The 99,358-nt window shown below is 39.5% G+C and carries 89 protein-coding genes and 4 tRNA genes (1 of these 93 cut by a window edge); 53 read left to right on the top strand and 40 right to left on the bottom strand.

Annotation, left to right across the window (positions count from 1 at the left end):
- Window positions 1–2: 2 nt before the first annotated feature.
- The 6 genes from G9371_RS08900 to G9371_RS08875 form a co-directional block, all read right to left on the bottom strand.
- Window positions 3–78: transfer RNA gene (locus G9371_RS08900), tRNA-Val, on the bottom strand.
- Between the two features lie 21 nt (window positions 79–99).
- Window positions 100–176: transfer RNA gene (locus G9371_RS08895), tRNA-Asp, on the bottom strand.
- Between the two features lie 47 nt (window positions 177–223).
- Window positions 224–300 (bottom strand) — tRNA-Asp (locus G9371_RS08890).
- A 24-nt stretch (window positions 301–324) separates the two neighbouring features.
- Window positions 325–400, bottom strand: a tRNA-Val gene (locus G9371_RS08885).
- Window positions 401–606: 206 nt separating this feature from the next.
- Window positions 607–1,110 (bottom strand): cell wall-recycling L,D-carboxypeptidase ElsL, encoded by a 504-nt coding sequence (gene elsL, locus G9371_RS08880; RefSeq protein ID WP_000077301.1) that lies wholly within the window; start codon window positions 1,108–1,110, stop codon window positions 607–609.
- A 150-nt stretch (window positions 1,111–1,260) separates the two neighbouring features.
- On the bottom strand, window positions 1,261–1,629 hold the full coding sequence (locus G9371_RS08875) for a YbaN family protein (RefSeq protein ID WP_001259501.1): 369 nt from the start codon (window positions 1,627–1,629) through the stop codon (window positions 1,261–1,263).
- 104 nt (window positions 1,630–1,733) lie between these two features.
- Between G9371_RS08875 and G9371_RS08870 the strand changes: the two genes are divergently transcribed.
- The 3 genes from G9371_RS08870 to dapE all read left to right on the top strand — a co-directional run bounded on the left by G9371_RS08870 (window position 1,734) and on the right by dapE (window position 4,143).
- On the top strand, window positions 1,734–2,642 hold the full coding sequence (locus G9371_RS08870; protein ID WP_029424624.1) for a DUF1853 family protein: 909 nt from the start codon (window positions 1,734–1,736) through the stop codon (window positions 2,640–2,642).
- 98 nt (window positions 2,643–2,740) lie between these two features.
- Window positions 2,741–2,884 (top strand): entericidin A/B family lipoprotein, encoded by a 144-nt coding sequence (locus G9371_RS08865; RefSeq protein WP_001984826.1) that lies wholly within the window; start codon window positions 2,741–2,743, stop codon window positions 2,882–2,884.
- Window positions 2,885–3,009: 125 nt separating this feature from the next.
- Window positions 3,010–4,143 (top strand): succinyl-diaminopimelate desuccinylase, encoded by a 1,134-nt coding sequence (gene dapE / locus G9371_RS08860; protein ID WP_001016577.1) that lies wholly within the window; start codon window positions 3,010–3,012, stop codon window positions 4,141–4,143.
- Between the two features lie 137 nt (window positions 4,144–4,280).
- Here the strand turns inward: dapE and G9371_RS08855 are convergent, their stop codons facing one another.
- The 8 genes from G9371_RS08855 to pilG form a co-directional block, all read right to left on the bottom strand.
- Window positions 4,281–5,162 (bottom strand): alpha/beta fold hydrolase, encoded by an 882-nt coding sequence (locus G9371_RS08855; RefSeq protein ID WP_000022127.1) that lies wholly within the window; start codon window positions 5,160–5,162, stop codon window positions 4,281–4,283.
- Window positions 5,163–5,169: 7 nt separating this feature from the next.
- Window positions 5,170–6,561, bottom strand: coding sequence for a coproporphyrinogen-III oxidase family protein (locus G9371_RS08850; protein ID WP_032049812.1), 1,392 nt, complete (start codon window positions 6,559–6,561; stop codon window positions 5,170–5,172).
- Window positions 6,562–6,816: 255 nt separating this feature from the next.
- Window positions 6,817–7,281 (bottom strand): hypothetical protein, encoded by a 465-nt coding sequence (locus tag G9371_RS08845; RefSeq protein ID WP_000678924.1) that lies wholly within the window; start codon window positions 7,279–7,281, stop codon window positions 6,817–6,819.
- Complete coding sequence (locus G9371_RS08840; RefSeq protein ID WP_029424626.1) at window positions 7,278–11,798, bottom strand: Hpt domain-containing protein; 4,521 nt, start codon at window positions 11,796–11,798, stop codon at window positions 7,278–7,280. Before G9371_RS08840 ends, G9371_RS08845 begins: the two co-directional genes overlap by 4 nt.
- A gap of 146 nt (window positions 11,799–11,944) precedes the next feature.
- A complete protein-coding gene (locus tag G9371_RS08835) occupies window positions 11,945–14,023 on the bottom strand; it encodes a methyl-accepting chemotaxis protein (protein ID WP_000505929.1) in 2,079 nt (692 codons plus the stop codon).
- Window positions 14,024–14,069: 46 nt separating this feature from the next.
- Complete coding sequence (locus tag G9371_RS08830; RefSeq protein ID WP_000729762.1) at window positions 14,070–14,606, bottom strand: chemotaxis protein CheW; 537 nt, start codon at window positions 14,604–14,606, stop codon at window positions 14,070–14,072.
- Between the two features lie 60 nt (window positions 14,607–14,666).
- The gene (locus G9371_RS08825) at window positions 14,667–15,029 is read right to left on the bottom strand and encodes a response regulator (RefSeq protein WP_000101096.1); all 363 of its coding nucleotides are present in this window, start codon (window positions 15,027–15,029) and stop codon (window positions 14,667–14,669) included.
- Window positions 15,030–15,052: 23 nt separating this feature from the next.
- On the bottom strand, window positions 15,053–15,436 hold the full coding sequence (gene pilG / locus G9371_RS08820; RefSeq protein ID WP_000389061.1) for a twitching motility response regulator PilG: 384 nt from the start codon (window positions 15,434–15,436) through the stop codon (window positions 15,053–15,055).
- A 282-nt stretch (window positions 15,437–15,718) separates the two neighbouring features.
- On the opposite strand from pilG, the gene G9371_RS08815 reads away from it, so the two are divergent.
- From G9371_RS08815 to G9371_RS08800, 4 genes are read left to right on the top strand one after another with little or no spacing between them, the layout of a single operon-like run.
- A complete protein-coding gene (locus G9371_RS08815; RefSeq protein ID WP_032009406.1) occupies window positions 15,719–16,357 on the top strand; it encodes a hypothetical protein in 639 nt (212 codons plus the stop codon).
- 59 nt (window positions 16,358–16,416) lie between these two features.
- Window positions 16,417–17,535: an efflux RND transporter periplasmic adaptor subunit gene (locus tag G9371_RS08810; RefSeq protein ID WP_001260821.1), complete on the top strand. Its 1,119-nt coding sequence runs from the start codon at window positions 16,417–16,419 to the stop codon at window positions 17,533–17,535.
- 15 nt (window positions 17,536–17,550) lie between these two features.
- Entirely contained in the window at window positions 17,551–20,649 is a 3,099-nt protein-coding gene (locus G9371_RS08805; RefSeq protein WP_029424628.1) for an efflux RND transporter permease subunit, read from the top strand.
- Window positions 20,650–20,707: 58 nt separating this feature from the next.
- Window positions 20,708–22,423 (top strand): proline--tRNA ligase, encoded by a 1,716-nt coding sequence (locus G9371_RS08800; protein ID WP_001202767.1) that lies wholly within the window; start codon window positions 20,708–20,710, stop codon window positions 22,421–22,423.
- 53 nt (window positions 22,424–22,476) lie between these two features.
- Here G9371_RS08800 and G9371_RS08795 read toward each other — a convergent pair whose 3' ends face one another.
- The 4 genes from G9371_RS08795 to G9371_RS08780 form a co-directional block, all read right to left on the bottom strand.
- The gene (locus G9371_RS08795; protein WP_000929502.1) at window positions 22,477–22,818 is read right to left on the bottom strand and encodes a YegP family protein; all 342 of its coding nucleotides are present in this window, start codon (window positions 22,816–22,818) and stop codon (window positions 22,477–22,479) included.
- A 229-nt stretch (window positions 22,819–23,047) separates the two neighbouring features.
- The gene (locus tag G9371_RS08790) at window positions 23,048–23,392 is read right to left on the bottom strand and encodes a zinc ribbon domain-containing protein YjdM (RefSeq protein ID WP_029424629.1); all 345 of its coding nucleotides are present in this window, start codon (window positions 23,390–23,392) and stop codon (window positions 23,048–23,050) included.
- Window positions 23,393–23,482: 90 nt separating this feature from the next.
- Window positions 23,483–23,839: a DUF488 domain-containing protein gene (locus tag G9371_RS08785; RefSeq protein WP_001025493.1), complete on the bottom strand. Its 357-nt coding sequence runs from the start codon at window positions 23,837–23,839 to the stop codon at window positions 23,483–23,485.
- Between the two features lie 142 nt (window positions 23,840–23,981).
- Complete coding sequence (locus G9371_RS08780; RefSeq protein WP_000190594.1) at window positions 23,982–24,431, bottom strand: SRPBCC family protein; 450 nt, start codon at window positions 24,429–24,431, stop codon at window positions 23,982–23,984.
- A 216-nt stretch (window positions 24,432–24,647) separates the two neighbouring features.
- Between G9371_RS08780 and G9371_RS08775 the strand changes: the two genes are divergently transcribed.
- The 3 genes from G9371_RS08775 (at window position 24,648) to G9371_RS08765 (ending at window position 27,233) form a co-directional block, all read left to right on the top strand.
- The gene (locus G9371_RS08775) at window positions 24,648–25,370 is read left to right on the top strand and encodes a YgfZ/GcvT domain-containing protein (RefSeq protein ID WP_029424630.1); all 723 of its coding nucleotides are present in this window, start codon (window positions 24,648–24,650) and stop codon (window positions 25,368–25,370) included.
- A 145-nt stretch (window positions 25,371–25,515) separates the two neighbouring features.
- Window positions 25,516–26,226 (top strand): DsbC family protein, encoded by a 711-nt coding sequence (locus tag G9371_RS08770; protein ID WP_000850476.1) that lies wholly within the window; start codon window positions 25,516–25,518, stop codon window positions 26,224–26,226.
- 182 nt (window positions 26,227–26,408) lie between these two features.
- Window positions 26,409–27,233 (top strand): tetratricopeptide repeat protein, encoded by an 825-nt coding sequence (locus G9371_RS08765; protein ID WP_000734697.1) that lies wholly within the window; start codon window positions 26,409–26,411, stop codon window positions 27,231–27,233.
- Between the two features lie 34 nt (window positions 27,234–27,267).
- On the opposite strand, the gene G9371_RS08760 is transcribed toward G9371_RS08765, so the two are convergent.
- The 4 genes from G9371_RS08760 to G9371_RS08745 all read right to left on the bottom strand — a co-directional run bounded on the left by G9371_RS08760 (window position 27,268) and on the right by G9371_RS08745 (window position 32,204).
- A complete protein-coding gene (locus G9371_RS08760) occupies window positions 27,268–28,191 on the bottom strand; it encodes an AEC family transporter (protein ID WP_000231860.1) in 924 nt (307 codons plus the stop codon).
- Window positions 28,192–28,256: 65 nt separating this feature from the next.
- Complete coding sequence (locus G9371_RS08755) at window positions 28,257–29,366, bottom strand: NADH:flavin oxidoreductase/NADH oxidase (RefSeq protein WP_029424631.1); 1,110 nt, start codon at window positions 29,364–29,366, stop codon at window positions 28,257–28,259.
- 9 nt (window positions 29,367–29,375) lie between these two features.
- Complete coding sequence (locus G9371_RS08750; RefSeq protein ID WP_029424632.1) at window positions 29,376–31,505, bottom strand: TonB-dependent receptor family protein; 2,130 nt, start codon at window positions 31,503–31,505, stop codon at window positions 29,376–29,378.
- A 132-nt stretch (window positions 31,506–31,637) separates the two neighbouring features.
- Window positions 31,638–32,204, bottom strand: a complete 567-nt coding sequence (locus G9371_RS08745) for a DNA-3-methyladenine glycosylase (protein ID WP_001280163.1) — start codon at window positions 32,202–32,204, stop codon at window positions 31,638–31,640.
- Window positions 32,205–32,279: 75 nt separating this feature from the next.
- Between G9371_RS08745 and mutM the strand changes: the two genes are divergently transcribed.
- The gene (mutM, locus tag G9371_RS08740; RefSeq protein WP_001114564.1) at window positions 32,280–33,104 is read left to right on the top strand and encodes a bifunctional DNA-formamidopyrimidine glycosylase/DNA-(apurinic or apyrimidinic site) lyase; all 825 of its coding nucleotides are present in this window, start codon (window positions 32,280–32,282) and stop codon (window positions 33,102–33,104) included.
- Between the two features lie 19 nt (window positions 33,105–33,123).
- The gene (locus G9371_RS08735; protein ID WP_001192454.1) at window positions 33,124–33,414 is read left to right on the top strand and encodes a peptidylprolyl isomerase; all 291 of its coding nucleotides are present in this window, start codon (window positions 33,124–33,126) and stop codon (window positions 33,412–33,414) included.
- A gap of 10 nt (window positions 33,415–33,424) precedes the next feature.
- Here G9371_RS08735 and G9371_RS08730 read toward each other — a convergent pair whose 3' ends face one another.
- From G9371_RS08730 to typA, 3 genes are all read right to left on the bottom strand, one after another.
- Window positions 33,425–33,778 (bottom strand): gamma-glutamylcyclotransferase family protein, encoded by a 354-nt coding sequence (locus G9371_RS08730; protein WP_001072494.1) that lies wholly within the window; start codon window positions 33,776–33,778, stop codon window positions 33,425–33,427.
- Between the two features lie 142 nt (window positions 33,779–33,920).
- The gene (mscL, locus tag G9371_RS08725; RefSeq protein WP_000022555.1) at window positions 33,921–34,352 is read right to left on the bottom strand and encodes a large conductance mechanosensitive channel protein MscL; all 432 of its coding nucleotides are present in this window, start codon (window positions 34,350–34,352) and stop codon (window positions 33,921–33,923) included.
- 254 nt (window positions 34,353–34,606) lie between these two features.
- Window positions 34,607–36,442 (bottom strand): translational GTPase TypA, encoded by a 1,836-nt coding sequence (typA, locus tag G9371_RS08720; protein WP_001280092.1) that lies wholly within the window; start codon window positions 36,440–36,442, stop codon window positions 34,607–34,609.
- Between the two features lie 178 nt (window positions 36,443–36,620).
- On the opposite strand from typA, the gene G9371_RS08715 reads away from it, so the two are divergent.
- From G9371_RS08715 to G9371_RS08695, 5 genes are all read left to right on the top strand, one after another.
- On the top strand, window positions 36,621–37,979 hold the full coding sequence (locus tag G9371_RS08715; RefSeq protein WP_000070856.1) for a uracil-xanthine permease family protein: 1,359 nt from the start codon (window positions 36,621–36,623) through the stop codon (window positions 37,977–37,979).
- A gap of 62 nt (window positions 37,980–38,041) precedes the next feature.
- Window positions 38,042–39,055, top strand: coding sequence for a methyltransferase (locus tag G9371_RS08710; protein WP_029424633.1), 1,014 nt, complete (start codon window positions 38,042–38,044; stop codon window positions 39,053–39,055).
- Window positions 39,056–39,076: 21 nt separating this feature from the next.
- Window positions 39,077–40,537: an amino acid permease gene (locus G9371_RS08705; RefSeq protein ID WP_000004971.1), complete on the top strand. Its 1,461-nt coding sequence runs from the start codon at window positions 39,077–39,079 to the stop codon at window positions 40,535–40,537.
- A 276-nt stretch (window positions 40,538–40,813) separates the two neighbouring features.
- Complete coding sequence (locus G9371_RS08700; protein WP_000512696.1) at window positions 40,814–42,019, top strand: RtcB family protein; 1,206 nt, start codon at window positions 40,814–40,816, stop codon at window positions 42,017–42,019.
- A 3-nt stretch (window positions 42,020–42,022) separates the two neighbouring features.
- Window positions 42,023–42,181 (top strand): hypothetical protein, encoded by a 159-nt coding sequence (locus tag G9371_RS08695; RefSeq protein ID WP_000692859.1) that lies wholly within the window; start codon window positions 42,023–42,025, stop codon window positions 42,179–42,181.
- A gap of 124 nt (window positions 42,182–42,305) precedes the next feature.
- On the opposite strand, the gene omp38 is transcribed toward G9371_RS08695, so the two are convergent.
- Window positions 42,306–43,376 (bottom strand): outer membrane protein Omp38, encoded by a 1,071-nt coding sequence (gene omp38 / locus G9371_RS08690; RefSeq protein ID WP_000777880.1) that lies wholly within the window; start codon window positions 43,374–43,376, stop codon window positions 42,306–42,308.
- Window positions 43,377–43,757: 381 nt separating this feature from the next.
- Between omp38 and G9371_RS08685 the strand changes: the two genes are divergently transcribed.
- The 8 genes from G9371_RS08685 (at window position 43,758) to pgaD (ending at window position 51,809) form a co-directional block, all read left to right on the top strand.
- Entirely contained in the window at window positions 43,758–44,273 is a 516-nt protein-coding gene (locus tag G9371_RS08685; protein WP_000477151.1) for a GspH/FimT family pseudopilin, read from the top strand.
- Between the two features lie 108 nt (window positions 44,274–44,381).
- The gene (locus G9371_RS08680) at window positions 44,382–45,557 is read left to right on the top strand and encodes a thiolase family protein (RefSeq protein WP_029424634.1); all 1,176 of its coding nucleotides are present in this window, start codon (window positions 44,382–44,384) and stop codon (window positions 45,555–45,557) included.
- 122 nt (window positions 45,558–45,679) lie between these two features.
- Window positions 45,680–46,770, top strand: a protein-coding gene (locus tag G9371_RS08675; protein ID WP_125625403.1) for an IS4-like element ISAba33 family transposase whose coding sequence is annotated in 2 segments (ribosomal slippage) — window positions 45,680–46,220 and window positions 46,220–46,770 — 1,092 coding nt in all. Because the reading frame shifts where the segments join, the coding sequence is not laid out codon by codon here.
- A gap of 74 nt (window positions 46,771–46,844) precedes the next feature.
- On the top strand, window positions 46,845–47,375 hold the full coding sequence (locus tag G9371_RS08670) for a YaeQ family protein (RefSeq protein ID WP_001185269.1): 531 nt from the start codon (window positions 46,845–46,847) through the stop codon (window positions 47,373–47,375).
- 86 nt (window positions 47,376–47,461) lie between these two features.
- Window positions 47,462–47,803 carry an FKBP-type peptidyl-prolyl cis-trans isomerase gene (locus G9371_RS08665; RefSeq protein WP_000627259.1) on the top strand — a complete coding sequence of 114 codons (342 nt, stop codon included), beginning with the start codon at window positions 47,462–47,464 and terminating at the stop codon, window positions 47,801–47,803.
- Between the two features lie 236 nt (window positions 47,804–48,039).
- Window positions 48,040–50,034, top strand: coding sequence for a poly-beta-1,6-N-acetyl-D-glucosamine N-deacetylase PgaB (gene pgaB, locus G9371_RS08660; RefSeq protein ID WP_000632823.1), 1,995 nt, complete (start codon window positions 48,040–48,042; stop codon window positions 50,032–50,034).
- 13 nt (window positions 50,035–50,047) lie between these two features.
- Entirely contained in the window at window positions 50,048–51,307 is a 1,260-nt protein-coding gene (gene pgaC, locus G9371_RS08655) for a poly-beta-1,6-N-acetyl-D-glucosamine synthase (RefSeq protein ID WP_000151613.1), read from the top strand.
- A gap of 82 nt (window positions 51,308–51,389) precedes the next feature.
- On the top strand, window positions 51,390–51,809 hold the full coding sequence (pgaD, locus tag G9371_RS08650) for a poly-beta-1,6-N-acetyl-D-glucosamine biosynthesis protein PgaD (protein ID WP_000856365.1): 420 nt from the start codon (window positions 51,390–51,392) through the stop codon (window positions 51,807–51,809).
- Between the two features lie 103 nt (window positions 51,810–51,912).
- Here pgaD and G9371_RS08645 read toward each other — a convergent pair whose 3' ends face one another.
- Window positions 51,913–52,701 (bottom strand): crotonase/enoyl-CoA hydratase family protein, encoded by a 789-nt coding sequence (locus G9371_RS08645; RefSeq protein ID WP_002060135.1) that lies wholly within the window; start codon window positions 52,699–52,701, stop codon window positions 51,913–51,915.
- A gap of 247 nt (window positions 52,702–52,948) precedes the next feature.
- Between G9371_RS08645 and pnuC the strand changes: the two genes are divergently transcribed.
- A complete protein-coding gene (gene pnuC / locus G9371_RS08640; RefSeq protein ID WP_000074694.1) occupies window positions 52,949–53,530 on the top strand; it encodes a nicotinamide riboside transporter PnuC in 582 nt (193 codons plus the stop codon).
- A gap of 14 nt (window positions 53,531–53,544) precedes the next feature.
- Window positions 53,545–53,844 carry a hypothetical protein gene (locus tag G9371_RS08635; protein WP_000927114.1) on the top strand — a complete coding sequence of 100 codons (300 nt, stop codon included), beginning with the start codon at window positions 53,545–53,547 and terminating at the stop codon, window positions 53,842–53,844.
- A gap of 46 nt (window positions 53,845–53,890) precedes the next feature.
- On the opposite strand, the gene G9371_RS08630 is transcribed toward G9371_RS08635, so the two are convergent.
- Window positions 53,891–54,703, bottom strand: coding sequence for an IclR family transcriptional regulator (locus G9371_RS08630; protein WP_002060120.1), 813 nt, complete (start codon window positions 54,701–54,703; stop codon window positions 53,891–53,893).
- Window positions 54,704–54,976: 273 nt separating this feature from the next.
- Between G9371_RS08630 and G9371_RS08625 the strand changes: the two genes are divergently transcribed.
- The 14 genes from G9371_RS08625 (at window position 54,977) to G9371_RS08560 (ending at window position 68,432) form a co-directional block, all read left to right on the top strand.
- The gene (locus G9371_RS08625; protein WP_000118514.1) at window positions 54,977–55,282 is read left to right on the top strand and encodes a non-heme iron oxygenase ferredoxin subunit; all 306 of its coding nucleotides are present in this window, start codon (window positions 54,977–54,979) and stop codon (window positions 55,280–55,282) included.
- A 27-nt stretch (window positions 55,283–55,309) separates the two neighbouring features.
- Window positions 55,310–55,609, top strand: a complete 300-nt coding sequence (locus G9371_RS08620) for a recombinase-like helix-turn-helix domain-containing protein (RefSeq protein WP_000847097.1) — start codon at window positions 55,310–55,312, stop codon at window positions 55,607–55,609.
- Between the two features lie 16 nt (window positions 55,610–55,625).
- A complete protein-coding gene (locus G9371_RS08615; protein ID WP_000991783.1) occupies window positions 55,626–56,693 on the top strand; it encodes an aromatic ring-hydroxylating oxygenase subunit alpha in 1,068 nt (355 codons plus the stop codon).
- Window positions 56,686–57,450 carry an SDR family oxidoreductase gene (locus G9371_RS08610; protein ID WP_029423946.1) on the top strand — a complete coding sequence of 255 codons (765 nt, stop codon included), beginning with the start codon at window positions 56,686–56,688 and terminating at the stop codon, window positions 57,448–57,450. Before G9371_RS08615 ends, G9371_RS08610 begins: the two co-directional genes overlap by 8 nt.
- Window positions 57,451–57,461: 11 nt before the next feature.
- Window positions 57,462–58,391: a VOC family protein gene (locus G9371_RS08605; protein WP_029423945.1), complete on the top strand. Its 930-nt coding sequence runs from the start codon at window positions 57,462–57,464 to the stop codon at window positions 58,389–58,391.
- 29 nt (window positions 58,392–58,420) lie between these two features.
- The gene (locus G9371_RS08600) at window positions 58,421–59,632 is read left to right on the top strand and encodes an NAD(P)/FAD-dependent oxidoreductase (protein ID WP_029423944.1); all 1,212 of its coding nucleotides are present in this window, start codon (window positions 58,421–58,423) and stop codon (window positions 59,630–59,632) included.
- Window positions 59,633–59,674: 42 nt separating this feature from the next.
- Window positions 59,675–60,898, top strand: a complete 1,224-nt coding sequence (locus G9371_RS08595) for an MFS transporter (protein ID WP_000064049.1) — start codon at window positions 59,675–59,677, stop codon at window positions 60,896–60,898.
- 23 nt (window positions 60,899–60,921) lie between these two features.
- Window positions 60,922–61,443 (top strand): cupin domain-containing protein, encoded by a 522-nt coding sequence (locus tag G9371_RS08590; protein ID WP_000211626.1) that lies wholly within the window; start codon window positions 60,922–60,924, stop codon window positions 61,441–61,443.
- 36 nt (window positions 61,444–61,479) lie between these two features.
- The gene (locus tag G9371_RS08585; protein ID WP_000988612.1) at window positions 61,480–62,304 is read left to right on the top strand and encodes an alpha/beta fold hydrolase; all 825 of its coding nucleotides are present in this window, start codon (window positions 61,480–61,482) and stop codon (window positions 62,302–62,304) included.
- A gap of 15 nt (window positions 62,305–62,319) precedes the next feature.
- Window positions 62,320–63,114, top strand: coding sequence for an SDR family oxidoreductase (locus G9371_RS08580; RefSeq protein ID WP_000009973.1), 795 nt, complete (start codon window positions 62,320–62,322; stop codon window positions 63,112–63,114).
- Window positions 63,115–63,129: 15 nt separating this feature from the next.
- On the top strand, window positions 63,130–63,921 hold the full coding sequence (locus G9371_RS08575; RefSeq protein WP_000735778.1) for an aspartate dehydrogenase: 792 nt from the start codon (window positions 63,130–63,132) through the stop codon (window positions 63,919–63,921).
- A gap of 13 nt (window positions 63,922–63,934) precedes the next feature.
- Complete coding sequence (locus tag G9371_RS08570) at window positions 63,935–65,401, top strand: aldehyde dehydrogenase (protein ID WP_001040556.1); 1,467 nt, start codon at window positions 63,935–63,937, stop codon at window positions 65,399–65,401.
- A 38-nt stretch (window positions 65,402–65,439) separates the two neighbouring features.
- On the top strand, window positions 65,440–67,080 hold the full coding sequence (locus G9371_RS08565; protein WP_000140224.1) for a thiamine pyrophosphate-binding protein: 1,641 nt from the start codon (window positions 65,440–65,442) through the stop codon (window positions 67,078–67,080).
- 155 nt (window positions 67,081–67,235) lie between these two features.
- Entirely contained in the window at window positions 67,236–68,432 is a 1,197-nt protein-coding gene (locus G9371_RS08560; RefSeq protein WP_000753770.1) for a hypothetical protein, read from the top strand.
- A gap of 61 nt (window positions 68,433–68,493) precedes the next feature.
- Here G9371_RS08560 and G9371_RS08555 read toward each other — a convergent pair whose 3' ends face one another.
- Complete coding sequence (locus G9371_RS08555; RefSeq protein ID WP_000371873.1) at window positions 68,494–69,792, bottom strand: MFS transporter; 1,299 nt, start codon at window positions 69,790–69,792, stop codon at window positions 68,494–68,496.
- A 234-nt stretch (window positions 69,793–70,026) separates the two neighbouring features.
- Here G9371_RS08555 and def point away from each other — a divergent pair, with 234 nt between their 5' ends.
- Both def and G9371_RS08545 read left to right on the top strand, forming a co-directional pair.
- A complete protein-coding gene (gene def / locus G9371_RS08550; protein WP_165471265.1) occupies window positions 70,027–70,509 on the top strand; it encodes a peptide deformylase in 483 nt (160 codons plus the stop codon).
- A gap of 178 nt (window positions 70,510–70,687) precedes the next feature.
- On the top strand, window positions 70,688–72,010 hold the full coding sequence (locus G9371_RS08545; protein ID WP_000856712.1) for a glutaminase: 1,323 nt from the start codon (window positions 70,688–70,690) through the stop codon (window positions 72,008–72,010).
- On the opposite strand, the gene G9371_RS08540 is transcribed toward G9371_RS08545, so the two are convergent.
- The gene (locus tag G9371_RS08540) at window positions 71,977–72,765 is read right to left on the bottom strand and encodes an AraC family transcriptional regulator (protein WP_017816065.1); all 789 of its coding nucleotides are present in this window, start codon (window positions 72,763–72,765) and stop codon (window positions 71,977–71,979) included. The two genes, G9371_RS08545 and G9371_RS08540, sit on opposite strands and share 34 nt — an antisense overlap.
- A gap of 106 nt (window positions 72,766–72,871) precedes the next feature.
- Between G9371_RS08540 and G9371_RS08535 the strand changes: the two genes are divergently transcribed.
- Entirely contained in the window at window positions 72,872–74,092 is a 1,221-nt protein-coding gene (locus tag G9371_RS08535; protein WP_000204249.1) for an MFS transporter, read from the top strand.
- A 67-nt stretch (window positions 74,093–74,159) separates the two neighbouring features.
- On the opposite strand, the gene G9371_RS08530 is transcribed toward G9371_RS08535, so the two are convergent.
- Window positions 74,160–75,305: an aldose epimerase family protein gene (locus G9371_RS08530; protein WP_029423943.1), complete on the bottom strand. Its 1,146-nt coding sequence runs from the start codon at window positions 75,303–75,305 to the stop codon at window positions 74,160–74,162.
- 191 nt (window positions 75,306–75,496) lie between these two features.
- On the opposite strand from G9371_RS08530, the gene G9371_RS08525 reads away from it, so the two are divergent.
- Window positions 75,497–75,943, top strand: a complete 447-nt coding sequence (locus tag G9371_RS08525; protein WP_029423942.1) for a hypothetical protein — start codon at window positions 75,497–75,499, stop codon at window positions 75,941–75,943.
- A gap of 11 nt (window positions 75,944–75,954) precedes the next feature.
- On the opposite strand, the gene G9371_RS08520 is transcribed toward G9371_RS08525, so the two are convergent.
- Window positions 75,955–76,830, bottom strand: a complete 876-nt coding sequence (locus G9371_RS08520) for a LysR substrate-binding domain-containing protein (protein ID WP_081311117.1) — start codon at window positions 76,828–76,830, stop codon at window positions 75,955–75,957.
- A gap of 184 nt (window positions 76,831–77,014) precedes the next feature.
- On the opposite strand from G9371_RS08520, the gene G9371_RS08515 reads away from it, so the two are divergent.
- From G9371_RS08515 to G9371_RS08500, 4 genes are all read left to right on the top strand, one after another.
- Window positions 77,015–77,764 (top strand): SDR family NAD(P)-dependent oxidoreductase, encoded by a 750-nt coding sequence (locus tag G9371_RS08515; RefSeq protein ID WP_029423941.1) that lies wholly within the window; start codon window positions 77,015–77,017, stop codon window positions 77,762–77,764.
- Window positions 77,765–77,839: 75 nt separating this feature from the next.
- Window positions 77,840–79,141: an MFS transporter gene (locus G9371_RS08510; RefSeq protein WP_029423940.1), complete on the top strand. Its 1,302-nt coding sequence runs from the start codon at window positions 77,840–77,842 to the stop codon at window positions 79,139–79,141.
- A gap of 19 nt (window positions 79,142–79,160) precedes the next feature.
- The gene (locus G9371_RS08505) at window positions 79,161–80,006 is read left to right on the top strand and encodes a transketolase (protein WP_029423939.1); all 846 of its coding nucleotides are present in this window, start codon (window positions 79,161–79,163) and stop codon (window positions 80,004–80,006) included.
- Between the two features lie 10 nt (window positions 80,007–80,016).
- Window positions 80,017–81,021: a transketolase family protein gene (locus G9371_RS08500; protein WP_029423938.1), complete on the top strand. Its 1,005-nt coding sequence runs from the start codon at window positions 80,017–80,019 to the stop codon at window positions 81,019–81,021.
- A gap of 78 nt (window positions 81,022–81,099) precedes the next feature.
- On the opposite strand, the gene metH is transcribed toward G9371_RS08500, so the two are convergent.
- Window positions 81,100–84,786 carry a methionine synthase gene (metH, locus tag G9371_RS08495; protein WP_029423937.1) on the bottom strand — a complete coding sequence of 1,229 codons (3,687 nt, stop codon included), beginning with the start codon at window positions 84,784–84,786 and terminating at the stop codon, window positions 81,100–81,102.
- A gap of 463 nt (window positions 84,787–85,249) precedes the next feature.
- On the opposite strand from metH, the gene G9371_RS08490 reads away from it, so the two are divergent.
- Window positions 85,250–86,881 carry an inorganic phosphate transporter gene (locus tag G9371_RS08490; RefSeq protein ID WP_001087641.1) on the top strand — a complete coding sequence of 544 codons (1,632 nt, stop codon included), beginning with the start codon at window positions 85,250–85,252 and terminating at the stop codon, window positions 86,879–86,881.
- A 163-nt stretch (window positions 86,882–87,044) separates the two neighbouring features.
- Entirely contained in the window at window positions 87,045–88,379 is a 1,335-nt protein-coding gene (locus G9371_RS08485) for a D-serine ammonia-lyase (RefSeq protein ID WP_029423936.1), read from the top strand.
- 43 nt (window positions 88,380–88,422) lie between these two features.
- On the opposite strand, the gene G9371_RS08480 is transcribed toward G9371_RS08485, so the two are convergent.
- The 5 genes from G9371_RS08480 to G9371_RS08460 form a co-directional block, all read right to left on the bottom strand.
- Window positions 88,423–89,970, bottom strand: a complete 1,548-nt coding sequence (locus tag G9371_RS08480) for a hypothetical protein (RefSeq protein ID WP_029423935.1) — start codon at window positions 89,968–89,970, stop codon at window positions 88,423–88,425.
- A 536-nt stretch (window positions 89,971–90,506) separates the two neighbouring features.
- Window positions 90,507–90,671 (bottom strand): hypothetical protein, encoded by a 165-nt coding sequence (locus G9371_RS08475; protein ID WP_000854552.1) that lies wholly within the window; start codon window positions 90,669–90,671, stop codon window positions 90,507–90,509.
- Between the two features lie 109 nt (window positions 90,672–90,780).
- Window positions 90,781–91,788, bottom strand: a complete 1,008-nt coding sequence (locus G9371_RS08470) for a formylglycine-generating enzyme family protein (RefSeq protein WP_029423934.1) — start codon at window positions 91,786–91,788, stop codon at window positions 90,781–90,783.
- Window positions 91,785–93,461, bottom strand: a complete 1,677-nt coding sequence (locus G9371_RS08465) for an arylsulfatase (protein WP_029423933.1) — start codon at window positions 93,459–93,461, stop codon at window positions 91,785–91,787. Before G9371_RS08465 ends, G9371_RS08470 begins: the two co-directional genes overlap by 4 nt.
- 170 nt (window positions 93,462–93,631) lie before the next feature.
- A complete protein-coding gene (locus G9371_RS08460; protein ID WP_000902942.1) occupies window positions 93,632–94,249 on the bottom strand; it encodes a rhomboid family intramembrane serine protease in 618 nt (205 codons plus the stop codon).
- 157 nt (window positions 94,250–94,406) lie between these two features.
- On the opposite strand from G9371_RS08460, the gene nfuA reads away from it, so the two are divergent.
- Together nfuA and G9371_RS08450 are read left to right on the top strand one after the other, a co-directional pair.
- The gene (gene nfuA / locus G9371_RS08455) at window positions 94,407–95,045 is read left to right on the top strand and encodes a Fe-S biogenesis protein NfuA (protein WP_000102721.1); all 639 of its coding nucleotides are present in this window, start codon (window positions 94,407–94,409) and stop codon (window positions 95,043–95,045) included.
- A gap of 169 nt (window positions 95,046–95,214) precedes the next feature.
- Complete coding sequence (locus G9371_RS08450) at window positions 95,215–97,479, top strand: TonB-dependent siderophore receptor (protein WP_029423932.1); 2,265 nt, start codon at window positions 95,215–95,217, stop codon at window positions 97,477–97,479.
- Window positions 97,480–97,501: 22 nt separating this feature from the next.
- Here the strand turns inward: G9371_RS08450 and G9371_RS08445 are convergent, their stop codons facing one another.
- Entirely contained in the window at window positions 97,502–98,509 is a 1,008-nt protein-coding gene (locus tag G9371_RS08445) for a hypothetical protein (RefSeq protein ID WP_029423931.1), read from the bottom strand.
- Between the two features lie 26 nt (window positions 98,510–98,535).
- On the bottom strand, window positions 98,536–99,358 hold the 3' portion of the coding sequence (locus G9371_RS08440; protein ID WP_005124520.1) for an alpha/beta fold hydrolase. Its footprint extends 203 nt past the window's final position; only the last 823 of its 1,026 coding nucleotides appear in the window; its start codon lies beyond the right edge, outside the window; it ends in the stop codon at window positions 98,536–98,538.

The following is a 99,358-nucleotide window of genomic DNA, read 5'->3' as shown; positions in this document are numbered from 1 at the left end:
TATGGTGGGCGCTGACGGGATCGAACCGCCGACATTCTGCTTGTAAGGCAGACGCTCTACCAACTGAGCTAAGCGCCCTGCAAAAGCGTTTTATAAAAGTGGCGCAGCGGACGGGGCTCGAACCCGCGACCCCCGGCGTGACAGGCCGGTATTCTAACCAACTGAACTACCGCTGCACTTTCACAATATCGCAATTGTGGGGTAAACGATGTTAAGTCTTAAGTGGCGCAGCGGACGGGGCTCGAACCCGCGACCCCCGGCGTGACAGGCCGGTATTCTAACCAACTGAACTACCGCTGCACTTGAGATCTTAACGTAAAGGCTTGGTGGGCGCTGACGGGATCGAACCGCCGACATTCTGCTTGTAAGGCAGACGCTCTACCAACTGAGCTAAGCGCCCTTAACGTCTTCATCGTTTGTGAGGTGCATTATAGAGAATCTTTAACAGGTGTCAAACGCTTTTCGACAACTTTTCAAAAAAATGCGAATGAATGATTAAAAATAAGTCATTATTAAGTAAAAAACAATTTTTTGTATTTTATTTAAGCACTTATTTTAATATTTTGATCATTCGGCTAATTAAACAATAATCTTTAAAATCCTATTTTAGGTTAAAGATTGTTCAGACAAATAAACTAATGCGTCTTCAGAGACTAAATCAAACAATTCAATGATTTCTTCATTACGCATTCGAATACACCCATGTGACATTGGAACCCCCATCGGTTCTTTATCAGGTGTACCATGAATATAGATATAACGTTGCATCGTGTCGTGGCCTTCGCCTTTGTTAAAGCCCTCTTCTAAACCATCTAACCAAAGAATGCGTGACAATATCCAATCTCGCTCAGGAAATTGTGCGGCTAATTCACTGCTATAAACTTCACCTGTGGGCTGCCGTGCAATAAAAACTGCATTTTTGGGAGATTGCATACCAAATTTCTTAGCAACCCGGTGCCATCCGCGTGGGGTTTTACCCGTATTTTCTTGCTCCCCAATTCCATTTTTGCCAGTAGAGACCACGTAAAACTTATTATGTTTAGGTAAGCTTAAAGTTTGATTTGCTAAATCGATAAGAATATCTGCATCTTCAAGTTTAAATTGGGACATCGAATTTCTTCTCTTATATCAACTCAACTATTTTGAGCTTTAATGAAAAATTATGGGAAAGCTTGTCTTGCGTCAAAATTAAAATATTATCAATCTTCTTTACTCTACGCGCAGTTTCACTACTTGTCTTGCGCCAAAATTAAAAGATTATCAATCTTTTAATTTTGGCTCAGGACGTAGCCATAACCAAATTGCAACAACAAGCATGGTAGTATCGGTAAAAACCTTGACCCAAAACGGCGCCGAAGTAAACAGCATCAGAATACCACTTGCGGTCATCATAATGGTTGCAATCCACTTTGCCTTACGCGGTACTGTCCCATTTGCTCGCCAGTCCCGCAGGGTTGGTCCATACTTGGGGTGGTTTAACAACCACGCATCCATCTGAGGCCATCCCTTTGAGGCCGCCCAAGCAGCCAGAATAAGAAACACTGTTGTCGGCATGCCTGGTAAAATTGCTCCAATAATACCAAGCGTGATAAAAATCACGACCAGAGTTCGCCAAAACAATGTTCGCATATATAAACCTTAAGCTATTGTTACTCGTAGTATAAAGTGTTTTTCTGGTATTGTTTTGTTGATTGACCATGAAATTTGGATGAATTATTTCGAGTACTCAACGTATGAATATTGCCTCAATTAAAACATCCTATTTTGAGCCATGGTTACAGTTCAGTCACCCAATGGTAAGACAATTGGCCTTTACAATTGCCAGCCCGAACCTACTTGGCCAACTTCCCTGCAGCCTTACTATTCGACATAATTTTCAATTACATACGGATCAAAGTTGGGAACAACATTTTCAAAATTACTTACCCCGCCTAAAGCAGCTTGATGCAGCACCAGAACCCTTACTTCAATTTATGTCTCGGCTTAAGAGTACACGCTTAGGTTTACGTTTTGAAAATTTACTTTGGTTTTGGCTACAAGAAGATCAATATCATCCTTATCAGTTATTAGGCCATAGCATTCAAAAAATTGATGGAGCAAAAACTTTAGGTGAACTCGATTTTTTAGTTTTAAATCAAAATACTCAAGAAATTGAACATTGGGAAGTTGCTCTAAAATATTACCTAGGTGAAGGTCAATTAAATTTAGAACAATGGATTGGTTTAAATAGACAAGATACTTTAAGTAAAAAGCTTTACCACTTTACTGACAAACAATTTCAATTTTCAGAAGCTTTGGGTTTTAAAGTTCAACAACGTTTCGCTGTCTTAAAAGGACAACTTTATCTTCCTTTAAATTTACCTCAAGAACAGCCTATTCCTGAATGGGTAAATTTAAAACGTCGCTTAGGTACTTGGGGTACAGAAATCCCTAAATCTGACTTTTACCGCTTAGAAAGACATGAATGGCTTTGTCCTCATCAAAAAGCGAGTTCAAACACTGCTTATTTGTGGACTGATGGTCTATATTGTCAAAATATTAATGAAACCCGATTTTATATGTTCAGGCACCCTGCTTTACTAAGCTTAAAACCTTCTCTCATCAAAAATAACGGTGTTTTACAAGAGACCACGTCCTTATAGAAACAATTTATAACGTTTTTACTATTAAACAATCATGTTTCTTTTTCCGTTTGTTTTTTAATCTAAATTTACTTCATTATTAAATTTATACGGAGAAAATGATGAAAAAAGTTTTAGTCGCATCTGTAATGGTGGCATTTGTTTTAACAGGTTGTAATACGTTCAAGGGTTTTGGTCAAGATGTCTCTAAAGCTGGTGATGCTGTAACTAACACCGCACAAAAAACTGAAAATAAAATGTAAGTTATGCTTAACATTTAAAAACCTTATCGTCTCGATAAGGTTTTTTTATTTTTAAATACCCATCCCTTAGAGATTCGCCTATTATATCGGACTATATTTCACCTCATCAGTACGCAATTTCCGGTATGAACCACTCAGACACTCTCTCGCTTAGCTTAGAACTTTTACAACAGCCTTCTGTTACTCCTATTGATCATACTTGCCAAACTATTATGGCTGACCGCTTAGCTAAAGTTGGCTTCCATATTGAACCTATGCGCTTTGGAGATGTCGATAATTTATGGGCTCGACGTGGAACCCAAGGCCCTGTATTTTGTTTTGCAGGTCATACCGACGTAGTACCAACAGGACGTTTAGACGCTTGGAATTCAGATCCATTTGCACCAGAAATTCGCGACGGCAAATTATATGGTCGCGGTTCAGCAGATATGAAAACTGCATTAGCTGCAATGGTAGTTGCATCTGAACGTTTTGTAGCAAAACACCCAAACCATAAAGGTTCAATTGCTTTTTTAATTACTTCAGATGAAGAAGGTCCTGCTGTTAACGGTACAGTTAAAGTCATCGAAACACTGGAAAAGCGTAATGAAAAAATTACTTGGTGTTTGGTTGGTGAACCATCAAGTACTCATAAATTAGGTGATATTGTTAAGAATGGCCGTCGTGGTTCTCTTAATGCTGTATTGAAGGTTCAAGGCAAACAAGGTCATGTAGCTTACCCACACTTGGCACGTAATCCAATTCATGAAGCATCGCCAGCGTTAGCTGAGTTGTGCCAAACAGTTTGGGACAATGGCAATGAGTATTTCCCTGCAACTTCATTCCAGATTTCAAATATCCATGCAGGTACTGGCGCAACCAATGTGATCCCTGGTGCTTTAGAAGTTACTTTTAATTTCCGTTATTCAACCGAGGTTACAGCAGAACAGCTTAAACAACGTGTTCATGAAATTTTAGACAAGCATGGCTTGCAGTATGAAATTGTCTGGAATTTGTCTGGCTTACCGTTCTTAACTCCAGTAGGTGAATTAGTTAACGCAGCTCAAACTGCTATTTTAAATGTGACTGGTACTGAGACTGAGCTTTCAACAAGTGGTGGTACATCTGATGGGCGTTTCATTGCGCCAACAGGTGCACAAGTTTTAGAACTCGGTGTTCTAAACGCAACTATCCATCAAATTAATGAACATGTTGATGTACATGATCTTGATCCATTAACTGATATTTATGAGCAAATTTTAGAGAACCTACTTGCTTAAAATATTAAAGATCAGGAATTAGATAAAAAGCATCCTCTTTAGGGTGCTTTTTATTATTTTTAACTGTGAGAATATTTGTTAAAAATCTTAAAATAAGATTCTTATTTATTAATCCAGATAATTTATTTTCATAATCTTTATAGAACTTCTTTTGAGTTCTTATCTATCCATTGCAATATAGTGGGCCAGACTTCCTTAGCAGCATTTTGGCTCAAAACAATTCGGCTATGGGAATAATTTTCCAAGTTATTATTAGAGCAACCAAATTCACGAAATACGTTATCTTGATTTTCAAAAGCTTTTAAATATTTATAACATCCTTTAACTGGTGCAATAAATTTATCGCCAGTTCCGCTAATAGAATATATTGGGACTCTAATAGAGCTCATATGTTTTTTATAATCAATATTTTTATATTCACTAATAAAATTTTGCTTTAAATTCCAGTTAAACCATGGCCGCATGGTGTAGTAGCTTTCATTTACTCGTCCTAATTTAAATTTATTAGCTGGTATCTGGCCTAGACCTTTAACAATGAGTTTTGCAGAAAAGAGTTTAATAAAGTCAAAAGAGTTATTTACTGCTCCAAATGCTTGGCAAGCTATAAAAGTAATACTTTGGATATTCTTTAAATATTCTGGATAATTAATCAAGAACATTGTTAAGCATAAACCTCCGCCACTATGGGTTACACAGTGTAAAGAGGCAATATTAAAATGATGATAAATATAGTGAAATGCAGTTTTATATTCATATAACGCAACAGTTTCAAAATTAAATGGAATATCTGTTTTTGGGCTTGTGCCGTGCCCTCGCCATTCTAAAATAAAACAGATATATCCATGATTTGCCAAGTAATCTGCAATACCCATACAAACAGTCTTGTCTGAAAAAGCACCATGAGATAAGAAAATTGCTTCTTTTTTTATCAGGGTATTCTCGCTTTTAGCAACTTCCCATAAAGCAAACTCGCTATGGTCATCTGTTTTTAAAATATGCAGCTCTTTATGAATTGACATTTATTTTCTACTGTTGCAAGGATTTTATTCTAGGTTGACTTAATAATGCCTGAATAAGTGGAGTATAAAACTCACCTTCATTAATAAGTTTAATATATTCATCATTATGCTCTACCCAACCTTCTTCGGCTAATGCATCCCAAATAGGCTTATAATCGAGTTTAATATCACTATTAAAAATTTTCTCGTACTTTTTGGTGTTAATTTTCATCTCTTGTAATGCTTGAAATATCCAAATTAACTTTACATCTTCAGTATCATGAACAAACATACGTTCAACAGGAAGTTTATTTAAAGATATTGCATTGTAGTATTCAGTTAGGTTTCGATGATTCATTGCTGAAACAGATTTAATGCTTGATGAGTTAGGTTGCAGTCTCATATTAACGGCTGCATAACCCAGTCCACTCATTGTGGTCATTTTACTTTGCCCATTGGCATCTAAGCAGTCTCTAAGGTTATCTTCATATAAATATTTCTCTGAAATTAATTGGTTATTATCTTCTTTTTCCCAATCATATACTGTTTTTTGTTTATAGCCTTTGCTTATTAAGAACTGTTTAGCAATGTTATACATTTCAATTTTCTTCTCAATAGAGGGCGTATTTTGCTTTTGTTTTGTCGCAAAGTCAGAACGACCAGCAATATTAAGCTCATAGTGAGTAATATGTTTTATTCCTGATTGAACAATACTTTCCAAGTCTCTTAGCATTGCCTCAACCGTTTGATTTGGCCAGCCATAGATCAAATCGACGTTACAAGATAAAGAATACTTATGGAACCATTCAATTGCATCAAAAACCTGCTTTCTCGTTTGTTTTCGACCGCTTGTAGCGATTAACTCATCATTAACCTGTTGCACTCCCATACTGACACGGTTAAAACCTGCATCTTTAATTGCTCTTATTTTATCTTCATTAAAAAGTTGAGGGATACCTTCTAATGTCATTTCTATAGGGCTAGATATACCAGCATCGGGAAAAAGAGAAGATACAACCTTAGTCAGTTTCATATAATCATTAGGCTGAAGTAAATTAGGTGTACCTCCTCCTACATACAAACTTTCAAGCTTAGCTCCTTGATAAAATTCTTTATATAAGTGGGCTTCCCTACTTAAAAAATCCAGATAAAAGTCCATTTCCCGCTTACCTTTATAGTCTTGTGTTGGGAAAAGACAAAATCCACAATGAGGTGGATCAGTAGGAATACAATATGGAATGCCTAAATATAAATTTATAGACTTATATTGAGCATCTGTATTTAATAAAAAGTAATTATTTTCTTCTTCCTTTAAATCCGTTTTCCACATTTTAGGTGAGGGATGGGTATGTAGAACTTTATTTGATAAATGTCTTACTTTATTTTTTTGGATGAAATTTTTAATTGAAACAATATCCATAGTCACTATATTTGTCATTATATATCAATAAATATATTGTATTAAAATATAATAAATTACGCAATTAATTTAATTCTCCCAAACATTAGAATTTTATTTTTATAAATTTAATCTAGATCAAAAATTTTGAATTTATATAATAAAAATATGCGCATAAATTTACATATTTTGAAAAATAAAAATTCACCTTTTAGTATTGCTAATATATTATTTAGTCATCATAAAAAAAGGAACTCAAAAGAGTTCCTTTTTCCTTTATAAGCCAAGTGATTTTTCAATATATTCTAAGTTAGGTATATAGTAGCGTTGATCTTGCATACGCACATATTTAAATACTGCTGGGTGTTGTTCAGCCTCATGCTCATCCATTTCATCGACAATTTCAGAAATACGCAGACGAGTAGAAACTGGCATAGTTTTACATATTAATGCAAAACGTTGGCTAATATCTTCCCCTTCAATCACTAATGCGACTGCATGTTGATCAATTGCGTTATGTACTGAGTAGACCGGTAGCTTCACATCATGCCATTCAATATGTTTTACACCATTTTTTACATCCATGGCAGACAACACAATGTTTTGTGGCAATAGCATAGGTACCTGATCGTTACATTCAATGATATAAGCGTCAATAAAACCAGTTGAAACCGTAATAAGATGCTGTAGCTCTTGTTGGTCCATATTAGCGATCAATGATGTATTTACACTACCTTTCATGATTTGACCTCACTGTCAGACGCTACAAGTAAAGCATCGATATTCTCTAGTAACTCTTCTTCCTGGAAAGGTTTACCCATATATTGACTTACACCTAACGAGAATGCTCGTTCACGATGTTTTTCGCCTGTTCTGGATGTAATCATAATAATTGGCATGTATTGATGCATATCATGATGTCGTACAAGATTGAGAACCTCAAAACCATCCATACGTGGCATTTCAATATCAAGTAGCATCAAATCTGGCTTAATATTTTCTAGCTGCTCTATGGCGTCAACACCATCTTTAGCCGTAACCACATCATAGCCTTGGCGTTCAAGTAATCGGGAAGTGACCTTACGCACAGTTACTGAGTCATCTACAATCATGATGAGACGGCGTTCATCAGACTCTCGTTGTCTATATATTGCTTCACTAAGTTGTTTATGACGCTGAGTTGACTGAATTTGTCGCGCAATATTTTGTCCGTCTAAAATTAAGCAGACCTGTCCATCACCTAAAATTGTGGCGCCTGCAATTGCTCCAATGCTAGAGAACTGTTGACCAATTGGTTTCACTACAATTTGTGCTCGAGAGCCAATTAACTGGTCAACAAGTAGTGCCACAGTTTGGCCATTATTGGCTTTAATCATTAACACAGGTAATGAATACATCACGCCATTTAGACGTGGTATGGGTTGGTTGCCAACAAATTCTGAAAGATAACGTAATGGATAACGTTTATTTTCATACTCAAATAGTTCTTGAGGACTTTCAAAATACTGCTCTAAAGAGGCTGGTGATACTCGAATAATTCGATCGATTTGAGCAAGTGGAATCGCAAATTGTTGATCTGCCACTTTAACCATTAAGGCATCACTTACCGCTACTGTAGTCGGTACGCGAATCGTAAATGTTGTTCCCTGCCCATAGACGGATTCAACGCTGACATGTCCCCCCAAAGACTTAATATCACTCTGCACGACATCAAGACCTACACCACGCCCGGAAATCTGAGTGACTTGCTCTGCTGTACTTAAACCCGGATGGAAAATGAGTTGCAGTATGTCTTGCTGTTCTAAGTCTTGTTCTGGCTTGATCAATCCGGCAAGGAGGGCTTTCTGACGTACTTTTTCAACATCAATACCTTGACCATCATCACTAAAGACAACCACAACATCCGTACCTTGACGCTGAATATTAAGCTCAATACGCCCTGTTTCTGGTTTATTTGCTTGTTGCCGCTGCGCTCGGTCTTCTAAACCATGGTCAATTGCGTTTCTGAGCATATGCTCAAGCGGAATCACTAACCGTTCTAAAATGTTGCGGTCCAACTCACCTTCCGTATTATTTACGAAAAGCTCAGCAGGTCTATTCAATGCTGTAGACGTCTGACGAACAATTCGTTGTAAACGCGGCAATAAACGCGAAAATGGAACCAACCGTGTCCGCATTAAACCTTCTTGAATTTCCGCTTGAATTCGTGATTGTTGTAAAAGCAAACTTTCGGTATCTCTGATCTTGTCAGATAACGTATTTTTAAAGTCGACCAAGTCCGATGCAGATTCAGCAAGCGATTTCGACAATTGATTTAAAGATGAATATTGGTCCATCTCTAATGGGTCAAAGTCAGTATAACGAGAATGTTCAATTCCATGTTTAGCAATAATCTGTGTTTCTAACTCACCTTCCATTCGTCGTAACTGATCGGCAAGTCGTTGAATCGCCAACTCCATTTCAACTAGTGTATGGCTAAACTGGCTTAGGTCCATTTCAATTCGTGAACGGTTAATGGAGTTTTCACCAGACAAATCAATCATTTTCTCGATTAAGTCGGCTGAAACACGGATCATTTCATTATTCTGATCCAGACGCTCTGTTTGCTCCCATGCTCCCATCATTGGTGGAGGCTCTGTACCATCACCTTGTATAAAGGTCATCACTGGTTCTGAGCTAAACAAGTCCGCTCTAGTTAACTTAGTCGGAATCTGGATTGTAGTTTCAAAGAATTGAATATTTTCTAAACTTTGCTGTAATCCATCGAAATGCTGATAGTTGTGGTTAAAAATTGCATCTTTTAACCATGCAATTGCACTTTCTAATAAATGATCATAAATATTTGAATTGAAGTGATGCAACGCAAATTGTTCAAAAGCATTTTCTAGTTGGTAGGCAATTGCTTGTACGGCTTCTAAACCCACCATTCGTGCACCACCTTTCAAACTGTGCACGGCTCTTTGTAGCTGAAGCAAAATACTACGGTTTGTACGCTGTTCAAACCATTGTTTTAATAGCGACTCAGCCATTTCTAACAATTCAATAGCTTCTTCTAGGAAGGTCTGTTCAACAACAGCATCAATGTCCTGCTCATCAGCTGCAACTTCATTCTCTTGCGATGTAACCGAGGTAATTACTTCAACTGGAGTAGCTAACTCGGTAACCACTGTATCGAATACCTGATCGTGATGAGTTTCTAGCTTTGCAAGAGCAGGTTCAAGTTCTACTGGTATCTCATCTATTATTATTTCAGATATCACCTCTTGCTCAGAGAATACCTCACTTTCAGCATCAAATGCCTCAACCACTGATACAGGTTGGAAGTTAGAGTTTTGACCCGCTCGTTTTAATGCGTTAATTGTGTAAGGAGCTGCATAATCTAGTTGTTGTTCACGCATGATTTGTAAACGATCAGCCAAGTCATCTTGAACCAAACGAATAAAATCAATTAAATCTGAAGTTGCTACTAATTGCTTTTGAATTAAACGCTCATAAATGCTTTCTAATTCATGGGCAATCAAACCAAGATACGTTGCCTGAACCATATTTGCTCCCCCTTTCAAGGTATGCAAATAACGCATTAGGTTGTTCAGAGCTGCAAAGTTTTCTTGCTCACCTACCCAAATATTAAGATCGGTATCAATTCCCTCAAGTAATTCTTCAGCTTCCTCAAGAAAGATATCTAAAAGATCAGCATCAAAATTTCGATTCACTTGTGTAGATGAAATATATTGTCGATCTTGCTGCACACTTTGACCTAATACCGCCCAGTCTGCAGAGTCTGAGAAATTCTCTACAGTAGCTACTACTTCTGGCTCTGGTTCAATATTGGATATTGGTTCAAAAGATGTCGAATCCTGCTGAGACAGGTCATTTGATAGGTCTGGAATGTATTGCGTATAAAGTTTTAATTCTTCTAAAATACTTTGATGTTGCTTAACAACACCGACTCGCTGACCAGCAGCTAAAGCATCAAATAATTGAATGAGCTGTTGATGCGCTTTTTGATAAATTTCAAATATATAGTCTGATTGTAATAACGCAGGTTTATCAAGCAGCACTTCATAACTTTCTTTCAGTTGGCTGGTATATTCATGTAAACCCAGCATTGCTTGAGAATGTGTATGTTGCAGTAATAAATCAGCCTGTTCACTTAGGCGTTCAAGATAATCAGGAAACTCATTACGAATACCCTTCTCAAAATCTAATTCTGCATCCAATAATTCAGAAACATCTAATTGTAATAATTGCGATACCAAACCATGAGAAGGCATTAACGGATCTGTTCGGTCACCATGTTGCTCAACATATGCATCCCAAGATTGATTAAATTGCTGCAATCTCGCTTCGAGCTGTTCACTTGAACTATATCTAGATAGTAGTTCCAAGCTATCTCGAACAAACTCACGATATTCTTGTAATAATAAAATTTCTTCAGAGTGAGAAGATAACTCTTCTTGCAGCAGTATTTTAAATAAATGCTCAACTTTGGTACTGGCCTCGAAAATTGTTTCGACCTGCGCCATTGCAGAACTACCACGCAAAGTATGTAAAGCGCGGATTAAAGCGTTATAACTGTCGTACTGATGTAACTCTTGATCCAAAAATTGATGAATCGTGGCTAAATGTTCTTCTGCCTCTTCCATAAATAAGGTCAAAGTTTCATCTAGATTTATTTCAATTTCAGTATGAGTAGCTTGAATGATTGGCTCGGCTAACGAATCTTGTTCAATATAATCTAGCTCAAGACCAGTCACTGTTTCGGCCGTAAGCGTATTTGAAAGTTGTAAAAGCTCTTCTAAAGCTGGTTCTAAACTTTGCTGTTGTTGTAGTTGTTGACCTAATAAAATAAGAGGTCTGAAATCTAAGGTATGTGCTCTTTTTTGCTTAAAATTATCTACTAATTTAAGGAAATAGAACTTAAATACTAACTGCACATAGCTCTGGATAGTTGGCGTTAATTGTAAGCTTTGGTTGATTACCCGGTTGAGTGTATCTTCGACTGTCCACGCAAGCTCAGCTGAAGATTTAGCGCCAATCATTCTTCCGGAACCTTTTAAGGTATGGAAATGACGACGAATTTCAGTGAGCTTAGCAATATTCTCAGACTGCATCCATTTATTTATCAAAGGTTGCAAATCAACAAAAATCTCTTCAATTTCTTCAATGAAGATCTCAAGAAACTCAGCATCTTGTTCAGAATAGCTATCTTCAGGTAGCGTCATTGCTTCAGTTAAAGTTTTTAATATTTCTTTCATAGCAAAGGCTTCTTTTGCTTACCCCCTGAGTGGGGAAAACTACAGAGTCAACACCAGAAAAATAACTATTTCCCCAATATTTGTCTGGCGCTGCTCATACTTTTAAAAGAATAGCGATATGAGAATAGCTATTCTTATCCCCCAATTTAGTCAGGTAATTTAAAGTCCGTTACTGACTCACGTAATGACTCTGCCATATTCGCCAACTCTGATACGGAGCGAGCAGTATCAAACGTTGCCGTTGTTGTTTGCGAAGTAATTTCTTGTACAACCGTCATGGTGGTTGCAATGTGACTCGCAGATGCTGACTGAAGTTTTGCTGCATCGGAAATGCTCGCAATCAATTTTGCCAAGTCACCCGATACTTTTTGGATTTCATCCAGTGCAATACCCGCATCTTTTGCCAAATTCGCACCACGTACAACTTCCGTTGTTGTTTGTTCCATTGAAATAACGGCTTCGTTGGTATCGGTCTGAATTGTTTTAACCAGTGTTTCGATCTGTTTGGTTGCAGATGCTGAGCGCTCAGCAAGACGTTGTACTTCGTCGGCAACCACGGCGAAACCACGACCAGCCTCACCTGCCATAGATGCTTGAATTGCTGCATTTAATGCAAGGATGTTCGTTTGGTCTGCAATATCGTTAATGAGCGATACGATGTTACCAATTTCTTGAGAAGACTCACCTAAGCGCTTAATACGTTTAGAAGTTTCCTGAATCTGCTCACGAATAGTATCCATACCTTCAATTGAACGATTTACCACTTGTGCACCATTTGATGCAATTTGTACTGAACGCTGTGCTACTTCCGCAGATTCAGAAGCGTTGGCAGATACCTGGTCAATTGACTGTGCCATTTCATTCATGGCAGTAGAAGCACCTGCAATTTCTTGCGCCTGATGTTCTGATGCCTCTGCTAACTGGTTAGTAATACTTTGCGTATCTTGTGTATAGCGTGCAACTTCCTGAGAGGTTTCATGAATTCGTGAAACCAAATCTCGTAGTTGGTCAATTGCGAAGTTAATCGAGTCGGCAATGGCACCCGTAAAGTCTTCAGATACAGTTGCATATGAACGTAAGTCACCATCCGCCAAATCGGCAATTTCATCAAGTAAACGTAAAATCGCATTCTGGTTACGGTCATATTCTTCCTGTAATCGAGCAACACGCTGCTTATCCATTACACTACGTAGTGTAATTAACTTGAATACAGAGAAAATTAGTCCGCCTAATGAAAGAATAAGAACAGCACCTAAAAATAAGGTGAGCCAGTTCTTTCTTGCAACATCAGATAAATGTCCTAGACTTTCCAACATTACATCCGATTTAGCGAAAATCTGAGAAGAAGCCTGACGAACATTGACAATCTGGCTACCATTTTTTAATACCGTTGCAGCAGCAGATTTTAAGACTTTGTCATATTCAGACTTAATACTTTCTAAAGATTCACGTAAAGCCGGATCAGCAATACGATCAACACCTAACTCGGCATTACCATTCAGTTCAGCATTTAAATAGGTACCAAAAGTCTCAATATCGACACTAAAGTCACTAGTTGATACATTTCCGTCCGTACCACTTAACACCGAGTTAATCGAACGTAAAATACGCTCTGCAATAAATACCTGGTTTTTAGCAATAATTACCTGACTACTTGGCAAACCTTGGCGAGCCATTTGGTCGACCATCAAGTTATATTCTGCCTGAATCTCTGGAACCGTTTCACTAATCGAGATGTTGGTATCATATAACTGGTTAAGAACTCGTTGATGTGATGAAATCAAATCAATATTTTTTGAAACCTCACCCCATATTTTCTCAACTTTTTGATATTCATCGGTCGACTTACCGTGAATATTTTCAATTTCAAGTAAGTTCTCATCAAAGTCTTTTTTAGATTGCTGTAGCTTTGTGATCGCCTCTTGAGAACCCGACTCTGTTGCTTCAGTTGCTTGTTTAGAAATGGTTTGAGATAACAGACGTAACTCACCAAGACTTCGAATTAACTGGTTATGACGAGGCACATTATAAAATAGATAAGCTAATGAAATTAACGCACATACTAAACATAACAGCGCTGCATAAAGGATAGGCTTGGACTTTTCACTTTCCCCAAATAAACTGGCAAACTGCTCAATTTTTGACTGGATTTTTGCAATAAAATTGACACTCGATTTTCCGGTAGCACCGCGATTGCCACTTTTCTTTTTAAGTTTAAAGCCCATACAGCTTCTCCCCAGAAAAATACGCTGTTCATTCACAGCATAAAAATTAGTTTATAAATTTTGTCGATGCGTTCATGTAGTGTGGGTTTTGCAATAACCGACTAAATAAAAAGACATGCCAATGTTGATTGTGTTGGTGAAAATACCCTTGGCAATATTCTTTTAGGTTTTCCTCTAAGTCTGAACTCTGAGAAAAAAAACTTTTTTTATTAAAGTGCTGAATCCCCAAAACCTGATCCACAACCAACCCCACATACTGGTCATGATGGCTAATACACAGCACTTTTTGGGTAGACGAAAATGAACTTCGCTGCCCTGAAATAAAATGAGCCAAATCAGATACCGAAAGTAATCTTCCACGAATGTTTGCCAATCCCTTGACCCAACTTTGAGTATTTGGAACTGGTGTATATTTCGGTGGATAGATAACTTCTGACACTTCCCCAAGTGGTGCGACGAAGTATTGCCCTCTCATTTCAAAAGCAATTCCTGACCATCGCTGTGCTTCATTTTGAACTGAAGCGTAATTCTTATTACCCCGTTTAGACAAACGAAGTAACTCGATAAATCCATTCGCAGCCATACTCGATCCTATAAAACGGGCGTATTTATCCCGTTATTTATGTTTTTATGGATGGATGAGTTAATTTAGAAATTGTTTAATTACATCAATTAATTGCTTTTCTTCGATTGGCTTGATTAAGTAATCGATTGCGCCTTGACGTTTACCCCATACTCGGTCAGTTGCCTGATCTTTAGTACTCACAATCACCACTGGAATATGCTTCGTGTCTTCATCACGGGTAATCTGGCGCGTTGCCTGGAAACCATTTACACCTGGCATGACCACATCCATTAATACCAAGTCAGGCTGCTCAGCTTTTGCCAAAGTCACACCATCTGCACCGTTAGATGCTTCAAGTACGTCATAGCCATGCTTAGTTAGGATTTCTTTAAAACGAAAAGTTTCTGTTGGTGAGTCATCAACAATGAGAATACGTGCCATTTCTTTTGCCCTCAAATTACTTATTATGAACTTACATGATTACGAATCGCATTTAGCAATTCATCTTTGCTAAAAGGTTTCGTCAAGTATTCATCTGAACCTACCACACGCCCTTTTGCCTGATCAAATAAACCATCTTTACTAGAGAGCATGATAACGGGAATGTTCTGATAATTTTGAGAGTTCTTAATCAAAGCACAAGTTTGATAACCGTCTAAACGAGGCATCATGATATCTACAAAAACAATATCCGGATTCGCTTCAGCAATTTTAGATAAAGCTTCAAATCCATCGACAGCAGTAATCACTTCGCAACCTTCGCGTTGCAATAGAGTTTCTGCGGTACGGCGAATAGTTTTTGAGTCATCAATAACCATTACTTTCAGATTTTGGAATGCATCTTCCATTTAATCTTCCATCCCCATAACATAAAATATAAATGCAATTTAACTTAAATTTGTTTTTACAGATTTATACGCATTTTTAACATATCTATACTTCTATTTTCAATGAAAGCTTTTTGTCTACTTTCTCATTTATAAACAATAACTTTTAACCTCATCACACTTTCAAAAAAATTATCATTTTTTTTATAATGTCGATATTTTTATTCAGTTAAATAATAACTAATATATTTAAGATTAATTATTTAAAAATAAGTGACTTACCTTTCTTTTTTGGGGAATTTTATGAATAAGCGGATGAAATATGCCTTTTATAGGAACTGCTTGTCTGTATCTATAGGCATTGCCTCTTGCGGAACACTGTTTTTCTCTTCCCCAACGTTGGCCGCCAATGCAACTCCTAAAGCTGTCTGGTATCGTTATTATGACCAACATGGTATTGCGAATATTAGTACATCCGTAACGCCGGCTCATATTCGCTATGGATATGAAGCACTCGACCAGAATATGCAGGTCATTAAAAGAAATCATCCTTATAATTCTGAAGCCGATTTAAATCAGTCCTCACAGCGTGCATTATCAGCTCGATATAGAGAAGAAGATAACAAATTAAAAAGAGCATATAGCAATAGTAAAACTGCGACGATTAAAAGAGACCAAGCATTATTGGCAATTAAAAAACAAATAAATTATCAGCAGGACCAACTGAGCCAATTACAACAAGACAAAATTTTATTTAAGCGGCAAGAAATGGAATATTTTCGTAAGGGTGAACAAGTTCCCGAAAGACATAAAACCTTGATTGAAAACAATCTTATGAATATTAATATGGTTAAACAAACACTTGAAATACTTTCGAAAACCTATAATCGCACCAATAAAGATTATGAAAATATTATCGAACGTTTAAAAAAGCTTGAATAAGGTTACAGCTTTATCAAGAATAGGGGCAAAATAAAATTTGAATTACAGGATGATGCTGTATGCGCACAACGCATCTTACCCCTTCTACTTTTTTTAAATTAAGCTTGATCAGTCTGAGTTTAATCTTAGCTGCATGTAACCAGCAAGAAGTACCAAAAACAACAGCATCTGAACCTAAAAAAATTGAACTCATTCCTCAAGATTTAATTCCTGTAAAAGAAGGCTCACTCGCCGCTCAAACCGCTTTTACAGGAACTATTCGTGCAGTACAACAAAGTTCTATTCAAGCCCAAGTTAGTGCAACAGCGACTGCCGTTACAGCCAATGTAGGTCAAAAGGTACAAAAAGGCCAAGTTTTAGTTAGATTAAATAATCAAGACAACGCTGCACGCTTAGCTCAGGCACAGGCTAATCTTGCTTCTGCTCAGGCACAAGCAGAACTTGCACGTAATTTGATGAATCGAAAACAAAGATTGCTCAATCAAGGCTTTATTGCCCGTGTAGAGTTTGAACAAAGTCAGGTGGATTATAAAGGTCAACTTGAAAGTGTTAGAGCTCAACAAGCCAATGTGGATATTGCTAAAAAAGCTGATCGAGACGGTATTATTACCAGCCCCATTTCAGGTGTGATTACGAAACGACAAGTTGAACCGGGACAAACCGTTTCGGTTGGACAAACATTATTTGAAATCGTTAATCCGGATCAATTAGAAATACAAGCGAAACTACCTATTGAACAACAATCTGCCTTAAAAGTAGGTAGCTCTATCCAGTATCAGATTCAGGGTAACTCGAAACAATTACATGCCATACTGACCCGTATTTCACCTGTAGCAGACCAAGACAGCCGACAAATTGAATTCTTTGCGAGCCCTAAAGAAGCGATTGATTCATTAAGTATTGGTGCGTTTATTAACGGTATTATTTTGCATAATGATAGCAATCAGGGACAAACCATTCCTTTAGATAGCATTCAAAATCTGCAACATGATCCTTTTGTATGGGTAATACGCAATCAAACGATTCAGAAAGTCAAAATTCGAGTGGTTGAGCAACGATACAACGAAAATATCGCTTTAGTTCAGGGTTTACAAAGTACAGATCAGGTAAGTCGTATCCAGTTTGAAGATTCTGATATCAATAAAAAAGTGACGCTTACAACCGAAAAAAATAAATAAGGTAGCAAATAGCTTATGTGGTTTACCCGAATTAGTGTGAAGTACCCCGTTTTTACCATCATGATGATGCTCAGTCTAATGGTACTCGGGTTAGCATCTTGGAAACGTATGACCGTTGAAGAGTTTCCAAATATTGATTTCCCATTCGTAGTCGTCACTACGCAATATGCGGGTGCTTCACCTGAAGCAGTTGAATCGGACATTACCAAAAAACTCGAAGATCAAATCAATACCATTTCGGGTATTAAACAAATTACTTCACGCTCAAGTGAAGGGCTTTCGATGGTGATTGCAGAGTTTAATCTTGATACGTCTTCGGCTATTGCAGCACAGGATGTTCGCGACAAAATTGCTCCAGTTATTGCCCAATTCCGCGATGAAATTGATACACCGATTGTACAACGCTACGATCCATCATCTAGCCCAATTATGTCAGTCGTGTTTGAATCGAACAGCATGAGCTTGGCTCAATTAAGCTCCTATGTAGACAAAAAAATTGTACCTCAGCTTAAAACTGTTTCCGGTGTGGGTAATGTCAATTTACTAGGTGATGCTAAACGTCAAATTCGGATTAAGGTTCATCCTGAACAATTACAAAGCTATGGTATTGGTATTGATCAGGTCATTAACACCCTAAAAAATGAAAATATAGAAGTACCTGCAGGAACCTTACAACAAAAGAATTCTGAACTGGTTGTTCAGATTCAATCAAAAGTCATCCATCCTCTTGGATTTGGTGATTTAGTTATTGCTAATAAAAATGGTTCTCCTATTTTTCTAAAACAAGTAGCAACCGTTGAAGATACTCAAGCAGAACTGCAATCAAGTGCTTTTTATAATGGAAGAACAGCGGTTTCTGTCGATATTTTAAAAAGTTCCGATGCCAATGTAATTCAGGTTGTTGACAAGACTTATCAAACCTTAGAGAAGCTAAAAGCTCAAATGCCTGCAGGTTTGAATTATAAAGTCGTCGCTGACAGCTCTAAAGGTATTCGTGCTTCAATTAAAGACGTTGTTCGCACCATTATTGAAGGAGCGGTCTTAGCGGTTTTAATTGTTTTACTATTTTTAGGTTCTTTCCGCTCTACTGTTATTACAGGTTTAACCTTACCGATTACCCTACTTGGCACATTAACATTCATCTGGGCATTTGGGTTTAGCATTAACATGATGACACTGTTGGCCCTGTCACTGAGTATTGGTCTGTTAATTGATGATGCGATTGTGGTTCGGGAAAACATTGTCAGACATACAGAGCTCGGCAAAGACCATGTCACTGCGGCTTTAGATGGTACTAAAGAAATTGGGTTAGCAGTACTCGCAACCACACTCACCATTGTAGCGGTATTTTTACCAGTTGCCTTTATGGGAGGCTTAATTGGGCGTTTCTTCTATCAATTCGGGGTAACTGTAAGTACGGCTGTTCTTATTTCCATGTTCATCAGCTTTACACTCGACCCAATGCTTTCCGCACACTGGAAAGATCCTATAAAGAAAAAAGAGAGTCGACTGCAACGTTTCTTTAATTATATTTCTAATTTATTAGATGGTCTAACGCACATCTATGAAAAGCTTTTAAAGCTTGCCTTACGCTTTCGTTTCATCACGGTCATTATTGCAATTGTTTCATTGATTGTGGCATTAGGCTTATCAAAAATGATCGGAACCGAATTTGTACCTACACCAGATAAAGGTGAAATTCGTATTCAGTTCGAAACCCCTGTTGATTCTTCTTTAGAATATACCCAAGCAAAATTACATCAGGTTGATCAGATTATTAGGCAACTCCCTGATGTCGTTTCTACTTATGGAGTGGTTAACAGTGAAGTCGACTCCGGTAAAAACCATGCAGGTTTAGGAGTCACCCTAAAACCAAAACAAGAACGTAGCGCAGACCTGACAACACTCAACAATGAATTCCGTGATCGTTTACAAAGTGTAGCTGGCATCCGAGTGACTTCAGTCGCTGCTGCTCAAGACTCAGTGTCTGGTGGTCAAAAGCCAATTATGATTTCTATTAAAGGATCTGATCTAAATGAACTACAAAAAATCTCGGATCGTTTCATGGCTGAAATGGAAAAAATTGATGGTGTGGTCGATTTAGAAAGCTCTTTAAAAGAACCTAAACCGACTTTAGGTGTACATATTAACCGTGTACTGGCCAGTGATTTAGGTTTATCTGTTTCTCAAATTGCGAATGCGATTCGACCACTCATTGCAGGTGACAATGTCACAACATGGGAAGATCGTGACGGCGAAACTTATGATGTGAATATCCGTTTAAATGAAAATAAACGTGTGCTTCCCCAAGATGTTCAGAACCTATATCTCAACTCGAATAAAACCAATGCAAATGGGCAAAATATTTTAGTTCCATTAAGCGCCGTAGCCACAACCCAAGAAAAACTTGGAGCTTCGCAAATTAACCGACGCGACCTTGAACGTGAAGTTTTAATTGAAGCAAACACTTCAGGACGTCCAAGCGGGGATATCGGTCAAGATATCGATAAAATGCAAAAAGCATTCAAATTGCCAGCTGGTTATACCTTTGATACTCAAGGGGCAAATGCCGATATGGCTGAATCTGCGGGTTATGCGTTAACGGCAATTACCCTTTCGATTGTATTTATTTATATTGTGTTGGGTTCTCAGTTTAATAGTTTTATTCACCCTGCTGCGATTATGGCATCTTTACCATTGTCCCTGATTGGTGTTTTCCTAGCCTTATTCTTATTTAGGAGTACCCTAAATCTATTTTCAATTATTGGCATTATTATGCTGATGGGGCTGGTAACCAAAAACGCGATTTTGCTTATCGATTTTATTAAAAAAGCGATGGAAGATGGGATAAGCCGTTATGATGCTATTTTACAAGCAGGCAAAACCCGTTTACGCCCAATCTTGATGACAACAAGTGCGATGGTGATGGGTATGGTTCCATTAGCTCTAGGTTTAGGTGAAGGGGGTGAACAAAGTGCACCAATGGCTCATGCTGTAATTGGGGGTGTCATTACCTCTACCTTATTGACTCTTGTGGTTGTCCCCGTCATTTTCACTTATCTGGATGACTTGAAAAACTTTATGCTGCGTCAAACCCGACGATTCATGTCATAATGCAGCGACTATCGTATAATCCGCGTTTTTATAACGCTTAACTTTTAGGACTTTTTCCATGCGCGCAAGCCGCTTTTTATTTGCAACGTTGAGAGAAACCCCAAACGATGCTGAAGTGATTTCACATCAGCTCATGTTACGTGCGGGGATGATTCGTAAATTGGCATCTGGTTTATATACATGGCTGCCGATGGGAACACGTGTGCTTAAAAAAGTTGATGCCATTGTTCGTGAAGAAATGAACCGTTCAGGTGCTATGGAAGTGTTCATGCCCGTAACTCAACCCGCAAGCTTGTGGGAAGAATCGGGTCGTTATGAACAATATGGTCCTGAATTATTACGTTTCAAAGATCGTCACGACAACCCGTTTGTGCTTGGTCCTACACATGAAGAAGTGATTACCGATTTAGCACGTAACGAGCTAAAAAGTTATAAACAGCTTCCTGTAAATTTCTATCAAATTCAAACCAAATTCCGTGATGAGATCCGCCCACGTTTTGGTGTAATGCGTTCACGCGAGTTCATCATGAAAGATGCTTATTCTTTCCATGCAACTCAAGAATCATTACAAGAAACTTATGATGTGATGTATGACACTTATAGCCGTATTTTCACTCGTTTAGGTTTAGATTTCCGCCCAGTACAAGCAGATACAGGTTCAATTGGTGGTTCAGCTTCACATGAATTCCACGTATTAGCTGCAAGTGGTGAAGATGACATTGCATTTTCAACTGAATCTGATTATGCAGCAAACGTTGAAATGGCTGAAGCTGTTTTAGTGGGTGAGCGTGCAGCGCCTACACAAGAATTTAAATTGGTTGAAACACCAAATCAAAAAACAATTGCTGATGTTTGCCAGTTCTTAAATGCTGACCCTAAACAATCTGTAAAAGCATTATTGGTTCAAGGCGTTGCTGATGAGAAAGGCAATGTACCTGTCGTTGCTCTATTCTTACGTGGTGACCACGAACTGAATGAAATTAAAGCCGAGAAGCATCCTTTAGTGGCCGCTCCTCTTGCGTTTGCCACAGAAGAACAACTTCAAACATTTGGCTTAACTGCTGGCTTCACTGGTCCACAAGGTTTAGTTGAAAAAGGTATCACTGTAATTGTTGACCGTGCTGCATCTGTTCTTTCTGACTTCGTTGCTGGTGCAAATGAGGCAGACAAACATGCTGTAGGCGTAAACTGGGAACGTGATGCACAAATTACTGAAGTTTTCGATTTGCGTAATGTGGTTGAAGGTGACCCATCTCCAGATGGTAAAGGTACACTACAAATTAAACGCGGTATTGAAGTGGGCCATATTTTCCAACTTGGTACTAAATACTCTGAAGCTTTAGGATGTAAAGTTCTCGGTGAAGATGGCAAACCATTTACAGTAACAATGGGCTGTTATGGTATTGGTGTGACACGCGTAGTTGCAGCTGCAATTGAACAAAATTACGATGACAAAGGGATTATTTGGCCACAAGCGATTGCTCCTTTTGAAATCGCAATTGTTCCAATGAATGCACACAAATCACCACGTACTCTTGAAGCAGCAGAAGCGCTTTATGCAGAACTTCAAGCCCAAGGCTTTGACGTATTACTTGATGACCGTAACGAACGTCCGGGCGTTAAATTCTCTGACCTTGAACTAATGGGTATTCCACACCGTATTGTGATTGGTGAAAAAGGTCTTGATGCGGGTACTTTTGAATATAAAGGTCGCCGTGATGCTGAAGCGAGCAATTTAACTAAAGAAGAACTTTTAGCTAAATTAGTACGTTAATAAATACATAAATAAAAAAGCAGCTTTTAGAAGCTGCTTTTTTTAATTTAATTTTACGCCTGAACTGTTAAGTCTTTAATGGTTGTGGAAGATCCATTGTTTTTAACCGATTCAATACCTTTATCTCGTGAAGCTTCACTGGCATAAAACTGGCTCGAACCAATAATTTGATGATTTGCAGCTTTTAAATTGAAGTAAGGTTTCCCATTCTTTGCAGTTAAACGATCATATCGCGCATCGTCACTACTATTTTTTTGAACTGACTCAATACCATTGACTGCTGATGCTTTCGCTTTATATAGCTCACTATTTAAAATAATTTCGCCATTACCAGCCTTAAGTACAAAGCGATATTGTCCATCATTCGCTTGTGTAATTTCGTACCATCCTGCCATATGAACCTCGTTTTTTTGTTGGTGTGGGTATGACTTTCGTTATTATTCTGGACGAAAGTTAATTCTTCTTAATGACAATATAAATGAGCTATTAAGCTTTGAATAGTCTACTTTTTATACATTATCGTAATAAAATTATAAGGATGTTGAAATGTAAAAAGGTAGAGATCACGCCTGCAATCTCTACCAAAATGTAATTAAAATTAACAAATTAAGCTTTTTTTACAAATTAAGCTTTTTTTACAAATTCAGATTTTAACTTCATCTGACCAATACCATCAATTTTACAGTCAATATTGTGACCATCACTTGTGTCTGGAACTAAACGAATACTTTTTACTTTTGTTCCGACTTTAACAACTGAAGAAGAACCTTTAATTTTTAAATCTTTAATTACAGTAACGCTATCGCCATCCGCCAAAACGTTTCCATTAGCATCTTTAATAACTTCTTGCTCTTCAGTTACTAAAGCTTCCCCTTCTTTCCACTCGTGTGAGCATTCTGGACAAATTAATAAATCGCCGTCTTGATATGTATATTCTGATTGGCATTTTGGACAGTTTGGCAAAGACATAAAAAAATCTCAAAAAGTATATTATGCGAGATATGACTCATTTTTTAAAGTTTTAAATAAAAGACTTTTACCAAAAAAAAATTTATATATTTAACTTTTGCTCTTTTCTAATAAGTATTCTTTTAAAATAATCGCATGGTTATGTTCCACATCTTTAGCCGAATATAAAAGTGTGACTTTATGATGTGAAACGATTTCTAATAACTCTTTAACTGCGGGGTTTGTTTCTAGTTCTTTTAAATAACGTTGTTTGAACTCATCCCAATGTTCTGCGGACTCTGTATGAAACCACTTACGAAGTTCGGTTGAAGGAGCTATTTCTTTTAACCATAAATCTAAATGAGCATTTTCTTTGCTAATCCCTCGACTCCATAGTCGATCAACCAAAATTCGCTTTCCATCATCACCGCTTACATCGTCATAAGTTCTTTTAATTTGTATGTTCATATCTTTATCTCACAAGAAGGCTTAACACATTGAGCTTCATATGATCATTCAATATTTTGTTCATTTTTGATAGTGTTTAAAAAATAAAAAATGAGTAGTTTTTCTACTCACTTTTTATTTAAATCTCAATTAAAAAAGACAATTATTGATCTGGAATGTCGGCTTCTACTAACAACTTCAATAAAGATAAAGACTCTTGCCAGCCTAAATAGCATGCTTCCACAGGAATAACTTCAGGTATTCCTTCTTGGGTAATGTGTATTTCTGTGCCGACCAATACTGTTTTTAATGTAATGGTGACCTGCATCGTGCCTGGTAAATTTGCGTCGTCAAATTGGTCGTTATAACGAATTAATTCATTGGGGACGAGCTCAACATAAGTACCTCCAAATGAATGTGTTGACCCAGTTGAGAAATTGGTAAAGCTCATTTTGTATGAGCCCCCTACTTTTGCATCAAAACTATGAACCTTCGCGGTAAAACCGTGAGGTGCCATCCATTTAACTAAAGCATCTGGGTCAAGAAAAGCACGATAAACTCGTTCAGCTGGTGCCTTAAACACTCGATGTAATTTTACTGTACCTGTTGCCATTGTCTTCTCCTTATTTTAAGTCCATTTAAGTTATAAAAATTATGTTGAATAGCTTAAACCGTAGAATTTCTTTTAACGTATATTTTTGGTGTTTTTTCGACCTAAACCTATTGTTTTATACAAAAGTAAATTACGAAAACTATGGCTGATTTTTTAGTAAAAATGGAGCAAAATAGTCAGCAATCATAAAGAAACATATTGAATTTGAGATTAATCATGAGTCTGCTCGCTTTCTCCTCATATGCATTAAACGGTGTAGATGCACAAAAGTTTTTACAAGGCCAAGTGACTGTAGATACTGAACGTTTAGCTGAAAATGAAACACGCTATACAGCCATTTGTGATCTTAAAGGCCGCATCCATTTTGGCTTGTGGCTAAAAAAGAATAATGCAGAAAGTTTTGACATTATTGTCACTCAAGATCAAGCTGAAGAATTCGCGAAGCACATTAAAAAATATGGTGCTTTTTCAAAAATGACCTTAAGTGAACAAGGTGCTGTATTCCCAAAAGTTGTGAATGGCCATACTGAGTTCAGCTCTATAGAAACTGATATTTCCGAATGGCAAAAACAAGCCATCATGACAGGTCAAGCATGGATTGCTCAAGCGACTGAACATGAGTTTCAGCCACAAGAATTACGTTTACATCAACGCGAAGGCGTCAATTACGATAAAGGCTGTTACTTAGGTCAAGAAATTGTGGCGCGCCTTTGGTTTAAAGCAAAACCAAAACACTGGTTACATTTAGTTCAAGGTACGGGTGATGCACCTGCTCCAGCAACTCAACTGCACAATGACGTAGAAGTGGTTAATAGTACCCAAACTACTGACGGTTATATTGCCTTAGTTGTTGCGAAACCTGCCGCCCTTCAAGAGTTAGGTCTTCAAGTTTTAGATTTACCAGAAGCTTTAAGTGGTGATGTTGCTAGACCACAATAATTATATTTAATAAATTAAAAGCCCGTGGATAAATCTGCGGGCTTTTCTATAGATACAAAATTCTAATGAATTCATTAAATTAGGGCATCAATTTTTTAAGTTTTCTATGCCATCATAATCCACGTTGTAATCTAAGAGAAAAAATATGAAAACTAAACTTGCTACACTCATGTTGAGTTTGGCTTTTTTCGGTTCTGCTCATGCTGATGTTAAAACACTTGAACAAAATCTGAAGACAAATTATCCAGACCTCCCTGTAAAAGGTGTCTATCAGTCACCTGTCGCTGGAATTTATGAAGTCTATACAAGTGGCCGTATTGTTTATACCAATCAAGATGCAAAATACTTTTTTGTAGGCAATTTAGTTGATATCAAACAACAAAAAAATATGACAGAAGAGCGAATTGCCGAATTGGGTAAAATTGATGTTAAAAGTCTCCCATTAAATCAGGCAATTAAATACGTCAAAGGTAAAGGAGAGCGTACTCTTTATATTTTCAGTGACCCTGATTGCCCTTACTGTCAGCGTCTAGAACAAAATATGGTTGGGGTGGATAACGTAACGGTATATGTATTCTTATATCCGCTGACCAGCTTACATCCAAATGCTGAAAAGGTTTCTAATCAAATCTGGTGCTCTAAAAACCCTTCAGAAGCTTGGACAAATTATATGCTTAACCGTAAATTGCCAGCGGCTGGCAAAAGCTGTACAAGTCCAATTCAGAAAAATATTGCTTTAGGCCAGAAATTAAATATAGATGGCACACCAACTCTGTTCTTACAAGATGGTCAAAGAATCTCTGGCGTACCAAGTGATGCAAAACAGATTGAAGCATTATTACAGTCAGTAAAATAATGCAATACGCCATTCTCTTAAGTAGAGTGGCGTATTATTTTTCTCCACAGTTTGCTTTATAGACATCGTTTTATATACAAATCGGCTGTTTACTTTCGCCCATCAATATTTATGATGAGAAATTGAATTGAGCTAATACATCGATGGAATGATGTAGCTACAAAGTAAAAGGTTAAAAAGAAATGAAGAAATTACTTATCGCCAGTCTAATTGCCATTTCAAGTTCATCAATCTTTGCAGCAGACACTACGACATCTGCAGCTAAAAACGATGTATTTAAACAGGCTGAGCAGCTATACGCAGCAAAAAATTATCCTGCTGCTTTTCAAGAAGTCCAACGTCTTGCACAAACAGGAAATGCTCAAGCCATCTATAACTTAGGCTATATGACACAAATGGGCCAAGGCACTGCCAAAGATAATGCCAAAGCTCTGAAATATTATGAAGATGCCTCAAATAAAGGTTATGCTCAGGCGAGTTACACGCTTGCACAAATTTATGAGACTGGTGAATTAGGTGTTGCCAAAGATAGCAATAAATTCAGTCAATATATTCAAAAGGCAGCAGCTCAAGGTTCTGATGATGCAACTGTCAAAATAGCAACCATTTTATTTGCACAGAAAAAACCTCAATCTCATCAAATTGCTTTACAAAAGCTGGCGCCTTTGATTAGAAAAGGAAACTACCCTGCTATACAGGTCAAAGCGCTTTATGATATTAGCCAGGGGGTTGAAAATAAAAATCCTTTAATGAAACGCCAAGGCATTGAAGCTTTACAAACAATTGCCCAAAAGGGTTATGCGCCTGCATCTATGGCTTTAGCAACCATGATGGCGAATGGCAATATCATTCCTCAGAACCTGCCTCAAGCAAAACAGATCTTTACTGAGCTTGCTAAGCAAAATGTTCCTAATGCTAGAGAATCTTTAGCTTCGGTCGAAAAAATTATTGCTGAGAAGAATAAACAAGCTGCCGCCGCTCCTACGCAGCCAGCTCCTAAAAAATAGTAAAGAGACAATAGCCCCACATGGGGCTTTTCTTTTACCACCACAAGGCAATAAGCCCACTCACACCCATAAAGCCAATAATGGTACTAATCATTAAGGGGGTTAATGCTCTTTCATTTAAACCGTAGGCTTGACCAAAAATACCAAAAGCGATCGGCATTGGCAGCGCAGCAAGTAAAGTGCCAGCATATAACATCTCTTGACTCACGTTTGGCAGTAAAAGGAACAGCCCAAAAATCACAACAGGCATAAGGATGACATTAAATCCAGCCAACAATATACTTTGGAAATTCACGGCGGTAATACCAATACCAACCAAGCTGCCACCAATAGCAAATAATGCTAGAGGCGAAGCTGTTCTTCCTAAAAGCTCTAAGGCTTGACCAAGTTTTGAAGGCAGATGAATATCTAGCAAAATGCAGCTCATCCCAACTAAAATTGCAATAATTACAGGATTTTTAAGTAAATTAATGAATGTTTTTTTCAGTAAAGGCAAAAGCCGTTGCTGTTGGTGCAAACCCGCTTCTGCCAAAATGAGCATTAAAGCAACTATTAATAAATTTTCGATAATTAAGGTTAAAGATATATAGATTGCAGCATGACTCCCCATTAGCATGGTTAGAATCGCTGTACCCATAAAACCTGTATTTGACATAGAAGCGCCCATCGATATGACTGCACTATGTGTTAGGCTATTTTTAAAATACTTGCGGTAAAGGATAAAAGCCAAAAAAAACAAGATTAAAGAGCCGCCACCATAAGCAATAAAATAAGCTGGGTGCCAAATATCTTGTAAGTTTTTATTGGCTAAAGATTGGATTAAAAAAGCAGGTAAAGAAATTTTAATAACAAATGCACTCAAAGCCTTAATTTGTTCAGGTGTTACCAGTTTAATGAGGACACTACAGTACCCCATCAATAATAAAATCAAAATTGGTAAAATTACCTGAAAAACCACAGACTACTTCCTCACTCATTTCAAAAGAAAAACGGGCAAATCTTAATTTGCCCGAATATTAAAAACTAAAAAGAATCAAAAAGCTGTTTTAAGCCATGTGGTTGGCAACGCAAATATTGAGGAGCAATTTTGACTTTTGCACCCAATGTAGCAGCAGCATGCCATGGCCAACGTGGGTCATATAACATTGCACGCGCAAGACCAATGGCATCAGCTTGCTGGTTTTCTAAAATTTGTTCAGCATGCTGTGGGTCAGTAATAAGCCCTACCGCAATCACAGGAATAGATACATGTTTTTTAACCTGTTCCGCGAAAGGAACTTGGTAACCGGCTCCAATAGTAATATTTTGATGCTCATGTAAACCCCCACTAGAAACATGAATATAGGCCGCGCCTAACTGCTCTAAGGCTTTTGATAAACCAACCGTAGACTCAATATCCCACTGCTCATTGCCATCCATCCAGTCTGTTGCAGATAAACGTATCCCTACCGGATAACCTTCGGGAACAGCAAGTTTAATTACCTGAAGAACCTCTAGCGTCATACGCATACGGTTTTCTAAAGAGCCACCATATTCATCAGTACGTTGATTTGCAATTGGCGATAAGAATTGGTGTAGCAAGTAACCATGAGCAGCATGTACCTCAATTAACTCAAAGCCCGCTTCAACTGCACGTTTGGCCGCAGCTGCAAAGTCTTGTTGAATTTGTTTAATCTCGGCAATGGTTAAAGCATGTGGCGCTGCATCATGAACCGAAAAAGTACTTGTACTTGGAGCAACTGTTTGCCAACCATGTGACTGATCTTTTGCAATTTGGCCTTTACCCAACCAAGGCTTTTCAGTAGATGCCTTACGTCCAGCATGAGCTAACTGAATTCCAAATGGCATAGGAGAAAGTGTTTTAACTTTTCCCAATAAAGTTTTGATCTGGTCACGTTGCTGATCATTCCAAAGGCCAAGATCTGCATAACTAATTCGACCTTCCGCCTGTACAGCTGTAGCTTCCACAATACATAGCCCAGCTCCAGACAACGCGTAATTTGCCCATTGCTGTTCATGCCAATAGGTAATTTCGCCTTCATCTGTTGCCGAATATTGGCACATTGGGGCAATTACAATTCTATTGACCAGTTGTAGTGAATCGAAATTAACCGTTTCAAATAATTTTGCCATTTTTAATTCCTAGAATTGTTTAATTACACGTAAACCTGCACTCCAGTTACGTCCATCAGCAGGTTCGAAATAGCGGCTATTACCGTCATTTACAATCACTGAACCTGCATATTTTTTATCAAATAGGTTATCTACACGAGCAAAGCTATTGACTTTCCAATCGCCCATTACCCATGCATAACCAACATTTGCTGAGGTTACACTGTAGCTCGGTGCTGCGTCACTGTTGGTATCATTCACGTATACTTTGTCCATATACTGTACATCTACGCCACCATATAGACCGTGCGATGGCTGCCATGCCAAAGAGGCATAAGCTTGGTTTTTGGCAATACCCGGTATGGCATTTCCTGAGGAAATCTGAGCAATATTTCCTAATGCTGGAATGTCAGCATCAAAGGTTGCATCTAAATACGAGTAGCTTGCGGTCGCTATTAAGTCTCGCCATAACTTTTTATTCCATGCAAATTCTACGCCTTCACGTAAGGTTTTATCTGCATTACGGAACGTTGATCGGCCATTTGAGTTACCGGCCGAAACAATGTCATCTTTGGTTTTAGTCTGGAAAACCGCCAAAGTAAAATCACCTAATTGGTTTTGTGACTTTAAACCTGTTTCATAGGTATCGCTTGTTGAAGCTGTTAAATCAAAATTAAAACCACTTTGACCATCAGGTCGATATGCCATTTCAGTAAAAGTTGGTGTTTCAAAACCTTTGGCATAACTTACATAGGCCATAAGTTTAGGTAAAATTCGCCAACTTAAAGCGACCGACGGTAAAACTTTATCGTAATCCGTCTTACCACTATCATCACCATTACTTAAATAGTTATCTTCAGATTTGTAGTGGACATTGCTATAGCGAACACCCGTGTCTAAACGCCATGTAGGTAAGAACTGCCATGAAGCTTGTAAATATGGATCGATATTCCATAAAGTATTGTCTTCATCACGACGTAAATTACCTTTGGCACCATAAGAAGGTTGACCATTTACTAAATTAAAGTTTTCAAAACCTTTACGATCTTCATCCATTGCATCAAGTGCAACACCGACACTTAGCGTGGTATTTGGAAGCAACTCTTTACCCGTCCAACGGAAATCAGCACCATAATAATTACGTTCAAAATCAATGACTCCACCGGCATGATTTATGCTCGCATCTTGGGTGGACTTAGGAATAGATTGATATTGTGTGACTTGACGATTGCCTAAATATGCCATGGCATAGAGTTCATTTTTGTCATTAATCGGCTTAGACCATGTCACGCCCGTTTGGGTTTGTTCAATATCTTTACGAACATTAAATTGCTTTAAAAATGGAACTTGTTGCTTTGGATTTGCATTCCACTGATCATGCGTTAGACCCTGCGGATCATCGGCGTGGATTTTTACATAGTTGGTTACCCAGTTGATTTTACTACCATCATCAAGATTCCAGCTGAGCTTTGCATTATTTAGTACTTTTTCTGCACCGCTATGTTCGCGGTAACCGTCGGTATCAAAGTATGATGAGCTAATAATATAGCTTGGTTCATTCGCACCCTTTGCTCCACCTTGCAGCACAAGTCCTGCTCGGCTTTTATCATGGCTACCACCCGAATAACTCAGCTCAATTGAGTCTTTCCCTTGCCCTTCTTTAGTAGAAGTTAAAATAGTCCCGCCTGATGAATTTCCATAAAGTGAAGAAAAAGGCCCTGTTAGAACTTCAACATGATCTAAACTGCTTAAGTCGATATTAGATGTTTGGCCCTGCCCATCTGGCATTGTTGCAGGGATACCATCCACATAAAGACGAATACCACGTACACCAAACGTAGAACGTGCACCAAAACCACGCATAGATAGCTGTAGATCTTGCGCATAATTTTCACGGTTACGAATCTGTAAACTCGGTATGCCCTTCACAACTTCAGTTAAATTTACTTGTGAAGAACTATCCACTTGAGGTGCCTCGATTCGGAAAACCGAAGCTGGTGTTTGTAAATAACCGGTGTCAGTACGTGTCGCTTCCACATGTAAAGTTGGCAATTGGGCAACGTCTGAATTTAAGTCTTCTGCCCAAACAAGTGGGCTAGAAATACAGCCCATACTCATCAAAATACAGTAATGAAGTCGGTCTAAGCGTAATAAGGACATGCTTATTTCCTTTATTTATATTGTAGTTATGATAACAAAAAGCAGTGTCTTGTCTGGATATAGAATTCGGTCTACATTGTTGTAAATCTGGAACGCTCGTTTTGCCATATAAGTTTGTTTGCCAAATGAGAATTATCGACTTAATGATGGATGATCTTTCCAGCAATACCGTTCAGGCCAGTCTTTTGCTTCCTCGGCATAATCAATTCCAATACGTGGCGTTAAAACCACTTCTGGCTGTGTAGTGGCTGCTTCAATCCATAGTCCAGATTCTTCACCTAAAGTCTGGCCCTTTAAGGTCCGATCAATGCCCAAATAACGTGTCAGTTTGCCGGGTCCAGCCAAAAGCTTATATTCTTTTTTAGTTGAAGCACTATTTAAAAATGCTGATCGAATCATCACTCCTTCAGGTACACCTTCTGTTTGAGTAATAATGTTGAGCATTTCATACATGCCATAAATTAAATAGACATAAATGGTACCACCATGGCGATACATCACCTCTGTCCGTGCGGTACGTTTGTCATTGTAGCTATGGCAGGCTTTATCGCGAACGCCCAAATAAGCTTCTGTTTCACTAATTGTACAGCGGATAACTTGTCCATCCGGCTGTCGCTTACATAATACGCAGCCGATTAAATCATATGCTACTTCCGAAGTTTCTCGTTGAAACCAGCTTAATGGTAAAATATCTGACATAGTATTCTCTGAAATATTACATACCACACGTTATACTTGATTAATCCAGTATATCTGTTAATTCTGCGAGTTGGCATGCCTGAGTTACCCGAAGTCGAAACCACTAAAACCAGTTTATTTCCCTTATTGAATCAAAAAGTTCTAAGTGTTGAAGTACGCAATCCTAGCTTACGCTGGCCTATACCAGATAATGTTCAGAAACTTGTTGGGCAACGTCTCATTGGGTTAAATCGACGTTCAAAATATATTTTGGCAGAGTTTGAACAAGATCAAATGCTCTGGCATTTAGGAATGTCGGGTAGTTTTCGCCTGTGTCAACCAAACGATGAATTGAGAAAACACGATCATCTCATTATTCAATTTGAAGATCAGCAGTTACGTTACCATGACCCACGTCGTTTTGGCTGTATTCTTTGGCTTAACCCTGAAACTCAAGGCAAACTCATCGATACTTTAGGGCCAGAGCCTTTAAGTACTGACTTTCATGCAGAATATTTAGCTTCTAAACTTAAAAATAAAGCTGTCGGCATAAAAATTGCACTCATGGATAATCATGTAGTGGTTGGGGTTGGCAATATCTATGCAACTGAAAGCTTGTTTAATGTTGGCATTCATCCAGCACAGCCTGCTGGTGATTTAACCATGCAACAGATTGAGAAACTGGTTGTTGAGATTAAGCGAATTTTAAAGTCAGCAATTGATTTAGGCGGCTCGACTTTACGAGACTACAGCAATGCCATGGGTGAAAATGGTTATTTTCAACAGACTTTACTCGCTTATGGTCGTGCCGGTGAAATGTGTGTTAACTGTGAAACCACATTAGAAAACTTAAAACTTGGTCAGCGTGCCAGCGTATTTTGCCCACAGTGCCAACCGCTTAAAAAGCTGAGAAAGCCTTAATTTTTTGGAGGAAGACAACATGCAAACAGCAATTGTCCGACATATTTTAGTCAAAGATAAAGACTTAGCTGAACAGCTGAAAAAGAAGCTACAAAGTGGTGCTGACTTTGCCAAACTTGCCAAACAATACTCCACCTGTAATTCGGCAAAACGTGGTGGTGAACTTGGTGAAGTCAAAAAAGGGCAATTGGTGCCTGTCATTGACAAAGTAGTTTTTACGGCTGCTGAACGTGTATTACAAGGTCCAATCAAAAGCCAGTTTGGCTATCATCTCTTAGAAGTTAAATTCAGAATGACTGGCTTACGTTGATTTCAGCATTTTACTTGTAATTGTGAGAAGCTTTAGCCTGCATATTGATTTGATATGTCCAGGCTTTAACATACTCACCCGATTCTAATTTTATATCTGCTGTCACACGTTGGTATTGAAAGCCTTCAAAATCATCTAACATTTGCCAGTTTTCTGCTAACTTTTCTGTGCTAAACAAATAGCCTTCTACCCAATCTGCTTCTGGATCTAACTCTAAAGCCTTTAAACCTTTGTCTGGTCCCCAATCTAAAATATGAATCACTCCTCGTACACTCGCTTTTGTCCAGTTACCACCAATCTGCTCTAAAATATGAGCATTTGCTTTATTAGGGCATAAAGTTCCATATACAAAAAGCTGATTCATTAATTTATGTTCCTTGTTCTATCTGCTTAGCTAAACTTAACTGTGATTTAGCAAGTTTATCAATATCTCTAGTCCAGTATAAAATGCTATGTAATAAAAAACGGTACTCTAGGTACCGTTTTTTATACTCAAATTCTTTTTATTAAGCTTGTTTTTTCAATTCATCACGAATTTCACGTAATAATTGGATATCTTCTGGAGTTGCAGCTGGAGCTTCTGGCTCATTCTTATCACGGCGAAGTTTGTTTAATAATTTCACCATTAAGAACACAACCCAAGCCAAAATCAGGAAGTTAATTAAAATGGTCAGGAAGTTACCATAAGTTAATACATTGATACCTGCTTTTTGTAAGGCATCTAGAGATTGTAAGTTATTAGGGTTTGCACCTAACACGATAAATTTCTGCGAGAAATCAACACCACCACCAGTAATTACAGTGATAAGCGGCATGATGATATCTTTTACTAACGAGTCTACGATTTTGCCAAAAGCACCACCGATAATTACACCAATAGCTAAATCCATCATATTGCCTTTAATGGCAAATTCTTTAAATTCTTGAATGATACTCATCTAAACATCTCCAGATGTAGGGGGGAGGAACACATCATATTTTTCTTTTTTCACCGGCCTCTTATCCGTCTAGATAGTACTCGCCATGATATTGATAATTTAATATTTTTTTCAAAAAAAGAAAGCTATTTCACACTTTAACAACATATTTGCTTACAAGAAAAATATGACTTTAAGTTTACTTTCAGCTTTACCAGTAAGCAATAAAAAACCGCTAAACGAATTTAGCGGTTTTTCTTTTTCATTTAAGAAAATTATTTATCACGGTTACGTTTACGTTCGTTTTCAGTCAAGTAACGCTTACGGATACGAATTGATTTTGGAGTAACTTCTACTAACTCGTCATCTTCAATAAATTCAAGAGCTTGTTCAAGCGTGAATTCAATTGCAGGTGTTAAAGTTAAAGCATCATCAGTACCAGACGCACGAACGTTAGTTAACTGTTTCGCTTTAGTTGGGTTTACAACCATATCGTCTGAACGAGAGTTAATACCTACGATCATACCTTCGTAAACTTCTAACTGTGGCTTAGCGAATAAACGACCGCGGTCTTGTAAGCTGAATAATGCATAGCCCAAGCATGTACCTTGAACCATAGAAATCAACACACCGTTTTGACGCTTCGCAACAGTACCTTGTTTAAGAGGACCATAGTGAGAGAAGCTTGAAGTCATAATACCAGTACCAGAGGTCATGGTTAAGAATTCAGAACGGAAACCAATTAAACCACGTGAAGGAACAGTTGCTTCAATACGGATACGGCCTTTACCGTCAACTTCCATATTAGTCATTTCACCTTTACGGTGACCCATTTGTTCCATTACAGCGCCTTGATGCTGCTCTTCAACGTCAAACGTTACGTTTTCGTAAGGTTCTTGTTTTTCACCATCAATTTCTTTAATGATTACTTGCGGACGTGATACACCTAATTCGAAGCCTTCACGACGCATGTTTTCAATTAAAACTGAAAGGTGAAGTTCACCACGGCCAGACACTTTGAAACGGTCTGGACTGTCAGTATCTTCAACACGTAAAGCCACGTTGTGAATTAATTCGCGGTCAAGACGCTCACGGATATTACGTGAAGTTACGAATTTACCTTCTTTACCAGCAAACGGAGAGTTGTTTACTTGGAAAGTCATAGACACTGTAGGTTCATCTACAGATAAAGGTGGTAATGCTTCAACATTTTTCGGATCACAAATCGTGTCAGAAATGTTAAGTGCATCAATACCAGTAATACATACGATATCGCCCGCAGATGCAGAATCAACATCAATACGCTCTAAACCATGGTAACCCATGATTTTTAAGATACGACCGTTACGTGTATTGCCTTCTTTGTCAATTACAGTAACAGGAGTATTTAATTTTACAGAACCACGTTGAATACGACCAACACCGATAACACCTACGAAGCTGTTATAGTCAAGTGATGAAATCTGCATTTGGAATGGACCATCAACATCAACAGCGGGTGGCTCAACGATGTCTACAATCGTTTCGAACAACGGAGTCATGTCTTCTGCAAGCTCTTCAGGAGCAGGACCCGCTACACCACGTAAACCTGATGCATAAACGATTGGGAAATCAAGTTGCTCATCAGTTGCGCCAAGGTTATCAAATAAATCAAATACTTGATCGATTACCCAGTCTGGACGAGCACTTGGCTTGTCAACTTTGTTGATAATCACGATTGGTTTTAAACCACGAGCAAAGGCTTTTTGAGTCACAAAGCGAGTTTGTGGCATTGGGCCTTCTTGTGAGTCAACAAGAAGTAGTACGCAGTCAACCATCGACATTACACGTTCTACTTCACCACCGAAGTCGGCGTGTCCCGGGGTATCCACGATGTTGATACGGTAAGTTGTATCTGTACGTTTGTCTAACCAAGTAATAGCGGTGTTTTTCGCTAAGATGGTAATACCACGTTCACTTTCAAGCGCATTCGAGTCCATGACACGCTCAATCTCGCCTGCTCGGTCACCGAGAGCACCTGATTGCTGAAGTAGTTTATCGACAAGTGTGGTTTTCCCGTGGTCGACGTGCGCAATAATTGCGATATTACGGAGATTTTTGATATCTGACATGAAAATTCGAAACGCCTAAAATTTGAGGGCAAATTATACAGAAAAACACTACTCTTGAGTAGTGACAGTTTATTGACATTGACAAAAAAATTTTCCAATAGTCTGTATTTCGTTTTGTAAAGATAGGTATCTCGATTAGAATAGCGCCAATTTGCGAAATTGCGGCGTATTTACTCCCATGTCCAATCAACCATCACAAGACCGTCTTGACCTCGTTTATGGGCTAGATGACCGACCAAAACCGTTCGTAGCTTTTTTGGCAGCCTTTCAACATTTGCTTGCAATTATTGTCCCGATTGTTACTCCCGGGCTTCTAATTTGCTTAGCATTAGGCGTTCCACGAAATGAAACCAATATGATTTTATCAATGTCTTTGGTCATTTCAGGAATCGCGACTTTCTTACAATGTAAAAAAGTTGGTCCGTTTGGTGCAGGCTTACTTATTGTTCAAGGTACAAGTTTTAACTTTATTGGCCCGATTATCGGTATTGGCAGTGCAATGGTTGCTGCAGGTACACCAGTCAATCAAGTTATGGCTGCTATTTTTGGTGTTGTGATTGCAGGTTCATTTATTGAAATGGGCGTATCACAAATTCTCCCATGGGTAAAAAAGCTAATTACTCCCCTTGTGACAGGTATTGTGGTACTCCTGATTGGTCTAACGCTCATTAAAGAAGGTTTGATTAGTATGGGCGGTGGTTATCAAGCCATGCAAGACCATACTTTTGCCAGTGCTGATAACCTTATAATGTCGTGTACGGTTCTTGCTATTATTATTGTCCTAAACCGTATTCGTATTGTCTGGATTAAAAGTTCAGCTATTTTAATTGCTTTAGTGATTGGCTACATTCTTGCCGGCTTTATGGGATATCTAGACTTCTCTGGTCTAAAAGATGCGCCCGTGATTCAAATTCCGACACCGATGCATTTTGGCTTAAGCTTCTCATGGGGCTTATTTATTCCAATGGCATTTATTTATTTGGTTACGTCTTTAGAAGCAATTGGTGACGTAACGGCAACCAGTAAACTATCAAACCAACCTGTAGATGGTCCACAGTGGATGCAACGTATTAAGGGTGGTGTGTTAGTAAATGGTGCAAATTCACTACTTGCTGGCCTATTCAATACTTTCCCAAGCTCCGTGTTTGCCCAAAATAATGGTGTTATCCAATTAACTGGCGTAGCAAGCCGTTATGTAGGAATCTGGATTGCTGCTTTACTCATTTTATTAGGTCTATTCCCTGCTGTAGCTGGTGTAATACAAGCTGTTCCACAAGCCGTATTAGGTGGAGCAGTTATGGTAATGTTTGGCGCTGTTGCTGCCTCAGGTATTAATATTCTTTCATCAATTCATTTAGACCGCCGTGCTCTTTTAATTATTGCGATTTCACTTGCATTAGGCTTGGGTGTTGCTCAAGTGCCACAAATTTTGGAGCATCTGCCAGAATTATTTAAAAATATTTTTAGTTCCGGCGTAGCAACAGGCGGTATTGCAGCATTAATTTTAAATGTTGTACTCCCAGAAACACATAAATAACCAATTTTAATTTTGATTACTGCCCAGTTTTCACTGGGCATTCTTCTTCATGAGAGATGTACATGGACCCTAGAAGTGAAGTGATATTAAGACAACAAGACTATTTAAAAGGTAGGGTCTTGTTAATTAATGCACCGAATGACGCCCTAGTCAGTCAATTAACCACTGAGATTGATGCATCAGTGTGGACTTGGAATTATGCTGACTATCAGGGTTTTGTGAATGCAGGCACACCAGCTCATTTCTCGGTTGAGTTTCCATCACAAGAGTTTGATCAGGCTATAATTTTTGTTCCAAAATCAAAAGAGCTTTTAAACTATATATTGCATGTAGTGATGAGCCATCTGAAAACTGACCAATCAGTTTTTTTAGTAGGTGAAAAAAAAGGTGGTGTTGAGAGAGCTGCCAAACAACTACAAAACTTTGGCACAATACTTAAACTTGATAGTGCCCGACATTGTCAGTTATGGCATTTAAAAATTGAGAAAACTGAAAAGATCAAACCTCTTGAAAGCTGGTTAAAAACCTATACTGTTCAAGTAAATGAGCAAGAACTTACCATTTGTGCCCTACCCGGCGTTTTCAGCCAAACTCATTTAGATGTCGGAACTGCTGTTTTACTCCCTTATCTAAATCAGGTGAAATCAGGTAGAATTGCCGACTTCGGGTGTGGAGCTGGAATTATCAGTTGCTATTTGGCAAAAGCAAATTCAAGTAATATTATCCATGCCCTAGATATTGATGCCTTCGCTTTACAGTCAACGGAAATGACTTTTAGTCGAAATGGAATAGGTTCAGACCAGTTGAGATTGCAGCCTGTTACAGGAATTGCAGACGCCCCAACAGAACTTGATGCCATTGTCAGTAATCCTCCCTTCCATCAGGGTATTCATACCAACTATGATGCAAGTGAAGGACTCTGCCAGAACGCTAAAAAACATTTAAAGGCATCAGGTGAGCTATGGATTGTAGCGAACCGTTTTTTAAACTATCCGATCTTAATTGAGAAGCACTTTGGTCAGTGTGAGATTAAAACTGATCTTCAAGGCTTTAAGGTGTTATATGCCTGTGCATAACAAACTATGTAAGGAATCTCCATGAGCGAAACACATGCTCCTGAAAAACTCCAGCGTAAGCTTGGGGCTCGTCATCTGAATATGATCGCCATTGGTGGTTCCATTGGTACAGGTCTCTTCCTTGCTTCTGGGTCAACCATTGCAAATGCAGGTCCAGGCGGGGCGTTACTCGCCTACTCCCTCATTGGTATTATGATTTACTTCTTAATGACCAGTTTAGGTGAACTTGCGACACACACACCAACATCCGGTGCATTCTTTACCTATGGAAGTCGCTACGTCGAAGAAGGTTTTGGTTTCGCTCTAGGCTGGAACTACTGGTACAACTGGGCAATTACGGTTGCGTTCGAACTCGTTGCCGTACAGTTTATTATGAAATTCTGGTTCCCAGATGTTCCCGGATTCTATTGGAGCGCCCTCTTTCTCGTCATTATCTTTATGATTAATGCGATGACCGTAAAAGGATTTGGTGAAAGTGAATTCTGGTTCTCCATGGTTAAAGTAATTGCCATTGTTGCCTTTATTATTATTGGTATCGCCATGATTATTAAGATTATGTTGACACCAGGAGTAGCAACTTTTGGCAACTGGACTTATAAAGAGGCACCATTCGTAGGTGGTTTACAAGCCATGATTGGGGTAGCCATGATTGCCGGGTTCTCATTTCAGGGAACCGAGATGGTGGGTGTTGCAGCGGGTGAATCAAAAGATCCGAAGAAGACGATTCCGCTTGCAATTAAACAGATTTTCTGGCGAATTTTATTATTCTATATCTTGTGTATTTTCATTATCGGCACCCTAATTGCCTATGATGATCCAAACTTATTACAAGCAGCAGCAACAGAAAATATTGCTCTTTCTCCTTTCACCTTACTTTATGAAAAAGTAGGTTTTGCTTTTGCTGCAAGCTTAATGAATGCAGTTATTTTGACTGCTATTTTGTCGGCAGGTAACTCGGGCATGTACTCTTCTACCCGTATGTTATTTGATATGGCGCAACAAGGCCGTGCACCAAAATGGTTTGCAAAACTCGATAATCGTGGTGTTCCAATGAATGCATTATATGCAACTACATTCATTGCGGCATTCTGCTTCTTAACGACTTTTATCGGTGAAAAGCAAGTCTTTAACTGGCTCCTCAATATGTCAGGAATGTGTGGTTTCATTGTCTGGTTAGGTATTGCAATTTCGCATTATCGTTTCCGTAAAGGTTATATTGCTCAAGGTTATAAATTAGAAGATCTTGCATACCGCGCTAAGTTTTTCCCATTCGCACCTTGGTTTGCCTTTATCCTCTGTTCTGTCATTATTTTAGGACAAAACTACCAAGCGGTTTTAGGCGGTAAAATTGACTGGATTGGCTTACTTTCTACTTATATCAGCTTGCCTTTATTCTTAGTAATCTGGCTTGGATATAAATGGAAAAATAAAACTAAATTAATCCCTTACGATCAAATGGATGTAAAACCAGAGCAAGATTAATACTGAGTTCAAGTAATTAATCAGCGCTTATCAAAGGTCAAAAACTTGATCTTTAGTTAAAAACAGGTAAAATGCCGTTCAGATTTTCAACGGCACTTTTTAAAAAAGGAGGACATCATGCCAATACTACAAGGTAAAACACAGTAACGATTTGGCACGATGTCAGCTCACGGACAAGTGTACAAATTTAATTCACTTGTCCGAATGCTCGAATTTAAGACCTAGCATTCGCTAGGTTTTTTTATGCCTATTCGGACAATAAATAAGAGAATAATTATGGGCATACAAAAGATATTAAACGAAGAGGCACAATATGGTGTCCCCGTTAAAATTTTCACTCAAGACATAGATAGTGAAAGTATTGAACAACTCAAGAAAATGGCACAACTGCAATTTATATATTCTCATATTGCTGTTATGCCTGATGTGCATGTTGGAAAAGGTGCAACTGTAGGCAGCGTCATTCCTACTAAACATGCCATTATTCCAGCTGCAGTGGGAGTAGATATTGGCTGCGGAATGAATGCTATTCGTTTGAGCCTGAAAGCTTCACAACTTCCAGATAACTTAAGCCGCTTGCGGGACGCCATTGAACGGAAAGTGCCGGTTGGATTTGCTTTGCACAAACAAGTCAAAGCGAAAGCTTCTAGCATTATTCCACTTGAAAAACGCTTAGAACCTATTATTAAAAAGCATCCGGGTCTTGTCCGAATGCTTCGTCAGTTTGAGGCAACATGGCAAAAACAGTTGGGTACTTTAGGCGGCGGTAATCACTTTATAGAGTTATGTATTGATGAAAATCAAGATATATGGGTGATGCTCCATTCGGGCAGCCGAGGTCTTGGTAACGTCATAGGTACTTATTTTATTGAGTTAGCCAAGAAAGAGGCACAACATCGCTTTGGGCACGTGCCTGATAAAGATTTAAGTTATTTTGCTGAAGGCTCGCAAAGCTTTAATGATTATGTAGAAGCAGTAGAGTGGGCTCAAGAATATGCTTTTGAAAATCGTAAAGAAATGATGCGATTAATATTAGAAGCAATTCGCCCTCTTCTACCTTCTTTTCAAATGACGAAAGAAGCAATCAATTGTCACCATAACTATGTGAGTCAAGAAACACACTTTGGTGAAAACCTTTTTGTTACAAGAAAAGGGGCAATTCGAGCAGGTTTAGATGAGTTAGGAATTATTCCAGGTTCTATGGGAGCACGCTCGTATATTGTTAAAGGTAAAGCAAACCCTGAATCTTTTTGTTCTTGTTCTCATGGAGCTGGCCGCAAAATGAGCCGAAGCAAAGCAAAAGTTCTTTTTAATCAGCAAGACTTGATTGAACAAACACAAGGGATTGAATGCCGTAAAGACAGTGATGTAGTCGATGAAATTCCTAGTGCCTATAAAGATATTGATGAGGTTATAGCCAATCAAGCAGATCTCATTGAAGTCGTTCATACTCTTAAACAAGTTTTATGTATTAAAGGTTAAGACATGAAAATTAAAGAAATGCCGAAAATTAAGGTCCGTAATCAAGTGGCTCTATCCCCTCTACTTCACAAAGGTGGTATGCACGAAACAGAAAAACCTCGTGCTCAACATCGTAGAAATAGACAAGATACTAAACAGCAATTGAAGAAAGGTGTTTGGTAACTATTTTAAGTAATGATGGGAAGAGATTATGAATCAGGAGATTTACAAATGACCAAATATTTTAAAAATCGCCATAAAAAAAGCGACTCTAACGAGTCGCTTTTTTACTGTTCAAGAACTCAAATTATTGAGCTGCTGCAGGAGCTGCCGCTTCTTGACCAGGTTGAACTACTACAGTACGGCTACCAGTGATTGTCGCGAATACACGACGGTTCATAGCACGACCTTCTTTAGTTTTGTTGTCAGCAATCGGTTGATCCCAAGCGAAACCTTGAGTAGACAAACGAGAAGCGTCAACGTTGTATTCGTTTACAAGAGCTGATTTAACAGAGTTAGCACGAGCTAAAGATAAACGTTCGTTCAACTTACGTGGACCAGTGTTATCTGTGTGACCTTCGATACGTGCAGTAGCGTTAGGGTATTCAGATAATTTTTCAGCAACTTTAGCAATTTCTGGCTTGTATTGGTCTTTGATGTTTGATTTGTTAGTATCAAAGAACACACGAAGTTCCATGTTAAGGTCTTCAGTTAACTCTTGTGGTTGTGGAGCAACTGGAGTTGGTTCAACTGGAGCAACTTCTACTACAGGAGCAGCAGGCTTCAAGTGACCACCAAGAACTACGTTTAAGCCAGCAAGAGCTGTATAGTTCCAGAACTCTTCATCAGCATTATAAGTAGCACGAGCTTCAGTACGAAGAGATAAAGCATCGTTTAAGCGCCAGAAAGCACCAACACCAGCGTTACCTAAAGTACCTTCTTCTGAGTTACCACGTGTACCACGGTTTACGCCATCAAAGTCGTATTTATAGTGACCAGCACCTAATAATACGTACGGCTTGATTTTGCTGTCGTAGTTTTTAGTAATTAAATCAGAAGTAACATAGAAGTTACCGTTGATTTGTTTTTGTTTATATTCAGCACCAGCAGAAGCGCCGTCTACGTCGCCTTTAACTTGGTTATATTCAGCTTCGAAACCTAACCATGGAGTTAACTCGATACCAAGAGCTGCACCAACGAATAAATCGTCTTGTAACTCAGGTGAATTAGTTAAGTTACCATCTTTACCGCCATTGTTGTGTTGGCTGTCTTGGAAAGTGTAACCAAGCAATAATGGAGTAACTGTTACGCCAGCATTAGCAGCAGCTAATGGAGCAGCAACAAGCATAGTAGCAAGTGCAATACGACTCAATTTCATGGATATCCTCCAGAGATAACAATTGTTGTTCAAGCTCAGCCTAAATTTATTGGCCCCTGAGATATTTTTTTACCCCAGTATTATTTTTAAGCTATTCACATTTGAATCATACAAACACTTGATAGACTTTCCAAGTGCTTGATAATTTTAATCAAGTAAATTATTGACAAAATTACTTACAATTTCCGTTGTAATTCGGTAATTTTTTACCCAACTAGCAAATATGAACAACTTCTTTGTTTCGCTTGCCGTGATTTTACCAGTATTCTAGCCGACTGATAACCCTTATTTAATTTTGTGTTTCCTCATTATAAAAAATAATATAAATCATTGTCAGAAAACATAAAATTGCTCTATTTATACATATATTAAGGTTTTTTAATGTTTAAATCTCCTGGTTTTACTATAGTTGAGCTCACTATAACACTCGTAATTCTTGTGATTATGTCAGTTATAGCCATTCCTTTATACCATCAATTTATGGCATCTGTAGAACTAAAAAATACGCCGCGTATACTCACAATTCATATACAAAAAGCCAAATATGACGCAATTATTAGGCATAAGAATGTTGTTCTTTGCCCAAGTTCTGATCAATTGGTCTGCAATACGAATTGGGATAACCGCGTAATCAGCTTTGTAGATAATAACCGTAATCTACAGCATGATTTAAATGAAGAATTATTGACCTCTATAGATCTTAACCATCACTACGGTTCTATGAAATTACAACGTTTTGGAAAAAAACAAAATAGTATTATTTTTCAAGGTAGTTCTGGACTACCCATCGAGTCGAATGGCAGTTTTATCTATTGTTCTTATGACCAGCTTAAAAACTTTAAATTAATTCTTAGCAAAATGGGCCATGTACGCTTAGAAGAGCTTAAAAATTGTTAGAACTCTACAGTCTAATGCAGAAGCTAACCCGTTCTTCATTTTGCAATATACTGCTTAGGTTTTAAACATTTCTTATTTTGAGATTAAGAACAATCGGAGATTACAACAATGACTGACATCGTAATTGTTAATGGTGCTCGTACTGCTATGGGTGGTTTTCAAGGATCACTATCAGGACTAACTGCTCCTGAATTAGGAGCGGTAACAATTAAAGAAGCAATCGCACGAGCAGGTTTACAGCCTACAGATGTCGAAGAAGTCATTATGGGTTGCGTACTACCAGCGGGTTTAAAGCAAGGCCCTGCTCGCCAAGCCATGCGTAAAGCAGGTTTACCTGATTCAACAGGAGCTGTGACAATTAATAAACTTTGTGGTTCAGGCATGAAGGCAGTAATGCAAGCGACTGATATGATTAAAGCAGGAAGTGCTGAAATTGTAGTTGCCGGTGGTATGGAGTCGATGACCAATGCGCCTTATGTATTACCCAAAGCACGTGCGGGATACCGTATGGGCCACGGTGAAATTAAGGACCATATGTTCTTTGATGGCTTAGAAGATGCTGAAACTGGACGTTTAATGGGTTCATTTGCTCAAGATATGGCAAATACACGTGGTTATACTCGTGAGCAAATGGATGACTTTGCAATTCGTTCTTTAAAACGTGCTCAAACTGCGATTACTGAAGGCTATTTCAAAGATGAAATTGTACCTGTTAATGTTTCTACCCGTAAAGGTGATGTCATTGTCGATCAGGATGAACAACCCTTAAATGCCAAGATTGATAAAATCCCATCCCTTAAACCAGCTTTTGCAAAAGACGGTACAATTACTGCTGCAAACGCGAGTTCAATTTCTGATGGTGCTTCTGCACTAGTTTTAACATCGAGTGAAGTTGCAGCACAGCGCGGCTTACAGCCACTTGCAAAAATCATAGCCACTGCGTCAAATTCTCAACATCCTTCAGAATTTACAATTGCTCCTGTTGGCGCTATTGAAAAAGTACTTAAAAAAGCAGGTTGGAATGCTCAGGACGTTGACCTTTGGGAAATTAATGAAGCTTTTGCTATGGTAACGATGTGTCCAATTGATGATTTCAAACTTGATCCAGAAAAAGTCAATATTCATGGTGGAGCATGTGCACTTGGTCACCCTGTAGGATCGACAGGTTCTCGTATTATTCTTACGCTTATTCATGCGCTTAAACGTACTGGTGGTAAAAAGGGTGTCGCTGCTCTTTGCATCGGCGGCGGAGAAGCAACAGCTGTTGCCATCGAAATTTTTTAACTAAAGCCTTTTTTAAAATCCCACTTCGGTGGGATTTTTTATGAAAAAACTCTTTGTACACGACAAAAAAAGATAACTCATTGAAATAATGGCATAATACTTGTTTTCTGACGACGAATATGATGACACATTTCAATGAGTTACATCTCATCTTAAACAAATATCTAAAGTGGAACAAGTCACATGCAAAATGTTTTACACTGATTATGCTTGCATTAATTGTAAAACAGACATGTAATCTTTCTTCTGCATCTAAAGCCTTACCCATCAAGTGCTTACCACAATCATTTTATCGACGTATACAACGCTTCTTTGCAGATCAGTATTTCGATTATCGTCAAATTTCTCAGTTAATTTTCAATATATTTTCATTCGATAAAGTCCAATTAACTTTGGATAGAACTAATTGGAAATGGGGAAAACGAGATATCAATATCTTGATGTTAGCCATCGTCTATCGTGGAATAGCGATACCCATTGTTTGGACATTGCTCAATAAACGTGGAAATTCAGATACAAAAGAGCGTATTGCTTTGATTCAACGCTTTATCTCCATTTTTGGTAAAGATCGTATTGTGAATGTGTTTGCAGACAGAGAATTTATCGGTGAGAAATGGTTTACATGGTTAATTGAAAATGACATTAACTTCTGTATACGTGTTAAAAAAACTTCATTGTGACCAATCACTTAGCCAAGAATCATAAAATTAGTGATTTATTTCGTCATCTTCAAGTTGGTCAAACTGAATGTCGTAAACGACGTATTTGGGTTGGTCGAGTGAAACTGTATATTAGTGCGCTACGATTAGAAGATGGAGAACTTTTACTTGTTGTTTCTCCTATGTTTAATGCTTCTGCTATTCGTGATTATGCATTACGCTGGGAAATCGAAACGTTATTTAGTTGTCTCAAAGGACGTGGATTCAATCTTGAAAATACTCGTTTAACAGACCCTAGACGAGTCAAGAAATTGATAGCAGTGCTAGCTATCGGTTTCTGTTGGTGCTATTTAACAGGTGAATGGCAACATGATCGGAAAAAAGCGATAAAAATAAAGAAGCATGGACGACTTTCAGTAAGTTTATTTCGCTACGGTTTGGACTATGTTCAAATGGCTATTCTACGTTTGATTGGTTTTGGAAAAAAAGAAGAATTTAAGAAAGTGCTAGCAATTTTAAGAAAGAAAAAGCCTGATAGGACAAGGGTCCTATGAAATTTGTCGTGTACAGAGTAATTTTTTAATTAAAATCGAGTATTCTTAGCGCCAAATTTTTGGACATATTAACTATGGCGCTTAAAGCAACAATTTATAAAGCAGATCTGAATATTGCCAATATGGATGACCATATTTATGGCGATTATCAACTGACGCTTGCCTTACATCCTTCTGAAACTTTAGAACGATTAATGGTTCGTGTCATGGCTTTTGCACGTTTCGCAAGTGATAGCCTTGAGTTTACCAAAGACCTTTTTGAAACCGATGAGCCTGCACTTTGGCAAAAAGACTTAACAGGACAGTTAGAAACCTGGATTGAAGTTGGTTTACCGTCTGAAGATAAAGTGAAAAAAGCCAGTGCCCGTTGTAAAACTGTGGCAATTGTCGCTTATGGTTCACAAGTTGAAGATTGGTGGAAGAGAAACAGTAAAATTAAAACATTGAGTAATGTTCAAGTTTGGCAGCTAGCACCTGAAAGTACAGCAGAGTTAGAGCAGCTTTGTGAGCGTACCATGCAGCTTCAGTTAAATGTTATGGACAATGAATGGACTTTGTTAAGTGACAAGGGCCAAGCGAATGTTGTGTGGACCCAATTACAGTAAAACTGAAAAGCGCAACAAATTTTACAAATTCACTTGTTAGACTAAAGATCAAGTCTGAGCTGTGAAATTAAACGAACGGGAATATTATGATCACTGAATTAGAAATTATCGATTTAAAAGTAGGCGAAGGTAAAGAAGCGGTTAAAGGTGCCTTAATTACGACTCACTATACAGGTTGGTTAGAAGACGGCACTAAATTCGACTCTTCCCTTGACCGCGGAAATTATTTCGAGTGTGTCATTGGTACAGGCCGTGTGATTAAAGGTTGGGACCAAGGCATTATGGGAATGAAAGTTGGCGGAAAACGTAAACTTATGGTTCCTGCTCATTTGGCTTATGGTGAACGCAAAATGGGTAAAATTATTCCGGCAAACTCAAATTTGATTTTTGAAATTGAATTATTTGATGTAAAAACTCGCGATGATTGAAATCAAACCGTTTAGAGCTCGACTTTATCTATAAGCTTTAAATATAAATATATTCGATATTTATATTTTAGCTTTTTAAATATTTAAGATTATTTTCAGTTTATTTAATTATAAAGGTGAACTGAAAAACTGTTCTGTTGGGGCAGTTTGAACTTAAGGACTAAATAAATGTGAAATTTAGTTCTTAAGTTTAAATTTCACATAAATAATCTATATTGCTATTGAGACGCTATTTCATGATTACCCGCTTTGCATCTCCTTTGTTGAACCTCACGCTTGGCTTGGCTCTAGCAGGCTTGTCAGGTATGGCATTAGCTAACCCTCCTAAAATAGATGCTTCAACACTTACGGTCATTGGGTATCATGAAATTACCGATACTAAAAATGCCTTAATTCCTCAATATGCGGTCACCACTCAACAATTTACTGAGCATGTCGATTGGCTGCAAAAAAATGGCTTCCATTTTATTACCGTAGACCAGTTGATCCGTGCTCATCAAGGCAAGGCAGCACTTCCAACCAAGCCAGTTTTATTAACTGTAGATGATGGTTATCAGTCTTTCTACCAAAATGCATATCCTGTTATTAAGGCTAAAAAAATCCCAGTGGTACTTGCGGTAGTGGGTTCATGGTTAGAGCCAAAAGCAGGGCAGAAAGTCGATTTTTCGGGTGAAGAAATTCCACGTGATAAAATCTTAAGCTGGGGTGAGCTCAAAGAAATGCAAGATAGCGGGTTTGTTGAAATCGCAAGCCATAGCTATCATTTACACCGAGGTATTACAGGCAACCCGCAAGGGAACTCTGAGCCAGCGGCAACGACACGTTTTTATGATGTAAAAACTAAAACTTATGAAAATGACAGCCAATATCAGGCTCGTATTTATAATGATTTAAAAAAGAATAATCAGCTACTTAAAGAGCATGGTATACGTTCACCACGTATTATGGTGTGGCCATATGGTCGCTATAATATGCAAACGGTCCAAATTGCTAAAAAGCTTGGTATGCCAATTACCATCACGCTTGATGATGGCGCAGACCATGCGAAACAATCTCTACAAAATATGAGCCGTATTTTGGTAGAGGGCGGAATGAGTACTAATGATTTGGCTCAAGAGATCAAGAACCGTGAATTAAACTTAACGGATAACAACCGTCCGCAAAAAATCATGCATATTGATCTCGACTATATTTATGATCCGGATCCGCAACAACAAGAACGAAATTTAGGTCACTTGTTAGATCGAATTAATGCGATGGGTGTAAATACAGTTTATTTGCAGGCATTTTCAGATCCGGATGCGAATGGTTCTGCCGATATGGTATATTTCCCGAACCGTCATATCCCAATGCGTGCGGACTTGTTTAACCGTGTAGCATGGCAAATTCAAACCCGTACGCCTGTAAGCCGTATTTATGCTTGGATGCCTTTATTGGCTTGGGAATTACCAAAAACTGATCCGGTATCAAAAGATTTAGTCGTGACAGAGCAGGCAAAAGCTGGTGAACACTTAAATATGGGGTATATCCGTTTAAGTCCGTTCTCACCAGAGGCACGCCAAACTATTCGTGAGATTTATCAAGATTTGGCTAAGTCAGCATCTTTCAATGGAATTTTATTCCATGACGATGTCACATTATCTGATTATGAAGATGCAAGCCCAGATGCATTAAAAGCTTATGCGAAACAAGGCTTACCAACAGATTTGGCAAAAATCCGTGAAAACGATCAAGATTTGCAAAAATGGACCGCATATAAGACAAAATATCTAGATGATTTTGCAATGCAACTTGTTGAAGACGTGCGACAATATGAACCGTTCTTGCTTACAGCTCGTAACTTATATGCGCAAGTTGCCTTAAAACCATATGCGGAAAACTGGTATTCACAATCGCTTGAAGAGTCATTAAGACGTTATGATTTTACGGCTATTATGGCAATGCCTTATATGGAGCAGGTCGATAACGCCGATCAATTTTATAAAGACATGATTGATCGCGTGAAAAAATATCCAAACGGCATTAAGAAAACAGTTTTTGAGCTACAAGCAACAAACTGGCGTAACAACGAAAAGGTACCGTCAACTGAAATGGCAGCAACAATTCACTCACTCTATCAGCAAGGTGCAATGCACGTTGCATACTATCCAGATGACCCAATCAAAGATCATCCGGACGTGAATGTGATGCATAAAGCATTTGCTGAAAAATCATCTCGTCTTGTGCCATAGGCGAGGCTGAAACATGACAATCTTTGCTGCTATATGGTCGCATGCCTTAAAATTCGTTTTCTATTATCCATTATTTATGTCGTATTTATGGATGATTGGCGCGATCATTTTCTATTGGAAGGAACGTAAAGCTCCGCCTTATGATCAGCCAGCTCCATTAGAAAGCTATCCTAAAGTTGCTGTGCTTATTCCTTGTTTTAATGAAGGGGATAATGCAGAGGAAACGATTACTCATGCTTTAAAATTGGATTATCCTCATTTTGAAGTGATTGCGATTAATGATGGCAGTTCGGATAATACAGGTGAAGTGCTGGATCGGTTAGCTGAACAACATGAAAAACTCCGTGTTGTTCATCTTGCACAAAACCAAGGTAAAGCCATGGGGTTGCAAGCTGGAAGCTTAATGACCGATGCCGAGTTTTTAATTGGTATTGATGGTGATGCTTTACTTGACCCGCATGCAGCAAAGTGGATGGTTCGTCATTTTCTTCAAAATCCGACTGTTGCAGCCGTGACGGGTAACCCGCGTATCCGTACCCGTTCAACTTTATTAGGTCGTATTCAGGTTGGTGAGTTTTCTTCGATTGTCGGCATGATTAAACGTGCTCAGCGTACCTTTGGCCGTTTATTTACCGTATCTGGTGTTATTACCGCTTTTCGTAAGAGCGCTGTTCACCAAGTGGACTATTGGTCACCTAATATGTTGACTGAAGACATCGATATTACTTGGAAATTGCAACGTGCCGGCTGGGACATTCGTTTTGAACCGAATGCCTTGGTTTGGATTTTAATGCCTGAAACTTTAAACGGATTGTGGAAACAACGTTTACGTTGGGCAATGGGTGGAGCGCAGGTATTAATTAAAAATATTGATGTGTTCACCAAACCAAAATTGAATTTTTTATGGCCTTTAATGTTTGAGCTTTGCTTAACTTTAGTCTGGTCATATTTAATGCTGGCGATGGCTTTGTTGTGGTTGGTACATTTTATTTTACCGGTCCCTGCATTAGCCGTTGTGAGCTCTCCATTTTTACCGTATGGTAGCGGTATTTTATTGGGGGCAACCTGTCTCATTCAGTTTGCTTTAAGCAAATGGATGGATAGTCGTTATGAACCGCATCTAGGAAAAAACTATTTCTGGATGATCTGGTATCCATTGGTCTTTTGGCTAATCACCATCTCGGCAACTATTGTGGCATTTCCAAAAGTCTTACGACGTGGAGATGAGAAACGTGCGCGTTGGGTGAGCCCGGATCGGGGCATTCGTGGATGAAATGCAAGAGTCATGAGATTTTAAAGATCGTGCTGTATTGATGTCTGGGGAAAAACCACAGCACTTCGTTAGGTAAAGAGAAATGAAGACAAATTCGTTGATTATTGATTTACGCCGTCAATTGCCATGGCATAAACGCTATGCTTCTACAACAAGCACAGCCATGATGTGGGCGGCTTGGTTGTTGTTGTGGCGTCCATTCGTGTTTATCTGGGTATTGGCTGAGCTGCAAAAAACTCATTTAGTACATCGTTTGTTCAGTGCATTCGGTGTAGGTATTGAACATGGTATTACAGCGCTGATTGCTTGTGCAGTCGGGTTGCTACTCTGGAGTCATGTATTGCCTGAACGCCGTGTAGAAGGTAGTGAACTTAACATGAAACAGACAGATGACTATGCGCGCTATTTTGATTTGCCTGTGCAAGAAATTGAGCAGGGCCGTAGCCAAAAAATTACGGTCGTTCACCATAATGAATTTGGTAAAATCATTAGAGTTGAATAAAGTACATTTATAAAAGAAAGCCCACATCATGTGGGCTTTCTTTTACGCTAATTTCGGTATATCCATAAGTTTTAAACTGTAGAGCGCAGTGCTTGAGTAGGACTTATTTACCTTTAAAAACAGGAGGTCTTTTTTGCAGCATGGCGAAAACACCTTCTTGAACATCTTCTGTTGTGAGTAAAGGTTGAAGATGGTTTTGCAGTTGGTTAAAAGCCACTTTGTAACCTTCATTGACTGCCTCACGAGCAGAGGCGAGGGTCGCTTTTACAGCAAGTGGTGCAGCTTGCGCGATATGTTCAGCAAGTTCTATGGCACGTTTAAGCTCTGTACCTTCTGGGGATATTTCTGTAATGAGGTTCATATCAAAAGCTGCTTTGGCATCAAAAGAGTCACCAGTGAGCAAATAGCGCATGGCTTTGGCCCAACCTGCGGCTTGAATAAAACGTGCAGTTGCTCCGCCAAAAGGTAAGATGCCACGTTGAACTTCCATTTGAGCAAATTGGGTATTTTCACTCGCAATCGCAATATCTGCGTTGAGAAATAATTCTATACCAGCGGTATAACAATAACCTTGTACTGCCACAATCAAGGGTTTACTAAGCTTGCGGCCTACAGTGCCCCAAGGGTTAATTTCGTTTTCACTAAAATCAAACACACCCGTAGCGAGTTTAGGCTGTAACTCAACTAGGTCTAAACCTGCTGTAAAATGGTCACCGTGAGCAAAAACAATCGCACAGCGCAGGGCGTCATTATTTTCATATTCGGTGAGCGCTAGTGATAAGTCTTTAATCATGTGACTATCAAAGGCATTACGTTTTGCTGCCCGATCTAAGCCAATTAAAAAAATATGTCCGCGAGTTTCACGGCTGACTTTTCCTTCTTGATTTGACATATTTTCACGCTCTTTATTTGTCTTTCATTATCTTTTAAACAATCATTTAAAAACTAGCAAATAGAAATTGTTAGCGACTCGATCAGTATTTCTTTTGTCTATCTATTGAAATAAATCAATTTCATGCGAACAGGATAAATCCTTAGACAAGGTCATTTTCCATGATTTATTTAAATTAGCAGTTTGCTTCGCTTTATATTTTTCTCATAATACGCTGTCAAATTGATCTCAATAAGCAGCTTCTCTTATGTCACCTCTAGAAATTTTCGCGGTCTTAATTAGCCTCATTGGAGTTGGATTAACGGTAATCCGTAATATGTGGTGCTGGCTGTTTAATTTCTTTGCTTTTGTCCTATATGCCTATTTGTTTTACGAATTTAAGCTTTATGGCGAAACGATTTTACAATTCTTTTTTATGGTCGTAAATTTTTATGGCTTTTACTATTGGCTCAAAGGAAAGCAGCAAGATCATGACATTCGAATTGAGCCTATTGCAGTTCAAACAGCTATCATTCAAATGATTATTGCCGCGGTAGGTGGCTTAGTCTTTGGTTTGGTGCTTAAAAACTTTACCGATGCAGCAGTGCCAATGCTTGACTCACAGCTTGCAGCATTTAGTTTGCTTGCAACTTACTGGACCAGCCGAAAGCATATTGCGACATGGATTCTTTGGGTATTTGTCGATATTGTTTATGTCGGCATGTTTATCTATAAAGATCTGTTTTTAACTTCAGCCTTATACGCAGCCTTTGTATTAATGGCAGCTTATGGTTGGTATCAATGGGAAAAGGTTAAAAGAAAGCAGAACTTAGGTGCTGGGCAGCTTTAATTAGGAGAATAAGCATGTTGTTGAGTTTAGATGCTTATAAACAACAACAGTTTGATCAAATTGCTGCAAAAATTATAGCTGAGCCTGCAAAATATATAGATTTTAATTCAGTATCGGATTTTTATAACGCTGCTTGGCTCAAGGACTTTCCACAAGGGACCCAAGTCTCTGCGACAGGTTTAGATGATGGGGCTGAAGAGTTTTATGCCGTAGTACAGTTTAAACAGCAGTACTTAAAGTTTGATATTAAAGAAAATCATTCAACACTGAGTTTTCAGAATATGAATGGTGAAACTTTTAAGTGTAATTTTTAATTGAAGAAATAAGAGTATTAAAAAAAGCGACTTAACGTCGCTTTTTTTAATAGATAAATTTTGAAATTTTGTCTGCCGTTGAGATGACTAGAGCAGCGATATCTTCTTTAAAGGTCTTCTCATCATAGGTGGTAATTGGACAACTGACTGAAAGGACAGCCACCATTTTTCCATTTGATTGTTTGAAAATAGGAGCAGCACAAGCAGCCATGTCATGGTTGTAATGTCCCCAGCTCACCATCGACTTTTGAGTTTTTACATAATTCAATTTTTGCAATAACGCTTTTAAACTGGTTGGGGTAAGTTCTGAGTAACTATCCCAGTCATTAAAATTGCGATAGCGTTGTCGTACTTCTGCCTCTGGTAAATCTGACAATAACATTTGACCAATAACTGTAGCATGGGCAGGCCAGCGAGTACCTAAACTAATATTGCTGGTAAACGTACCCATAGATTGAACGTTATTTACAAAAACAATGTGTGTACCTTCTAAAACGGTCAGGTGTACTGCAAGTTTGGTCTGGTCACGTAGTTCTTTCATTAAAGGCGTTGATAAATCAAGTAATGAAAGCTTTGATAAACTGTTAAAACCCAGCTCCATAACTTTTGAATCAAGCGCATATGTTTTTTGTGAAGCTTTTCTTAAGTAACCGCAAGCTTCAAGTGTATAGATAAGCCGAAATGCACTAGAACGGTTCACTTCCAAAATTTCGGCAATTTCTGTAATCGTCATTTCTTGTGCTTGTTGATTAAATGCTTGCAAGATGGCTAAACCACGCACAAGCCCTGGTACTAAATACCGATCATCATTTTTTGTTGTTTCTGATTCTTGCGAATCTTCTTCAATCTCTAGGCTCATTCGTGTCGTTTTCCTATAAATAAAACAGGGTTCGAATTGGGGCATTATGCTTTATTTTAGAACTATTGTAATTATAAAGATTACATAAAACAATTTTTATATTTAAAACATTGTTTCCGACTTGAAACGTAACAAATTATTTAAAATTTATTAATCAATTGATTTTAAGGTTTATTTTTACTTTGACAAAAATTAATCAAGAGGATTATGCTTAGCTTGTGTTTTGAAAATCAAATTATGTTTTGTATATAAAACAAAATGAGGACGCAAGGTATGAGTTGGATCTCAGTTTGTCAGCAGGGTGACGTTAGCGAAGATGAGCCGAAAGCCGTCGAAGTTGAAGGGAAAAAAATTGGTGTTTTTTTTGTCGATGAAAATTACTTCGCTATCGAAAATGTTTGCCCTCATGCGTATGCCTTATTAACGGAAGGATTTATCGAAGATCAAACTGTGGAATGTCCATTGCACGAAGCAATTTTTGACATTCAGACAGGTGAGCTAAAAAGTGGACCCGGGTGTAGAAACCTATGTACGTACCCAGTTCGTGTTGAAGGACAGGATATTCAAATTCAACTCTAGTCCTCACATGTACAAGGAAGCAGAACAATGAAGACATTTAATGAAAAGTTGGCAAGCTGGATTCATGCAACGCCGGCAACCGAAGCAGGTATCAACAATATTCAAGTTCCAGGTCAATCTGAATTGTTGGTTTGGCAAACACGTTATAAAGAACCGACTCTCTACGAACAAGACTTTGTAAAGAACTTGATTCAGGCATTTTCTGCGGGCGCAACAGAATTAGATGAGGTTGTTTCTGCACTTAATCAACAGGGTTTCCGCTCTGAATCTGGTGATGAATGGACTTCTGAGAGCTTTACAGAAGAAATGCAACGTTTAGGTTATTGATTCAGGGAAGAATAAAATGAACGCAATCGTATCAACTTCACAAAGCGCTGAAGAATATTTAGAACTTGGTTTACGTGACCAATGGCATCCGGTTTTAGCAAGTTGGGAAGTCGCTGCTAATCCGGTTGGGATTACCCGTTTAGGTGAAAACATTGTGGTTTGGCGTGATGCCGAAGGTCAGGTTCATGCGCTTGAAGATCGCTGTCCACATCGCGGTGCTCGTCTTTCACTCGGCTGGAACTTGGGGGATCGAGTTGCTTGCTGGTATCACGGTGTTGAAGTTCGTGCTGATGGTGTGGTTGCTGATGTGCCAGCCGTTCATGAATGCCCAATGACTGGAACCAAGTGTTTAAAGAGCTATCCGGTCATTGAACAGCATGGTGCAATCTTCATCTGGTTTGGTATCGATGCAAATGAACAACCTGCACCGCTTGAGTTCCCAGAACAACTGGCAAGCGAAGAGTGGAGTTCATTCCTTTGCCAAGCAGACTGGAAAGTAAACCATCAATATGCCATTGATAACGTCATGGACCCAATGCACGGTACATATTTGCACTGTACTTCACATTCAATGGCAGAAGGTGAACGTACCGCAGAGATGAAACACCGCACAACTGAAAATGGTTTTGTTTTTGAAAAAGAAGGCCAAACAGGTGTGAACTTTGACTGGGTTGAATATGGTTCGACTGGTGCAAGTTGGTTACGTCTTTCAATTCCTTACCGTAAACAGTTTGGTCCGGGTGGTGAATTTTGGATTGTGGGTTACGCAACGCCAATTGATGCTAACAATACCCGTGTATTTTTCTGGCGCTGCCGTAAGGTGAGTGGTTGGCAACGTAATGTATGGCGCTTCTTATATCGCAATCATTTAGAACAGTTGCATTGGGATGTATTGGAACAAGACCGAATTATTTTAGAAAACCTTGCGCCAAATGCGCGTGCACGAGAATTCTTATATCAACACGATGTAGGGCTTGCACGTTTACGCCGTTTAATGAAAAAAGAAGCTGAAAAGCAATTAAAGAAAATTGCTGCGCTAAATGCATCAAACCGTATCGAGATGCAGGAAGAAGCTCATGGCTAATGTAGCGTTGTTGCAAGGCAAAAAAGTTTTAGTGACTGGTGCTGCACGTGGTTTAGGGCGGGATTTCGCTCAAGCCATTGCTGAGGCAGGCGCTGAAGTTGTAATGGCAGATATTTTGTCTGACTTGGTGCAACAAGAAGCGCAAGCGTTACAGCAACAAGGGCTAAACGTTCATGCAGTAACAGTTGACCTTGCCAATGCAGACTCTATTGAAAATGCGGTTGCAAAAAGCGTGGAAGTATTACAAGGACTAGATGGCCTTGTGAACTGTGCAGCGCTTGCAACCAATGTCGGTGGAAAAAATATGATTGATTACGATCCTGAACTTTGGGATCGGGTCATGAATATTAATGTGAAAGGTACATGGTTAATTACAAAAGCTTGTATTCCACATTTAAAACAATCGACTGCTGGCAAGATTATTAATGTTGCGTCAGATACAGCACTTTGGGGTGCACCGAACTTGATGGCTTATGTGGCAAGTAAAGGTGCAATTCTTGCCATGACACGTTCAATGGCAAGAGAGTTGGGACAGTTCAATATCTGTGTCAATACCTTGTCACCAGGCCTTACTCTGGTTGAAGCAACCGAGTATGTGCCACAGGAACGTCATGATTTATATGTCAACGGAAGAGCGATTCAACGTCAGCAACTTCCACAAGATTTAAATGGAACAGCATTGTATCTACTGTCGGATTTGTCCTCTTTTGTGACAGGTCAAAATATTCCGGTCAATGGCGGTTTTGTCTTTAACTAAGGAGTAATCAAATGATTACAGGGATTGAGATTTTAAAGTTTGGAGTTGAAGATAGAGCCGCTTCAAACAAGTTTTTGGCAGATTTTGGTTTAAGCCAAAGTAGTTCGGATATTGAAGGCGCAGATTTATACCAGACTCAAAACGGCAGCAAGATTTATCTATTTAATTGTGATGATGACCGTTTGCCTGCTGCCATTGAACAAGGTTCAACTTTACGTGAAGTCACTTGGGGCGTTGATAGTCTTCAAGACCTAGAAGACTTAGCTGTACGTTTGGCCGATGTAGACGGTTTTAAACGTTCTGAAAATACAGTTCAGTGTCTTGACCCAAATGGCATGACCATTCGTTTTGAACAAAGTTTTGTTAAGGAAGTACCTGAACTTAAAACGGAAGGCATTAACCAATACGGCAATATTCAGCGTGTTAATGCAGCAAGTCCTGTTTATGAAAAAGGTCAACCTGTTGCGATTGGACATGTGGTGTTTTTCACACCGGATTTAGCAACTACTGAAAACTTCTATATTGAAAAAGTAGGCTTTCATTTATCTGATGCTTACAAAAATCGCGGTGCATTCTTACGTTGCCGCGGTGAAGGTTATCACCACGATTTATTCTTACTTAGCGTTCCAAATAAACCTGCGGGCCTAAATCACGTTGCATTTGTTGTTCGTGATATTCATGAGGTGATTGGAGGCGGCTTACATATGAACCGTTCAGAGTGGTCAACCTTTATTGGACCGGGACGTCATCCAATTTCTTCTGCTTATTTCTGGTACGTCAACTCACCATTGGGTGGTGCATTTGAATATTACACCAACGATGATTATTTGACCGAAGAATGGCAGCCACGTGTAGAAGAACATCGTCTAGAGCTTTTCACCGAGTGGGCGATTGAAGGTGGTCTTGATGACAAAACCCGCCGTCAGGTAAAGCCTGTGTAACAGGCATTGCTTTACAAGGAAGAAAGGCTATGGAAAAGATTGTAATTGTAGGGGCGGGGCAGGCTGCAGGTTGGGCAGTTAGTACCTTACGTCAAAATGGATATGTGGGTGAAATTCATGTGGTCTCAAATGAAGATCAGGTGTTTTATGAGCGTCCGCCACTGTCTAAGCAAGTACTTTCAAAAGAAGCAAGTTATGAAAGTTTGAATCTGTTCTCTCCAGAACAGGTTCAAGAGTTCAACATTCAATGGCACAAACCGGAAATTGCAACAAAAGTCGATCGCGAGCAAAAGCAGGTTCATTTAGAAGGTGGTCAGATTTTGCCGTATGACAAATTGTTGATTGCAACAGGAAGCCGCGCCCGTGTACCCGTCAATACATGGCAGTTCATTCCAAATGTTGTGACTTTACGAAATGTACGTGACTGTGAACGTCTGGCTGAAATTTTAAAGAATGCAAAAAATGTGGCTGTGATTGGCGGTGGCTGGATTGGTTTGGAAATCGCTGCAACTGCACGTAAGCAAGGCAAAGATGTTCATATTTTTGAATATGGCGACCGCTTATGTGCAAGAAGTGTGAGTCCGGAAGTTTCTGCATTTTTAAAAAATATGCATGAGGCTCAAGGCACAAAAATTCATTTAGACAGCAAGAGCCTTCACTTAGTGGAAGCACCAGATCAAAAAGTTGAAGTGGTGAACCATCCTCAACATAGCCAGTTATTTGATTGTGTTGTAGTGGGTGCAGGTGCCGAAATTGCTAAAGAGTTAGGCGTACACGCAGGGCTCGATGTGAAAGATGGCATTGTAGTGAATTGTTTTGGACAAACCTCGGATCAAGACATTTATGCCGCAGGTGATGTCGCGATTCATCCGGGCTTGGGCTATTGCATTCAGTCTTGGGCAAATGCACAAAATCAGGCGATTGCAGCTGCGAAATCAATGCTCGGAATTGAAACTGAATATACCGATATTCCTTGGCTTTGGTCTGATCAATATCACTTTAATATCCAGATTTTAGGCACGTATCAACCTGAAAAAACCAAAGAAGTGGTGATTCGCCAAGGTGGTGAAGATCAGGTGAGCTATTTATATCTGGACCATGAAAATCGCTTGCTGAATATGATTGCCATTAATGACTCGAAGTTAATCAAACTGGCAAAGCGTTGGATGCAAGCCAATACCGTTTTAGATCCAAAATTATTAGCAGATGCTGAATTTAATGTCATGAAGTTAAAACCGTAAACATTAAATCTGGTTCTCATTACCAAATCGAAGGAATGACACATGAGTAATGAAGAAAAAAGTGGATTAAAGCATTGGGTACCTGCTTTTGTCCTTATGGTGTGTGTAGTACTGGCATTTTTCGACAAGATCAGTATTGCGGTTTTATTTTCAGACCCACATTTTCAAAGCTCGATGGGAATTGCTGAAGATAAAGCCAAGCTCGGATGGCTCATGACAAGTTTTTTACTTGCTTATGGTTTTTCATCAGTCTTTCTAAGCTTTTTAGGCGACATTTTTAACCCAAAGAAAATGCTGTTCTGGAGTGTGACCTCTTGGGGCTTACTCATGCTTTGCATGGGCTTTACCACCAGCTACTCAGGCATGTTGATTTTACGGGTTCTACTCGGTTTGGCAGAAGGTCCGCTATTTGCTTTGGCGTACACCATTGTTAAGCAGACTTATACAGACCGTCAGCAGGCACGTGCCTCAACCATGTTCTTACTGGGTACACCGATTGGTGCATTCCTTGGGTTCCCAATTACGGCAGCCGTTTTGGCACACCACGACTGGCACACCACTTTTTTTGTGATGGCTGCGCTCACACTCATTGCAATTTTAAGCATTGTTTTTGGTCTGCGTAACTTGCAGCTCAAGAAAACTGTTGAGCTTGAAGGTGAAAGTAAACGTACTAACTTCAAAGGCCATATCGCCAACACCAAAGTACTTGTGAGCAATAGCGCGTTCTGGTTGGTGTGCTTATTCAATATTGCCTTAATGACTTATTTGTGGGGCCTAAACAGTTGGGTTCCTTCTTATCTCATGCAAGACAAAGGATTCAACCTCAAAGAGTTTGGGGTGTATTCAAGCTTTCCATTCATTGCCATGTTAATTGGCGAAGTGGTTGGTGCGTTTTTATCTGACAAATTAGGCCGTCGCGCAATTCAAGTATTTAGCGGTTTATTACTCGCGGGCATCTTCATGTATGTGATGGTCATTATGACTGAGCCATTATTGATTATTGCTGCTATGTCTTTAAGTGCTATGGCATGGGGCTTTGGAGTGGCTGCGGTATTTGCTCTGCTTGCCCGAGTAACCACCTCAAATGTAGGTGCGACAGCGGGTGGAATATTTAACGGTTTAGGCAATTTTGCAAGTGCAATTGCACCTGTACTGATCGGTTACATCGTGATGCAAACACATAGTTTTAATTTGGGAATTACCTTCTTGGCTGCAGTCGCTGTCATTGGGTCGTTGTTCTTGGTTCCTCTTTTAAAACGTTATTAATTCACTGTATAGGAGTTTAAAAAATGACTACACAACAATTCGAATCGTGGAAACAGCCGGAAGGCGCTTCTTTAGAAGATTGGTTAAACACACGTATTGCTCGCTTTGAGACTCGTAAATATGACTTTGAGGCTTTGAAGTTCCAAGCCGATTACGACCCGAAATATCGTCGTGCTCAAATGCGCTATATGGGAACGGGTGCAACTGGTGTTGCAAATGACAGCAACACTGTACCTGCAGAGAACTTTACGTTTTCGACTATGGTGCTACCACCACAGTGTGAAGGTCCTTTGCACATTCACCACGACGTTGAAGAAGTTTTCTTTATGCTCCGCGGCGAAATTGATTTGTTTATTGAGCACAACGGCGAGAAATTCCAGACCCGTTTAAAAGAGCGTGACCTGATTTCAATTCCACCGGGGATCTACCGTGGTTTGTTTAACCCAGGTCAAGAAGACGCCTTGATGTGCGTGATGTTGGGAACAGGTAAACCAACAATTCCTAACTATCCACCAGAGCATCCATTGTCTCAAATCAAACGTTAATTGTTTGATGAAGTGAATGAAAGGAAAGAATTAAAAATGATGACACTCATTGAAAAGTTAGCAGAATTTCCGGTGAAAACGGTCAATGTTCAAGGCCAGCAGCAAGCTTATCGGGAAGCTGGTCAGGGCGAATACCTTGTGCTGTTGCATGGCATCAGTTCCGGTTCTGCTTCATGGGTAAACCAACTTGAAGTGCTGTCTCATCATTTTCATGTCATTGCCTGGGACGCACCGGGCTATGGCAAATCAGATGAACTTTTAACGGATCAACCGAATGCGACCGACTACGCAAAGCGTTTGGCAGCGTTGTTCGATGCTTTAAAAATTGAAAAAGCAATAGTGGTGGGACACTCCTTAGGTGCCTTACAGGGCAGTGCATTTGCTGCACTTTACCCAGAGCGAGTGAAACACTTGGTGGTCGCTAACTTGGCGCAAGGCTACCAACGCCACGATGAACAGACACAAATTCAGGTTTTTGAAAAAAGACCAAAAATGTTGAAAGAACTCGGTGCTAAAGGAATGGCCCAAAGCCGTGGACCTCATTTGATTTATAAACAAGAGCCACAAGCCTTAGCTTTAGTTTCAGAAGTGATGCAGCAGTTGACCTTACAAGGTTTCACACATGCATCGTACTTACTGGCATATGACGAAATACGTAATTATTTAACCGATTTAAAAGTCCCATGCACAGTGATTGCAGGGCAGCAAGATCAAATCACTCCTGCGTTAGGTATACAAGAGCTTGCTCAGGAATTGCAGTTGGAACAGCGCTTCGTCATAGAAGATGCAGGACATTTAAGTTATGTCGACCAACCGCAAGCATTTAACCAAATTATGTTGACGATTCAGGAACAATCGTAAGAGAGATTAAGGATTATGAGCTTCCAAGTTGAAGGAAAAGTTGCAGTTGTTACCGGTGGCTCATCTGGGATTGGGCTGGCTGCTGTTGAAATACTAGTTGCAGAGGGTGCAAAAGTTGCTTGGTGTGGTCGCGATGAAGAACGTTTAAATGCTTCTAAGCACTATATTTTAGAAAAATTTCCACATGCCAATATTTTTACTAAAGCATGTAATGTTTTGAAAAAAGAAGAAGTTCAGCAATTTGCCAAAGAGGTCAAACTCAATTTGGGCAATGTAGACATGCTCATTAACAATGCTGGACAAGGCCGTGTTTCAAATTTTGAAAATACGCAAGATGAAGACTGGATGAAAGAGATTGAGCTGAAATATTTCAGTGTTTTACATCCGGTACGGGCTTTTCTTGACGACTTAAAACAGTCGGCAAATGCCTCAATTACCAATGTGAATTCGTTACTGGCATTGCAACCGGAACCACACATGATTGCGACTTCATCTGCACGCGCTGCACTGTTGAATTTAACTCATTCATTGGCGCATGAGTTTACTCAATATGGGGTCCGCGTTAACTCGATTTTACTCGGAATGGTTGAATCTGCGCAGTGGAAACGTCGTTATGAAACCCGTTCAGATTTAAATCTGTCATGGGAAGAGTGGACCGGCAATATCGCAAAAAATCGTGGCATTCCTATGCAGCGTTTAGGCCGCCCAGAAGAGCCAGCACGTGCTTTAGTTTTCTTGGCATCACCATTGGCATCTTACACCACAGGTTCGGCAATAGATGTCTCAGGTGGTTTTAACAAACATTTATAAATATCAGGTGCTGTCATGAAAAAGTTGATGATGATTGGTTTTGGCGCAATGGCAGCAGAAGTGTATGCCCACTTGCCTCAAGATCTGCAACTCAAGTGGATTGTAGTGCCATCTCGCAGCATTGAAAAAGTGCAGTCACAAGTCTCTTCTGACATTCAAGTGATTTCAGATATTGAGCAATGTGATGGTACCCCAGACTATGTCATTGAAGTGGCAGGTCAAGCAGCAGTAAAAGAGCATGCTCAAAAAGTTTTAGCGAAAGGTTGGACCATTGGTCTGATTTCGGTGGGTACTTTGGCTGATAGCGAGTTTTTGGTTCAGCTTAAACAAACTGCCGAAAAAAATGATGCCCATCTGCATTTACTGGCAGGGGCTATCGCAGGTATTGACGGTATTTCTGCGGCCAAAGAAGGTGGCTTGCAAAAGGTCACTTATAAAGGCTGTAAAAGTCCAAAAAGCTGGAAGGGTAGTTATGCAGAGCAATTGGTCGATTTAGACCATGTTTCAGAACCTACGGTTTTTTTTACTGGAACTGCCCGTGAAGCTGCCATGAAATTTCCGGCCAATGCCAACGTTGCAGCAACCATTGCACTTGCAGGGCTTGGAATGGATGAAACCATGGTTGAGTTAACTGTTGATCCAACTATCAACAAGAACAAACACACCATTGTGGCGGAAGGTGGCTTTGGACAAATGACCATTGAACTGGTGGGTGTGCCGCTGCCAAGTAACCCGAAAACATCAACTTTGGCTGCGCTTAGCGTGATTCGTGCTTGTCGCAACAGTGTAGAAGCAATACAGATTTAAGAAGGATTTGATCATGGCAAAGGAAATTTATATTGCGGGTGAATGGCGATTAGGCCGTGGTGCAGTCATTCAAAGCCTGTTTCCGGCAGATCAGTCGGTAAACGCTGAGCTTTCAACAGCAACGCTTGAAGATGTAAATGAAGCAATTGAAAAAGCGGATCAGGCTTGGCGTCAACCGAGCTGGAGAAACAGCTTGCCGCATGAGCGCGCACGTATTCTCTACAAAGTTGCAGACATTATTGAAGCGCGTGTAGATGAATTATCAAAACTACAAACCCGCGATAATGGTAAGCCTTTAACCGAAACTCGTGGCTTGGTGATGAGTGCTGCGGCAACGGCACGTTATGTTGCAGCTGCATGTGAAACACTAAATGATGAGCTCACCACTCAACGTGCTCCAGACTTTATGACCATGAGTGTGCATGAACCTGTAGGGGTTGTGGCAGCTATTACTCCTTGGAACTCTCCAATTGCGAGTGAAGTTCAAAAGCTTGCTCCAGCTTTGGCAGCAGGAAATGCCGTAGTGTTAAAACCAGCAGAAGCAACTTCACTCATTGCTTTAGAGCTTGCCAAAATTTTTGAAGAGGCTGGTTTACCAAAAGGCTTACTTAGTGTGTTAGTGGGGCGTGGTTCTATCATTGGTGACGCAATTGCTCAGCACCCATTGGTTCGTAAAATTTCTTTTACAGGTGGAACAACCACGGGTCGTCATTTGGCACATATTGCCGCTGACAAACTGATTACCACTTCGCTTGAGTTAGGTGGTAAGTCACCAACCATCGTTTTACCGGATGCAGATGTCGAACTGGCGGCTAAAGGTGTGGCTTACGGTATTTTTAGCTCGGCAGGCCAAGCGTGTATTGCAGGTTCTCGCTTGTTTATTCATAGTAGTCTTTACGATCAGTTTTTAACGCGTTTGGTTGAAATTACCAAAGGCTTACGTGTGGGCCATCCGGAACAGGCAGGCGTGCATTTAGGACCACTGGTCAATGACAAACATTTGCAGTCAGTTGACCGCTATGTGCAACTTGCTAAACGCGAAGGTGGTCAGGTTCTGATTGGTGGTGAGGCACTTACGACTGGTGACTATGCCAAAGGAAGCTATTACTTACCGACCATTATCACGGGCTTAAATAACAGTGCTCAAACCTGTCAGGAAGAAATTTTTGGCCCTGTTTTAGTCGTTATGAAATACGACAACGAGCAAGATTTAATTGCCCAAGCCAATGACAGTTGTTTTGGTCTTGCCGCAGGTATTTGGACTGAAAGCTATCGCAAAGCTTGGCGCATCGCACGTGCCTTAGAAGTAGGAACGGTATGGATTAATACCTACAAAAAATTCTCGATTAGTGCACCGTTTGGTGGCTTTAAAGACAGTGGGATCGGGCGCGAAAAAGGCCGTTTGGGCATTTTATCGTACATGCAACAAAAGAGTATTTATATGGGGCTGAATGAACAGCCTAACCCTTGGTGCGATTAATAAATTCAAGGACTGAAAACAAATTTTGAGGAACAGACATGACTGAACGTGTAAATGTAGGCGAAGCAATCGCAAGAGTTTTAGAAGCGCACCAAGTTGATAGTATTTATGGTGTTATTTCCATCCACAATTTACCTATTGCCGATGCGGTAGGGCGCCGTGAAAAAATGCGCTTTGTTGCAGCACGTGGTGAAGCGGGTGCGGTTACTATGGCAGATGCACACTCACGCTTTAAAGGCTTAGGTGTAGCGTTGACCAGTACAGGTGCTGGCGCTGGTAATGCAGTGGGTTCACTGATTGAAGCAATGAATGCGGGTAGCCCTGTATTGCATTTAACGGGTCAAGTTGAGCGTGAATATCTCGACCGTGATGCAAGCTTCATCCATGAAACCAAAGACCAACTTACATTCTTGCGCGCATCAAGCAAAGCAGCGTTCCGTATCACCAGTCCAGACAATGCTGTTGGCGTGATTCGTGAAGCTATTCGTGTTGCAACCACAGTTCCAATGGGACCTGTCAGTGTTGAATTACCCATTGATGTACAAGCAGCAGAAATTGATTTACCACTTAATCTTGGGCCAGTGAAAGCACTTGAATTGCCACAGGCAGAGCAAGCTGAAATTGATCTTCTTGTAAGCGAGATCAAAAAAGCAAAACGCCCGATTTTCTGGATTGGTGGTGGAACTTTAAATAGCATTGCCGAAGTTAAAGCAATTGCAGATTTAGGTATTCCGGTTGTTTCATCGACTCATGCTCGTGGGGTGTTGCCAGATGACCATCCACGTAGCTTAGGTGCGTTCCATAACTCTGCAGGTGTTGAGCAGTTATTAAAAGATGCCGACCTGATGGTGGTAGTGGGTTCTCGTTTACGTAGTAATGAAACAAAAACTTATTCGGTTGAATTCTCTGAAAACATTATTCAGGTGGATGCCAACCCAGTGGCTCAGCAACGTAATTACAAAATCCGCAACTTCATTTGTGGCGATGCTAAAGATGTCTTAACACGTGTGTTAGAACAGCTTCAAGGAACTTCAAAAGTTGATGCCGATTACGATGCTGCTGTAGTAGCTGCTAAACAAGCTGCGATTGATGCACTGCGTAAACAAATCGACCAATACGCTTTAATTTGTGATCACTTACGTGCAGCTTTACCTCAAGACGGCATTTTTGTACGTGACATCACCATGTCGGGTAGTACATGGGGCAGTCGTTTATTCCCGGTACAAGCGCCAAACCAAAACATCCACTCACTTGCGGGTGCAATTGGTTTAGGCCTTGCAACAGCAATCGGTGCTTCGATTGCTAACCCTGATAAAAAAGTAATTGGTTTAGTCGGTGATGGCGGCTTAATGCTGGGTATTGGTGAAATTGCAACTATGGTGCAAGAAAACACCAATATGGTCCTAATGATTATGAATGACGGTGGTTATGGTGTAATGCGTGGCATTCAAAATAACTACTTTGGTGGTCGTCAGTATTTTAATGAATTGCATACACCTGACTATAAACTCCTTGGTGAATCAATGGGTGTGAAAAGCTGGAAAGTCGGTAGTGCAGATGAGTTTAAAACGGTTATTCAAGAGGCTGTTGCTTTTGAAGGACCAACTGTAATCGAACTCGATATGAACTCGATTGGACCATTAAACTTCGCGGGTCCACCGCAAAAGAAACTGTATTAACCAGTTTGGATGGTTTAGTACATATGCGATGGGAGCTGCTAAGCCATCCTTTTTTTAGATAAATTTTTTTGTCTAAAAAACAATAAAAACGAAGTTTTACAGGTAAAACAAATAAAGTTCCAGCAGGACGCTGGAACTCAATCAAGGATGTAGAGATGAAAAAGACTTCATTGATCATGGCATTCATTGCACCGCTTACGCTGGGGGTAAGCGTCAATGCATTTGCAAAAGACTCATTGCTTGAATGGAAAAGTGATGATGGCACGGATTCATTAAAGTTAGGTGGGGTGGTTCGGTTAAATCAACGTTATGAAGATTGGGAAGGGCCAAACCGCGGTTTCGGTAAGCTCTATTTTGATATTTTCAGGGTAGATCTCAAAGGTAAGTTTGATGATGCCTATATCAACGCCAGCTATCTATTTCAAGACCAACAGAAAACATCCATTGAAAAAGCGTACGTGGGCTATAACCTAGATGCCAATAACAGCATTGAAGCGGGTTTGGTTTATAAACCATTTACGATTTATCCCTATCCGCAAAATGGCTGGACCTATCATATTCCATTCTTTTTAGGATATGGCAATAACATTGCACCAGGGATCAACTGGAATTATCACAACAAAGATTGGGATGTAAAACTCGGTTATTATCCGCAAATGTTAGAAACCAACTTGCGTTATTCACCTGAAAGTGCAACTTATGATGACTTGCAAGAAAATGCATTTCCATCTCAAAAAGCTTATCAGAATGAAAAACGTCATCAGTTTAATACCCGCATTGTGCGCAAGTTAGAAACTGATTTCGGTAAGCAAGAGTTTGGTGTCTCGGGTGCAATCGCTCAGCTACATAACAAAGTGACCGATAAAGACGGTAAATATTATGCAGTCGGTTTGCATACCGAAAACAACTACAAACGCTTTAACTTACAAAGTTCGGTCATTCATTATCAATACGATGCTAAAAATCCGGATGGTGTAAATAGTGACATGACTTTAATGGGCAATAATGGTTTTACACCTGCTTATTTTATTGCTTCGGAAGGAACCATTGCCAGTTTAAACCTTGCTTATACGTTGCCTGTGACCAATATGGGCAAGCTAAAAGCCATTAAGTTTTATAATGATTATAGTTATCTCGATAAAAAACGTGATGATTGGTCAGACTCGCAAATGAACACTACAGGGATGATGTTTATTGCTTCACCATTTATGGTTTGGGCAGATTATACCTGGGGTAAAAACTCTAACATTATTGGTGGGGCAACCAACTCAACAGGGTATACCTCTGCAACCTCGCCAAACAGCGATAAATGGCTATACCGTATTAACTTTAATATCGGCTTTACTTTCTAAAGTAATCGCAATAAAAAACCACGCAATCGGCGTGGTTTTTTATTTAATAAGTGAAAAATTTTTAATACCTGTTTTTTTCAAACTTATTCCAAAACACAAAGGCAGTTACAAAGGCCAAAATAGTCAGCGCGAAAATATAATACATCGCACCAATATCACTATATTGACTGAGCCAATGTACTAAAGGCAATGTCATACCACCAACAATTGCATATGACAAATTATAAGAAAATGAAATGCCCGAGAAGCGAACAGGCGCGGGGAACATTTTAACCATACTGCTCGATACCATGCCGACAGTACCAGAGCATAGACCCAACAACATATATAAACCAAAAATGGTTGAATGTGCCGCGTGCCCCAAACTGTTATAAAAAACTGCCGCTGTAAGTGCCACGGCAAGCGCACCGACCATCATGACTTTGCCACAGCCAAAACGGTCAGCAAAATAGCCTGCTAAAATACAGCCCACCATTTGCATGACAATGGCTGCACTTTGCATTTCAAAAGTCTGTGCGCGCTCAAAGCCAAATGAACCAATCAACAAATTTGGCATGGCTAAAATCACCACCACCACACATCCCGTTAAAAACCATGTAAATAACATGCCAATTGCAACGGCTGTTTTATGCGTTTTTAAGACTTGTTTTACAGGCATTTCTTTAGAAATTTCTTTACGGGCCTGCATGGCTTTAAACACAGGGGTTTCTTTCAAATACGTTCTTAAATAAAGTGCAACGAGTCCAAAAATACCACCCACAATGAAAGGAATACGCCACGCCCAGTCATGGATTTGTCCTTCACTAAAATTAAGTGAAATCCATAAAGACATGAGCGCACCTAGTAAAATTCCTAAAGACAGTCCGGCAGTTAATAAACCATTTGCTAGTCCGATTTTTCTTTCAGGCACGTGTTCAGATACAAAGGTCCATGCAGCTGGAATTTCACCCCCAATTGCAATCCCTTGCACCACACGCATGAGCAATAAAAGTAGCGGTGCCAAATATCCAATATTTTCAAAAGTGGGCAAAATCCCGATAAACAGGGTAGGCAGCGCCATCAGCAAAATAGAAAGCGAAAATAGTTTTTTACGCCCCACCAAATCACCAAAATGGGCCATGACAACCCCGCCTAAGGGCCTAAAAAAATAACCTGCTGCAAAAATGCCGTAAGTATTGAGCATGGCCCAAAACGGACTAAGCGTGCTTGGGAAAAAGAGGTCGGAAATGATTTTGGCGTAAAACACATAAATCACAAAATCGTAAAACTCTAAAGCTCCACCCAATGAAGAAAGGGCAAGAGTTCGTTTATCTTCTTTATTAAGATAGTTCGCGTCCTGCAAAGTTAATTCCTGATCCATTTTTTACTTAATTGTTGTAATTGAAGTTTGGATATTAATGGAAAAGTGAAATAAAAGTAAATGGAGGAAATTTGTTCTATAGGGCAACGCCGAATGGACTTACTCAGATCAAAAAGCTTTAAAACAAAAAACACTTTAGATAAAACAAAAACAGATGTAGGAATGACTTTTCTTTTGGGCCGTTCAGCGACACAATAAAACTAGTCATAGCCAGTTTAATAAGAGATTCAAAGGATGAGTGTGGTTTTACCTGTCGCAAAGCGTGGTGAAGATATTTTAAAACTAATTGCGGCTCCTGTTTCGGCAAATGAGTTAAACAGTAATTGGCTTTATCAGCTTGCTGATGCTATGCATGCAACTATGCTTGAGCGCAATGGAGTGGGGATTGCTGCACCGCAAGTTTATATCTCTAAACGCATTATTATTGTGGCTTCTCGACCAAATCCACGCTATCCGGATGCGCCTGAAATGAATGCTGTGGTCATGGTAAATCCAGAAATTTTAGAATTTTCGAGTGAAACGTGTTTGGGCGAAGAAGACTGCTTAAGTGTACCGGATGAGCGTGGACAAGTTGAACGTGCAGAAATGGTTAAGGTGAAATACTTAACACTTCAGGGTGAAGCAGTTGAAACAATTTTTCACGGTTTTCCTGCTCGTATTGTTCAACACGAGGTCGATCATTTAAATGGAATCTTGTTTGTAGAAAGAATAAGCTAATCTTCAGTTTAAAGTTTTGAAAAACCTATAATGAGCTTGAAATAAATAAGAGAACAGAATTAAAATATTTATATCGTGATTTTTAACTCATTACAAAAGATATAATTTTAATATTATCAGCAGGTTGTGCTGAAATTTTGCGCGATGTTGTAAATCTCCTCATTTAAGGTTACTGACCATGAAAACCCCTCTCCCAGATTATTTGGCAAATGTTATAGAAGCCTGTGACATCGATAACAGCGGTCATCTCGCCGATTATATTCCTGAGTTGGCCAATGCAAACCCAAATCGATTAGCTTTAGCAATGTCTACGGTAGATGGTGAAATTTATTCGGTCGGCGATGATGATGTTGAATTCACCATACAATCGATTTCTAAACCTTTTGTGTATGCTTACGTTTTACAACAACTTGGCATTGATGCAGTTCTTGCGAAAGTAGGGGTAGAGCCTTCGGGGGAAGCCTTCAATGAAATCTCCTTGGGTAAAGATGGTCGTCCAAAAAACCCGATGATTAACTCTGGCGCAATTACTGTACATTCCTTGATTCAGGTCAAACATGGTTTGCATAGTGCAGAAATTCTACGCCGTTTTATGAGCGAGCTTGCTGGTCGCGAATTAAGTTTTGATGAGTCTGTTTATGATTCGGAAGTCAAAACAGCCTACCGTAATCTTTCGATCGGTTATATGTTGCGAACGGTGGGAATTTTAGAAACTGACCCAGTCGATATTGTGAATGGGTACATTCGTCAATGTGCGATCATGGTTACAGTTAAAGATCTGGTACGTATGGGCAGTGTACTTGCCAATGGTGGGGTTGACCCTAAAACTGGAAAACGCCTCTTGAACCGATCTGTAGTGAGACAAGTGCTCAGTGTCATGATGAGCTGTGGTATGTATGATGCCGCGGGTGACTGGCTTTCAACTGTCGGTATTCCTGCTAAAAGTGGTGTAGCAGGCGGTATTTTGGGTGTGCTGCCGGGTCAAGTTAGTATTGCTGCTTTTTCACCTCGACTAGATGAGCACGGTCATAGTGTTCGAGGAATTGATATTTTAGAGCGATTATCTCGTGACATGGGATTACATCTCATGGAAGGTACGCCTTCTGCACAAACGATTGTACAAAGTCATTACCGTACAGGAAAAGATGCATCATTGAGTGTGTATGTACTTCGAGGGGTATTGAAATTTACCGAAGCTGAAATGTTGTTGCGTATTTTACAAGACGAGACCACTGACCAAAGCACAATCGTGATTGATTTAACCCAGATTTCACTTATCCACGATGTGGGTAAACGTATGTTCTTAGAAGGTGTAGATCGTCTGATTGATGATGGCCATACTCTTGTTTTAGTCGATCCTGAACAACGATTAGATCATGCAAGAACAGCTAAAGATCGAGAACTTCATGTTTATCATGATTTCGATGATTTGCTTGAAAAGCATGAGATCCCTGCAAAAAAAAAGACTTATAGCGACATCGCAGCACTTCTAAACTGCTGAGGTGTTTTACCTAGATGTCGCTTAAACATCGCACTGAACGCGCTGGGGTTGGTATACCCCAGTGACTCTGAAATTTGAGCAATAGATTCGCCATTCGCAATTTTACTCAAGGCAAGTGCAATATGCATTTGCTGTACCCATGCCCGATAAGATAGCCCCGTTTCTTTCTGGAACATACGCATTAAAGTTCTAGAACTCGCGCCAATATCATCAGCCCAATCTGTTAAATCTCTTGAATGGTTAGGCGTATGTAATAACTCTTGGCAAATTTTTAAGAGTCTTTTGTCTTTCGGCCACGGTATCTGGATAGGCAATAAATTGGCTCGCTGTATTTCTTCAAAAATCAAAATTTGTAAAGAGCGGGAAAGCTCTTGAGAGGTCGCTGTATTTGAAGTGTCCTCTCGTTCAATTTCATTTAAACGTATTAAGAGTTCATGCAGCAGGTTACTGACTCGAATAATAAAGCAATGTTGTCCCATTAGTGCGGCTGCATTTACTTCAACCAATGCCGTATTTAACTTAACGTGACTCAGTGAAATCACACTGTGCTCTACATTTGCCGGAATCCATAACGCACACATGGGTGGCACAATCCACACATGATTAGGTGTAAACACCTGAATGTTGCCAGTGGACGCATATAAAAACTGAGCACGTGTATGCGTGTGGGTAGGCGTGATTTCTCGGTAAGAATGCTCAGAAGATAGCCCAATTACCAGTTCAGACAAATCGGACTGAATAAGAGAATCGGACATAAACTATCCTAAAAATTGTCACTTATACGATGATTATTGGAAGATAACTTTATAAGCGACAATTTACAATAAGCATCTCATTTAAAAATATTGGAGTTTTTCAGGTATGACGTCTTCAATACAATTGAAAGATGGTATTGCCAATACCGTTGCAAATGATCAGCCTCAAGGAATGATTATTAAAATTGTAGGCGCCGTGGCGGTTGCACATTTACTGAACGATTTAATTCAGGCAGTGCTACCAGCCATCTATCCAATGCTAAAAGCAAACTTTTCGCTGAGTTTTGCGGAGGTTGGCCTGATTTCGTTTGTATATCAAATTACAGGTTCGCTGCTACAGCCTTGGATTGGACTTTATACCGATAAACATCCAAAACCGTATCTTCTCCCACTTGGAATGGTCGTCACATTCTGCGGCATTATCTTGTTGGCATTTTCACCAAGTTTTGCTGTGTTGTTATGTGCATCTGCACTGATTGGGGTAGGGTCTGCCACCTTTCATCCAGAAGCTTCGCGTGTGGCGCGTATGGCATCGGGTGGGCGCTTCGGTACAGCTCAGTCGACTTTCCAAGTGGGCGGAAATACAGGTACTGCGATTGGTCCATTATTAGCAGCATTATTAATTGTTCCATTTGGGCAGCATGCAGTTGCGGGCTTGGTGATATTTGCACTTTTAGCGATTTGGGTTTTATTTGGTGTAAGCCGCTGGACAGTAAACCATGCTAAAAGTCAGGTGGTTACACGTGCTACGCAAGCACATACCAAATTGCATGGCCGTAAGCTCATTATCGCCTTGGGCACAATTAGTGTATTAATGTTTGCTAAATTTACTTACATTGCCAGCATTAGTAACTATTTTACTTTTTATTTAATTCAAAAGTTCCATATCAGCATTCAAACAGCTCAATTACACTTATTTGCCTTTTTGGCAGCTGTGGCTGTAGGTACATTTGCGGGTGGCCCAATTGGCGATAAGATCGGCCGTAAAGCTGTGATCTGGGTTTCATTTGTTGGCATGGCGCCGTTTGCATTAATGATGCCGTATGCAAACTTGTTTTGGACGACGGTTTTCTCAATTATTGCAGGTTTGGTGTTGTCATCTGCTTTTGCAGCGATGGTGGTTTATGCACAAGAAGCTGTTCCGGGCCGTGTAGGCATGATTGCAGGTTTAATGTTTGGCCTTATGTTTGGGGTAAGTGGTATTGCCGCAGCGGGGCTAGGGCATTTAGCGGATATTAACGGCATTGAATGGGTATTTGGTTTATGTTCATTGTTGCCATTACTTGGTTTTGCAACAGCACTTTTACCAAACACAAAAGTTAAATAAATGAAAAGACTCTCAGCCATATTCAGCTGAGAGTCTTTTTAATATGAACATAGCCTCATTAGAAAGACTATTTTTGAACACCAAACTTAAATACGGTAACACTGTTATAAGTTTGATTTGGGTTTAAACGTGTAGACGGGAAAGCCGGTTGATTCGGGCTGTCTGGAAAATGCTGTGTTTCTAATGCTAGTGCGTCTGCTTGTCGATAGAGTACGCCATTTGCGCCAACAATATTTCCTAATAAATGATTGGCTGTATACATTTGGACACTTGGTTCAGTCGTTAAGACTTGCATGGTCCGTTTAGATTTTGGATCAACTACAACAGCCGCAAGATTGAGTTTCCCTTGAGACTTTTGATTAATTACCCAAGTTTGGTCATAGCCATATCCATAGGCCAATTGCTGATTATTTGCTCGAATATCTTTTACGATTGCTTTAGGCGTTCGAAAATCAAAAGGCGTACCTGCAACTGAAGCAATTTCACCTGTTGGTAAAGAGTTTTGATCGGTTACCAATATACGGTCTGCATTGAGTTGTACCACATGATCTAGCACGCCATAAGGATTGTTCCCAGCGCCTGATAAGTTGAAATAACTGTGGTTGGTAAGGTTGACGACTGTAGGCTGATCAGTTTTGGCTTTATATTCAATCTTAAATTCATTTTGATCTGAAAGACTGTAGATTACTTCCACATCTAATTTTCCGGGAAAACCTTGATCTCCATTTGGACTGGTTAACTTCAGAGAAGCTTTAACAGTTTCACCTTTAGAAACGAGGGGTTTAACTTGCCAAACACGTTTATCAAAACCAGGATTGCCGCTATGTAATGAGTTCGGGCCATTATTTTTTTCAAGGTTATACGTTTTTCCATCTAAGCTAAATTTAGCATTGCCAATCCGGTTCGCATAACGACCAATTAATCCGCCAAAATGAATGCCTTCCTTGGTATCAGTGACTTCATAGCCTTTTAAGTCATCAAAGCCCAAAACGATATTATTTTGTTTGCCTTGGGCATCGGGAGTCAAAATTTGTGTAATTACACCACCGAAGCTAATAAAAGATACCGAGACTCCATTGTTATTACTCATGGTGTATAGATCAACTTTTTGGCCATTTTGAGTCGTACCATATGGTTTTACATTTAACGTTGCTGCATTTGCCAGTTGTGCAAAGCTATAAACCGTAACACCTAAAATTGCTAATTTTTTCATGCTTATACTCTATTTTGTAATAGTAAGACTGGATGAATATAAGATTGATTTTTCATCTTTTTAAAGAGGTTTTTATTATATATAGTGTTAATAATAATCGATCAGTTAATGCTGAGTAGTGAACAGTCGATACCATTTAGGGTTATAAACAAATTAATTTTATTAGCAAACTTCAGCAGTAAGCTATTTTTATGAATCATCCTAATTCAATTTTAAAATTTTCACTTGATCTAAATAGTCTCTCATTTGATGTAGACAGCCAACATATTCACCTTGAGCAGGGCTTAGGTTTTATTAATTCAAAAAGTATTAGCAATGGTGTTATTGATGAGCTTGCGATTGAAAAGATGATTTATTTCATTGAAGAAATCATCGAGTCAAAGCCACTCAGAAATTTAAAGATAAGTGGTATAGCTGTTACGTCTGATGCTGCTATGACACACCTCAGTCAGTTATTTTTTAGTGCTAAAAAGCAAATCAGCCGTACTGAGCTTGAGCATGGATTTAATGATTTTATTGAGCGTTTGAGTTACTACACGAATCAAGTAGCCCCAGATCAACTTTATGTTTTTACCTACTTTGTATTTATTCGAGAGATGATGCATCACTTACGTGTTGAGGAAATTCAGATCCTTTAAGAAATGATTTCTCAGCCTGCCAATTCATCATGAATCCAGTTTAAAAATAACTCAATTTTAGGAATAAATTGGTGGGTTCGTGGATATACCAAGTGATGAGCAGAGATAGGAATCGATAGCTCATCTGCAAAAACTCTAACCAACTTTCCAGATTCTAAGTAATTTTGAGTGAGTAAATTACTTTCTAAAACAAAACCTAGCCCGTGTGTGGCTGCCTCAAGTGACATATAAGAGCGGTCAAAACTCAAAGTGTAGGGAAATTCAGGAATGCTTAAACCCTGATGGGCAAACCATTGGGGCCAAGTCACTAAGGTTGAGCGCGATAAAATCAGATCTTTCTTTAATAAATCTTGAGGTTTATGCACAGGACTACGTTCCAGTAGCTTAGGGGACGCAAGCACTTCAAGCTTTTCATTACGAATGGTTCTGATTTCTACCCCTGTCCAGTTGGGTAAACCATGACGAATATCAATATCGATCTTATCGCGGGTAAAGTGCAAATTTTCATATGAACACGATAGGTTAACCTGAATCATGGGGAACTTTTCTTTAAATGATTCAAGGCGAGGGAGCAACCAAAGTAAACCAAAACTTGGGGATGAATGAATATATAAACTGTCTTTAGGGCTTTTATCGGCAGCTTTTTCTGTGGCTAACATCAGATTATGCAAAATGGTGGTGACATCTTGAAAATAGCGTTCACCTGAAGGAGTAAGTGTCACACCACGGGCACCACGAATAAATAAACTCTGCCCAATCATTTCTTCAAGCTTAGCAATTTGGTGACTCACTGCCGAAGGGGTGAGATTCAAATGCTCGGCTGCCTTAGCAACATTGCCAAAACGGGCGGTTTGTTCAAAAGCCTGTAATGTTTTAATTGAGGGCATTTGGTTGAAATTGTTTTCACTACTATCCATGAAATGATCCGGTTTTATCCCTAAAACTTATTTAAAAATAGCATAGGCATGAATTTTTTTCATGTCTTGTTGAATTCGAGATGATTGCTGGGCTTTGTGAAAAAAGAGATTCTAAGTCAGAACTCAGGATATAAAGGGTAAAAGAGGATTGAACATGTTACTACAAGGAAAAGTGGCATTAATTACGGGTGCAGCATCAGAACGTGGAATTGGGCGAGCAACCGCAGAAATCTTTGCACAACAAGGTGCCAAAGTCATTATTGTTGATTTAGATCTTGCTCAAAGCCAAAACGCTGCAAAGGCGCTTGGCGAAGGACATATGGGTCTTGCTGCAAACGTTGCGAACGAAGAACAGGTCAAAGTAGCTGTTGAACAAGCACTACAGCACTATGGCAAGATTGATATTTTAATTAACAATGCGGGCATTACTCAGCCTATCAAAACACTTGATATTCAACGCAGTGATTATGATCGTGTTTTAGATGTCAGCCTACGCGGAACACTGATTATGTCGCAAGCGGTTATTCCATCTATGAAAGCAAACGGTGGTGGAAGTATTGTCTGTCTATCATCAGTTTCAGCACAACGTGGTGGCGGTATCTTTGGCGGACCGCATTATAGCGCTGCAAAGGCAGGCGTGTTAGGTCTGGCAAAAGCGATGGCTCGTGAGTTTGGTGGTGACCAGATTCGTGTAAATTCTCTTACTCCCGGTCTAATTCAGACTGATATTACTGGCGGTTTAATGAATGATGACCGTCGTCACGACATTCTGGCTGGTATTCCGCTTGGCCGTTTAGGTAAAGCACAAGACGTTGCAAATGCAGCACTATTTTTGGCAAGTGACCTGTCAGCTTATTTGACTGGTGTAACACTCGATGTAAATGGTGGCATGCTTATTCATTAATCGCTCACCATTTAAATAAAAATAGAATGATGGTCACAAGAGGATACTGTGGCCAAATGTAAAGGGATTCGCATGATGGATACAGTATTTTCATCTGAAGTAGATACAACGGTTCGTAAATCGGCGTATCGAAAAATTGCATTTCGGCTCATGCCATTTTTAATGCTTTGTTATTTTTGTGCCTATTTAGATCGGGTAAATGTGGGTTTTGCCAAACTCCAAATGATGAGCGATTTACAGTTTAGTGAAGCTGTATATGGACTAGGTGCAGGGATTTTCTTTATTGGTTATTTTCTTTGTGAAGTGCCAAGCAACATCGTACTCCATAAGGTAGGCGCAAGACGTTGGATTGCCCGTATCATGATTACATGGGGCATTTTGTCAGGCTGTTTTGCTTTTGTTCAAACTGAATGGCAATTTTACACCTTACGTTTTTTACTGGGTGTCGCTGAAGCTGGACTAGCTCCGGGTTTGTTGCTCTACCTCACTTACTGGTTCCCATCTTACCGGCGCGCACGCATGACCGTACTGTGGTTTATCGCAATTCCAATTTCGGGAATGATTGGTGGCCCACTTTCAGGCTTAATCATGGACCGAATGAGTGGCGTACATGGCTGGTTTGGCTGGCAGTGGATGTTTGTAATTGAGGCTATTCCCACAGTGGTTGTCGGCTTGCTTGTACTTGCTGTTTTAAAAGATTCAGTTCAAGAAGCCAACTGGCTAACCCAAGACGAAAAAAACTTGGTGAAGCAAGAGCTTGCTCAGGATAACCAGCACAAAGAAGGTCATGCTAGCGTCAAAGAGTTCATCGCAGATAAACGGTTATGGCTACTGGCAGGTATTTACTTTTGTGTCGTGATGGGGCAATACGCCATTACATTTTGGCTACCAACTCTTATTCGTAATTCGGGCATTAGTGATAACTGGCATATCGGTTTGCTCACAAGCCTGCCTTATATGTGTGCCATTGTGGTCATGATTTTGGCGGGGCGTAGCGGCGACCATTTCCAAGAACGCCGCTGGCACTTAATTATCCCGATGTGTGCAGGCGCTTTAGCACTCACATTTGCAACTTTATTCGCTTCAAATCTAACGCTCTCTTTAATTTGCCTTTGCATCGCAGCCTCAGGTGTGCTGACGGCATCCTCTTTATTCTGGATGTTACCGACCAACTTTTTGGGTGGTGTTTCCGCAGCGGCAGGTATTGCAGCCGTCAATAGCTTCGCCAATCTTGCAGGATTTTGCTCACCTTATTTAATCGGTTGGGTCACTACCAATACAGGTTCAAATGCAATCGGCATGTTCTTAATCACAGCAGTATTAATTTTCGGTGCCAGTCTGGTTCTGCGTGTTCCGGCAAAACTGGTTAATCGTTAATAAGGAATAGTAAAAGACAATGTTAAATGTTGATAAAGCAGGCCAAATTGCCAAGTTGCAACAACGTGCCTACCACATTCGCCAACATGCTTTACGCATGGGGCAAGTACAAGGCCAAGGCTATGTTGGACAAGCCTTGGGTGCAGCAGATCTATTGGCAGTATCTTATTTCCATGCCATGAAATATCAGCCAGGAAACCCTGAATGGGAAGGCCGTGACCGTTTTTATCTTTCTATTGGACACTATGCAATTGCACTCTATGCAGCCTTAATCGAAGCAAAAATTATCCCACTTGAAGAACTTGAAACCTACGGTGCAGATGACAGTCGTCTACCGATGTCGGGTATGGCTTCTTACACACCGGGTATGGAAATTACAGGTGGCTCATTGGGTCATGGTCTTGGAATTGCAGTCGGTGCATGTCTAGGGCTAAAACAGAAAAAGTCGGATGCTTTTGTTTATAACTTACTGTCCGATGGAGAGCTAAATGAAGGCTCAACGTGGGAAGCCGTGATGTCTGCTTCGCATTGGAAACTAGATAACCTGATTGCCATTATTGATGTGAATAATCAGCAGGCAGATGGGCACTCAAGCGAAATTTTAGCGTTTGAGCCAATTGTTGATCGTTGGCAGTCATTTGGTTGGTACACCCAACGTGTAGATGGCAACAACATGGAAGCTTTGCTTGAGGCATTCGATCAAGCACGAAACTATGAGGGAGCATGCCCAAGAGTCATTATTTGTGACACCAAAATGGGTAAAGGCGTATCGTTCTTGGAAAGCCGCGAAAAAACACACTTCATTCGTGTTGATGAACATGAATGGGACGACGCTTTAAATATTTTGACCCACTACGGACAGTAAGGAATACACCATGAGCCAGTTAGCCAATCCCCCTAAGAAAAAACTAACCACTTCGGCAATGATTGCTTCTATTGCTGCTGAGGGCCAACCGACCAAACCAGCTCCATTTGGACATGCACTGAATGCCTTGGCAAAAGAGCGTGACGATATCGTGGGTTTGTCAGCGGATTTATCAAAATATACTGACCTACATATTTTTGCCAAAGAAAACCCAGACAAGTTTTTCCAAATGGGTATGGCAGAGCAACTTTTGATGAGCGCAGCAGCAGGACTTGCTCGTGAAGGATTTGTTCCTTTTGCAACAACTTATGCCGTGTTTGCATCACGCCGTGCCTATGACTTTATTTGTATGGCGATTGCAGAAGATAACCTTAATGTCAAAATTGTGGCAGCACTCCCGGGGTTAACCACGGGCTATGGCCCAAGTCATCAGGCAACAGATGATATTGCAATTTTCCGTGCTATGCCGAACTTGATGGTTATCGATCCATGTGATGCCTTGGAAATCGAACAGGCGATTCCTCAGATTGCCGCGCATAATGGCCCCGTATATATGCGTTTATTGCGTGGTCAGGTTCCGTTAGTGCTCGATAAATATAATTACCAATTTAAATTGGGTAAGGCACAGGTGATTAAACCGGGTAAAGATTTACTCATTATTTCTACTGGTTTATTGACCATGCGTGCGCTTGAGGCAGCTGAAGAACTTGAAAAAGAGGCCCTTGAGGTTTCAGTGCTGCATGTGCCTACCATTAAGCCTTTAGATGAACAAACTATTTTGGATGAAGTCGCAAAAGGTGGCCGACCTGTTTTAACTGCCGAAAATCATTCAGTCATTGGTGGGTTAGGTGAAGCTGTCGGCTCACTACTTTTAAGAAATAGTCAACATCCTCGTTTTGACATGATTGGTTTGCCAGATGCATTTTTAGATGCAGGTGCATTACCCACTTTGCATGATCGATATGGTATTTCAACAGAAGCAGTTAAAGAGAAGATTAAGGCACATTTGAAGTAGAAAGATTAAACTTTCAAATTGAAAGGGCGTGATGGAATTTCCTTCATGCCCTATTTTTAAACAGGGTTATTTAAGAACTTAAACAATCGAATCATCTAAATTTGGTGCTAACCAACGCTTCGCTTCATCCAGTGTCCAACCTTTACGTTTTGCATAATCTTCAAGTTGGTCTTGAGAGATTTTACCCACGTTAAAGTATTCACTTTGAGGGTGCGAATAGTAGAAACCACTCACTGATGATGGTGGCATCATTGCAAAGTGCTCAGTCAGTTGAGTACCGATTTTGTCAGTTGAACCTAACCAGTCAAACAACACTGCTTTTTCAGAGTGTTCCGGGCAAGCAGGGTAGCCAGGTGCAGGGCGAATACCGACGTATTTCTCTTTAATCAGTTCTTCATTGCTGAGCTGCTCATCCGCTTTATAGCCCCAGAACTCTTTACGAATGCGTTCATGTAAGTGTTCTGCAAAGGCTTCAGCAAAACGGTCAGCCAATGATTGCACTAAGATTGCAGAGTAGTCATCACCTTTGGCTTTGTATTCATTTGCCAGTTCTTCTGCACCAAAAATCGATACAGTAAATCCGCCCAAGTAGTCTTGCTGCTCGCGGTCAGCACGAATGTAATCTGCCAAAGACAAGTTTGGTTTGCCTGTCACTTTGTCAGATTGCTGGCGTAAGTGCTCAAAAGTATGCGTAACATTTTGACCAGCTTCATCAAATACGCTGATGGTATCTGCATCTGTACGCTGAGCAGGGAACATACCAAATACGGCACGAGCATCAAAACGATTGTTGTCGATAATATCTTTCAACATCGCTTGTGCCTGGTTGTAAAGGTCAGTTGCTGCTTCGCCGACCACTTCATCTTCTAAAATTTTCGGGAATTTGCCAGTTAAACTCCAAGAAATAAAGAATGGCGTCCAGTCAAAATAATCCACGAGTGTAGCAAGCGGATAATTCTTTAAAACTTGTGTTCCCAAAAGATTTGGTTTTGGTGGCACGTAGCTTTCATCAATTTTAAAACCATTTTCAACCGACTCTTTATAAGTCAGTTTGGCCGCTTTTGGTTGTTTGTTGGCTAAACGCTCACGAATTTTGGCATATTCAGCACGATGCTCTTCAATAAATGCACCACGCATTTCTTTCGAAAGCAAGGTTGTCGCTACACCAACAGCACGTGAAGCATCGGCAACATAAATTACCGCATCGTTTTGATACTGAGGGTCAATTTTTACTGCGGTGTGGGCTTTAGAAGTGGTTGCTCCACCAATTAATAAAGGAATGTTAAAGCCTTTACGCTGCATTTCTTTAGCAACAAATACCATTTCATCTAAAGATGGGGTGATCAGACCAGACAATCCGATGATGTCACATTTTTCATCAATCGCAGTTTGCAAGATTTTCTCGCAAGGGACCATTACGCCAAGGTCAACAATGTCATAGCCATTACAGCCAAGTACTACGCCTACAATATTTTTACCAATATCGTGTACGTCACCTTTAACCGTTGCCATTAGGACTTTACCTTTAGACTGTCCTTCGGTCTTTTCAGCTTCGATGTACGGGTTGAGCCATGCCACTGCTTGTTTCATGACTCGGGCAGATTTTACAACTTGTGGCAAGAACATTTTGCCTGAACCAAACAAGTCACCGACCACATTCATGCCGTCCATCAGTGGCCCTTCAATCACATCTAAAGGACGTTTTGATTTTAAGCGGGCTTCTTCGGTGTCTTGGTCAATATAAGTCGTAATACCTTTAACTAAGGCATATTCAAGACGTTTTTCAACTGACTCATTACGCCATTCAAGGTTCTCAGCTTCTTTTGTTGCACCACCTTGTCCACGGTATTTTTCTGCAACTTCAAGTAGTTTCTCGGTTGCAGCCTGACCAGACTCACCTTGGTTCTGATTTAAAATGACATCTTCAACCGCTTTTTTTAGCTCGGTAGGAATATCATCATAAATAGCCATTTGACCTGCGTTCACAATACCCATGGTCATGCCTTGTTTGATGGCATGGTACAAGAATACAGAGTGAATGGCTTCACGAACTGGCTCATTACCACGGAATGAGAACGAAACGTTAGATACACCACCAGAAATCATGGCATGCGGTAAGTTCTGTTTAATCCAGCCCGTTGCTTCAATAAAATCGACTGCGTAGTTGTTGTGTTCTTCAATACCAGTCGCAACTGCAAATACGTTCGGGTCAAAAATAATATCTTCAGCAGGGAAGCCTACTTCGTTTACTAAAATGTCGTAAGAGCGCTTACAGATTTCACGTTTACGTTCAGCAGTGTCGGCCTGACCTACTTCGTCAAAGGCCATCACAATAATTGCGGCACCATATTGACGGCAGAGGCGGGCTTTTTCGACGAACTCGTCATAACCTTCTTTTAAGGAAATTGAGTTAACGACAGGTTTACCTTGTACGCATTTTAAGCCAGCTTCAATGATTTCCCATTTCGATGAGTCAATCATGATCGGTACACGTGAAATGTCAGGTTCGGATGCTACAAGGTTTAAAAAATGCACCATCGCATTTTGCGAATCGAGCATCCCTTCATCCATGTTAATGTCGATAATCTGTGCGCCAGCTTCAACCTGCTGCTGTGCAACTTCTAAAGCTTCTGCAAAGTTTTCTTCACGAATGAGACGTAAGAATTTTTTAGAACCGGTAACGTTAGTACGCTCCCCAACGTTTACGAACAATGAATCATCATAAATATTAAATGGTTCTAAACCACTTAAGCGGCAAGCAGGTACGGTTTCAGGCACTTGGCGAGGCGCAATGTCTTTTACCGCATTGGCAATAGCTCGAATATGGTCTGGTGTCGTACCACAGCAACCACCAGTAATGTTAATCAAACCGCTTTCAGCAAACTCTTTTAAGAAAGCTGCAGTTTGCTCTGGAGTTTCGTCATATTCACCAAATGCGTTTGGTAAGCCTGCATTTGGGTGCGCTGAAACAAAGGTATCTGCGACATCGGAAATAGTTTTTACGTGAGGGCGCATGGCATCTGCACCAAGGGCACAGTTAAAACCGATTGAAAGCAAATCGCCATGACGAACCGAGTTCCAGAAAGCTTCCGCTGTCTGACCTGTTAAAGTACGGCCTGATGCATCGGTAATGGTCCCTGAAATCATAATTGGTAATTCGCGACCAATTTGTTTGAATACTTCTTTGACTGCAAAAATCGCTGCTTTACAGTTTAAAGTATCAAATACAGTTTCAATCAGGATAATGTCTGCACCACCTTCAATTAGTGCATGAGTCGCTTCAATATAATTTTCTTTTAGTTCATCAAAGCTAATGTTACGAAAAGCAGGATTGTTCACATCTGGAGAGATTGAACATGTACGAGATGTTGGCCCTAGTACACCTGCCACAAAACGAGGCTTGTCTGGCGTTGAATATTTTTCGCAAGCTGCTTTGGCTAAACGTGCTGCTTCACGGTTAATCTCTGGAACAAGATCTTCCATGTGATAGTCAGACATTGAAACACGTGTACCGTTAAAGCTGTTGGTTTCAATAATGTCTGCACCAGCATCGAGGTAGGCTTCATGAATACCTTGAATAATTTGAGGCTGTGTTAAAACCAAAAGGTCATTGTTACCTTTTAAGTCATGTGCCCAATCAGCAAAACGCTCACCACGATAGTCAGCTTCTTCCAATTTATGGCGCTGGATCATGGTTCCCATTGCACCATCAATAATCAGAATGCGTTTAGCAAGAAGCGCTTTTAGGGTGGCAAGCGTAGACATAGAAAACCCCGATCTTTATATGAATTTAAAAATGCGGCGCTATTGTAACAGAATAGCAGCACAAATGATGATCTACGAAGGTCAGGTGTAGCTGACTAAAAAGTTAAAAAAAGAGATCGCTTTATGTCAAAAACAAAAGAATTTTCATGAAATATTCATCAAATGATCATGATATTGAAATATTTCATGCTCAATATGCCGAAATATTACAGTTGCTTTGTATGAAAAATAGACACATGGGTCATTTTATTTATTTTTTTGCTGTAAAAATAAGCACAAAAGGAGCTCATAATTAATGGTTTAAACTATTGTATTTTAATAAAAAAATAAAAAAAGTCGGGGAAAGGTGCATCAAATGAGGTCAAAATATAAAAAATTGACTTCATCAGGCGCCTCTTTGTCATATAATTGTCATAATTTAATTTAAGAATACAGAGGATTTTATTATCCTCTTACCGTCTGCATGAATTCTAATCTACCCCCTGTTTCGGATTCAAAACTTGCGGCAAACCTGCAAGCAAAATCGACGAATGTACATGTCCCGACACCTAAGTTTTTTATGCCGGTGTTTCTGACGATTATTATTGCAACACTTATTTATATTGGGTTTCAGGTCAGTGCTGATTTAGCGCATGTTCCACCTTTAAGCCTTTATTCAGTTATTCTTTTATCTACTGCACTCTTGATTGCACTAGGCTTTGAATTTGTAAACGGTTTCCATGACACTGCTAATGCAGTTGCAACGGTTATTTATACAAATGCTTTGCCTGCACCGGTTGCAGTCATGTGGGCAGGTTTTTGTAATTTCCTTGGGGTAATGGTCGCAAGTGGTGCTGTTGCGTATGGCATTATTGCATTGCTTCCAGTTGAACTTATTATGAACATGGGCAGTGGTGCTGGCTTTGCAATGGTTTTTGCATTGTTGATCGCTGCAATTCTTTGGAATCTTGGTACTTGGTTCTTGGGAATTCCTGCTTCTAGCTCTCATACCTTGATTGGTTCAATCTTAGGTGTGGGTATTATGAATCATCTGTTGAGTGCATCGACTGGCGTAACGACCAGTGGTGTTGATATGGATCAGGTGATTAAAGTAGGTAAGGCATTATTATTTTCTCCTTTAATTGGTTTTGCTTTTGCGGCAATTGTATTCTTGTTGGTTAAAACTATTTTCAAACGCCAATTAGAATTATTCCAGCCACCTGAAGGGAATAAGCCACCACCAGCAATCATTCGTGCAATTCTTATCTTTACCTGTACAGGTGTGAGTTTTGCACATGGTTCTAATGATGGCCAAAAAGGTATGGGTCTTATCATGCTGATTTTGGTTGGTTTGGTGCCATTAGCTTATTCATTAAATAAAAACCTCGATACACAGCAGGTTCAATCATTCCATCAGCTTTCTTCTCAAACTGCGGTTTTGTTAAACCAAAATCAACCAGAATTGACTGACGAAAAAGCGCGTGCGGTTTTAACTAAATACATTCAAACCAAGCAACAAACGCCTGAAGTTGTGCCTGCATTGGCAAGCATGACTGACCATTTGGGTGAGCGTGTTTCTAGCTATAGCAACTTAAAAGATATTCCAGAAGCTGCAATTAGCGAAATCCGTAATGACATGTATTTGAGCACAACGACGTTTAAGCGTTTGGATAAGGCAGATGCTTTACCAAAAATGGATGACTCACAGAAAAAGCTTGTGAAAGATTATCGTAGTAGCTTGGATTCATTCTTACAATACATTCCAAACTGGGTGAAAGTGGCAGTCGCATTAGCGCTTGGACTTGGTACTATGGTTGGCTGGAAACGTATTGTGGTAACTGTCGGTGAGCGTATTGGTAAGCATCACATGACTTATGGTCAAGGGATGTCTGCTGAACTTGTTGCAATGAGTACAATTGCTGCAGCAGATGGTTTAGGTATGCCAGTTTCAACAACACACGTTTTAAATAGTGCTGTTGCAGGTACTATGGTTGCCAATAAATCAGGCCTGAATTTCAATACTGTAAAAACAATTCTCTCTGCATGGGTATTTACACTTCCTGCAACCATCTGTTTGTCTGGTGGTCTATACTGGTTGTTCTTACAGTTTGTATAAGCTGTCTGTTTGAATAAAAAAAAGCCACTAGTATGAGTGGCTTTTTTTATTGCTATATTTCAAAAAAAATCTTTTTTTAGGGTAAATTCACTAACAAGTTAATGGCTATCTCGAACGCCTGTAGTAAACGGTTTAGCTTAAAATTTTTATGAAAGGATATAAGATGAAAACGGTTCAACTCGACCAATTAAAACAACAATTTCCACTTATTGAAACACTTCAAGCCTATCAAGAAACATTTTGGTTTAACCCTCACCGTTATCCTTTAAACGAAGCACTAGCGAAAGTGTGTCTTACAGAACAGGATGTAAAAGAAGCAGAAGCAAGGCTAGCGCGTTTCGCACCTTATTTGGCAAAAGTCTTTCCTGAAACTCAAGCCCAGCATGGAAAAATTGAATCAGCACTAGTAGAAATTGCGGAGATGCAACAAGCTCTATCGCTACAAAAACATAAGACACTTACAGGGAAACTTTGGCTGAAAAAAGATAGTCATTTACCTATTTCGGGTTCAATCAAGGCACGTGGCGGTATTTATGAAGTATTGGCCCATGCTGAAAAATTAGCCATTGAGGCAGGGCTTCTCAAGCTAGAAGATGATTACAGTAAATTAGACCAAGACTCATTTCGAACATTTTTTTCCAAATATCAAATTGCAGTAGGTTCTACCGGTAACCTTGGTTTATCAATCGGTATTATGAGCGCGAAGCTTGGGTTTAGAGTGTCGGTACACATGTCTGCCGATGCAAGGCAATGGAAGAAAGATAAGCTACGTTCACTTGGTGTAAATGTGGTGGAATATGCTAGTGATTACGGGGTTGCTGTAGAAGAAGGGCGTAAGGCAGCCGAACAGGACCCATTTTGTTTTTTTATTGATGATGAGAATTCGACTACTTTATTTTTAGGTTATGCAGTTGCAGGTTTGCGTTTAAAACAACAGTTTGAACAAAAGCAAATTAAAGTCGATGCAGATCATCCTTTATTTGTATATTTGCCATGCGGAGTAGGGGGCGGTCCTGGTGGGGTGAGCTTTGGGTTAAAACTCGCTTTTGGTGAGCATGTACATTGTATATTCGCAGAACCTACCCATTCTCCGTGTATGTTACTTGGCGTTTATACAGGCCTGCATGATCAGATTTCAGTAAATGACATTGGTTTAGATAACATCACTGCGGCAGATGGATTAGCTGTTGGCCGTGCTTCTGGTTTTGTCGGACGTGCTATGCAGCAGTTAATTGACGGTTACTACACCATTCATGATGAATGTTTATATGAACTCATTTCGCTTTTAAATCAAACTGAAAATATTCAAGTTGAGCCCTCGGCAGCGGCAGGCATGATGGGACCATATTATGTGCAAACTACTCCTGATTATTTGGCTTTGCATCAATTGTCAGCTGAAAAGTTACAACATGCGACACATGTGGTATGGGCGACAGGAGGAGGAATGGTTCCACCTGATGAAATGCAGAAGTATTTAACGCATAGCCAACGCAATTAATTGCACAAAAAAGCCCAATTCTAAAATTGGGCTTTCAAGTTCATTATTTTTTAGAAAATTTCCTAAATGGAAGTTTCTCGGCTGCAAAGCCATAGATGGCTGCAAAAGGAAGAGCTGTACGTGCCAAATAAGCTACACGCCATAAACCGCCATGGTTAGCACCCTCCATCATCAACTCTAGAGGGTGGTCGAGTACGGTTTCAGGGTTTGCGACAGAAGCATCATTTCTTAAGTCATGAATCCATAACGCTGCCATAATCGCATTCGTGGTTTCTGGACTAAATGCCTCTACATCAAAAAGTTCTGCGCCATTAAAAGCAGCTTTAAGGAGCGGATTCTTTGTGACCGAATGAGTTGTGGTAGATGGTGCAATATTAATACTTACACGTTGACCTTGATGACGGGCAAGTGTTGCACGCCATTGTTGAATACGTTTTGCCAAAGCATAGTTTGGTCCTTGTTCAACTACCAAACAGTCTGCAATACCATAAGTTTTGCCATTTTCGCTAGTAATCAAATCTTGATAAGGTGCTTGGAAAAAACGTCTGAGTGAGAGTGTAGAAACACCTTTCACAGCCATTTTTTGTAGTTGTGAACGAGATTTAAATTTCTCTTGAGCAGCTTCTGCAACTTCTTTAGGTACTGCATAAACATCGGTTGGCGTACACATAAACATTAAGCTGGTATCAGGTTTATGTTCACTCACATATTGCATAATACTGTCCATTGCCATAGAAACACGGACATGTTTTTCTCCGTCTAAATAAGCAATAGCAGCCAAGTCTAATTTTTGAGGAAATTGAACTAACCACTGGGCAATTTCTGGTATTTGCGTTAATAAATTGGCACCCAATTTATCTCTCAATGCTGAAGCTTTTGCCGAAGAGTCAATTTTTTCAATACTTGGTGCAATAAGCGTTGCGTTTCCTTGCTGGATTGTATTTAGAATTTTCCCCCAAACTCGTGGGTTTGGTAAATCTATTGCAACAATATTCGCTTTCCATTTTGCTAGCCAAGGTAATGGTCCTGCTTCTGAGGCTGCACCAAATAACACCATCGTACGGTCAGATAAATCAAACCATTCAGGATGAGCAGCAGCTTCACGTAAAGCCGTAGCATGGCTTGGTTCAATAATACCTGCATTTTCCCATTTTTGAATTTGGTCAAGTAAGCTTTGCCCGCTCAGTTTTTGGCCTTTATATGGAACATACCATTCTGGTGCAGCTTCACTTTCGCCTTTAAATCTTACTGTATTTAAAGGAGTAGAAGAGGGGATGTGTAGAGCATCTTTTAAAAGATAGTGTTTACCATCGCGGTAATAATCAAAAAGATGATGAGCCTTATGCAATCCCTGTTTTGCAATGGTAATTGGATTATTGCTGTTAGTAATTCCGTGCTTAACGAGTGCCTTAAAGTAAATAGGATAATTTTTTCGCCAATTTTTTTCAGCCAAAATCTGTTGAGCAGTTTTATTATCTACAATAGATAAAGCTTCTGACAAAATCTCTTGGCCTGTAAGAGACGTGCTTTGCTTTTTGATCGAGGCGTGAATCGGAAATTGTAGACCTTCGGCTGGACTCTGGCTGGACATAAAATATCTCGCTTGTACGATAAGGTTAATATACAGGTGTATACATTATCTATGCCAACGAAAAGAAACGTGTGGCAATAACTGCCAAAATAAAATTCAATATTTTTGTGATGAATATAAGATGAGTCATTTTTTATGATAATTACATCGCATTTTACCTTCATTTTTTTCACATTTTTAGAACATTTTTATAGACTTACGTTACATAAATAGTTATTTTGTATAGAGCGAATTCATCAGGTTTGACCTGAAGGTAAAATGATCAAAATGTATCAATAAAAAGATACAACGATGAGTAAAAACTAGACTTTTTTTATTAAATGATCAGAAAAGTCAAACGAAATAAGAAAGAATTGGGGTGAAACTAGATAGAAGACAACGTAAGATTGTCTTTTAAAAATCTTGGGGATATGGTGATTTTTTACACCATAATTTTCTAGTTTCATCCCATCTAATTTTGGGCTGGAACCCTCCATTTCGGTATTCAGTTCATCATTTAATAGAAGTCTCTATCTAATGACTTTAAAAGAGTACTTCTAACAACGTCCTTTTTTCGCCTGTCCAGGTGGGCAAAAACCTCCCGGGTGTCCGTAATATGGTGAATCTGGGTCAATCACAATACTACCCTCAGGTGTATGTACTGCACAGGCTGATAATGACATTGTGAAAATTGCTGCGGCACAAAGAAGTAATGTTTTCATGTTGTTCTCGCTTTTTTATCATTCTCCCTTTTACTATAGAAATGTTTTGATTATATTTCGATCTATTTTTGGTTAAAAAATATCTTTTAGCAGCTAAATTAAGAAGAAATTAAGGAGAGCGTAAAATCGTTCTAAAACCCACATGGGTAGCGGCTAAATCAAAATCTTGGGGATAGCGGCTACTATTACGATAACGTGAACAGTAATTTTCAGCACATAAAAACGATCCACCTTTAATCACATATTGAGTACTGCTCGTTTTTTGTTGTCTTAAAGCAGAATAATTACCCATGTGCTGGTCATGCGCACCTTGATAAGGAGAAGATGTCCATTCCCAAACATTTCCAATCATATCGAATAGTTTAAAACCGTTAGGTTTAAAACATCCGACAGGCGCAATACCAGTAAAATGATCTTGGTTCAGATTTTCAAAGGGAAATGCACCTTGCCAGTAATTCGCTTGTGGATGCTGGTGCTCATCGGTAGGTGCTTGATGTAAAGGAGTATCAGTTGGTGAGTTTGCTTTAGCGGCATATTCCCATTCAAGTTCTGTGGGTAAATCACGTCCTAGCCAAACTGCATAATGTTCAGCATCATTCTTAGTCACGTAGCGTACAGGTTCATGAGGATTAGGAAGAGCACCATTTTTGCCGTTTGGTGTTTTCCATGTATATCCTGTCTTAAGTTGCCACCATTGCTGAGGATGATGTGGGTCTGGAGAAAAAACAGCAGCTTGTTTTTGTTTTTCAGCATCGGTGATATAACCAGTTGCCTTCACAAAACTCGCGAACTGAGCAACAGTGACTTCAGTTTGATCAATCCAGAAACCTTTAACTTCCCGTTGTTTTTTTCCAAAGTTAAGTTCATCTGGATAAGCTTTTTCAGAACCAAAATTAAAATGCCCATCTGGAATGAATACCATGCCTGCGGTTGTATTTTTAAGCCAGCCTGTAGGAAGTCCGGTATAGCTCTTACACTGTTCAATGGAACCCAAAGCAGCCGATTGAATGGCATGCTTTGGTAAAACCGTTTTAGTGTCAGCGTTATGTTCAGACTTGCTACAGCCTGTGATGAACAACAGGCTGATTGTAGTACTTAAAACCAGTTTCAATTTCATTTGGCGTTATATTCCTGTACGCCATTTTGTTCAGTGTATTTTTGATAAACCGCTAATAGCTCTTGAACTTTTGCAGGGTAAAGCTGCGCGACATTGTGATTTTCTCCACGATCAGTGGCAATGTTATAGAGCTCCCAAGAACCTGTTCCTAATTCAGGGCGACCTTGAAGTGCGATTTTCCATTCACCCTGTTTTGCATATTTACTACCATGCAATTCATCGGTAAAACTGAAATTGGCAGGGCGTATCGTTTGTGATTTATTTTCAAGTACAGACTTCCAAGAATAACCGCTTGGCGTATTAATGGTTCGGCCTTTATATTGCCCTTGAGGTACTGGAATATGAGCATAATCTAATAATGTTGGAAAAACGTCGAGTACCGATGCAAAGCTATGATTGGTTTCTTCAGCTTTCTTTTGGTTTGGTAATTTCACAATAGCAGGAGCGGTAGTTGCACCTTCACCAGCTGTATCTTTCCATAAATGGAAAGGTGCTGCACTGACCTCGGCCCAACGTGGACCAATGTAATGATAAGAAGTAGGGGTACCTACATTTGCTACAGAATTATCAAAGCCTGATTCACTACCATAGCTTCCGCGAACAAAACCTTCTGCGCCATTGTCAGAAACAAAGAAAATTAAGGTGTTGTCATAAAGGTTATTTTGTTTGAGATATTGAATAATTCTGCCTACATTGGCATCAAGATTTTCTACCATGCCTGCGTAGATTTCCATTTTGCGAGCTTCAAGCGCTTTTTGTTCAGCTGTTAACTCATTCCACTTGCCATATTTTTGTGGTGCGTTTTGAGTTGCAATTGGTTCTGCAGCCTCAAAGTTTACTGGAATAATTCCAAGCTGTTTTTGGCGTGCAATACGAGCATTACGGATAGCATCGTAACCAACGTCATAAACGCCACGATATTTTTCACGGTATTCTGCTGGCGCTTGTATAGGCCAGTGGGGTGCTGTATAGGCTGCATAGGCAAAAAATGGTTTGCCACTATTTTTGCCTGACTCTAAGTAGCTCAGCAATTTGTCGGTAAAATAATTGGTCGAGAAGAAGTCATCAGGTAACGCTGAAACAGGAATAATTTGTCCATCTTCGGTATACGTCGAGTTCCGTTTAAAGGCACTTGGGGCTTGTTTAAAGTGATGGTCTAGACCTTGTAATAAGGTAAATGAATGATCAAAACCTTTGGCATGTGCATTGGTTTCAGGTGTTAATCCCAAATGCCATTTACCGCTAATATAAGTTCGATAACCATTATCTTTGAGCACCTGAGCAATCGATAGTGAGCGTTCATTTAAATAGCCTTCGTAGCCAGGCTGTCCTTTTAAATGATCAGGGGTAAGCTCTGCCATAGCACCTATGCCTGCCAAGTGGTGATCAGTACCAGAAATGAGTTGTGAACGAGTAGGCGAGCATGTAGGTGCAGTGTGATAGTCAGTTAAAATTCGACCTTCTTGCGCTAAACTATCAATGTTCGGGGTATGAATTTCACCACCCAAAGCTCCTAAATCTGAATAGCCTAAGTCATCGGCCATAATGAATAAAATATTCGGCTGCTTTGGTGTACTTACCGCAGTTTCTTGTGAATCATTATCGTTACATCCAGCTAAAGATAAGCTAAATAAAGCAATAGAAAGACTAGATAAAAGAGCTTTGTACTTCATTGTATCATCTGAATTATTAAAAGAATTGTGCTTGAGTTTAATCAGATGGTTTTTGCAATCAAAACAAGGAATTGATCAAAGAAAATCAGAAAAATATCTGAGAATTTATCTTGATAAATAAATGAGAAAAAAAGAAAAGCCCATATTGGGCTTTTCTCAAAAATATGGATTTAAAAAGGTAGACGAGTAAGTTGATCTAAGAAATGAGGAATCACTCTTGGCTCAATCAAAATCGTTACAATTACGCCGTAAGCCGCACCCCATAAATGGGCACTATGATTAATATGCGTATTGCCACGTTTACCTGCCCAAATGCTATAAGCAACATAGAGAACTGCAAAAATAATAGCTGGCACAGGGATGAAAAATACAAAAATCAGCTTCCACGGCTGAAATAGAATATAGGCAAACAGAACAGCAGATACGGCTCCTGAAGCACCTAGACTTGCCCAGTTTGCATCATTTTTATGTTGTAGGTAGCTTGGCAAAATCGCGAAGATTAAGCCCCCTAAGTAAAACAACACAAAACCCATGTCATAAAAATATTGGCGATAAAAACTTTCGATGATGCTGCCAAAGAAAAACAGGGTAATCATATTAAAGAGCAAATGAGTACCATCTGCATGGATAAAACCATGAGTAATGAATCGATCAAATTGTCCACGTTGCATTGCAGGCGGCCAGAAGATCAGACGGTTCATGACATTTTGATTGCTAAAAGCAAGTAAAGACACAATGACCGTAATAATAATAAGAGTAATGGTGTGATTAAACGGCAAATGCAACATAAGAAATATTTAAAAATGATCAATACTAATGGCAATAATGCCATTAAAAACACAACTTGAAACCCTGTTGTGTATAAATCCGACAAATTTAGTTGATTTTTTTTAAATCTACCTCATCTTCGGTTAATATAAAGGCATCAGCTTGAGGAATATTGTTATGTCGACTGAGAACACCAACACTGCTGTTGCAGAAGAAATTCCGAACCTTTTGATTACACCATCTGCACAAGAGTATTTGCACGAATTATTGGCGAAGCAAAATACTCCGGGAATTGGCGTTCGAATTTTTGTTGAACATCCGGGTACACCACGTGCAGAGTGCTGTATGGCATATAGTGCACCAGAAGAAGTGGTGCCGACGGATTATAAACAGGACTATCCTGATTTCCCTGCATATATTGATGCGCCGTCTATCCCTTATCTTTTAGACGCTGTTATTGACTACAACAAAGATCGTTTTGGTGGTCAGTTAACTTTCCGTGCACCAAACTCTAAAGTGCCGCGCGTAGGGCCAGATGCATCAATTGAAGAGCGTATTACCTATGTACTTCAAGCAGAAATTAACCCGGGTCTTGCAGGACACGGCGGTAACTGTAGCTTAGTTGAAGTGCAAGATGACCCTGAACATGGTCTTACTGCTGTATTGAAATTTGGTGGCGGTTGCCAAGGTTGCTCAGCAATTGATGTGACTTTAAAACAAGGTGTTGAAACAACTTTGAAAGAACACATTCCTGAACTACAACGTGTGGTTGACCAAACAGACCATACACAAGCAGAAGGTGCTTATTTCAAATAATTAAATTATTTGAAAAGTGAAATAAAAAAGCCTCGGAATGAGGTTTTTTTATTATTCAATATAAATAATGATAATTATTATCAATATCATTTGTAATTTTATTTATCTTTGTTACAATGCGAAACTGAAAATGAGAGATGTTTAATAAATCAATATATTGGGAATACTTATGTCGAAGCGTATTATCCAGTCAGTGCTTTCTGTTTCAGTACTGGCAAGTATGATGTCTATGGCTTTTGCTGCACAAAATGAGCAAGAACAAGCTGAACAAACATTAGAAAAGCCTGCTGAACCTGTGAAATTGGAAACAATTTTTGTAACAGCAGAAGAGCAAGTGAAGCAATCGCTCGGTGTATCGGTTATTACCAAAGAAGATTTAGAAAAACTACCAGTTCGTAATGATATTTCTGACTATGTACGTCGTATGCCAGGTGTCAACCTGACAGGCAATAGTGCTACTGGGCAGCGTGGTAATAATAGACAAATTGATATTCGCGGAATGGGCCCTGAAAACACGCTTATTTTAGTGGATGGTAAGCCAATTAACTCTCGTAATTCAGTCCGTTATGGCTGGAAAGGAGAGCGTGATACACGAGGCGACTCAAACTGGGTACCAGCAGAAGCCATCGAGTCGATTGAAGTTTTACGCGGACCAGCAGCAGCTCGATATGGTTCTGGTGCGGCAGGTGGGGTGGTTAACATCATTACTAAAAAAGTGACTAATGAAACTCATGGTTCAGTAGAATTTTATACTTCACAGCCTGAAGACTCCAAAGAAGGTTCATCAAATCGTGTTGGTTTTAACGTAAGTGGGCCACTAATTAAGGACGTTTTGTCTTATCGTTTATATGGTAATTACAATAAAACAGAAGCTGACGATGTTGATATTAATAAATCAATTGGTAGTACCGCAGCTGGCCGTGAAGGTGTTAAAAATAAAGATATTTCAGGCCGTTTAGCTTGGCAGGCAACAGACCAGCAAACTGTCTTGCTCGATATTTCTTCTAGCAAACAAGGTAATATTTATTCTGGTGACTCTCAGTTAAATGCAAATGCTGAAGCGGATGCGATTCTTTCACAGCTCATTGGTAAAGAAACCAATACCATGTATCGTGATAGCTATGCATTAACGCACGAAGGTGATTGGTCTTGGGGTAAGAGTAAGTTAGTTGCTCAATATGATAAGACCCATAACAAACGTCTACCTGAAGGCTTGGCGGGAAGTGTAGAAGGAAAAATTAATAATCTTGATGATAAAGCCACTTCGCGTTTAGAAACTCTTCGCTTTAACGGCGAGGCTAATATTCCTTTTGAATACTATTTACCCCAAGTATTAACTGTAGGTACCGAATGGGTTGAAGACAGATTTAAAGATAATGTCTCGACAACTCAAGGTAAAGACAGCAGTGGTTCAGGTTATGGCGATCAATTAGCGAAAGGTGATCGTAGTAAAATGGAGTCACGTATTGCTTCTGCATATATTGAAGATAACCTGAAAGTTACAGACAGCACAGATGTTGTATTAGGTTTACGTTTTGATGACCATAGTAAATCTGGTTCTAATTGGAGCCCAAGCTTAAATATTACTCAAAGACTTAACGATTATTTCACTTTAAAAGGTGGGGTAGCAAAAGCTTATAAAGCACCAAATATGTATCAAAATGCCGAAGGGTATTTATTAAGCACAAATGGCAATGGCTGCCCTGCTAATATTGAGTCGCGTTGTTTGTTACAAGGTAATGGCGATTTAAAACCAGAAACTTCGGTAAACAAAGAGCTCGGTATTCAGTTCCAAAAAGATATCGTGAATGCGAGCTTAACTTGGTTCCGTAATGACTATAAAGATAAAATTGTGGCTGGTACAAATGTTGTCGGAACAGTTGATGGTTCAAGTACAAATGCAAATACAGGAGCTGTGACGAATACGAAGTGGAATATTCTGCGTTGGGAAAATACGCCTAAAGCTCTAATTCAAGGTTTTGAGGGAAGTTTGGGGTTAGACTTCGGTGATATCCGCTGGACTAATAACTTTACCTACATGATGGACTCGAAAGACAAGCAAACTGGGAATCCATTATCTTTAGTTCCAATCTATACAATTAACTCAATTTTTGATTATGACATTACTGATCAATTGGATGTAAATTTTGTATTTACTCAATATGGTCGTCAAAAATCACGTCAATTTGCAGAGAATAGACTTGAATCCGGTATAGGTTCAGGAGGTGCGAATTCTGCGCTTAAGCCAAGTACGGTAAAAAGCTATAGTACCGCTGGTATTAATGTTGGTTATAAGTTTTCAGACCAAATTAGTACGCGTGTTGGTGTGAGTAATCTGTTTGATAAACAAATTTTAAGAGACAGTAATTCTATTAGCCAAACTTATAATGAGCCAGGTCGAGCTTATTACGCATCTTTAAAATATTCTTTCTAATCAATAAAATAACAAAGGCGCTTTAAGCGTCTTTGTTATTTAAAATCTCTAATGCTTTTTCAGAATAATAAAACTTCTCTAAGTACACACGGGCACGACGTCTTAAATGTCCTGTTGTGACTAATTGTTGTAGTACGGGTACAAGCAATTCGGTGAGTTCATGCTTCACTAAATTTTCGTCAATATTAAGATCACGGAGCAATAAATCAAAATTACGTTCCTGATTTCGTACATACCAAGTATAGATACCATCATGTACTTGCTGTTTTAGATAATCAGTTTGACGAATGTGGTCCCAGATTTCATGTCCTAGGCCAACAGTTTTTGTTAAATCTTGAACTTCTATATAGTTTTTTAAAACAGAAAGTGGCGAGGTTTTAACTTTATGCCAAACATTTGCCTGAAAATGGTAGAGCTTATCATTGTCAAAATGTTGGTTTAAAACACGCTCACTCATCTGGCTGAGTTTTAAAATATTTTTTTGCAAGTAATGGTTAATGGTATCGTCAAGATTAGAGTCGGTTACTGTTTCTAATACAGATTTGCCCATCTTCATAAAACGACCTACACCGGGTACGCGTTTTGACATAGATTCATCTAAATAATCATGCATTGTTTGCTGAATCAATTGAGTCAACAGTGCTGAAAAGGCAGGGTTATTCACAATTGTTTTAATGAGTTTTTTACGGTGCTCTTCTTTACTTGCTACGTATTGTGCAATTCGATCAATGGTTAAAACAGGAATAACATCTTCAACAGTTGTTGTGTCATTTGCAGGATGAATCAGTGCAAAGCGGATATGCTCCGCAATCTGTTCAATAAGAAAATCCGAAGCGGATGTGTCTAAAATCTGCTTTTGAATGAGTTGTTGAACCTGTTCAAACGTCCAAAGGTGTTGTAATTGTCGACTCCCCAACCAATGATAAAACTGCTCAAACTCTTGTTGGATTACCTGAGTCTGAGCAAATTGCTCATCTAAAAAATCTAGATGAGCTTCAATAAGTTTTTCAATCATGGGTTGGGTAGACATAAGGTCTCACAAGTCGGAAGTTTTATTTAAGGTGTTGTCGTTTTTGACGACTGGTTTGTTTCTACTTTCAGTAAAAACGGTACGTATTGTTGGATAACTAACTGTTCAGCTTCCAAAATTGGCATATGACCTACGTTTTCTAAGATAACTGGAGGCTGGGCATTTTTTAAAAGCCGTTTTAGCTCGTTTGCTACTTCTACATTAATAATTTTATCCTGTTTACCCCATAAAATGAGTGTAGGGGCGTCAATCGTTTTAGTAAGTACCGCAAAGGAATCTGGGGTATAGACTTTATTGAGTGCAATCAGTTGATCAACCAGTTTCTGTGTTTGAGGTGCTTGATTAATCATCAGTTTTTCTTGAGCTTGCAGGAACTCTTTAGGAATAAACGGAGGATTAAACATGGTTTGTTTTAATAAATAATTAAAATCACCTTTTTTAGAGACTAAAAGTTGTTTTAGATAGGTTGGATCTTTTAGATAAATTGTGTTGGCAGAACGGAAAATACCACCGCTATCGACTAAAAATAGACTTTTAGTTTCAAATGGATATTGTCCAGCATAGAGTAGGGCAATAGATCCGCCGAGTGAGTGCCCAGCAATATGAATTGGGCCTTTTAAATTGGCGGCTTCAACAAAGCGACGTAATTTTTCAGCTAAGTTGGGAACCGAATAATCAAAGTCTTGCGAAACGATAGTTTCGCCACTGCCCGGTAAGTCAGGAATAATAACGTGATAATTTGTCGTGAGATAATGGGCAACTCGGTTCCAGTTATCTCGACTGCCCGCTAGGCCATGAATGAGTAGTAAAGTTGGCTTTGTGCTAGAGCCACCTTCACTATATGACCAA

Origin of the sequence: Acinetobacter sp. EKM10A (assembly GCF_011075215.1) — a bacterium.
Taxonomy (GTDB): Bacteria; Pseudomonadota; Gammaproteobacteria; order Pseudomonadales; family Moraxellaceae; genus Acinetobacter; species Acinetobacter baumannii.
This window is presented reverse-complemented; position numbering and strand designations above follow the sequence as displayed.

Coding starts and splice junctions, on each gene's coding strand:
- elsL (WP_000077301.1), bottom strand. CDS start 1,110: ATGTCCCAATTTAAACTTGAAGATGCAGATATTCTTATCGATTTAGCA.
- G9371_RS08875 (WP_001259501.1), bottom strand. CDS start 1,629: ATGCGAACATTGTTTTGGCGAACTCTGGTCGTGATTTTTATCACGCTT.
- G9371_RS08870 (WP_029424624.1), top strand. CDS start 1,734: ATGAATATTGCCTCAATTAAAACATCCTATTTTGAGCCATGGTTACAG.
- G9371_RS08865 (WP_001984826.1), top strand. CDS start 2,741: ATGATGAAAAAAGTTTTAGTCGCATCTGTAATGGTGGCATTTGTTTTA.
- dapE (WP_001016577.1), top strand. CDS start 3,010: ATGAACCACTCAGACACTCTCTCGCTTAGCTTAGAACTTTTACAACAG.
- G9371_RS08855 (WP_000022127.1), bottom strand. CDS start 5,162: ATGTCAATTCATAAAGAGCTGCATATTTTAAAAACAGATGACCATAGC.
- G9371_RS08850 (WP_032049812.1), bottom strand. CDS start 6,561: ATGGATATTGTTTCAATTAAAAATTTCATCCAAAAAAATAAAGTAAGA.
- G9371_RS08845 (WP_000678924.1), bottom strand. CDS start 7,281: ATGAAAGGTAGTGTAAATACATCATTGATCGCTAATATGGACCAACAA.
- G9371_RS08840 (WP_029424626.1), bottom strand. CDS start 11,798: ATGAAAGAAATATTAAAAACTTTAACTGAAGCAATGACGCTACCTGAA.
- G9371_RS08835 (WP_000505929.1), bottom strand. CDS start 14,023: ATGGGCTTTAAACTTAAAAAGAAAAGTGGCAATCGCGGTGCTACCGGA.
- G9371_RS08830 (WP_000729762.1), bottom strand. CDS start 14,606: ATGGCTGCGAATGGATTTATCGAGTTACTTCGTTTGTCTAAACGGGGT.
- G9371_RS08825 (WP_000101096.1), bottom strand. CDS start 15,029: ATGGCACGTATTCTCATTGTTGATGACTCACCAACAGAAACTTTTCGT.
- pilG (WP_000389061.1), bottom strand. CDS start 15,436: ATGGAAGATGCATTCCAAAATCTGAAAGTAATGGTTATTGATGACTCA.
- G9371_RS08815 (WP_032009406.1), top strand. CDS start 15,719: ATGAATAAGCGGATGAAATATGCCTTTTATAGGAACTGCTTGTCTGTA.
- G9371_RS08810 (WP_001260821.1), top strand. CDS start 16,417: ATGCGCACAACGCATCTTACCCCTTCTACTTTTTTTAAATTAAGCTTG.
- G9371_RS08805 (WP_029424628.1), top strand. CDS start 17,551: ATGTGGTTTACCCGAATTAGTGTGAAGTACCCCGTTTTTACCATCATG.
- G9371_RS08800 (WP_001202767.1), top strand. CDS start 20,708: ATGCGCGCAAGCCGCTTTTTATTTGCAACGTTGAGAGAAACCCCAAAC.
- G9371_RS08795 (WP_000929502.1), bottom strand. CDS start 22,818: ATGGCAGGATGGTACGAAATTACACAAGCGAATGATGGACAATATCGC.
- G9371_RS08790 (WP_029424629.1), bottom strand. CDS start 23,392: ATGTCTTTGCCAAACTGTCCAAAATGCCAATCAGAATATACATATCAA.
- G9371_RS08785 (WP_001025493.1), bottom strand. CDS start 23,839: ATGAACATACAAATTAAAAGAACTTATGACGATGTAAGCGGTGATGAT.
- G9371_RS08780 (WP_000190594.1), bottom strand. CDS start 24,431: ATGGCAACAGGTACAGTAAAATTACATCGAGTGTTTAAGGCACCAGCT.
- G9371_RS08775 (WP_029424630.1), top strand. CDS start 24,648: ATGAGTCTGCTCGCTTTCTCCTCATATGCATTAAACGGTGTAGATGCA.
- G9371_RS08770 (WP_000850476.1), top strand. CDS start 25,516: ATGAAAACTAAACTTGCTACACTCATGTTGAGTTTGGCTTTTTTCGGT.
- G9371_RS08765 (WP_000734697.1), top strand. CDS start 26,409: ATGAAGAAATTACTTATCGCCAGTCTAATTGCCATTTCAAGTTCATCA.
- G9371_RS08755 (WP_029424631.1), bottom strand. CDS start 29,366: ATGGCAAAATTATTTGAAACGGTTAATTTCGATTCACTACAACTGGTC.
- G9371_RS08750 (WP_029424632.1), bottom strand. CDS start 31,505: ATGTCCTTATTACGCTTAGACCGACTTCATTACTGTATTTTGATGAGT.
- G9371_RS08745 (WP_001280163.1), bottom strand. CDS start 32,204: ATGTCAGATATTTTACCATTAAGCTGGTTTCAACGAGAAACTTCGGAA.
- mutM (WP_001114564.1), top strand. CDS start 32,280: ATGCCTGAGTTACCCGAAGTCGAAACCACTAAAACCAGTTTATTTCCC.
- G9371_RS08735 (WP_001192454.1), top strand. CDS start 33,124: ATGCAAACAGCAATTGTCCGACATATTTTAGTCAAAGATAAAGACTTA.
- G9371_RS08730 (WP_001072494.1), bottom strand. CDS start 33,778: ATGAATCAGCTTTTTGTATATGGAACTTTATGCCCTAATAAAGCAAAT.
- mscL (WP_000022555.1), bottom strand. CDS start 34,352: ATGAGTATCATTCAAGAATTTAAAGAATTTGCCATTAAAGGCAATATG.
- typA (WP_001280092.1), bottom strand. CDS start 36,442: ATGTCAGATATCAAAAATCTCCGTAATATCGCAATTATTGCGCACGTC.
- G9371_RS08715 (WP_000070856.1), top strand. CDS start 36,621: ATGTCCAATCAACCATCACAAGACCGTCTTGACCTCGTTTATGGGCTA.
- G9371_RS08710 (WP_029424633.1), top strand. CDS start 38,042: ATGGACCCTAGAAGTGAAGTGATATTAAGACAACAAGACTATTTAAAA.
- G9371_RS08705 (WP_000004971.1), top strand. CDS start 39,077: ATGAGCGAAACACATGCTCCTGAAAAACTCCAGCGTAAGCTTGGGGCT.
- G9371_RS08700 (WP_000512696.1), top strand. CDS start 40,814: ATGGGCATACAAAAGATATTAAACGAAGAGGCACAATATGGTGTCCCC.
- G9371_RS08695 (WP_000692859.1), top strand. CDS start 42,023: ATGAAAATTAAAGAAATGCCGAAAATTAAGGTCCGTAATCAAGTGGCT.
- omp38 (WP_000777880.1), bottom strand. CDS start 43,376: ATGAAATTGAGTCGTATTGCACTTGCTACTATGCTTGTTGCTGCTCCA.
- G9371_RS08685 (WP_000477151.1), top strand. CDS start 43,758: ATGTTTAAATCTCCTGGTTTTACTATAGTTGAGCTCACTATAACACTC.
- G9371_RS08680 (WP_029424634.1), top strand. CDS start 44,382: ATGACTGACATCGTAATTGTTAATGGTGCTCGTACTGCTATGGGTGGT.
- G9371_RS08670 (WP_001185269.1), top strand. CDS start 46,845: ATGGCGCTTAAAGCAACAATTTATAAAGCAGATCTGAATATTGCCAAT.
- G9371_RS08665 (WP_000627259.1), top strand. CDS start 47,462: ATGATCACTGAATTAGAAATTATCGATTTAAAAGTAGGCGAAGGTAAA.
- pgaB (WP_000632823.1), top strand. CDS start 48,040: ATGATTACCCGCTTTGCATCTCCTTTGTTGAACCTCACGCTTGGCTTG.
- pgaC (WP_000151613.1), top strand. CDS start 50,048: ATGACAATCTTTGCTGCTATATGGTCGCATGCCTTAAAATTCGTTTTC.
- pgaD (WP_000856365.1), top strand. CDS start 51,390: ATGAAGACAAATTCGTTGATTATTGATTTACGCCGTCAATTGCCATGG.
- G9371_RS08645 (WP_002060135.1), bottom strand. CDS start 52,701: ATGTCAAATCAAGAAGGAAAAGTCAGCCGTGAAACTCGCGGACATATT.
- pnuC (WP_000074694.1), top strand. CDS start 52,949: ATGTCACCTCTAGAAATTTTCGCGGTCTTAATTAGCCTCATTGGAGTT.
- G9371_RS08635 (WP_000927114.1), top strand. CDS start 53,545: ATGTTGTTGAGTTTAGATGCTTATAAACAACAACAGTTTGATCAAATT.
- G9371_RS08630 (WP_002060120.1), bottom strand. CDS start 54,703: ATGAGCCTAGAGATTGAAGAAGATTCGCAAGAATCAGAAACAACAAAA.
- G9371_RS08625 (WP_000118514.1), top strand. CDS start 54,977: ATGAGTTGGATCTCAGTTTGTCAGCAGGGTGACGTTAGCGAAGATGAG.
- G9371_RS08620 (WP_000847097.1), top strand. CDS start 55,310: ATGAAGACATTTAATGAAAAGTTGGCAAGCTGGATTCATGCAACGCCG.
- G9371_RS08615 (WP_000991783.1), top strand. CDS start 55,626: ATGAACGCAATCGTATCAACTTCACAAAGCGCTGAAGAATATTTAGAA.
- G9371_RS08610 (WP_029423946.1), top strand. CDS start 56,686: ATGGCTAATGTAGCGTTGTTGCAAGGCAAAAAAGTTTTAGTGACTGGT.
- G9371_RS08605 (WP_029423945.1), top strand. CDS start 57,462: ATGATTACAGGGATTGAGATTTTAAAGTTTGGAGTTGAAGATAGAGCC.
- G9371_RS08600 (WP_029423944.1), top strand. CDS start 58,421: ATGGAAAAGATTGTAATTGTAGGGGCGGGGCAGGCTGCAGGTTGGGCA.
- G9371_RS08595 (WP_000064049.1), top strand. CDS start 59,675: ATGAGTAATGAAGAAAAAAGTGGATTAAAGCATTGGGTACCTGCTTTT.
- G9371_RS08590 (WP_000211626.1), top strand. CDS start 60,922: ATGACTACACAACAATTCGAATCGTGGAAACAGCCGGAAGGCGCTTCT.
- G9371_RS08585 (WP_000988612.1), top strand. CDS start 61,480: ATGATGACACTCATTGAAAAGTTAGCAGAATTTCCGGTGAAAACGGTC.
- G9371_RS08580 (WP_000009973.1), top strand. CDS start 62,320: ATGAGCTTCCAAGTTGAAGGAAAAGTTGCAGTTGTTACCGGTGGCTCA.
- G9371_RS08575 (WP_000735778.1), top strand. CDS start 63,130: ATGAAAAAGTTGATGATGATTGGTTTTGGCGCAATGGCAGCAGAAGTG.
- G9371_RS08570 (WP_001040556.1), top strand. CDS start 63,935: ATGGCAAAGGAAATTTATATTGCGGGTGAATGGCGATTAGGCCGTGGT.
- G9371_RS08565 (WP_000140224.1), top strand. CDS start 65,440: ATGACTGAACGTGTAAATGTAGGCGAAGCAATCGCAAGAGTTTTAGAA.
- G9371_RS08560 (WP_000753770.1), top strand. CDS start 67,236: ATGAAAAAGACTTCATTGATCATGGCATTCATTGCACCGCTTACGCTG.
- G9371_RS08555 (WP_000371873.1), bottom strand. CDS start 69,792: ATGGATCAGGAATTAACTTTGCAGGACGCGAACTATCTTAATAAAGAA.
- def (WP_165471265.1), top strand. CDS start 70,027: ATGAGTGTGGTTTTACCTGTCGCAAAGCGTGGTGAAGATATTTTAAAA.
- G9371_RS08545 (WP_000856712.1), top strand. CDS start 70,688: ATGAAAACCCCTCTCCCAGATTATTTGGCAAATGTTATAGAAGCCTGT.
- G9371_RS08540 (WP_017816065.1), bottom strand. CDS start 72,765: ATGTCCGATTCTCTTATTCAGTCCGATTTGTCTGAACTGGTAATTGGG.
- G9371_RS08535 (WP_000204249.1), top strand. CDS start 72,872: ATGACGTCTTCAATACAATTGAAAGATGGTATTGCCAATACCGTTGCA.
- G9371_RS08530 (WP_029423943.1), bottom strand. CDS start 75,305: ATGAAAAAATTAGCAATTTTAGGTGTTACGGTTTATAGCTTTGCACAA.
- G9371_RS08525 (WP_029423942.1), top strand. CDS start 75,497: ATGAATCATCCTAATTCAATTTTAAAATTTTCACTTGATCTAAATAGT.
- G9371_RS08520 (WP_081311117.1), bottom strand. CDS start 76,830: ATGCCCTCAATTAAAACATTACAGGCTTTTGAACAAACCGCCCGTTTT.
- G9371_RS08515 (WP_029423941.1), top strand. CDS start 77,015: ATGTTACTACAAGGAAAAGTGGCATTAATTACGGGTGCAGCATCAGAA.
- G9371_RS08510 (WP_029423940.1), top strand. CDS start 77,840: ATGGATACAGTATTTTCATCTGAAGTAGATACAACGGTTCGTAAATCG.
- G9371_RS08505 (WP_029423939.1), top strand. CDS start 79,161: ATGTTAAATGTTGATAAAGCAGGCCAAATTGCCAAGTTGCAACAACGT.
- G9371_RS08500 (WP_029423938.1), top strand. CDS start 80,017: ATGAGCCAGTTAGCCAATCCCCCTAAGAAAAAACTAACCACTTCGGCA.
- metH (WP_029423937.1), bottom strand. CDS start 84,786: ATGTCTACGCTTGCCACCCTAAAAGCGCTTCTTGCTAAACGCATTCTG.
- G9371_RS08490 (WP_001087641.1), top strand. CDS start 85,250: ATGAATTCTAATCTACCCCCTGTTTCGGATTCAAAACTTGCGGCAAAC.
- G9371_RS08485 (WP_029423936.1), top strand. CDS start 87,045: ATGAAAACGGTTCAACTCGACCAATTAAAACAACAATTTCCACTTATT.
- G9371_RS08480 (WP_029423935.1), bottom strand. CDS start 89,970: ATGTCCAGCCAGAGTCCAGCCGAAGGTCTACAATTTCCGATTCACGCC.
- G9371_RS08475 (WP_000854552.1), bottom strand. CDS start 90,671: ATGAAAACATTACTTCTTTGTGCCGCAGCAATTTTCACAATGTCATTA.
- G9371_RS08470 (WP_029423934.1), bottom strand. CDS start 91,788: ATGAAATTGAAACTGGTTTTAAGTACTACAATCAGCCTGTTGTTCATC.
- G9371_RS08465 (WP_029423933.1), bottom strand. CDS start 93,461: ATGAAGTACAAAGCTCTTTTATCTAGTCTTTCTATTGCTTTATTTAGC.
- G9371_RS08460 (WP_000902942.1), bottom strand. CDS start 94,249: ATGTTGCATTTGCCGTTTAATCACACCATTACTCTTATTATTATTACG.
- nfuA (WP_000102721.1), top strand. CDS start 94,407: ATGTCGACTGAGAACACCAACACTGCTGTTGCAGAAGAAATTCCGAAC.
- G9371_RS08450 (WP_029423932.1), top strand. CDS start 95,215: ATGTCGAAGCGTATTATCCAGTCAGTGCTTTCTGTTTCAGTACTGGCA.
- G9371_RS08445 (WP_029423931.1), bottom strand. CDS start 98,509: ATGTCTACCCAACCCATGATTGAAAAACTTATTGAAGCTCATCTAGAT.